This window comes from Lysobacter sp. A378 (genome assembly GCF_054052125.1).
Map to the genome: position 1 here is coordinate 1,183,400 of NZ_JBSVRK010000001.1, position 83,097 is coordinate 1,266,496.

Sequence of the window (83,097 nt, forward strand, 5' to 3'; positions counted from 1 at the left end):
CGCCGGGAAACGAGGGGACAGCACTATGCAGGGGAAAGCGTCATGAGTGGAGCAGGTGGGGCGAGCCAGGGCATCGTGACCCTGGCGGTGAAGGACAAGGCGGCGCTGTACAACGCCTACATGCCCTATATCCGCCATGGCGGCATCTTCGTGCCGACGGCCAAGCGGTATTTCCTTGGTGACGAGGTGTTCCTGCTGTTGACCCTGCCCGAGTCCGGCGAGCGCCTGCCGGTGGCCGGCAAGGTCATCTGGGTAACGCCTGCCGGCGCCCAGGGCAACCGTCCTTCCGGCATCGGCATCCAGTTTGCCGATACCGCCGAAGGCGAAAGCCTGAAGGGCAAGATCGACGCGCTCCTGGCGGGCAGCCTGGAGGCGGAGCGCGCGACCCACACCATGTAGTCGGTCGCACCGTGTCAGCGGTGCAAGGCTCAACGCAACGCGGCGGAGTCCCAGCCCGGTCGCGGTGCAAATCGATCGCCGTGTCGGGCTTGCAGCTGCTTGAGGCGCTCCAGCAGCGCGTCCGCGCCGGTCTCGCGGATGTACTGGATCGGGCCGCCCCGGAACGGTGCGAACCCGGTACCGAAGATCACCCCGGCATCCAGCAGGTCGGCATCGGCGACCACCCCATCATGCAGGCAGGCGACCGCCTCGTTGAGCATCGGCAGGATCAGGCGATCCTCGATGTCGGCGGGCGCTTCGTAGTTCTCGGGCAATTCCGGTTTGATTGCCTTGCCGTCTTCCCACTTGTACAGCCCCTGTCCATCCTTTTTGCCGCGCTTGCCCGGCTCGGCCTGGGTGGCGAGCGCGTCGGGCACCTGCAGGCCGAGGAACGGCGACAGCTCCGCGCCGACCCCGGCCGCGACGTCCAGGCCGACCGTGTCGACCAGTTCGATCGGTCCCATCGGCATGCCGAACTTTTCCGCTGCCTTGTCGATCGCCCTGCCGGGGATGCCTTCCGCGTAGGCGGTGACCGCTTCCAGCATGTACGGGAACAGCACCCGGTTGACCAGGAACCCCGGGGTCCCGGCCACCGGGACCGGCAGCTTGCCAATCGCCTTGCAGAAGGCGGCCAGGCGCTGCCGGGTTTCCGCGGACAGCCCGTCGTGGAGCACGATTTCGACCAGCGGCATCAGTGCCACCGGGTTGAAGTAGTGCAGTCCGGCGAACTGCGCCGGGCGCTGGATCCCATCGCGCAATTCAAGCAGCGGAATCGAGGAGGTGTTGGTGACCAGCAGCGCATCGGGCTTCATTTGCGGCTCCACCGCCGCGTACAGCTCGCGCTTGGCGTCCGGTTGCTCGATGATCGCCTCGATCACCAGGTCCGCGTTGCCCGCGCCGTCGCCGGCGAGATCGCCTTTCAGCCGTGCGGTCACCGCTGGACGTTTCGCCTCGTCCTTGACCTTTTTGGCGAACAACTTGCCGGCGCGTTCCATCGCGGTATCGATGTAACTTTGCTCACGGTCTCTCAGGGTGACCTGGAAGCCCTTGTAGGCCGACCATGCCGCGATGTCGCCGCCCATCACGCCGGCGCCGATCACGTGCACGTGCTGGATGCCGTGATCCCCGCCGCCGGCGGCCTTCAGCCGCTCCTGCAGGAAGAACACCCGGATCAGGTTGCGTGCGGTCGGGGTGGAGGCGAGCTTGGCGACCGATTTGCGCTCAGCCGCCAGCCGCGTCTCGATCCCGCCGCCGGTGGCCTTCCAGGTGTTGACCAGCGCGTACGGTGCCGGGTAATGCTCCTTGCGGGCCTTGCGCGCGACCTGCTTGAGCAGCATCGGTGCGATCACCTGGCGCGCTGGCCAGGTGTTGGTCAGCCAGCCCATGGCGCGTTGCTTGAACGGGCGCTTGCCACCGCGCAGCACTAACGTGGCGGCGGAATCGACCAGCGTCGCCTTGTCCGTAGTCTTGTCGACCAGCCCGTTCGCGCGTGCCGCCGAGGCCGACAAGGTGCGTCCGGTCAGCATCATGTCGAAAGCCGCCGGCGCACCGATCAATTTCGGCAACCGCACGCTGCCGCCCCAGCCCGGATAGATGCCGAGTTTGACCTCGGGCAGGCCGATCCGGGTCGAGGGGTCGTTGCTGGCGACACGGTAGTCGCAGGCCAAGGCCAGCTCGGTGCCACCGCCCATGCAGAAGCCGTGGATCGCCGCGGCGGTGGGGCAGGGCAAGCCGGCCACGCGCTGGAACACCTGCTGGCCACGCTTGAGTGCGCCGGCGACATTGCCTTGCTCGTCGAAACTCCGGAATTCCTTGATGTCGGCGCCGGCGATGAAACCGCTGTCCTTGCCCGAGCGGAACACCACGCCCTTGGGCGGATCGCTGGCCAACCGCTCCACCAGCGAGTCCAACTCGATCAGCACGTCCTGCGATAACGAGTTGACGGCTTCGCCGGCACGGTCGAGCGCCAACACCAGGACGCCATCGGGGCGTACTTCTGCGTGCCAGTGCTGGACGCGCAACCCGGCGAAGGTCGGCACTGCGGTGTCATGAGGGGCCATGCGGCACCATCCGTTCAAGTATGGATCAAGCCGCTATCATCCCGAGGTTGTTTGACCTGCGTCAAATAGGGCAACGTCGACACAGCTTGGACGCCAATGGGCCGATGATGGTTGCGGTCGTGCCATGGCGCCCCAATCGTTGTGGTAATTGAACTTTCGTCCCGACAGGGTTGTCTCATTGCTTGGCCATGGCCGAGCTGACAGGAGTGCCGGCGCGCGGTATGGCCGAGAACAGATTGTTGGATCAGGATCTGGACCAGGAGCTGGTCAGGCGTGTGCAGCAGGGCGACAGCACTGCGTTCGATGCATTGGTACTCAAGTACCAGCATCGGATCGTGGCGTTGATTGGCCGCTACATCTCTGACTGGAGTGAATGCCAGGACGTCGCCCAGGATGCATTCATGCGCGCTTATCGTGCGCTGCCGAACTTTCGTGGCGATGCGCAGTTCTACACATGGTTGCACCGTATCGCCGTGAATACCGCCAAGAACCATCTGGTTGCACAAAAGCGCCGTCCGCCCGCCGATGACATCGAAGTGGGCGACGCCGAGCAATTCGATGTCGGTGTCCGCCTGCGTGACAACGACACCCCGGAACGCGAACTGATGCGCCACCAGGTGGAACAAACGGTGATGCGCGTGGTCGAAGGATTGCCGGAAGACCTGCGCACGGCGATCAGCCTGCGCGAGGTCGATGGTCTGAGCTACGACGAGATTGCACAGAAAATGGAGTGTCCAATCGGAACCGTGCGCTCGCGGATTTTTCGTGCCCGCGAAGCGATCGATATCGAACTGCGCCCCCTGCTTGATACGGACCACGACTCCCCGGAGCGGAAACACTGATGCCGAATAGTCCAATCCCTGACGTCGACCACCATGACGCAAACCATCATGACGCAGACCGCGAGACCCTCAGCGCGCTGTTTGATGGCCAGCTGGCGGGTGATGCCGCGCGTTTCGCACTGAAGCGCCTGGGACATGATCCGCAGTGGCGGCAGACCTGCGGTCACTGGCAGCTGGCCGGTGATGTCCTGCGTGGAAACACCGGCGCCATCGCGCCGCCAGACTTTGCGGCACGGGTAATGGCGGCGGTGGCACATGAGTCGCGCGACGACCTGCCTGCAACGTCGGCGAAGCCTACCGCGGTCGGAGCTGCGGCGATGGCGCGGCGACGCTGGATCGGCGGTGCGGCGCTGGCGGCCTCGGTGGCGATGGCGGCATTGTTCGTCGTGCGGCCATTGACCCAGACCGAGGTGCCCATGCCGGGAACCCCGGCCCAACAGGTCACCACCAGTGCCGATGGGACAGCGGGCGGCTCGGCCACGGTCGAGGCGGGCGGTGCGATGCCGGCATCGACGATGCAAGCACAAGCATCCACGTTGCAAATTGCCAGCGTGCCGCAAGCGCCATTGCCGCAAGCCCCGATTCCGCAGCCGGTGTCACCCGACAACGGCAGTCACCTGGCAACCGCCGCAGCCGCCATCGCGGTGGCCGAATTGCCGCGGCGTGCCAGTGAGCGTCGTTCGCGCGGTCAGTCCCAGCGCGCGGCGCGGCGTGTTGCCAGTCGCGAGGTGCCGGCACAAGCGCTGGCCGCCGCATCGGTCGCGCCAGGCGCGCCGTCGTCAGTCACCGGCACGCTGGCCGAGGTCGATGTCGATGCCGGTGGCGCTTCGGTACACCCGTTCCAGCCTCGCGGCGAGATTGCGTCGCGACCGTGGCCGCGCGCGACGTTGGCTGGTTACCCGGTTGCCGGCGAAACGCTGACTGCCAGTTACGACGGTGGGGACGTTGCAGACTCGCCATCGCCGTCGTTTTATCCATTCCAGCCGCAGGCTTTGCAGGATGACGCGGCAGCCCCGCGATCGGACTGGCCGCAGGCCACCGATTGGCCGTGACCGCGCTGGCCGCGAGCCACCGCGTGCCTGCTGTCGCTGACATTCCCGCAGTGCACGCCCCCGCAGTGCACGTCGTCCCGGGCGGCGCACCTATTTCTTCTTTGTAACTTCAGGCCGATTCCATGAACCGTCCCTTTCGCTCCATTGCCCTGCTCGGCGCGCTTGCCGCTGCCTTGCCCATCGCCTGCACCGCACAGTCCCCGAGCGTAGCCGCGGCGGCCTCGCAGGCGGTCACGCCGCCAACCGCACAGCCCATTGTCAGTGGGCTGCCGGATTTCACCGAGCTGGTGAAGCGGGTGGGTCCGGCGGTGGTCAATATCAGCGCGAAAACCGCGCCGCGCCGCAGCCGTTCGCAGCAGCAACTGCCCGAAGGCGTTGAGGAACTGTTCCGTCGCTTCGGGATGCCGTTCCCGGGCGCGCCGGGTGGACCGCACGGCCCGCGCGGTGGAGCGACGTCGCTGGGCAGCGGGTTCGTGATCTCCGACGATGGCTACGTGCTGACCAATTTCCATGTGGTCGATGGGGCCGACACCGTCACCGTGACCTTGTCGGACCGCCGCGAGTTCCAGGCCGAGGTGGTCGGCAGCGACGAGCAATACGACATCGCGCTGTTGAAGATTGACGCGGACAACCTGCGCTGGCTGCGTCCGGGCCAGTCCTCGGCACTGCAGCCCGGCCAATGGGTGGTGGCGATTGGCTCGCCGTTTGGTCTGGATCATTCGGTGACCGCCGGGATCGTCAGCGCCGTCGGCCGTTCCAACCAGTATTCCGGCCAACAGTACGTTCCCTTCATCCAGACCGACGTAGCCATCAATCCGGGCAATTCCGGCGGTCCGCTGCTCAACACCTCTGGCGAGGTGGTCGGGATCAACTCGCAGATATACTCCAACTCCGGTGGCTACATGGGGGTCAGCTTCGCGATCCCGATCGACCTGGCAATGGGCGCGGTCGATCAAATCAAGGCGACCGGCAAGGTCAGTCGCGGCTTGCTCGGGGTCAACATCCAGGAGGTCAGCAACGTGGCTGCCGAGGCGATCGGTCTGCCCGACAGCCGTGGCGCGATGGTCAGCAATGTCCAGCCCGGCAGCGCCGCCGACAGGGCCGGTATCGAGCCCATGGACGTGATCCGCTCGTTCAATGGTGCCGAGGTGACCGATTTCAGTGACCTGCCGCCGCTGGTAGGCGCGGTGGCTCCCGGCAGCAAGGCGAAACTGGAAGTATTCCGCGGCGGCAAGCTGCGCAAGATTGACCTGGTGGTTGGCGGGGACGAGTCGTTCGCCGGCAATGCGGCACCGGGCGGCAATTCCAGGGCGCCCGGTGCGACCACCTCGACGGGAGTCAATCCGCTGGGGCTGGTGGCACGCGAACTGACTGCCGGGCAACGGCAGGAGCTCGGCTTGAAGGACGATGAAGGCGTGTTGCTGGTCGATGTCGACAACGAGTCTGCGCGTGCCGCGGGATTGCAGGCCGGAGACGTGGTCACCGCCGTTGGTCGCAAGGCCGTAGGCAGCGTCGCGGCATTCAACCGCGAACTGGCCGGCGCCAAGCCCGGTGAGACGGTGATGTTGCTGATCCAGCGCGGCAACTCGAGGCAGTACATGGCAGTGACGGCGCCCGAGGATTGAGTGCTGCATCGGGCGGGCCGGGCGCGGCGGGTATGCGATAATCGCGTGTTGACCTTCCCCGGCCCAGAGCCCGTTGCCGCCCGCATGCAGCAGATACGAAACTTCTCCATCATCGCCCACGTCGACCACGGCAAGTCGACCCTGGCCGACCGCATCATCCATATGTGCGGCGGCCTGAGTTCGCGCGAGATGGAGGCTCAGGTGCTCGACACCAATCCGATCGAGCGCGAACGCGGGATCACCATCAAGTCGCAGTCGGTATCGGTGCCGTATACCGCGCGTGACGGCAAGACCTACCAGCTCAATTTCATCGACACTCCCGGCCACGTCGACTTCAGCTACGAGGTCAGCCGCTCGCTGGCCGCCTGCGAAGGCGCGCTGTTGGTGGTGGACGCCGCCCAGGGCGTGGAAGCGCAGTCGGTCGCCAACTGCTACACCGCCGTCGAGCAGGGCCTGGAAGTGGTGCCGGTGATCAACAAGATCGACCTGCCGACGGCCGATATCGATCGCGCCAAGGCCGAGATCGAGGCGGTGATCGGGATCGACGCCAGCGACGCGGTCGCGATCAGTGCCAAGACCGGGCTGAACGTCGAGGAAGTGCTGGAGGCGATCGTCACCCGCATCCCGCCGCCCCAGCCGCGCGACACCGACAAGCTGCAGGCGCTGATCATCGACTCGTGGTTCGACAACTACCTGGGCGTGGTCAGCCTGGTGCGGGTGATGCAGGGCGAGATCACACCCGGCACCAAGATCCTGGTGATGTCGACCGGTCGCACCCACCTGGTCGACAAGGTCGGCGTGTTCACCCCCAAGCGCAAGGACATGGCCAAGCTTGGCGCGGGCGAGGTGGGCTGGATCAATGCCTCGATCAAGGATGTGCACGGCGCTCCGGTGGGCGACACCCTGACCTTGGCCAGCGACCCGGCCAGCAAGCCGTTGCCGGGCTTCCAGGAAATGCAGCCGCGCGTGTTCGCGGGCCTGTTTCCGGTCGATGCGGACGATTATCCGGACCTGCGCGAAGCGCTCGACAAGTTGCGCCTGAACGACGCGGCGATGCGCTTCGAACCCGAGTCTTCCGAGGCGATGGGGTTTGGCTTCCGTTGTGGTTTCCTCGGCATGCTGCACATGGAGATCGTCCAGGAGCGGCTGGAACGCGAGTACGACCTCAACCTGATCAGCACTGCGCCGACGGTGGTGTACGAGGTGCTCAGGACCGATGGCGAGATCGTGTCGCTGGACAACCCGGCCAAGCTGCCGCCGGCCAACCTGATCGAGGAAGTCCGCGAGCCGATCATCCGCGCCAACATCCTGACCCCGCCCGATTATGTCGGCAACGTGATCACCCTGTGCGAGGAAAAGCGCGGCAACCAGATCGGCATCACCTACCTGGGCAGCCAGGTGCAGATCAGCTACGAGTTGCCGATGAGCGAGGTGGTGCTGGACTTCTTCGACCGGCTCAAATCCGTATCGCGGGGCTACGCATCGCTTGACTACCATTTCCTGCGTTTCCAGGCCGGCCCGTTCGTGCGCGTGGATACCCTGATCAATGGCGACAAGGTCGATGCCCTCAGCATCATTACCCATCGCGCGCACGCGGACAGGCGTGGCCGGGAGATCAGCGAGAAAATGCGCGAACTGATCCCGCGGCAGATGTTCGACGTGGCCATCCAGGCCGCAGTGGGCTCCCAGATCATCGCCCGCAGCACGGTCAAGGCAATGCGCAAGAACGTGCTGGCCAAGTGCTACGGTGGCGACATTTCGCGCAAGAAGAAGCTGCTCGAGAAGCAAAAAGCCGGCAAGAAGCGGATGAAGCAGGTTGGTAACGTCGAGATCCCGCAGGAAGCGTTCCTGGCGGTACTGCAAGCCGACCACAAATAGTCGCAACACATTGAGGAAGACGCATGCGTTGGTTTGAAATTGCCCTGGTGACGTTCACCGTCGTGTCCGGTTTGGTGTGGCTGCTCGACAAACTGGTACTGGCCCGGCGCAGGGCCGCCTATCAGGGGCTGCTCGATGACGATGCCGAGCCGTGGTATGTCGATTATGCGAAGGCGTTCTTTCCTGTGTTGCTGGCTGTATTGGTGCTGCGAAGCTTCATCGCTGAACCGTTCCGGATCCCCTCCAATTCGATGATGCCGACCCTGCTGACCGGCGACTTCATCCTGGTCAACAAGTTCGCCTACGGCTTGCGCCTGCCAATCACCAACAGCAAGTTCATCGATACCGGCGAGCCCGAGCGCGGCGACGTGGTGGTGTTCCATCCGCCGCATCATCCCGAGCAGGACTGGATCAAACGCGTGATCGGGCTGCCGGGCGACCGGATCGGCTATTACGACAACCAGGTCCATATCAACGGTGTTCCCGTCGCGTACGAATCACTGGGCAGCTACCAGGGCCATGGCAAGGGCACCCAGATGACCGGGGCCGAGGAGCTGCGTGAACAATTGCCGGGTCGCACGCACGTCGTGCTGGAGCGCACCAACCTGCCATTTACCGACCCCGCGCAGGGTGAGTGGGTGGTGCCGGCCGGTCAGTATTTCGTGATGGGGGACAATCGCGACAATAGTGAAGACAGTCGATACTGGGGCTTCCTGCCGGAGGAGAACCTGCGCGGCAAGGCGTTCCTGATCTGGATGAATATCGATGGGGGGATCAATTTCTCGCGCGTCGGGCAGTCGATCCAGTAGGGTCCGGCAGCACGGCGTGCAACCAACAAAAGGGGAGTAACTGAAATGAAGCGTACGCAAAGTGGCATGACGCTGGTGGGGTTCATCATCGTTTTGGGGGTGGCCGGTGTGTTCATCTACATGGGGATGAAGGTGATACCCATGTATTCGGAGTACTACTCGGTCAAGCAGGCGCTGGAGGGCCTGGAGAATGAAGCGGACATCGCCAGCCAATCACCGGCAAAAATCAAGGACATGTTTTTCCGCCGTCTGTACATCAGCTACGCGGAAACGGTGAAGCCCGAGCACGTCAAGATCGTGCGCCAGGATTCCGGGTACCTGATCACGGTGGATTACGAAGTGCGCAAGCCGCTGATTGCGAACCTGGACGTGGTGGGCAAGTTCAGTACCGAGAAGCAATTGCGGCGCGGCGTCGGGAAGCACTGAGCGGGACCGGATGGTGACTGACCGGATTGGCCATGCTTTCACGCGGACCGAATTGCTGTCCCAGGCGCTGACCCATCGCAGTGCCGGTGCGCCGCATAACGAGCGGCTGGAATTCCTCGGTGACGGACTGGTCAACCTGTTTGTTGCCGAGGCGTTGTACCTGCGCTGGCCGCGAGCCGACGAGGGCGCGCTGACCCGCGCGCGCGCCGAGCTGGTGCGCGAATCGGCGCTGGCGCCAATTGCGCGTGCGCTGGCATTGGGCGATCGGCTGACAATGGGCCCGGGGGAGATGAAGTCCGGCGGACATCGCCGCGATTCGATCCTGGCCGACGCAGTGGAGGCGCTGGTCGCAGCCATTTACCTGGACGCCGGGTTCGAGGCCTGCCGGGCCGTGGTGATGCCATGGTTCGCCGAACAGATGGACGCGTTGCCGCCGCCGCACAAGGTCGGCAAGGACGCCAAGACGCGGCTGCAGGAATGGCTGCAAGGCCGACAAAAACCGCTGCCGGTATACCAGTTGATCGCCGAAAGCGGTGAGGACCATGCCAAGACCTTCCGGGTCAGCTGCAGCCTTGGACAACCGACGCTGGTGACCGAAGGTGAGGGCAATTCGCGTCGTGGCGCGGAGCAGGCGGCGGCCGCGGCGGCATTGGCGGCCGTCACGGCGGCCTGAATCGGGTGGCGGTGGGCGACCACTCACCTGTCTGGCTTTACAATCTCCTCATGAATCCATCGCAGAATCCATCGCACCGCAGCGGCCACGTCGCCGTCATTGGCCGTCCCAACGTCGGCAAATCCACCCTGACCAACGCCCTGGTTGGCGCCAAGGTGAGCATCGTCTCGTCCCGGCCACAAACCACCCGTCACCGTTTGCTGGGTATTGCCACCTTTGCCGATGGCCAACTGCTGTTGGTCGATACCCCCGGCCTGCATCGTGACCAGGGCAAATCCACCGCGACCGCCATGCATCGCTGGATGAATCGCGCAGCCCGAGGCGCTCTGGAAGGCGTGGATGCGGCGATGCTGGTGGTGCGTGCAGGCAAGTGGGAGGAGTCGGACAGCTTCGCCTACCAGGCTCTGCGCCACGCGGGTGTGCCGGTGATCCTGGTGGTCAACCAGATCGACCGGATGAAGGACAAGACCGATCTGTTGCCCTACCTGGCGCAGGTATCGGAAGGGCGTGACTTCGCCGGGATCCATCCGATCTCCGCGCTCAAGCGCAAGGGCCTGGACCCGCTGGTCAAGCAGTTGCTTGGCCTGATGCCCGAACAGGCAGCGCAGTATGGCGATGATGAGATCACCGACAAGAGCCAACGCTTCCTGGCCGGTGAACTGGTCCGCGAGCAACTGATGCGCCAACTCGGCGAGGAGCTGCCGTATGCCACCACGGTGGAAATCGAGCGGTTCATCGTCGACGGCCCGCTGCTGCGGATCGGTGCGGTGATCTGGGTCGAGCGCGATGGCCAGAAGGCGATCGTGATCGGCAAGGGCGGTGAACGGCTGCGCGAGATCGGCACCCGGGCGCGGATACAGATGGAGCAACTGTTCGCGGCGAAAGTGTTCCTGGAGACCTGGGTCCGTGTACGCGAAGGCTGGTCGGACGACGAGGCCGCGCTGCGGGCGTTTGGCTACCACGACTGACACCATCATCCACGGTGGGACCTGCGAGTGGCCATGCGCCTGAACAAGGAACCAGCGTTTGTCCTGCATGCCCGCGCGTGGCGCGAGACCAGCTTGCTGGTCGAGGTGCTGAGCGCCAACCATGGCCGTTTGGGACTGGTGGCGCGCGGCGTGCGCGGCGCCCGGCAACATTCATTGCGCGCGGCGTTGCAACCATTGCAATGGATCGCCCTGGATGCGGTGCAACAGGGCGAGCTGGCCCAGTTGCGCAGCGCCGAGGCACTGGATGCCGCGCCGCGCCTGACCGGCGAGGCGATGCTGGCGGGGTTCTACCTCAACGAGCTGAGCTTGCGCTTGACCCCGCGCGGTGAACCGCAGCCCGGGCTTTTCCTCGCCTACGCCATCACCCGCGAGCGACTGCGTGCCACCGAACCACTGGGATGGACGTTGCGGCGCTTCGAGCGTGACCTGCTGGAAGCGTTGGGCTACGGCCATGACTGGACGTGCGACAGCGATGGCGTCCCCATCGACCCGGCCGCCCGCTACCGGGTCGACCCCGAGCGTGGCCTGGAGCGGCTGCTCAGTGACCGTGGCCATGACGACCGCCGCCAGGCCGCGACGGGGCGCGGGCTGTTGTCGCTGGCCGCCGACCAGCTGCCAGCGGACGATGACCTGCCGGGACTGCGACGCGTGATGCGGGTACTGCTGGCCCATCATCTCGGCCCACGTGGCTTGAAGTCATGGGAGATGCTGGCGGCCCTGCCAAGGATCGGTCGACGTTGACGCGCGTAACCCGTCAAGCGTGGCTTGCGCCGCGGCATCGAAGCGGGAGATCGCCACCGTGGTTTCCGGGCCCTGCTGCAATGCCTGGACCGACGCGCCCAAGCGTGCCGCACCCACAAAACCGCAACTGGCGCGCAGCTTGTGCAGCTCGTCGTGCAACTGGTCAAGCTGGCCCGCACCCGCCGCGGCCATGACCCGCTGGCGCACGGACGGAAGCTCGTCGCTGAAAAGCCGTCGCAGCGTCTCGATGTGGTCGCGATTGCCATTGAGTGCGGTGGCGGCGGCCTCGTCATCCCATAGCGGTGGGTTGTCGGTGATATCCGTACCCACGTCGATGTCGGTCCCGGTGCCGGCCGCCAACCCGAGCACCTGCCGTACCGTCGCTTGCAGGTGTGCGGATGACAGTGGCTTGACCAGGACTTCCTTGAAGCCCGCCAGCGCAAGTGCTTCCAGCACGGCCGGCTCGCGGGAGGCAGTGTGGGCGATCCCTGGGATGTCCGGGTGCATGGCCTGCAGCTGAGCGAGCAATGCCGCCCCGGTGCCGTCGGGCAAGCTGGCGTCGAGCAGCCACAGGTCGTACCGGCCAGCGTTGGCCAGTGCCGCCGCCGCCGCCACGCTGCCGCTGCAGTCAACCCGGGCCGGCACCGCGCCCACGGCGGCGGCGAGGAAGGCGGCGCTGGTCGGATCGTCCTCCACCAGCAAGATGCGGGGCAGATCGGGTGTCGTATTCATCGGGAACCCTGTCTTGGCTGGTTATGCTGCGACGATGGTTTTTTCGATACTACCCTTGCGACTGCGCCGTTTGTCCAGCGCCGCCGGCGTTCTGGTCCTGGCGGGGCTGCTGGTGAGCGGCGCTGCCCAGGCACGTTCGGTCACCGCCCACATCGATCGGGTCGACACCGCCGTGGCCAACCTGCGCGGAGTGGAGGTGGAACTGTCGTGGCCAGCCGACGCGCCGCAAGGGGCGCTGCGGTTGCAGGTGCGCGAGGCCGTGTCACCAGCCCTGGGCTATCGATTCACCGGGCTGGACTGGCGCTGCCCGCTGCAGCGGGTGGAAGCGGCGGACGGAGGCAATAGCGGTTGGCGCTGCACCGGCCCGGTACGTTGCGGCGGCAAGGTGATGCAGCTATCGGTCGCAATCGACGCGGCGTCGACCCATGCCAGTCTGTCGGACGGGGCCCCCCGGATCGAATTGCACCGCAGCGCGGCCCGGCCCGATGCCACCCGGATCGACTTGGTCCAGGTGCCGTTGGCCTGGGCACAGGCGCTGGCGTCGCAGGCCTGGGAGGCGGCGCGAATCACCGGCGGCACCCTCGACAGCCAGCTGCTCATCACTGCGCCCGATAATGCTCCATTGCGGATCGCCGGTCCGCTCGCCCTGTATGCGGCCGGATTTGATACGCCCGATGGCACAATTGCCGCGGCAGGGCTGGAGGCACGGCTGGATATCGAAGCCCTGCTGGGTGATCGTGACAGCGTCAACGTGGCCGGTACGCTGGGAGACGGCGAGCTGCTGTTTGGCTCCACTTATGTGTCGTTGCAGCAGCGCCAAATCGACTTGCTGGTGGCGGCGCAGCGACAGGATGGACAAGGTTGGCAACTGCCGCGCCTGCAATGGCATGACCCCGGATTGCTGATGGCCGACGCCACGGCGGCGTTTGACCTGGACGGCGGTCTGCAAGCCCTGGACGCGCGCGTCCACGCACCGGTACTGGCACCGCTGCGGGACGGCTACCTGAGCGGCTGGCTCGGGATGGCGGGGCTGGACGAGGTGGCGCTGGATGGCAGCGCCGATGCACGGGTGCGGATGGAGGAAGGGGCATTGGTCGAGGCCTCACTGTCACTGCACGAGGTGAGCTTGACCGACCCGGACGACCGATTCGGCTTTCAAGGGCTGGATGGCGACCTGCGCCTGTCCTCCGCTTCCACGGTGGACAGTGAGCTGCGCTGGCGGGGAGGCACGCTGCATGGCATTCCCTTCGGCGCGGCCTCGTTGCCCTTCACCAGTGACGCCGGAGCGTTGCGCCTGGCGGAACCGGTCGATCTGTCCATCCTGGGCGGCAATGCGCACTTCGATCACCTGCAGATCCGACCGCCAGCGGCCGATCGGGAGCTGGATATCCGCTTCGGCCTGGCGTTGCAGGCACTGGACATCGCGCAGCTGTCGGAGGCCCTGGATTGGCCGGCGTTCACTGGCCAGCTGAGCGGGACCATTCCCCATGCCAGCTACGTCGGTGACCGCTTGCAGTTCGATGGTGGCCTGAACGTGCAGCTGTTCGGCGGCGAGGTGGCGGTAACCGGGCTGTCGATGGAGCGTCCGTTCGGTGTACTGCCGACACTCTCGGCCGATATTGCCTTCAATGACATCGACCTGCTGTCGCTCACCGGCGCATTCGACTTTGGCAGCATCAGCGGCAAGCTTGACGGCAACATCGCCGAGCTGCGACTGGTGGATTGGCAGGCGGTTTCCTTCTCGGCCCGCATTGCCACCGACCGCCATCGCGGCGTGCGCCAACGGATCAGCCAGCGCGCCGTGCAGGACCTGACCAGCGTCGGCAACGCGTCGTTCGTGAACTCGCTGCAATCACAATTGATCGGCTTCTTCGACGACTTCGGCTATTCGAAGATCGGAATCGGCTGCACGCTGTCACGGGAGGTGTGCACGATGGACGGGATAGGTTCAGCGGGCGAGGGCTTTATACTCGTACGTGGCTCGGGCCTGCCGCGATTGACCGTGGTGGGCTTCAACCGCCGGGTCGACTGGCCGACGCTGGTCGAACGCCTCGCCGCGGTAGGCAAGGGAGACGTGAAACCGGTAGTTGAGTAGCATGCTGTCGACTAGCGTGTTGTTGACTAGCGTAGCGTCGAATCCATATTCGGGGACTTCCCCAGGAGATAGCTCATGCGTCGTTGGATGGGAATTCCGGTTGCTGCGGTGATGATCACCGCCTGTGTCACGATCAATGTCTATTTCCCGGCCGCCGAAGCGCGCGAAGCAGCCAAGCAGTTCGTCGAGAAAGTTATCGGCGATCAACCCCAGCCCTCCACTCCGGTCGAAGAAGGTGACGGCGGGCCAAGCGCCATGCTGGATGCGGGCTTGCTCAAACAGTTGGCTTCACGGGTTGACCTGTATGCCTTGATCGGCATCGGCAGTGCACACGCGCAGTCACCGGACATCAGTATCCAGACGCCGGCGATCCAGGCGATCCAGGCACGCATGGCCTCGCGCTTCAACTCCAGCTTGCGTGCGGGTTTCGATGCCGGCGCGCTCGGGTTTGCGAGCGACGGTACGATCGTGGTCCGCGATGCTTCCAAGTTGGCGTTGAAGGACCGGGCCAAGGTCCAGCAGGCGGTGGCGGAAGACAATCGCGACCGCAATGCGGTGTACCGCGAGGTCGCGGTCGCCAACGGCCATCCGGAGTGGGAGTCGCAGATCCGCGGGGTTTTCGCCAAGCAGTGGATCGCCAGTGCACGCAGTGGCTGGTGGTACCAGAGCGGCGGTGCGTGGAAGCAGAAGTAGGGATTGCCGCGTCCCGCGGGGTCGGGACGCATCTGCGATAATGCGCGGCCCGGTTTCCTGCGTCCTGCCTGTGGCCCGCATTGATAAAACCCCCTTTGAGGCCGTAATCGACGGCATCACCCACGACGGCCGCGGTGTCGCTCATCTTGCGGACGGCAAGGCGGTCTTCATCGCCGGTGCGTTGCCGGGCGAGCGGGTGATGGCGACCCGGACGGGTCGTCATCGCAGCTTCGACGAGGCCAGGACGGTAGAAGTGCTGGAGGCGGCGCCCGAGCGGGTCGAGCCGCGATGCCAGCACTTCGGCACCTGCGGTGGCTGCGCCATGCAGCACTGGGCCCAGGACAAGCAGATCCTGGCCAAGCAAAATGTGTTGCTGGAAAATTTCCAGCGCATCGGTCACGTCACGCCCGAGCGCGTACTTGAGCCGCTGACCGATGCGGCCTGGGGCTATCGCCGCAAGGGCCGGTTCTCGGTGCGCAGGGTCGACAAGAAGGGCAAGACACTGGTCGGCTTTCGCGAAACCGATGGGCGTTTTGTCGCCGATATTTCCCATTGCCACACCGTGATCCCGGCGATTGGGGAGAAGGTCGAGGCGCTCGGGCTGTTGGTCGACAGCCTGCAGGCGCGTCGTGAAATCCCGCAGATCGAGTTCATCGCCGGCGACCCGATGCCGGACTTCAACGGTATCGCCTTGACCATCCGCCACATGGTCCCGTTGACGGCGGATGACCTTGCGGCGCTGGTCGCCTTCGGTCAGCAGCACGGGTTTGCGATCTTCCTGCAACCCGGTGGGGTCGACAGTGTGCATCCGTTGTGGCCGCAGGAGCCAAAGCTCGCGTTTCGCCTGCCGCAGTCGGAACTGGAGTTCGTGTTTCAACCCTTGGACTTCATCCAGGTCAACGCCGGTCTCAATGGCAAGATGATCGACCTGGCGATCGAGTTGCTGGACGCGCAAGCCGATGACCGGGTGCTCGACCTGTTCTGCGGGCTGGGCAACTTCACCCTGCCGCTGGCGCGCTGCGTGCGCGAAGTGGTCGGGGTGGAAGGCGATGCGGGACTGGTCCAGCGTGCCCGCGACAACGCGGAGCACAACGCGATCGGCAACGCCAAGTTCCACGCCGCGGACCTGGCCAGGGACCTCGGCGATCAACCCTGGATGCGCGAAGGGTTCGACAAACTGCTGCTGGATCCACCGCGCTCGGGTGCCGATTTCGTGCTGACGCAGTTGCCGCTGGAGCAGTTCAAGCGGATCGTCTACGTGAGTTGCCATCCGGCGTCGCTGGCTCGTGATGCCGACTACCTGGTCAATCAACGAGGCTGGAAGTTGCGCGCCGCAGGAGTGATGGACATGTTCCCGCACACCGCCCATGTCGAGTCGATCGCGATGTTCGAGCCGGGCTGACATCCGATGGCGATTGAAATCGAGCGCAAGTTCCTGGTCGTCGGCGATGGCTGGCGCGACGCGGCAGACAAGGTGGTGCCGATGGCGCAGGGTTATCTCAACGACCTGGCGGCGATGGACGAGGCGGGCGAGGGCCGCGTGATGAAGGCTTCGGTGCGGGTGCGGATTGCCGGCGATGCGGCCTGGCTCAACCTCAAGTCGTGCCAGTCGGGACATACCCGGCAGGAGTTCGAGTATCCGGTCCCGGTGGCCGATGGGCGCGCGCTGCTGGCGTTGAGCGTGGGCGGCCTGATCGACAAACGGCGGCATTACGTGCGTTTCGAGGGCCACCTGTGGGAGGTCGATGAATTCCTCGGCGACAACGCCGGGCTGGTGGTGGCCGAGATCGAACTGGAACACGCCGATGAGGCCTTCGCGCACCCGCCCTGGCTTGGCGCCGAGGTCACCGATGAGGTCCGCTACTACAACCTGGCGCTGGCCAATCGACCGTACACGCAATGGAGCCAGGCGGAACAGCGCGCCTACCAGAGCTGATCAACTGCGCGACAATGGCGATATTGCCTTTCTTGACCTGTCCAGGAGTTTCCCATGCTCGTGATCGGCATTGCCGGCACCGAACTGACCGCGCAAGAGCGCGACTGGCTGCAGCACGATGCCTGCGCCGGCGTGATCCTGTTCACACGCAATTTTGCGTCCCGGGCACAGGTTGCCGAGCTGTCCCAGGCCATCCGCGCGGCCGCCCCACGCCCGCAACTGATCTGCGTGGACCAGGAGGGCGGCCGGGTACAACGCTTCCGTGACGGTTACAGCGCACTGTCATCCTTGCAGGAGTTCGGCACGCTGTTCACGCGCGATCGCGAGGCGGCGTTGAAACTTGCCGGGGAGCACGCCTGGGTGATGGCCAGCGAGATCAAGGCCAGTGGCGTGGACCTCAGCTTTGCGCCGGTGGTCGACCTCGGCCGTGGCAACCGTGCGATCGGTGACCGGGCGTTTTCCGAAGATCCCGCGATCGTCGCCGAGTTCACCAGGGCTTACGTGTGCGGCATGCATGAGGCCGGGATGGCGGCGACGCTCAAGCATTTCCCGGGCCATGGATCGGTGCTTGAAGACACCCATTTCGATGATGCCGTCGACCCTCGCTCGCTGGAAGAGATCCGGGCGTCGGATCTGGTGCCATTCGTCGCCGGCATCGAAGCCAGGGCGGACGCGGTGATGATGGCGCACGTGGTCTATCCGCAGGTTGCGCCGGAGCCGGCAGGGTATTCAAAGCGCTGGATCGAGGAGATCCTGCGCCAGGAAATGGGCTTCCGCGGGGTGGTGTTTTCCGATGACATCGGCATGGCCGCCGCGTTCTCGGCCGGAGGCGTCAAGCAACGCGTCGACCTGCACCTGGATGCCGGCTGCGACGTGGTCCTGGTCTGTCACCCCGAACTGGTCGAGGCGTCGTTGAAGGCGGTGGAAGGACGCAAGCTCAACACGATGGCCTTGGGCGGGCTGATTGGCGGCGGCCCGATGGGCTGGGACAACCTGCTCGCCGACGCCCGTTACCAGAAAAACCGTGACCGCCTGGAAGGGCTGGCATGACTACTCCCCTGTTGCGTGACGCGCTCGCCAATGCGGACCTGTTGTTTGACCGTGAAGCGCTGGAAAAGGCAATCGCAGCCATGGCCGTGGCCATCCGCGCGGATTATGCGGACGCGAGCCTGATCGACGCGGAGCATTCCGGGATCGACCCGGTCGATGCGCGCCCGGTCTACCTCACGGTGATGCACGGCGGCATGCCGTTTGCCGCGCAACTGGGGTTCGAGCTGGGTGCGCTGGGCCTGGACCTCGAGTTCGATTACCTGCACGCCACCCGCTACCGCGGCGCGATGACCGGCGGCGAGCTGGCCTGGAAGCACCGCCCGGCGACCTCGCTGCGGGGCCGCCGGGTGCTGTTGGCCGACGACATTTTCGACGAGGGCCACACCATGGCGGCGATTACCGCCTGGTGTCGCGAGCAAGGTGCGGCAGATGTGCGGATTGCCGCACTGGCAGTGAAAATCCACGACCGCTGCGTACCGGGCCTGTGTGCCGATTATGTCGGGATCGAGTTGCCGGACCGTTACGTGTTTGGTTACGGGATGGATTACCACGAGCAAGGCCGCAACCTGCCGGCCATCTACGCATTGAAGGATTGAACCATGGACAAGCCCGTCGACAAGCCCATCGAACTTGCCGTCATCGGTGGTACCGGTCTTTACCGGTTGGCCGAGCTTGTCGATGTTGAATCGCACCAGCCGGCAACCCGTTTTGGCGTCCCCTCGGGGCCGGTGCGGGTCGGTACCCTGGACGGCCACCGGGTGGCATTCCTGGCCCGTCACGGCGAGGGCCATTCCCTGCCGCCCCACCGGATCAATTACCGCGCCAACCTCGCCGCGCTGCAGGCACTGGGCGCGCGCCGGGTGCTGGCGCTCAATACCGTCGGCGGCATCACCGAGCGCTTCGGTCCCGGAGTCCTTGGCTGCCCCGACCAGTTGATCGACTACACCTGGGGCCGGGTGTCGAGCCTGTGCGATGACAGTGCGGATGGAAGCGGGGGCGACGAGGTGCTGCATGTCGATTTCGGCGAGCCTTACACCCGGTCGCTGCGCCGCTTGCTGATCACCGCCGCGGCGAGCGCCAATATCGAGATGGTCGGCGCCGGCTGCTACGGCGCCACCCAGGGACCGCGACTGGAAACCCGCGCGGAGATTGCACGGATGCGGCGTGATGGCTGTGACCTGGTCGGCATGACCGGCATGCCCGAAGCCGGCCTGGCGCGCGAGATGGGGCTGGACTACGCCTGCCTGGCGATCGTTGCCAACTGGGCCGCGGGTACGGGACCCGATCCCGACGAGGTGATCACCTTGCAGGATGTGCTGGACAACGTTGCGAGGGCCTCGTCCAGCGTGCCGGCGTTGTTGCGCCGGCTGCTGGACAGCTAGCTGGCGGCAGCGGCGGTCGCGGTGCGCTAGATTCGGGGCTCAGCCGTGACCGGAGCCGGGAATGAAGCCTCCATCGTTTGATCGCGCGAGCTACCAGACCCACCAGGTCCAGAACCAGCCGCCGGCGTTCGCGCCGCGCGACCTGTGGCGTGATGACGTGGTCCTGCGTGAGGCCGCTGCGGCGGAAGGCGCCGGCGCCTACCTGGAGTCGCTGGGTAGCTACGGAAACTTGGCCGGCAGTCACCTGTACGAATGGGCATTCGATGCCCACCGTGACCGGCCGCGGTTGCTTGGATACGACCGGTTCGGGCATCGTATCGACCGGGTGGAGTTCCACCCCGCGTACCACGCCCTGATGCAGGCCGCGATCGAGCACGGTGTCGCCGGTTTGTCGTGGCGTGACGCGCAACCCGGGGCGCATGTCGCGCGTGCCGCGTTGAGCTACCTGCACCACCAGGTCGAGCCCGGTACCAGCTGCCCGTTGACCATGACCCACGCTGCGGTGGCAGTGCTGCGCCGTGAACCGGGACTGGCGGAATGGGCGGACAAGGCCGCCGCCCCGCATTACGACCCGCGCGAGCTGCCGATCGGCGACAAGGTCGGCGTCACCATCGGCATGGGCATGACCGAGAAGCAGGGCGGCAGTGATGTGCGCAGCAACACCACCGCCGCCATGGCGCTACCCGATACCGGCGAGCCGTCCGCGGCATCGACGTACCGGCTGGTCGGACACAAATGGTTCTTCTCGGCACCGATGAGTGACGGCTTCCTGGTGTTGGCGCAGGCGCCGGGCGGCTTGAGCTGCTTCCTGATGCCGCGCCGGTTGGCCGATGGCAGCAGGAACGCATTCCACCTGATGCGCCTGAAGGACAAGCTGGGTGACTGGTCCAACGCGTCTGCGGAAGTCGAGTTCTGCGGCGCGCAGGCATGGCGGATCGGCGAGGAAGGCCGCGGTATCGCCACCATCCTGGAAATGGTGATGCTGACCCGGCTGGACTGCATGTTGGGCAGCGCCGCGCAGATGCGCATGGCCCTGGCGCAGGCGATCCATCATTGCCGTCACCGGCGTGCCTTCGGCCAGCGGTTGGTGGACCAGCCGCTGATGCGCAACGTGCTCGCCGACCTGGCGATCGAGGCCGAAGCGGCGCTCGTGCTCTCGATGCGGGTCGCCCGCGCGGTCGATGCGGCGCCGCGCGATCCTGCTGAGGCGGCGCTGGCGCGGGTGGCCACGGCGATCGGAAAATACTGGATATGCCGGCGCGCGCCGGCATTCGTCAACGAGGCCCAGGAGTGCCTGGGCGGGAATGGCTATATCGAGGAGTCGATCCTGCCGCGCCTGTACCGGCAAGCGCCGCTGAATTCGATCTGGGAAGGCAGCGGCAACATCCAGTGCCTGGATGTCCTGCGCGCGTTGTCGCGGGAACCGGAAACCGCCGCTGCGTTGTGGGTGGAGCTGCAGCTTGCCGGCGATGGCCATCCCGACCATGCCGCCGCAGTCGACGCCCTGCGCGCGCCACTGCATGGCGAGGTCGTGGTCGACCCGGCCGGGGCCCGCCATTTCGTCGAGCGGCTGGCGCTGGCCCTGCAGGCCGGTATCCTGTTGCGTGCGGGTAGCCCTGCAGCGGAGGCGTTCTGCCGCAGCCGCCTGGGCGGTGCGCACGGATTGGCGATGGGGACCTTGCCGGCGGACCTGCCGCTGGACGGCTTGATCGAGCGCGCGCTCCCCGTCGGGATCAATACGTCAGGTTGAGCTTCATCCAGGCGGTACGCCCCGGCTCATGGATCCGTATCGGATCGGCCGGATAGCCAAAGTCGGCGTTGCCGGCCAGGTTCAGGTGCTCGCTGTAGTTGCGATCGAACACGTTGTCGACGCCGAACGTTAGCTGCAGCTTCTCGTTGAACCGGTAGCCACCGTTGACGGCGAAAGTGGCGAACCCCGCGCTGGGTCCCAGGTCCTGGCCGACCACGCTGCCTTGCGCCAGCGCGACACGATCCTGGGCCGCGACAGCGCGGACCAGGGCGCCGACTGACCAGCGGGTGTCGTCCCAACCCAGCGACAGGCGCGCCTCCAGTGGCGGCATTTGTGGCAACGCGGAGCCGGCGTCGCGGTTCTTGCCGCGGGCGTAGGCGAGGGTACCGCCCAGCTTCAGCGGTTTGGTCGGGCGGTATTCGACGCCGATCTCGCCGCCGCGGACGGCCGCGTCCACGTTGGTGACCTGGGACATCGGGCCCATCATGCCGCCGGCGTGATAGCGGAACAGGAGGTAGTCGTTGATCCGGCCGGCATAGGCCGACACCCAGGCGTCCACCTGCCTGGTCCGGTACTGCAGGCCGATATCGAGCTGGGTGGTCTTTTCCGTCCTCGTCCCGGCGAACGCATTGGCCGTGCCTGTCGGCCCCATGTCAGGCGAGAACAACTCCCAGTAGTCGGGCATGCGCTCGGTATGGCCGATACCGGCATACCAGTTCAACGGCGCATCGCCGAGGTCCTGCTCGAAACGGGCGAAGCCGGCGGTCAGCGTTTCATGGCGCGTGTCACCGGCGGTCGGGTTGGGCGTCGTGGCCATGCCGACAACTTGGCGCTGGTCAGTGGCTTGCGCGCGATCGGCACGCACACCGGCAACCAGCCGCTCGCGATCGGTGACCCACCAGGTGGCCTCGGCAAATACACCTACCGTGCGCATTTGCGCATCCGTCGTCCACGGTTGGGCCTTGTAGGTGCCCCGGCCGTGGGCGCTGCGTCGGCGGTGGCGGCTGTCCTGACCGTCCACGCCCGCGGTCAGGTCGATGTCATCCGTGCGCCAGGTGGCCGCGAAACGGCCGCCGACGGTGGTGCGCTCGACATTGGATGCCATCGGCATCGGCATCGGGCCATTCGGGTTGGGTTCGCGCAGGCTGTAGTTGTCCATCACGTGATCGGCGCGGTTGTAGAACACGTTCGCCTCGATTTCGTCCAGTACGCCCGCCAGGTTCTTCTTTTCCAACCGGATCGAGTAGCTATCACGCTGGAACTGCGAGCCGTCCATGCCGCGACCGGCGTAACGGGCCTCGCCGTCACCGGCGCCGGCCGACACTTCCACGATGGTGTCCGCGTCGGGCGTCCATCCAAACGCCAGGTCGGCATTCCACTTGTTCCAAGCCGATGGGACTGCGTTGCCGTCGCCGTCGCGGTAGTCGTGGGAATCGGAACGGTTGGCGCTGATGCGCGCATAGCCGGGTTCGGCGCCGAAGGTGGCATCGAACACCTGGTCGTTGCGCGCAAACGAGCCTGCCAGCAGGCTGCCGGCCAGCTTCAGGGTGGGCGCGTCGAACTGCTCGCGGTCGCGCGAGAAGCGCACGGTGCCGGCGGAGGCGCCAGGGCCCCAGAGCACGGTCTGCGGGCCTTTCACCACGACCAGACTGTCGTAGGTCTCCGGGGAGACGTACGACATCGGGTTGTCCATCCGCGACGGACATGCGCCGGGCATGGCGCCGTCGTTGCTGAGCAGGTTCAGGCGGGAGCCGAACATGCCGCGCAACACCGGATCACCATTGGTGCCGCCATTGCGGATCGCAGTGAAGCCGGGGATGGTCTTCAGGTAGTCGGCGCCGTCACTGGCGGGCACCGGCTGGCGCGGCAGCCGCGGGTCGGTCTCGAACGTGAGTGCCGATACCGGGGCAGCGGCGGTGACGACCAGTGCATCGAAATCAATCGGAGTGCGGGACATTGCCTCGGCGGCGTCCCGTTCATTGGCTTGGGCCGGCAGCGAGAGCGCGGCGGCGATGGCAACACACAGATACAGATACGACGAACGGTTGGACGAATGACGTAGGTGTGACATGGGAACTCCAGAACACCGGGGTGCAAGCGGGCGTCACCGCATTGCGGGGCAGGGAACTGCGTGACAGGGGGGGCGGAACGTCAGGCGGCGCGAGGCGGCCCGCGTGAACCCAGGCCAGTCGGGTGGCGCTGTGTGCGCCGCGTTTGCGCGGCGAAGGTGACATCGGCCACCGTTGGCGCTGGCAGCAGTGCCAGCGCCACCCACGATGGCAGCGCGATCATCGAGTGGAGCAGTGCGCAGTACGCACAGTCCTGCATGTCGCCATGCGGATCCGAAACCGGCGGGTGCGAATGCATCGCCTCCGATGGTGCTGGCGTCATCCCGGCCATGCGTCCGATGGTTGGCACCAACAGCAGCGCCAGCATGGCGGCCAGTGCCAGGCGATTCATCCAGCGGTGGAGAATACGGTTGCGCATGGTGGCAATGATTGTGCGGTGTTCAGTCCGCGCAAACGCTGACCCAGATCAAGCCACCATCGTCAGGGCACGAGGACTCAGTCCAGGAACTGCAGCTTGGCCAGCTCCGCGTACAGGCCACCCTGGGCCAACAGCTGGTCATGGCTGCCTTCGGCGACCACGCGGCCATGGTCGAGCACCACGATGCGGTCGGCCTTCAACACCGTTGCCAGCCGGTGGGCGATGACCAGCGTCGTGCGGCCTTCCATCAAAGTGTCCAGCGCTTGCTGGACGGCGCGCTCGCTCTGCGCATCCAGCGCGCTGGTGGCCTCGTCGAGCAGCAGGATCGGGGCATCCTTGAGCAACGCACGGGCAATGGCGATGCGTTGTTGCTGGCCACCGGACAAGCGCGCGCCGCGTTCGCCCAATTCGGTATCCAGCCCTTGTGGCAACGCCCGGATGAAGTCGGTGGCGTGGGCGGCCTCGACCGCGGCCTCCACATCGCCGTCGCTGGCTTCCAGGCGGCCGTAGCGGATGTTGTCACGCGCAGTGGTGGCAAAGATGCTTGGCTGCTGCGACACCAGCGCCATTGCGCTGCGCAATTGGCCCGGATCGAGCTGGCGGATATCGATGCCATCCACGCTGATCGTGCCGCTGCGCGGATCGTGGAAACGCAGCAACAACGACAACACCGTGCTCTTTCCTGCGCCCGACGGGCCGACCAGCGCTACCGTCTCGCCCGGTTGGATATGCAGGCTGAAATCTTCCAGCGCCGGCCGGTCGGGACGCATCGGGTAGTGGAAGGTGACGTGATCCAGCGTGATCTCGCCGCGTACCGGTTGCGGCAGTGGTTGCGGATGCTCCGGCGCGGTGATCGCCGAGGTCTCCTCCAGCAGTTCGCTGATGCGTCCCATGCCGCCGGACGCACGCTGGACCTCGTTCCAGACCTCCGCCAGCGAGCCAATCGAACCGCCGCCGATCAGTGCATACAACACAAACTGGCCCAGCGTGCCGGCGCTCATGTTGCCGTCCATCACGTCGTGCGCGCCCGACCACAGCACCAGCGTAATCGCGCCAAACACCAGCATGATCGCGATCGCGGTCACCCAGGCCTGGGCCTGGATGCGACGGCGCGCGGTGGCCACGGCAATCTTGAGTGACTCGCTGAAACGCCCCAGCTCGTAGGATTCGCGGACATGCGCCTGCACCGTGCCCACGGCGCCAAGGGTCTCGTTGGCCAGCGTGTTCGCGTCGGCAACGCGGTCCTGGCTGGCACGGGAGATTTTCTTCAGCCGGCGACCGCCGACCACGATCGGCAATACCGCCAGCGGGATGCCGACCAGCGCGTAGGCCGCCAGGTGCGGGCTGCTGACAAACAGCATCACGATGCTGCCAACGAAGGTCACCAGGCTGCGCAGGGCGACCGACATGCTGGTGGCGATCAGGCTGCGCAGCAGCTCGGCGTCCGCCGTCAACCGCGAGACCAGCTCACCGCTGCGGCTGCGGTCGTGGAAGCTGGCGTCCAGGGTGATCAGGTGCGAGTACAGGCGCTCGCGCAGGTCGGCGACCACGCGTTCGCCCAGCAAGGACACGAAAAAGAAACGGGCCGCCGTCGCCAGTGCCAGCGCCACCGCCACCGCGAACAGCAGCATGAACGCCTGGTCGATGGCGCTGCCGCCACCTTGGGCGAAGCCCTTGTCGATCATGGTCTTGAACGCGATCGGCAGGCTCAAGGTCGCCGCCGACGAGCACGCCAGTGCCACCAGCCAGCCACTGAACAGGCCGGTGTGCTTGCGCACGAAGGGCCACAAGGTTTGCAGGCTGCCGATGGAGGGTTTGGGTTGGGTTTCCGGGCTGGGGGCGGACGCGGTATTGGCAGTCATGGCGGCTATTGTCCGCTATCGACGGGGTGCGCGTCGCGCTGCTGCAGCCGCGCGCGATCACGGGTGGCGTCGCGCAAATGACTTGTCAGCGCCTCCAGTTGCCGCGCGGGCAGGCGCAGCTGCAGGACACTGCCGCCGGCATGGAACCGCTCGTCGAGCTTGTCCACCTGGTACGCGACCAAAGCCGCGTGGACCGCGCCGGTGTCGGCGAAATCGAATGCAATCTGGCAGTGGACGTATTGGATCAACTCCCGGCGTGGAGCGACACGCAGGCACTCCGCTGCACAACCGCCATACGCGCGCACCAGGCCACCGGCTCCCAGCTTGATGCCGCCAAACCACCGGGTCACCACGGCGATGACCTGGTCCAATCCCTGGCCGTCAATCGCCGCGAGAATCGGTCGCCCGGCAGTTCCGGCGGGTTCGCCATCATCGCTGGAACGGTACAGGCCGCCGATCCGGTACGCCCAGCAGTTGTGGTTTGCGGTAGCGTCGGCGACCCCGGTGACGAAGGCCAGCGCGTCTTCCGGGGAGGCCACGGAGGTGGCCAGGGCCAGGAACCGGCTGTTCTTGACCTCGATTGCATGGCGGACGGGTCGAGCCAGGGTGTGGCTGTTGGCAGTCTCGTTCATCGCCTGCAGGGTACCCACTGGCGGTACCGACGCAAGGGCGGGGTGGATAGCGGGCGCGAAGTCGGGTCGGCGCGCTATCCTGCGCGAATGAAACGGGGACGATATCGGTGCGAAGTACAGATGCCCAGATGACCGCTCTGCCTGACACGCCGGTCCAGGCAGGTTCCGGCGATGCGGATTCGCTGGCGGGCGCACTGCGGGCCGCGTTGCCTGGCTGCTCGCAAATGGTGCTGCGCTGGCACGATGTCGATGGCCGGCCGGCCGGTTCGACGTCGCTGGGCGTTGATGCGACTTTGGTGGCTCGCGCCGAGCGGATACTGGCGGCTGGCCACGGCGACGATGGCACCCCAGACCATGCTGACCGCAGCCTGCGTCGGGTCGAGATGGGCTGGCATGGTGAAGCCGGGCCGGCGGCGATCGTGGCCGAGCTGGCCGAGCCGATGGCGCAACCCTTGCGGACGGGCTGGGAGAAGCTGGCCAGGAGGATCGTCGATCTGCACATGCTCGCCGACATTGCGCAAGCGCGCGCGGAATCACTGGAGAAGTCCGAGCGGCTGCAGCAGGCGCTGTACGAGATCGCCGACCTGGCGGGCTCGGACCTCGAAATGGCCGACATGCTGCAGCGCATCCACGGCATCGTCGCCGGCCTGATGGTTGCCGAGAACTTTTACATCGTGCTGTACGACGACGTGCGCGAGTGTTACCGGTTCCTGTATTTTGCCGACCGTATCGACACGTTCGTCCCCGACCCGGACCAGGAAATCTACGGTGAGAACACGCCCAACAGCCTGACTTTCGCGTTGTTGCGGCATGGCGAGCCGGTGCAGGGGCCTTCCGATTATGTCTGCCAGCAGCTCGGTGTTGCCTCTGACAACCGCCATGGCCCGGACAGCGAGGACTGGCTCGGGGTGCTCCTGCGCCGGGATGACCGGGTGTGCGGGGCAATCGTGGTGCAAAGCTATGACCGTCCCCGCAGTTACGGCGATGAGGAACGGACGTTGCTGGTGTTCGTTGCCCAGCACATCCTTACCGCACTGGATCGCCACCAGGCCCGGGAGGAGTTGGAGCGTCGCGTCGAGGAGCGGACCCAGGCATTGCAGTTGAGCAACCATGACTTGCAGGCGGAGATCGTCGAGCGTCAACGAGCCGAACGGCTGCAGCGCGCGTTGTTCCGGATTGCGGACTTGTCGATCACCTCCGAGACCCTGGAACGCTTCTACACCCAGGTCCACGATGTGGTGGGCGAGCTGCTGTATGCGCGAAATTTCTACATCGCGCTGTTGTCGAAGGAGGGTGACCGGCTCGAGTTTCCCTACTCCGTGGATGAGCGCGACATCGTCCGCGCCGATCGTCGGCTGGACCAGGGAATGACCGAGTACGTGATCTCCACCGGCGGCGCATTGTTGGCGGACCGGCAGCGGATCAGCCAACTGGAGTCGCAAGGCCGATTGCGTAGTCACGGCACCATGTCGCAATGCTGGCTGGGGGTGCCGCTTTACCGTGATGACAAGGTGGTCGGGGCGATTGCGGTGCAGAGTTACTCTCCCGCCATTGCCTTCACGGCGCGAGACCAGGACCTGCTGACGTTCGTGGCCAACCACATCAGTATCGGGCTGACCCGCAAGCAGTCCCAGGAATGGCTGATCGCCGCCCATGGGGAGCTGGAGCAACGGGTGCAATCACGTACGCGCGACCTGGCGATGGCCAACGCGGAGCTGCTTGAACAGATTGGCGAGCGCCTGCGTGCCGAGCAGGAACTGACCTACCAGGCCCACCATGACGCGTTGACCGGCCTGCCAAACCGGACCCAGTTGCTGGATCGGATCGCCACCGCGATCCAGTCCGCGCAGTCCAACGCACAGTCGGTGGGGGCAGGTGGGACTGCGCGTTCGTTCGCGTTGCTGTTCCTTGACCTGGACCGGTTCAAACTGGTCAACGACAGCGTCGGCCATTCCGCCGGTGACGACCTGCTGGTGGAGGCCGGTCGGCGGATCGTGTCGGCCGTTCGTGGTGAGGACATGGTTGCCCGGTTGGGGGGCGACGAGTTCGCGATCCTGGTCAACGATATAGAGGGCCTGCACGTGGCCCAGGAACTCGCGCAGCGCATCTTGTACTTGCTCGGACGGCCTTACCTGGCCGCGGGCCGCGAGGTATTTCCTTCCGCCAGCCTGGGTATAGCCCTGTGGCATCCACGCCACCGTACCGGCGCGGAACTGCTGCGCGATGCCGACGCGGCGATGTATCGCGCCAAGGCAAGTGGCCGTGACCGCTCGATCGTGTTCGACGAGGACATGCGCGAGGACGCGTTGCGGATCCTGGAACTCGAGTCCAACTTGCGCCGCGCCATCAATGACAACAATTTCGTTGCCTACTACCAGCCGATCGTCAGGCTGGACGACATGAAGGTGATCGGCCATGAGGCGTTGCTGCGCTGGCAGCACCCAAGCCGTGGCTTGCTGGCGCCGGGCGAGTTCATCGGCCTGGGCGAGGACAATGGCCTGATCGAAGAGGTCGACTGGCTGATGTACGCCCGGGTAATCGCAGGCTTGGCGAGCACCCCGGGTGACGGGTATGTCTCGATCAACGTCTCACCACGGCATTTCCGCAACGGGGACTTTGCCGACCGCTTGCTGCGCCTGACCGACAGTGCCGGTGCCGACCCACGTCGACTGCGCGTGGAGATCACCGAGGTGGCGTTGCTGGACGACATGCCGCGCGCATTGCGGACCCTGCATGCGCTGCGCGAGCGCGGCGTACTGGCCCAACTGGATGATTTCGGTACCGGCTACTCGGCGCTGTCCTACCTGCATCGCTTCCCGATCGAGTGCCTGAAAATCGACCAGAGCTTCGTCGCCGGCCTGACCGGCGAAAACCAGGCGGGAAGCATCGCCGTGGTACGCGCGATCCAGGCATTGGCCGGCGCCCTGGGCATCTACACCATCGGTGAAGGCATCGAGACCGAAGCGCAGCGCGACATCCTGCATGAACTGGGCTGTGGGTCCGGGCAGGGCTATCTGCTGGGTCGTCCGGCGGAACAGATGCGGCCGACTCAGAACAGCAACGAAGACATCCTGCGGCGGTAGCGGCTGACCAACGCGGCATCGTCGGTGACCCGGAACGCGTCGATCAATGCGGTGCGGGGCAAGCCGCTGTCGAACGTGCGGTCGCGCGCCAGCATCTCGATGAACTGCTCCAGCGCGGCCTCGGGTTGCCCGGCGACGATGTGACGCGCCCCCAACAGATGGCGCGCACGCAGGTCATCGGGATTGCCCGCGACCGCCTGCTGCAGCACGTCCATGGCAGGCGCATCCTTTGCCAGCTTCTCGAACCCGAGCCGGGCACGCGCGAGCACGCTGCGGTCATCGGTCGCCAGATTGGCCGGCAGGGCATCCAGCAGCCGCGTCGCCTCGTCGCCATCGCCGGTTTGCAACAGCGCCACGGCAAGATCGAGCTTGAGTTCGGCGTTGTCGGGCGCGTCCGCGACCGCTTCGCGCAGGCGCGCCACCTCGGCAACCGGGTCCAGCGGCACGATCTCGGGTTCGGTGTCATCGGCCGGCGGGGCCTCGCCCGGCTCGACGCCGTGTTGCTTGAGGAACTCACGGATCTGGCCCTCGGGAATCACGCCCGGGAACCCGTCTGCGATCTGCCCGCCCTTGACCAGGAACACCGTCGGGATCGATCGCACCTGGAAGGCCTCGGCCAGCTGCGGTTGTTTGTCGACATCGACCTTGGCCAGCTCGAAGCTGCCGTGGTATTCGCCAGCCAGCTTTTCCAGCACCGGGCCAAGCTGCTTGCATGGCTCGCACCATTCGGCCCAGAAATCGACCAGCACCGGCGTCTGCATGGATTTCTGCAGAACGTCGGCCTCGAAACCCTCGGTGGTGGCGTCGAAGACATGGGGGGCGGCAATGGCGTCAGGCATTTGGTGACTCGCGAATGAAGTTCAGCTCTAGATGGTGCCAGCACGGCTGATTCCAACCAAATGTAAAAAATAGTTGACACCGGGCCGTTAAAATGTAATGTGTAGTTTACATCTAGTCCGCTGGAGCGAACAAACAATGACCATACGCCGCTGGGGCAGCCTGGGTTTGTTGCTGTTGGCCATGTTCGCGTTGTGGTTGCTGCTGGCCAGCCCGGAGTCGCTGCTCGGGATCGATACCGGCAACGTCGGCATGGTGTTGCTGATCACGGTTGCGTGGGCGTCGCTCTTCGCGGCGAGCCGGTTGCCACGCGACACGGTCACCCAGACGGCGTCGCCGGGCGAATGGAAGGCCTGGATCGGAACCGCGTTCATGGCCGCCGCGGTCGCCTACTTTGCGTCCAACGCGGAGGTGTTCCTTGCCGCGACGGCCTTGAACGATCCCGGCACCCGCCGGGTCGTACGCAACCTGGTGCTGTTGCTGATTGCATGGAGCGTGCTGTCGAGCGTTCTTGCGACGCGCTGGAAAGGCGCCGTGGCAGAAGACGAGCGCGACCGTGAGATCGCTGCCAAGGCCGTTGGGTGGGCGCGAACGGGGCTGTTGGTTTTGGGTGTCGGCCTGGCCGTCACGCTCGGCTTGTCACCGCCGGACCGGTTGCAGTGGGCGAGCCATCTGGTGATCGCCAACCTGCTGATCTTTGGGATGATGGCGAGCTGCCTGGTCGAGTACGTCGCGATCGCCGTGTACTACTGGCGCGACCGGCATTGAGCCCGGCCAGAATGGCATCGACCCCGATAACAAACACCATCCGTGCCTTGCGCTTCGCCAATGGTGAGATGACCCAGCAGGTGTTGGCCGAGGCATGCGGGGTGACCCGGCAAACCATCATCGCGCTTGAGGCGGGCAAGTACGCGCCGTCGCTGGAACTGGCGTTTCGCATTGCGCACGCGTTCGATGTCGGTATCGACGAAGTTTTCCAATGGGCGCGGTGATGTGACAACTAGGCGTCAGGCTGCTTGTAGATCACGCCATCCTTCATCACGAACGCGACGTTGAGCACGCGGTTGATGTCCTCCACCGGGTTGCCCTTCACGGCGACGATGTCGGCCCGCTGGCCGGTCGCGATCACGCCCTGGTCGTCGACCCCGAGCACCTCGGCAGCGCGGATCGTGGCCATCTGCAGCGCGACGGTAGCCGGGATGCCGGCCTCGACCAGGTAGATGAACTCGCGTGCGTTGTCGCCATGCGGGCCGACGCCCATATCGGTGCCAAAGGCCATCTTGACGCCGGCCTCGTACGCGCGTCCGGCCGTGGCCTGGATCAATGCGCCGATCCGGGCGGCCTTGGGCCGCACCACATCGGGGAAGTAACCGTCGATCTTCGCCTTGTCAGCGACGAAGCGGCCGGCGTAGATGGTCGGTACATACCAGGTGCCCTTGCGCTTCATCAGCGCCATCACCTCGTCGCTCATGTAGGTGCCGTGCTCGATGCTGGTGACGCCGGCCTCCACCGCGCGGCGCATGCCTTCCTCGCCGTGGGCGTGGGCGGCGACGCGGTAGCCGTAGTCCTTGGCGGTATCGACGACGGCCTGGATCTCGTCGACCCGGAACTGCGGCGCATCGCCGGACTTGGCATACGACAGCACGCCGCCGGTGGCCGTGATCTTGATCACGTCACTGCCGTCCTTGTAGTGCTGGCGAACGGCCTGGCGGGCGTCATTGATCGAGTTGATCACGCCTTCGGTCGGGCCGGGCGGGCCGAGCAGGTGGGACAGGCTGGAGTTGTAACCGTTGGTCGGGTCGGCGTGGCCACCGGTGGTGGCGATCGACTTGCCGGCGGCCCAGATCCGCGGACCGTCCACCAGACCGTGGTTGATCGCGTCGCGCAGGTGTGGGGCAACGTCGCCACCGAGGTCGCGCACGCTGGTGAAGCCGGCCAACAGGGTCTTGTTCGCATAGCCCACCGAGCGGAATGCGTAGTCGACGTCATCCAGGCGGAAGCCTTCCGAGTAACTGTCCGGACTGGACTGGCTGCCCAGGTGCACGTGCAGGTCGGTCCAGCCCGGCATGCAGGTGTGCCCCGACAGGTCGATACCCGGCGTGCCCGGGACGTCGGCGTGCCCGCTGATGATCTCGGCGATCCGGCCATCACGGACCAGCACCGTGTGCGGGCCGAGCACGTCACCGCTGCGGCTGTCGAACAGCTGGCCGCAGTGCAGGGAGGTTGGTGCGGGGGCGGCGTGGCCGGTGAAGGACAGGCAGGAAAGCGCGAGGGCGGTGCAAACCAGGCGAGCGGTCATGGACGGTGTCCGGCGATGAGGATGACCCGATTGAAGCACGGCAGGACGAACGGCTGTTGGCAGCCGTCAGCCCGTCGCGCTGTGATGCACCACGAGCCGGTTGCGTCCCTCCGCCTTTGCGCGATATAGCGCCTTGTCGGCCAATTCGATCAGTTCGGCAGGCGTACTGCCATCAGCGGGGAATGTCGCCACGCCCAGTGACGCCGTGATCGGCCCCAGGATCTTGCGCAGGTGCACCACGGTGGTGGCGGCGATTGCACTGCGGATTTCTTCCCCTCGCCGCCGGGCGATCTCGGCGCTGGCTTCGGGCATCACCACGGTGAACTCCTCGCCGCCATACCGGCACACGATGTCCTCATCGCGGGTATGCGCCTGCAGGGTCTGCGCGATGGCCGTCAGCAGCGCGTCGCCGGCAGCATGACCGTGGTCGTCGTTGAAGCGTTTGAAGTGATCGACGTCCAGCATGATCACCGACAGGGGGAGCTCGCGTCGCTGGCAACGTTTCAACTCGCGCCGGGCGTTGTCTTCCAGATAACGGCGGTTGTACAGACCGGTGAGCGGGTCGCGCAGCGATTGCACCCGCAGCGACTCGCGCAGCTGCAGATTGATCATGGCCAGGCTCAGCTGCTCGGCGATGGCTTCTACCGCCTGCACATCTTCGACGCCGCCGCCAGTGGCACCGTTGACATGCAGCAGGCCCAACGAGACGCCCTGGGCCATCAGCGGTACACACAGTGTCCAGCCATCCGGAGGCAGGTCTGCGATATGGAGGTGGCTGCAGTAGACATTGCCCGGGCCGTGGCCGCTGCGATGGGTTTGACCGCGGCGGATGCCCCAGCAAGCGGACGGCGTCCAGACCAGCTCACTGGGAACCGTCTCGGTGCCGAACCCGGAAACGGCTTCGACCTGGTTCAACGACGAGCGCAGCACGTAGCAGCGACCGCCAGTATCGGGCAACATCTGCGCGAGTACCCCGGCGGTGACGTTGAGTGCCTCGTCCAGGCCTTCACAGCTTTGGAGTATCCCCGCATACGCGCCCAGCACGCGGCGTTGTTCGGACAACCGGCTGCGCTGCTCCAGCGATACTGCGAGCTCCCGCAGGGCATTGCGGGTGCCGCGCTCCAGTCTCCGGCTGCGTCGGTTTTCACGCGTCAGGCCGCCCAGCAGCAGGCCCAGCAGTGCCAGCGGCAGCAGGATGCCCGCCACCACTCCGACGGTGGTGACGGTCGCAAGGGTAGACATGGTTTGCCGGCGCGTGAGTAGCAAGTGCTGTTCGTGGCTCAGGAGGGTGCCGATGAGCGCGTCAATCTGTTGCATCTGGCCAAAACCGGAGCTGTTGAGCCCCTCGCGCCGGGTCTCCGCCATGCCCAGATTCAGCTGCATGTCGATCAGTCGTTGCAGTTCGGCCATCCGCTCCTCCACCCGCGTTTCCAGCTCCAGCGCACGAGCCTGCTGGTCCGGGTCGTCCCGGGTGCTGGCCAGCAATCGTGACGTCGCTTCCCGGACCGCCGGAAGCGCGGTCTGGTATTCCATCAACAGCGGGTCGCGGTCACTGAGGCGGTAACCGCGTGCACTGGATTCCACCGAGCGGACAGAGGAGCGGATCGCCTCCGCGGTGCTGATCACCCGATAGCTGTGTTCCACCAGGTCGATGCTGCGAGTGAAGTTGCGGATGGTCATGACCATCGCCACGCCCACGCAGATCAGCACGACGAACGACAGCACGAAAGCCGGTATTCGATAAGGGCGCAGTTTGCTGGGTGGGAGGGTGTTGACAGGAGCCATCTTTGCGGCGTTCTTCGGAGTAGGTCCAGCTGAGCAACAAGTGTGCCATGACGGGTGCCAAGGCAGGCTCGCGCGTCCGCATGGCAGGGTTTGTTGCGCTGCGGTAGGCTTTCCGGTCCAACCATCTCCGGTCCCACGCCGTGCCCACTGAAGCTTCCATCGACCCCCGCACCCTCGATCACGGTGCCGCCAATGCCCACGGGTTCGACCCGCAGGCCGTGGAGACCGCCGCCCAGCGCTTCTGGGACGGCACGCGCGCGTTCGAGGCCCACGAGGCGTCTGACAAGCCCAAGTACTACTGCCTGTCGATGCTGCCGTACCCGTCCGGTGCGCTGCACATGGGCCACGTGCGCAACTACACGATCAGCGACGTGATCAGTCGATACAAGCGGATGACCGGCCACAACGTGCTGCAGCCGATGGGTTGGGACGCGTTCGGCTTGCCGGCCGAAAATGCCGCGATCAAGAACCACACCGCGCCGGCGAAGTGGACCTACGCCAACATCGAGCACATGAAGGCGCAACTGCGGCAGATGGGGTACGCGATCGACTGGTCGCGCGAGTTCGCCACCTGCGAGCCGTCGTACTACGTCCATGAGCAGCGCATGTTCGTGCGGCTGATGAAGCAGGGCCTGGCCTACCGCAAGAACTCGGTGGTGAACTGGGACCCGGTCGACCAGACCGTGCTGGCCAACGAGCAGGTCATCGATGGCCGCGGCTGGCGCACCGGCGCGCTGGTGGAGAAACGCGAGATTCCGCAGTGGTTCCTGAAGATCACCGACTACGCGCAGGAGCTGCTTGACGGGCTGGACAACCTTCCGGGCTGGCCCGACGCGGTCAAGACCATGCAGCGTAACTGGATCGGCCGCAGCGAAGGCCTGGAAATCCGCTTCGACGTGCGTGATACCGACGACACGGAGCTGGAGCCATTGACTGTGTTCACGACGCGGCCGGACACCCTGATGGGGGTGACGTTCGTCTCGATCGCAGCCGAACATCCGCTGGCGACCCACGCGGCCGCCGGCAACGACGACCTGGCCGCGTTCATCGCCGACCTGCGCAAAGGCGGTGTCAGCGAGGCGGAGCTGGAAACCCAGGAAAAGCGCGGCATGGACACCGGCCTGCGTGCGCTACACCCGGTCACCGGCGAGCCGTTGCCGGTGTACGTCGCCAACTTCGTGCTGATGAACTACGGCACCGGCGCGGTGATGGCGGTGCCCGGCCACGACGAGCGCGACCACGAATTTGCCACGCATTATCAGTTGCCCGTCAAGCTGGTCATCGTCCCCGACTCGGTGCGCGATGCGCTGGTGGAAATCCGCCGTGACCTGGGCGCGCATGCGGACCCGATGGCCAGTGCGCTGGGTCAGGCCGGTGCGACCGATGTCTACGACACCGGCGCGGCGGTGCAGGTGGTCGAGCAGTTCCAGCAGGGCCTTGCCAGCCAGGCGTATACGCAGCGCGGCTGGTTGGTGAACTCCGGCGAATACGAGGGGATGGATTTCCAGCAGGCGTTTGATGCACTGGCCACCAGGTTCGAGGCCGAAGGCCGGGGTGCGCGTCGGGTCAATTTCCGCCTGCGAGACTGGGGTGTGAGCCGCCAGCGCTACTGGGGCTGCCCGATCCCGGTGGTCTATTGCCAGGATTGTGGCGCCGTGCCGGTTCCCGAGGAGCAACTGCCGGTGGTATTGCCCGAGGACGTCGCGTTCATGGGCACCGGTTCACCGATCAAGGCCGACCCGGAATGGCGCAAGACCACCTGCCCGAACTGCGGTAGCGCGGCCGAACGCGAGACTGACACCTTCGACACCTTCATGGAATCGAGCTGGTACTACGCGCGTTACACCTCGCCGGGCGCGGCCACCCAGGTCGACGAGCGCGCCAATCACTGGCTGCCGGTCGACCAGTACATCGGCGGCGTCGAGCACGCGATCCTGCACCTGCTGTATTTCCGCTTCTACCACCGGCTGCTGCGCGACCAGGGCCTGGTCGACAGCGACGAGCCGGCGACCAACCTGCTGACCCAGGGCATGGTGATCGCCGAGACGTTCTATCGCGAAGAAGCCAACGGTGCGAAGGACTGGATCAACCCGGCCGATGTGTCGATCGTGCGCGATGAGCGTGGCCGCATCACCGGCGCAACGCTCAAGGCCGATGGCAAGCCGGTGGTGATCGGCGGCGTCGAGAAGATGTCCAAGTCCAAGAACAATGGCGTCGATCCTCGCCTGATGGTCGACAAGTTCGGTGCCGACACCGTGCGCCTGTTTTCGATGTTCGCCGCGCCGCCGGATCTGTCGCTGGAATGGAACGAGGCCGGCGTGGAAGGCATGGCGCGGTTCCTGCGTCGGTTCTGGCGCGAACTGCTGACCCACACCGGCCAGCCCGACCACCCCGACATCCACGATTTGCTGAAGACCGGGGCGGTATTGGACGCAGCGCAGAAGACGCTGCGTCGGCAGCTGCACGAGACCATCCAGAAGGTCGGGGACGATTACGGTCGCCGCCACGCCTTCAATACCGCTATCGCCGCGCTGATGGAGCTGCTGAACCACGTCAGCCGGTTCAAGGACATGAGCGATCCGGGCCGGGCGGTACGCCACGAGGCGCTGCAGGCGATGGTGCTGCTGCTGAACCCGGTCACCCCGCACACCAGCCATGCCCTGTGGCAGGCGCTGGGTCACGCGGAGACGCTGCTGGAGGATATCCCGTTCCCGCAGGTCGATCCGGTCGCGCTCGCCCGCGATGCGGTGGTGATGGCGGTGCAGGTCAACGGCAAATTGCGCGGCACCATCGAGGTGCCGGTCAACCTGGACAAGGCCGAGGTCGAGCTTCTGGCGCTGGCCGAACCGCACGTGGCCAACTTCCTGGCGGCCCTGACGGTCCGCAAAGTGATCGTAGTGCCGGGCAAGATCGTCAACATCGTGGCCGGCTGAGTGGTGGATCACCTGCCGTCGTTTTGTGCCGCGACCGGTTCAGCCCGGCGTTGCTTTCATGCTTGATGCGCCCATCCGCGTGGGTCAGACTCGCACGATGATCCGAGCACTGACCTTCCTCGTCCTCGCACTGGTGTTGTCTGCCTGTGGTTTCCAGTTGCGCGACGCGCTGACATTGCCGGCCGGGCTGGATCCGGTCAAGGTCGTCTCCAGCAGTCGTTACAGCCCGTTGGCCGCGTCGCTGGCCGCGTCGCTGGTACGCGCCGGCGCAACGCCGGCGACTGCGGCGACGGAAAACCCGGCGATCCTGGAATTGAAGGCCGAGCGCTGGGGTGATACCCCGATCAGCGTGGATACGCGTGGCCGTGCGCAGGAATTCAGCCTGCGCTACGCGGTGGTATTCGAGTTGCGCAATGGCGATGGCAGCTTGCTGGTGCCGGAACAGAATATCGAGCTGTCCCGGGATTACATCTCGGTGCCGAACAACTCGATAGGAACCGAGGGCGAGCGCGACATCCTGGTGCGCGAGCTGCAACGTGAAATGGCGGCCTCGATACTGCGGCGCCTTGATACGGCCGCCAGCGGGACCCTGGTGGGGAGTGGTGACGCCTCACAGGTATTCATCGAGACCACGGACGCGGCGCAGGCCGCCATGGACGCTGCCAATGCCGTTGCGCCGGTGCCGCCGGTGCCGGCCAGCCCCCCAGCCGTTGACACCCCTGTAATCGAGCCGCCGGTAACCGAAGAGCCTGCCGATACCGATCCGTCGGACGAGCCGGCTCCCCCGCTTCCGCGCTGACGATGGAGCTGAAACCCGAACAGCTGGTTGCCCAGCTCGCCTCCGGGTCGCTTGCCTCCGCCTACCTGATCGCCGGTTCCGAGCCTTTGCGCGTGCTGGAGGCAGCCGATGCATTGCGTGTCGCCGCCCGTGCCCAGGGGATCGCCGAACGCGAAGTGTTCGAGGCCGAAGGTAACCAGCGCGAGCCCGACTGGGCGGCGATGAAGGCCAGTCTGGGCGCGCCGAGTCTGTTTGCCAGCCGTCGCCTGATCGAGTTGCGATTGCCCACAGGCAAGCCAGGCAAGGAGGGAGGGGCATTGATCAGTGCGTTTTGCGCCGATCCCCCGGCCGATGTCGTGCTGCTGGTGACCACCGGCGAGTGGAGCAAGAAGCACGTCGGCAAATGGAGTGACGCAATCGGCCGGATTGGCAAGATCGCGATTGCCTGGCCGGTCAAGCCGCACGAGCTGCCCGGTTGGGTCGAGCAGCGCCTGCGCTCGCGCGGGGTACGTGCCGATGCCGATGCCGTGCAGCAGCTGGTCGAGCGCATCGATGGCAACCTGTTGGCCGCTGCGCAAGAGATCGACAAGCTGGCCTTGCTGGCCATCGATGGAAGCCTCGATCTGGCGACCATGGAGTCGCTGGTCGCCGATGCGGCGCGCTTCGACGTGTTCCGGGTCATTGACGCCGCCATGAACGGCAACGCCGGCCAGCTGTCGCGGATGCTCGCCGGCTTGCGCGCGGAAGGTGTCGCGGTGCCGGCATTGCTGGGCATGGTGGTGATGGAACTGCAACGCACCGCCGCACTGGCACGGATCCAATCACGCGGGGGCAGTCTGGCCAGCGAGTTCAAGGCGCAGCGGATCTGGGATTCCAAGCAGCCGATGTACCACCGGGCGTTGCAACGCCACTCCGCCGCCCACTGGGACGCGTTCGTATCGCAGGTCGGGCGGGTCGACCGCATGGCCAAGGGGCGCGAGCCGGGTGATGCGTGGGTGGCACTGGAGCGCCTGCTGCTGGCGGTCGCGGAGCCGCGCGCGATCCATCTGCTGGCGCGCTCGAGTGCCTGAGCCGGGCGCTTCTGGAGTGAACGCCGCCGGAGTGACCGCCATCGGAGCGAGCACCGGTCTTGTCGACGGCTTGGCCGTGTTCTACGGCGGCACGTTCGATCCCGTGCACTGTGGCCATTTGCAGGTCGCGCAGCATGCACGCGATCGCCTGGACGCCGTCATCCGCCTGATGCCAGCCGCTGATCCGCCACACCGGAACGCGCCGGGTGCCAGCGCGCTGCAACGGGCGCAGATGCTCGATCTGGCAGTGGCTGGCGAGCCCGGATTGCTGGTCGACCGCCGCGAGTTGGCGCGCAGCACACCGTCGTACTCGGTCGATACCCTGCGCGGCATTCGCGCCGAACTGGGGCCGCAAGCGCCGGTTGCCTTGTTGATTGGCGCCGACAGCCTGCTGGGCCTGCCCACCTGGAAACAGTGGCGGACGTTGTTCGAACTCGCGCATTTCGTGGTTGCCGAACGCCCCGCGGTCGACCTCGATCAAACGCTTCCCGAGCCCCTGTCGACGTTCCTCAGGGACCGTTGGACAACCCGGCCCGGGGCTTTGCGCGATGCTCCGGCAGGCCGTGTATGGCGCCTGCAGCAACCGCTTCACCCCGAATCGGCCACCGATGTACGTGCGCGGATCGCCGCTGGCAAACCGTGGCAAGCGCTGGTTCCGCCCGCCGTCGCCGGCTATATCGACCGTCACCGGTTGTATGCAAACGGGGTTGCCACCCCGGCTTCGTTATAATTCGACCCCGCCAACCCACACCCAACCCAGAGCCTGCATTGACCAGTCAAGCCCAAGTCATCAAGACCCGCCTCCCCAGTCCCCCGCCCAGCGTGGACGACCTGCTGCAGACCGTGCGTGACGCGGTTGCCGAGCTGAAGGCCAAGGATTGCGTGGAAATCGACGTGCGCGGCAAGAGCAGCGTCACCGACTACATGGTGATTGCCTCGGGAACCTCGTCGCGGCACGTGAAGTCGATCGCCAACGAGGTGATCAAGTTCGTCAAGAAACTCGATGTGATGCCGATTGGCGTTGAGGGCGAGCGCGAGGCGGAATGGGTGCTGGTCGATCTTGGTGATGTCGTGGTCCACATCATGCTGCCGCGCGTGCGCGAATTCTATGCGCTGGAGCGGCTGTGGACGGTCGGTGACCAGCCGCCGGAAGCCATCGACGAGTATGGCGATGACCACCGCAGCGAGACCGACGCGGAAGACGGTCTCTAGCATCTGAAACCGCTCGCATGAAGGCAAAGTTGATTGCAGTTGGCGAGCGTGCACCGCACTGGGTCGCCGAGGGCTTCGAGGACTACCGCAAGCGGTTGTCGCATTGGTTGCCGCTGGAGTTGATCGAAATCCAGCCCGGGCTGCGCGGCAAGAACCATGACATCGCCCGCGCCACGGCCGATGAAGGCGCGCGCGTGCTGGCGGCGTTGCCCAAGTCGCCGCTGGTGGTGACCCTGGACGGTCGCGGCAAGCCGTGGAGTTCGGAGCAGCTGGCACAACGACTGGAGCACTGGCGGGGGCAGGGGCGGGACCTGGCCCTGTTGATTGGCGGGCCCGAAGGCCACGCCGATGAGGTGTTGGCCCGCGCCGACGAGTCGTGGTCGCTGGGCCCGCTGACCCTGCCGCACATGCTGGTGCGCCTGGTGGTTGCCGAGCAGCTGTACCGGGCCGCGGCGCTGCTGGTCAACCATCCGTACCACCGCGCGTAGCGGTAGGCCCGGTTCAGTTGCCGGCCGCGCCCGGGTCGGTCTCGGGTTTGCGACCCAGGCCGCCTTCATCGGGGTTGGGCGGCCTGCGTGGATCCGGCTGGCGGGCATCGTGTTTGTCGCGCGGCTTCGGCTCGGCATAGCCGGCGTCGGCATCTTCGTCGCGCCCGGGTCCGTGCTTGTCGGGGTTCCGTGCCGGCGGCCGGTTGTTGTCGGGATGGTTCATGGTTTACCTCCCCAATTCGAAGACCACGTCCAGATTGACCGACAGCGTGTTTTCACCCGGTGAAACGGGAGCGTCGGCACTGGACTTCTCCATCCTAGCCATCGCCATCATCGGCATGGGTGGTCCGAAACCGCCATTGCCTTCGCTGATGCTGACGATGCGTCGCACCTTCATGTCCAGCGATTCGGCATACATCTGCGCCCGCGCACGGGCCGTATCGATCGCGCTGCGGCGGGCTTCGTCGTAAGCGGACTGCTTGTCGTCGACCTCGAAGCTGGGGCCCTGGATCTGGTTCGCGCCGACGCTGGCCAGCGTACCGATGATGCTGCCCAGGTCACCGATGTCGCGCACGGTGATGTTGACCGTGTTACGCGCCTCATAGCCGGTAATGGCCGGGGGCTGGTCGTCGGCGTACCGGTATTGCGGGTTCAGGCTGATCCCGCTGGTCTGGATATCGCGTTCTGCGACCCCCGCCTTGCGAATCGCGGCGACCACCTTGGTCATCTGCTCCGCATTGGCCTGCATGGCCGCTTCGGCCTCGGCGGCCTGCGTGACCACGCCAGTGGACAGGTTGGCGATATCGGGCACGCGTTGGGCTTCGCCCTGGGCCGATACCGCCAGCAGGGTGCCGGTACTGGCGGGTGCCGATGCACGGCTGGCCGGCATGGACGTGGGGGCAGACTGGGCGAGGCAAGGCATCGCGGTGGCCGCCAGCACGAGCGCGGCGGCGGCGATCAGAGGGCGCAGGGTGGGTCGGTTTGGAAGTCGCGTCGGACGCATGGTGTGCTCCTGAATGGCAGATATGAAGGGTCTGGGCAAGATGGTGAACACGCCGTGAGCCGTCCCCACCGATACCGGCCGCGTCGGCCGGCGCTCAGCCTGTACAGGTTATGCTTTCCCGGCATGATCCATCTAGCTTCCAGATCCCCCCGCCGCCGTGAGCTGCTTGCCCGGCTGGGCGTGCCGTTCGAGGTGCTCCAGCTGGATGTGGCCGAGTGCCAGCGACCGGACGAGGCGGCCGAATCCTATGTGTGTCGCGTGGCCGGTGAGAAGGCCAGGGCCGGGTTGCTGGAGCGTTCCGGCGACCCGGATGCATTGGTGCTGGGCGCCGATACCGAAGTGGTGCTGGCAGGCGAAGTATTCGGCAAACCGGGCGACGTCGCCGATGCCGCGGCGATGTTGCGGCGCTTGTCCGGCCGCACCCACCAGGTAATCTCGGCGGTGTCGCTGGTCTCGGCAGGCCGGCAGTTGCAGGCGGTATCCATCTCCGAGGTTACTTTTGCGGTGCTGACGGAGGCCCGTATCCAGGCCTATGTCGGCGGCGGCGAGCCGTTTGGAAAGGCCGGCGGGTACGCCATTCAGGGCTTTGCTGAGGCATTCGTGACACGTTTGGCCGGCAGTTATTCAGGGGTGATGGGTTTGCCGCTTTACGAGACCAGCTGTTTGTTGGCGCAGTTCGACCTGGGCCCGGCGTCGACTCCCGACGCGATCAGCGCGGAGGCGACATGAGCGAAGAAATACTGGTCAACGTGACGCCGCGTGAGACCCGGGTGGCGGTGGTCGAGAACGGCATGCTGCAGGAGCTGCATATCGAGCGTGGCTGGGCGCGCGGCGTGGTAGGCAACATCTACAAGGGCCGGGTGCAGCGGGTGATGCCGGGAATGCAGGCGGCATTCATCGACATCGGCCTGGAACGCGCGGCATTCCTGCATGCGGCCGACATCGTCAAGCCGACGCCGTTGGGCGATGGCGACGAGACCGACTTGCCAGCGCCCCCGACCCGGCCCATCTCCGAGCTGCTGCGCGAGGGTCAGGAAATCGTCGTGCAAGTGGTCAAGGACCCGATCGGGAGCAAGGGGGCACGCCTGGCCACCCAGATCAGCATTCCTTCGCGCTACCTGGTCCTGCTGCCCAACACCCGGGTGATCGGGGTGTCGGCGCGGATCGAGGACGAAGTCGAGCGCGCACGCCTGAAGGCCCACGTTGCCACCCTGGCGCCGGGCGAGGGGTTGCACGGATATATCGTTCGCACCAATGCCGAAGGCCAGCCGGAAGAGGCATTGGGCGAGGATATTGCCTATCTCAGCCGGGTCTGGGAGCTGATCGGGGAGAAGTCCCGGAGCGCACGCGTCGGTGAATGCGTATACGAGGACCTGACGCTGCCGCTGCGCGCGGTGCGCGACCTGATCCGCCGCGACGTGGAGAAGGTCAAGGTGGATTCGCGCGAAACCTTCGATCGGCTGCGCGCGTTCGCGGCCCGGTTCATGGACTCCACTGGCGCCGCTGACGGCACGGACCTGGTGGAAAAGATCGAGCACTACGCCGGCGCCCGACCGATCTTCGACCTGTACGGGGTGGAGGACGAGATCCAGCGCGCGCTGGACAAGCAGGTACCTCTGAAATCCGGCGGCTACCTGGTGATCGACCAGACCGAGGCGATGACCACCGTCGACATCAACACCGGTTCCTTCCTGGGCCAGCGCAATCTGGAGGAGACCGTTTACCGCACCAACCTGGAGGCGGCGCAATCGGTGGCCCGGCAACTGCGGCTGCGCAACCTGGGCGGCATCATCATCATCGACTTCATCGACATGACCGATGCCGAACACAAGCGGCAAGTGCTGCGGACGCTGGAGAAATCACTGGCCAAGGACCACGCCCGCACCACGGTGTATGACTTCTCGCCGCTGGGGCTGGTGGAGATGACCCGCAAGCGCACCACCGAAAGCCTGCAGCGGCAATTGAGCGAGCCATGCCACGAGTGCAATGGCCGCGGAACCCTGAAAACGCCCGAGACCGTGGTTTATGAGGTTTTTCGGGAGATCGTCCGGCAGGTGCGCCAGTTCGACGCTGAACGCCTGTTGGTGATTGCCTCGCCGAAGGTGGTCGACAGGATTACCGACGAGGAGTCGGCGGCGGTGGCCGAGCTGGAGGAGTTCCTGGGCAAGTCGGTCCGGTTCCAGCCTGATGACCAGTACGCGCAGGAGCAGTTCGATGTCGTGCTGCTTTGACCGCCAACCCCAGCGCTGACATGCCGACTGCGTTGCGCCGTCGCTTGCGCCACGCCCGTCGCGGGTTTGGCTACGTCGTTGCCGTCACGTTGGTGTTGGTGGCGCTGGTGCTCGGCCTGGCCAGCCAGGTGTTGCCGCTGGCCGAGCGCAACCCCGACCAAGTTGCGGCGTGGTTGAGCCAGCGCGCCGGTCGGCCGGTCGCCTTTGATGCGGTGGAGACGGCATGGACGCGGCGCGGGCCATTGCTGCAGCTGGAGAACCTGCGCATTGGCGAGGGCGAGCAGGCGTTTGCCGTCGGCGACACCGAGATGCTGGTGTCGATCTACGCCGGCCTGCTGCCGGGCGTCCCGTTGTCGGAATTGCGCCTGCGCAACCTGGAGCTGACCGTGGAGCGCTTGGCTGACGGCCGCTGGCAGGTGCGAGGACTGCCTGGGCAACAGCAAAGTGGCGGTGATCCGTTCCAGGCGCTGGAAGGGCTGGGCGAGTTGCAGGTGATCGACGGCGCGCTGAGGGTGCTGGCGGCGGATGTCGGCGTCGACATCACGGTGCCGCGGGTCGACTTGCGCCTGCAGGTCGATGCTGACCAGGTTCGGGCCGGACTGCGCGCCTGGCCGCAGGCGGTAGCGGGCGAGGTGGCCACGCCGATTGATTCGGTATTGGCGTTCAACCGCCATAGCGGCGATGGCCGCGCTTATGCAGACGCTGATCGGGTGGATTTGGCCGAATGGTCGCCGCTGCTGCAACTGGCCGGAGTCGCAATACAAGGTGGACAGGGGAGCGTGGAAGCCTGGATGACATTGCGCGACAAGCGCGTTGCCATGGTGACCCTGGACACCTTGCTGGAGGACGTGACCCTGAGCGGCGCGCCGGTCGCACTGTCCGCCGCCGTGGACGCGCGCGCCCAGGGCGCCGCGGTTCCGGTGGCGCGGCTGGAGCGCTTTGAAGCCCGTGCCCGCTGGCAACAGGTTGACGGTGGCTGGCGATTGGATGCGCCGGCGCTGAGGGTCGACGCCGACAGTCAGCAGCACGTGTTTGATGGCCTGCTGTTGGCCGGTGGGGACCATTACGCTCTGGTGGCCGATCGGGTCGATCTGGCTCCCCTGGCGCATATCGCGGCATTGAGTGACCGGCTGCCGGCGCCGCTGCGGCGCTGGTTGCTACAGGCACGACCGTCGGGAGCATTGCGCCAGGTCGAGCTGCATGGCCGGCGTGATGGATCGCTGGCCATGACCGCGTCGGTCGAAGGGCTGGAGTTCAAGCCGGTTGCCGACAGTCCGGGCCTGCGTGGCCTCGCTGGCAGGCTTGAAGGTGACGCGTCGGGTTTCAGCCTGCGGCTGGACAAGCGCCAGCCGGTGCAATTCGACTGGCCGCGGGGCTTCGGCATGGTCCACGAGGTCCGTCTGGACGGAACGATCACGGGCTGGCGTGAAGGCGACGGTTGGCAGGCAGGTACGGCGGGCCTGCGGGTCGATGGCGAGGACTTCGGCGCCGATGCGCGCGGCAGTCTGTGGTGGCAGGGGGACGGCACGCGGCCCCGGATCGACCTCGCCGCGACGGTGGACGAGACAGCGGTGCCGGTCGCCAAAAAATTCTGGGTCCGCCACAAGATGCCCGAGTCGTTGGTGGAATGGCTTGATGGCGCGCTGGTGGGAGGGACCGTTGTCGGTGGCCGGGCGTTGATCTCGGGCGATCTCGACGATTGGCCGTTTGTCGACAATGACGGCCGCTTCGAAGCGCGCGCACGGATCACCGATGCCAGCGTTGCCTTCCACGAAGGCTGGCCGGCGGCAAGCGGACTGGATCTGGACGCCAGCTTCATTGGCAACGGTTTCAGTCTCGATGGCCGGGGCACGCTGGCCGCTATCGAGGTCCCCGCAATCCACGCGGCCATAGACGATTACGGTGACGGTGCGCTGACCGTGGAGGCCAGCAGCAATGCCGATATCGGACAGTTGATCGGACTGCTGCAAGACAGTCCGCTGCACGAACTTCAGCCCGAGACCTTTGATGCCATTACCGGCAGCGGTGCGGCCAAGACCGATTTCCGGCTGGTGCTGCCCATGGGGCACGGTGAATTTTCGATCCAGGGTGCGGTGGCATTGAGCAACGCAAAACTTGCCGACCCACGTTGGGATCTCGCCTTCGACGCGGTCAATGGGCGGGTGCGTTATTCGCGCAACGGTTTCAGCGCGCCGGAGCTGCGGGTTCGGCACGACGGGCGAGCGGGCACGCTGTCATTGCGGGCCGGCGAGGGCCTGGTGCGTCACCCGGGGAATATTTTTGAAGGCAAGCTGGTTGCCACGTTTGGCAGTGACGCCTTGCTGCAGCGTGCGCCTGAGCTGGGCTGGTTGGCACCCTACATGGATGGCCGGTCGCAATGGTCGGTCGAGCTCACGGTACCCAAGTCGGCTGCGGGTCAAACGACGGCAACGCGGCTTCGGCTGGAATCGGATTTGCGCGGCACCGCGCTGAGCCTGCCCGAGCCATTGGCCAAGCCTGCCGGCGAGGTGCTGGCGACGAGCGTGGAGACGCCGCTGCCTTTGGGTAGCGGCGAGATCCAGGTGGCCCTGGGAGACGTATTGGCCCTGCGTGCGCGCACCGTTGGTGGCAGTACCGGGGTGCGCGTGGCGCTGGGAAGCCGCGTCGTTCAGCAGGCGGCGCCGGCATCGGGGCTGGTGGTCAGTGGACGCGCCGACATCTTCGATGCGATCGGCTGGGTCGGGATGGCGCGCGGTGGGGGCACCGGTAACAGCGCAATGGCATTGCGACGCATGGACGTCACCGCGCGCCGCCTGCACCTGTTGGGAGGCAACTTCCCGCATACCCGATTGCTGGCCGAACCGGTTGCGAACGGCGCGACCCGCGTGCGGTTCGAAGGGGAGGCGTTGCAAGGCGATCTACTGGTGCCGCCGGCCGCCGGCGCGGCGGTGACCGGAAGCTTCCAGCGGGTGTATTGGCAGCCGGTCCCATCGCCAACCCCGGCACCGTCGTCGACCTCGACGGCGGCCGGCACCACCGGCACCGCTGACGCCATCGATCCGCGTCGTATCCCACCCTTGTCGCTGGATATCGCCGACCTGGGCATCGGCGATGCCCGGCTGGGCACTGCGCTGGTGCGCACCCATTCCATGGCGAACGGCCTGCAACTTGAGCGCTTGCAGGTCCGTGAACCCGGACAATCCATTGATGCCAGCGGCAGCTGGACGGGCACGGGCGCGACCGCACGCACGGAACTCAGCGCCAAGCTGCAAAGTGAAGACCTGGGCCAGCTACTGGCCGACTTTGGTTTTGCCGGGCGGTTGGAAGGCGGGGCGGGCAGCGTGCAGATGGACGCCGGCTGGGCGGGAGGCCCGGCGCAATTCGGGTTGGCATCGCTTGCCGGCCGTCTCCACCTGGATGTTCGCGACGGCCGGCTGCTCGAGGTCGAGCCGGGGGCGGGCCGGGTGCTCGGGCTGCTCAGCCTGGCCGAATTGCCCCGACGATTGACCCTGGACTTCGGTGATTTCTTCTTCAAGGGTTTTGCCTTCAACCAGGCCGGCGGTGATATCCGCTTCGCCGGTGGCGAGGCAAGCAGCGACAACCTGCGTATCGACGGGCCCGCTGCCCGGATCAATATCCACGGATCGGCCAACCTGCGCGCGAAGACCTTCAACCAGACCATCGAGGTACTGCCCAGGACGGGCACCCTGTTGACGGTGGCTGGTGCGCTCGCTGCCGGCCCGGTCGGTGCGGCAATCGGCGCCGCCGCCAATGCCGTTCTGCAAAAGCCGTTGGGGCAGATCAATGCCAAGACCTATCGGGTCACCGGCCCGTGGAGTGACCCGAAGGTCGAGGTCATCAGCCGCGAGCAGGGTCGGGTGGCCGATAAGCCGGTTCCAAGCGGTTGAAGCGCGGGCCCACCGGCCGCATATCGTCCCTCGTTGCCGCGTTTCCGGCGGTACTCCCCAACTTCCCCTATCCGAGCGCCCCATGACCTTACCGCTGCAACTTGCCGAATCCCGTCTCCTGTTGCCGGCCGGGCTTGACGCCAACGCACTGGAAGCCACATTCGGCACCTTGCTCGGTCCTGGTATCGATTTTGGCGACCTGTACTTCCAGCACGCCCGGCGCGAGAGCTGGACGGTGGAAGACGGCATCGTCAAGGACGGTGCCCATTCCATCGAGCAGGGCGTGGGCGTGCGTGCGATCAGCGGCGAGAAAACCGGCTTTGCCTATTCCGACGAGATCAACAGTGCGGCGTTGATTGCCGCGTCCAGTTCCGCACGCGCGATCGCGCGTGACGGGAACTCGGTCACCACCCGGTCGCTGGTGCGCAGCAACGCGCATTCGCTGTATGCGCCGGAGGATCCGATCGACTCGCTGGCCAACGAGGACAAAGTCGAGGCGCTGCGCCGGATCGACCAGCTGCTGCGCGCCGCCGACCCGCGGGTCAAACAGGTGATGGTGAGCCTGTCCGGCGGCGTCGACACCGTGTTGATCGCGCGCAGTGACGGCGTGCTGGCGGCCGACGTGCGCCCGCTGGTGCGCTTCAACGTGCGGGTCATCGTCGAGCACAATGGTCGCCGCGAGTCCGGTTCCACCGGTGGCGGTGGTCGTTACAGCTATGCCGAGTTGCTGGCCGACGGCAAGCCCGAGGCCTGGGGCCGCGAGGCGCTACGTCAGGCATTGTTGAACCTGGAGGCGGTCGACGCGCCGGCCGGCGTGATGCCGGTGGTGCTTGGCAACGGCTGGCCCGGTGTGCTGTTGCACGAGGCCGTCGGCCACGGACTGGAAGGCGACTTCAACCGCAAGGGCACCAGTACCTATGCGGGACGCATGGGGCAGCGCGTGGCTTCGCCCGGCGTCACCATCGTCGACGACGGCACCCTGCCGGGCCGTCGAGGTTCGCTCAACATCGACGATGAGGGTCAGCCGACCGAGTGCACCACCCTGATCGAGGACGGCGTGCTGGTCGGCTACATGCAGGACAGCCTCAACGCGCGGCTGATGGGCATGAAACCGACTGGCAACGGCCGCCGCGAATCGTTCGCCCACCTGCCAATGCCGCGCATGACCAACACCTACATGTTGGCCGGCACGCATGACCCGGAAGAGATGATCCGCTCGGTCAAGCGCGGCCTGTACGCGGTCAATTTCGGCGGCGGCCAGGTCGACATCACCAGCGGCAAGTATGTGTTCTCGGCGACCGAGGCCTACCTGATCGAGGATGGCAAGGTCACCGCGCCGGTCAAGGGCGCGACGCTGATCGGCAACGGCCCGGAGACCATGCAGAAGGTCAGGATGATCGGCCACGACCTGGCGCTGGACGAAGGCGTTGGCGTCTGCGGCAAGGACGGCCAGAGCGTGCCGGTCGGGGTCGGCCAGCCGTCGCTGCTGATCGACGGCATCACGGTGGGCGGCACCCAGGCGTGAGCGCCTGCCGCCCGTCGGACACGGTGCTAAAGCGTATCGCTGTCGTCGTCTGCGACAGGCGCATCCTCACGGGTCGCGTCATCGGCCAGCATCATCGCGCGCAACTGCCGGAACAGCTCACGGAACGCGCGCGGCGGCTTGTTGCGCTTGCGCTCTTCCAGCGTGTTGCGCACCAGTTGCCGCAATCCCTGACGATCGGCATCGGGGTGCAGGTCGAGCAGCTCACCCAGCGCCACGTCACCTTCGGCCAGCAGGCGGTCGCGCCAGGCTTCGACCCGGTGCATCGCCGCGGTCTCACGACGAGCGGCGTCGCCTTTCTCGTCGAGTGCGTCGCGCAGCGCTTCCAGCGTCTGGTCATCTTCGCGGCGCAACTGCTTGGCCAGGAACGCCATTTGCCGCTTGTGCGCGATGTGGGAGGTGATCCGGCGCGCATCACTGATGAGCGGCAAGAGCGACTCGGGAACCGGCATCCGCGCCAGTTGGGCCTCCGTCAGGGCCACCAGCTGCTGGCCCAGCGTCAGTACCTCCAGCGCATCGCGACGCTGCTGGCTGCGGCTGTCGCCGCGAAATTCGCCGGTTTCTTCGTCTTTGCCACGCATCTTCAACATCCACGTCATTTCGAATTGCAAGGATAAGACATTGAACGACATCACTCCCGTCCCCGTTGACGCGGCCGTGCCGACCGACACCGCCAGTTCTGCCCGCCTGGACATGCTCGCCGGGCTGTCCGCACGCTTGCTTGAGCGCGCGCAGGCCAATGGCGCCGACCAGGCCGAGGTGTCCTGCTCCGAGGATGCCGGGCTCAACGTCAATGTCAGGATGGGCGAGGTCGAGACCGTCGAGTCGACCCGTGACCGCGGCATCGCGGTGACCGTCTACTTCGGTGGTCGCAAGGGCAGCGCCTCCACCGCCGACCTGCAGGAGGAAAGCCTGGCCGCCACCGTCGACCAGGCCTGCGCGATTGCGCGCCACACCGAGCATGACCCGGCGGCGGGATTGGCCGATGCGGCGCTGATGGCGACCGATATCCGCGAGTTCGACAGTTGGCATCCGTGGGCGATCGACGCCGACCAGGCCATCGACCTGGCCCTGGCCTGCGAGCAGGCCGGCCGTGATGTCGATCCGCGCCTGGAAAACTCCGATGGCGCCTCGGTTGGCAGCGGCAGCAGCCTGTCGGTGTATGCCAATTCGCACGGCTTCGTCGGCCGCGAGCGCAGCACCCACCACAGCCTTGGTTGCGCGCTGATTGCCGGCCGCGGCGCGGACATGCAGCGCGATGGCTGGTACAGCATCGCGCTGGCCGCCGACGAGCTGGAGTCGGCGGCAGCGATCGGCCGCAAGGCTGCGCAGCGGGCGCTGTCGCGACTGGCTCCGCGACAGATCGCGACCGGCCAGTACCCGGTGTTGTTCTCGGCCGAGATGGCCCGGTCGCTGGTCGGCCACCTGCTGGGCGCAGTCTCCGGTGGCGCGTTGTACCGACGCGCGAGCTTCCTGCTCGACAGTGCCGGCACCCAGCTGTTCCCCGACTGGTTCGCGATCGACGAGCGGCCGTTCCTGCCACGCGGTTTCCGCTCGGCGTCGTTTGATGGCGAAGGTGTCGCCACCCGTGAGTCGGCACTGGTCGCCGGCGGCGTGTTGCAGCGCTATGTCCTGGGCAGCTATTCGGCGCGCCGGCTCGGCTTGCAGACCACGGCCAACGCCGGCGGCGTGCACAACCTGCTGGTGGCAGCCAATGGTGGTGATCTCGACGCCATGCTGGCCGGGATGGGGCGCGGCTTGCTGGTCACCGAACTGATGGGGCAGGGCGTCAACAACATCACCGGCGATTATTCGCGCGGCGCGGCCGGCTTCTGGGTCGAGGACGGCAAGATCCAGTACCCGGTCGACGGCATCACCATTGCCGGCAACCTCAAGCAGATGTTCGCCGCAATCGAGGCGGTGGGCAGCGATGTCGATCCACGCTCGCATGTGCACACCGGCTCGATCCTGGTCGGGCGGATGACGGTTGCCGGCGAAGGCTGAAGCGCGCCACTGACCTTCGGCAGTTGACCGGCATCGGGATTGGGGGGAGATTCGAGCCGAACCCATGCTGCAGGAGCACGCCATGAGCCAAAACGAAAACGAATCGCCCGGGACGCCGCCGCCGTTCCGTGACGCATCCGGGCCTACGCCGCCGGAGTCGCCGCCAGAGCCGCCTCCGGCACCGGACGGCCAGCAGTCGTCGTTCAACGCGTCATTCAACCAGCCGCCACCGGCATCGGAGCCGCCCGCGGATGGTCACTCTTCCGAAGCGCGCCAGTGGGCGACGTTTGCACACCTGTCGGCTCTGGTCGGAGGCCTGCTGACATCTGCGGTCGGCGGTTGGGGCACCTTTGTAGGTCCGCTGATCATCTGGTTGGTCAAGAAGGACACGATGCCGTTCGTTGATGACCAGGGCAAGGAAGCGTTGAACTTCAACATCACGGTCGGCATCGCGATGTTTGCGCTGTTGTTGTTGTCGATCGTGACCCTCGGCATCGGCCTGCTGATTGCGATCCCCGGCTGGATCATCATCGGCATCACCTGGCTGGTATTAACCATCATTGCCGCCATCAAGGCCAACGAAGGCGTGGCCTACCGGTATCCGTTGACGTTGCGGTTGATCAAGTAACTGCGGTCGGTTTCGGGGCTGGCCAGTCGCCACGGCGCGCTTCAGATACGGTGCCAGCCCTACCCGCCAGCATCGCCAGCTAGACCTCCGCAATCGCATCGGCACGGTATTTCGGCCTCGCGGTCCAGCCGCGTGTTTTCCGGCGTGAGTCGGCGCGGGTGCAGCTGGCACCTTGGTGGCCGATTGTCAGCCGGTTGTCCGTTAAATGATTGGGGGCCGCCTGAAGGCGGAGCGCAACTCCAACTTCCGCATGAGCCAATCACCAACCGGCAGCGGATTGCCGGCCGTGCGCCGGTCACCTATCGGACAGCGTCCGTCGCCAACATATGCCAAGCCAGACAGACTGGGGAGTAACTGCGTAATGGATATCGGAAAAATCGTCGAGCGCGCCAAATCGATCCTGCTCTCGCCCAAGCGCGAGTGGCCGGTCATCGCCGATGAGCCGGCCAGCGTCAAGAGCCTGTACACCGGCTACATCATGATCCTGGCGGCAATACCGGCTGTGTTCGGTTTCATCAAGGGCAGCCTGATTGGCCACAGTGTGTTCGGCGTGTCGGTGACGACATCGATCATGGCGGGCTTGTTCGGGATGGTTGTCAGCTACATCCTGGGTCTGGTGATGCTGTACGTCATCGCGCTGATCATCAACGCATTGGCGCCGACATTCGGCGGCCAGAAGAACCAGTTGCAGGCGCTCAAGGTCGTTGCTTATGCGTGGACGGCGGCCTGGATTGCCGGCATCGCGACCATCATCCCGTGGCTGGGTTGGCTGATCGCGCTGGCGGGCGGCATCTACAGCATCTATCTGCTTTACCTTGGCCTGCCGCACACGATGAAGTGCCCGCCGGAGAAGGCGGCTGGCTACACCGCGGTCAGCGTGGTCATCACCGTGGTGCTGACCTTGTTGCTGGGCGTGGTGGTTGCCGGATTCACCGGCATGGCCGGCCTGACCGGTGCTGCGGTCGGTGGCGGTGCATATGGCGGCGACAAGGACAACGTCACCTTCGACGAGGACAGCCAGCTTGGTCGGTTGGCCGCAATGGGCCAGCGCATGCAGGCAGCAGCCGAGGCGCAGGCCGAAGCCGGCAACAGCGGTTCCACCAGTTCCGGTTCCGACGCCCGGTCCAGCTCCAACGGATCTGACGCTGATGCGAACGCGCAGGCTGCGCAGGCGGAACAAGTCATGGGCGCGATGATGGGCGCGATGCTCGGCGGCAAGGATGGCAAGGTCGCCGCTTCGCTGGCGCCCGATCAACTCAAGGCGTTCCTGCCCGAATCGATCGGCAATCTCACGCGTGAAAGTCTGTCGTCCAGCCGCAATGGCGCCATGGGCATGCAGATCACTGAAGCCAAGGCCGGCTACGCCAATGCCGACCGCAGTCAGCGCGTGGACCTTCAACTGACTGACGCGCCTGCTACGGGCGGGTTGATGGCGATGGCCAACGCGTTTGGCGGCGGTGGTGAGTCCGAGAGTCAGAGTGCCGACGGCTACGAAAAGACCTACACCCTGGACGGTCAGCGGATCCACGAGCAGTGGAACAACAAATCCCAGCGCGGCGAGTACAGCATCTCGGTCGGCGGCCGCTTCCAGGTCGAGGCCAAAGGGCAGGTCGACAGCATGGACCAGCTCAAGGGGATTGTTGGCAGCCTCGACCTGAAACGCCTTGCTGCGATGAAGGGTGCGGACGAGCAGAAGCAGTAGGCGATTTCGTATCCGCCTGTCCTGTCCGTGCGGCTTTTCCGGTAACAGATGCTACGGATAGGCAGATTCGGATCCGCACCGTTCACAAGGAAGCTTTCATGACGTGTCGTCACTATTTCGCTGCACTTGCCGTCGTCGCGGCATTGTCAGGCTGCACCACTTTGTCGCAGGGCGAATGCCTGACCGGCGACTGGTACGCGGTGGGTCGCAATGACGGCAGCCGCGGCATGACAACTTCGCGCCTGTTCGAGCATCACAAGGCCTGCGCCGAATACGGCGTCCGCCCCGACCCGGTGGCCTACGACGCTGGACGCGAGGCTGGATTGTTGCTGTACTGCACACCGTACAAGGGCTTTACCGAGGGGCGCGACGGTCACCCCTACCGCAACGTGTGCCCATTGGATACCGAGCGTGACTTCATGGCCGGCTACCGCAGCGGCAGCATCATCCATGACGCTCAGGAAGCGTTGGACGACGTCCAGCGCGAGATCAAGACCCGCCAGTACCGCATCGACGACAAGGACACCAGCGACAAGGAGCGGGTCCGGCTGCTGCGGGAGCTGCGCGACCTGCATCGCGACCGCAACTTCCTGGAGCGCGAGGTCAGTCGCCTCAGGTACCAGCATGCGCCGCCCGGGGGCGGCTACCGCTGAGCAGGTGACGGGAGTCGTGCGGCCAATAACGCGGTTGATACGGTGCGGCCAATGGTTGGACGCGCCTGGTAATAGGAGATCACGATGAAGCAGATGGTGTCGGTGTTTGTATTCCTGCTGATGGCCGGTGTCGCGCCGGCTGCTCACTCGTTAGTGCTTCCGGCGGAGCTCGGGCAGCAACTGGAGCAGCGCATCGATGTCTTCGTCGCTGCGCCGGGCTATGAGCCACTGGATGTCGAGTCCATCGTGGACGAGGACTGGTACGCCCAATTCCCCAATGCCGGGGAGTCGGCGTTGCCACCCGACTCCGACCTGGACCCGGTTACGCGCAGCATGCTGTTGTTCGACAGTCAGGAGGCGTCACTGGGCGCGGACGGTATCCCGGCCAGAGCCCGCTACCGCATCACTCGCCATCAAGGATCGCCCGGTGGCGACTGGTCCGATGTCAGGCATTCCTACATCGAGATCACCCGCTACAACCTGGCGCCGTCCTGGCACCGGATGCTGGTCGCCGAGTACGGCGATCGTGCGGCACCAGCCGGGCCAGCCATGGAGCATCCTCACGTCAGCTGGCGCCTGGTCACGACCGGGGTGATGGGGCAACGTGCCTCCGTTGTCGCCGCCAGCCGTCGCGTGATCACACCGGACGAAGCGTCACAGGCGATGTGCCTGGGACAACCGTGCCTGGCACTTGAGCCAATGGAGCCGACTGATGCAGTTGCTTTTGAACCGATGCCGGCACCGGGGCTTGCACCCGCGATCTATCGTGGGGTGACGGTTTCCCAGAGCGAGCGGGAGTTCGCCATTGCCGCGCCGGCACGCATCGCCCAGGCGTTGTTCCAACTGGCCACCGGCGAGTATGACGAGCTGCACGAAGGCGCCACGCTCGAGCAGCCGGAGATGATGATGCTGATCGGCCTCAACAGCAGCGGGCAGGAGCGCAACTCAAGCGCGCTGATGCACTTGACCGCATTGATGGACGACGCCACATCGGCGAGCTGGATTCGGCGGTTGGAAACCCCTGGCAACGTGGAGTGGCAGCGCGTCGACGTCGCGCGATCACGTGGCCACTAGTAATTACGCGCAGCACATGCACAGGAGCAACATCATGAAAGTGACGACATTTGAACCACTGCGCAGGGCGACGCTGCCACTGGCGCTGATTGCTGCCGGCATGCTGGCCGGTTGCAGCGGTGGCGCTCCCGAGTCCGCAAGCGCGGATGCATAAGCGACGCCCGGAACCTCAACATCGCGTCCCAATCGGGGACGAAATCGGAGGCGCGTCCGAAGGTTACCAGCAGATGGAGATGGCCGACCTCGCACGCGGCATGTCGATGCCGACCGGAGAATAAGGCTCGCCGGGCGGGCGCCCATCATTCAGCGGTCGCGCTGCACCGCCAACTGCCCCAGTGACCGCAACAGGTCGGCGCGTTGGTCGAACGGTGCCAACGCGTCGTCCATGGCGACGGTCAGTTCCTGCAACCGGTCCCGGGAGGCCTGCATGCCGATCAGTGCTGGGAAGGTGGCCTTGTCCTGGGCGATGTCCTTGCCGGTGCTCTTGCCAAGCACCGCGGTGTCACCTTCGACATCGAGGATGTCGTCGCGGACCTGGAACGCCAGGCCGAGTGCGTCGGCGTAACGGTCCAGCGCCCGCAGCGCGTCCTGACCGGCACCACTGCAAAGCGCACCCATGCGTACTGCGGCGCGGATCAGGGCACCGGTCTTGAGCGCATGCAGTTGCTCCAGGTCGGCGATGGTCATGCCGTGGCCGTTGCCGGTCGCCTGCAGGTCCAGCGCCTGCCCGCCGCACATCCCGCGGCTGCCCGCGGCAAACGCCAGAGTACGCAGCAATTCGACCCGCACGTCGGCATCGACCGGCGTCTCCGCCAGCACCGCGAAGGCCAGTGATTGCAGCGCATCGCCGGCGAGAATCGCGGTGGCTTCGTCGAAGGCGACATGCACGGTGGGCTGGCCGCGGCGCAGGGCGTCGTCGTCCATTGCCGGCAAGTCGTCGTGGATCAGCGAATAGGCGTGGATGAACTCGATCGCGACAGCGGGTGCGTCGAGCACCGCCGGGTCGGCGTCGAACAACGCGCCGCTGGCGTGGACCAGCAGCGGGCGCATGCGCTTGCCGCCCAGTAGCGCGGCGTGGCGCATGGCGGCATGCAGGGTCTGGGGACGGGTGTCGAGTGCGGGCAAGGCCGCGTCCAGCGCGGCGTCGCAGCGCTCGCGCAAGACGACCAGTTGCGGGTCAAGCATCAGGCGCAGAGGGTGGAGCGAACTCTTCCGCGCTGGCGGGATCCTGGGGATCGCTGAGCAGGCGTACGCGCAGTTCGGCCTGTTCCAGCGCGACCTGACAACGGCGATACAGCCCGACGCCGCGCTCGTAGGCGGCCAGCGACTCTTCCAGGTTCATTTCGCCCAGTTCCATCTTCTCGACCAACTGCTCGAGCGAGTCGAGCGAGGTTTCAAAATCGGCGACCGGTGATGCTTCGGGGGTGGCTTTGCGTGGCATGGTGCAAGTGTGCCGCCGGGCTCGGGGATGGTCAATCGAGCGATGGCTCCGGCGCCGTCGGGCGCCATTGCAGGCACGCGTCATGGTCGCGCAGCCACTGGTCCAGCGCGGCGGAACGGATCCGGTCGCCGGCTGCCAGCAGTTCGCCTTCAGTCGTGGCCAACAGGGGCAGCTGCACGCGTTGCCACGGCGGTATCGCAAAGTCCTGCAGCACCTGTTTCAGTGCATGGCTGTGGCCACGCCCGGGCAGGGTAATCCGCTCGCCGCCGCGGCGCGCGTGAACCAGCAGGCTGCGGCCAAAGCCGTCGGGGATGGCGGGATCAAGCGCCAGCGTTCCGCCACCGGGTAACGGCAGCGGCGCGGTGCCGTCCCAAGCGGCCTGCCACTGGTCTGGCAGCGGCGGTTGCAGCGGTCCGGCATGAAGCAGATCGCGCCAGGCATGGATGACCGCGCCGTGCCAGACAAAATTGGCCGATGCGTCGGCGGGTGAGGGCAGTAGCGCGGACTCGATCTGCGCGATGCCCGCGGCCGGCAGTGGCGGCAGGCCCATCGTGCCGATCCAGTGGCGCAACACGCGCGCGCGGCGGGCCGGCGGCAGTTGCGACAGGCGCGAACGCGACAGGCACGCAGGGGCGTTGGCGATAACGTCCGACAACGCCGCTGAATCCTGTATGTCGAGCAGCGTGGCGGCCTGCTCGCACAGCGCCGCCGAGCGCGCCAATGAAGCGGCGGCGTGTGGCCAGCGCTCCTGCAGCAGTGGCAGCACCCGCTGGCGCAGGAAGTTGCGGTCGAACGACTCGTCGTTGTTGCTGGGGTCTTCAATCCAGCGCAGGCGATGCTCGGCCGCATAGGCTTCCAGGGTCGCCCGTGACAAGCCAAGCAGCGGACGCCACAGATGACTGCGGCCAAACTTTCGCCACGGCTGCATCGACCCGAGACCGTCGGGGCCGGAGGCACGCATCGCGCGCAACAGGAAGGTTTCGGCCTGGTCATCCAGGTGATGGGCGAAGGCCAGGATCTCGCCATCGGCCAGTCCTCGCGTAAAGACGCCATGACGCGCATGCCGTGCCGCGGCTTCCAGGCCCTGTCCGTCGCCGCGCGACACGGTTACCCGGGACACTGACAGCGGTAGCGCCAGCCCGTCACAAAATGCCTGGCAATGCCCGGCCCATTGGTCGGCGTCGGGGTGCAACCCATGGTGGACATGCCAGGCACGCAGGCCACGTTCGCGGACCGCCGCAATGCCCGCCAGCGCGTGCAGCAGCACGGTCGAGTCCAGACCACCACTGAGACCTACGCACACCGGCCCGTTGGTGGGCGCTTGCAGGGCTTCAGCGAGCAGGGCAGCGACCGGGCGCATCGCGCATCACCACCCTCAGCGAGGGCCCCACTTGCGGCGGTGGTCGCCGTCATGGCGCCCGTCACCGGTGCGCTCGTCATCGGAGCGGTCGCCCCCGGACGTTCCGGCGCGTGGTCTGGGATCCAGCAGCAGGCAGCTCAGCGCGACCAGAAACAGCGCGATGGCCAGACCGGTGAACATCATCGCGAAGATCACGTTGACCTCCAGGCTGGCCACCGCACCGGCGACCATCACGGCGGCGGCGATGGCCCACAACGCGGCGTAGGTGACATTGCGCATGATCAGGCCGCTGCGTAGGCGCCATAACCGCGCAGGCGCTCGTAGCGACGCTGCAGCAGTTCGGCAGTGGGCAAAGCTTCAAGGGTGTCCAGCTCGTTCATCAATACCGTCTTCAACCGGATTGCCATTTGTTTGGGATTGCGATGGGCGCCGCCGGTCGGCTCGCGCACCACCTTGTCGACCAGTCCCAACCCGCGCAGGCGCACGGCGGTCAGGCCCAGTTGCTCGGCGGCGTCCTTGGCCTTGCCGGCGTCCTTCCACAGGATCGACGCGCAGCCCTCCGGGGAGATCACCGAGTAGGTGCTGTGTTGCAGCATCACCGTGCAGTCGCCGACGCCGATCGCCAGCGCGCCGCCGGAGCCGCCTTCGCCGATCACGGTGCAGATCACCGGCACCTTCAATTCGGCCATCTCCAGCAGGTTGCGCGCGATCGCCTCGGATTGGCCGCGCTCCTCCGCGCCGATGCCGGGATAGGCGCCGGGAGTATCGATGAAGGTCAGGATCGGCAGCTCGAAACGCTCGGCCAGCTTCATCAGGCGCAGCGCTTTGCGGTAGCCCTCGGGGCGCGGCATGCCGAAGTTGCGCTTGACCTTGCTCTTGGTGTCGCGGCCCTTCTCATGGCCAATGATGACCACGCTGCGGCCGTCAATCCGGCCCAACCCGCCGACAATCGCCGCATCGTCGCTGTAGGCGCGGTCGCCGGCCAGCTCCTGGAACTCGTCGCATATCACCCGGAGGTAGTCCTTGGTGTGCGGCCGCGCCGGATGCCGCGCCAGCTGCGAGACCTGCCACGGGCTCAGGTCGCGGAAGATCTGCGCGGTCCGCCGGCGCAGCTTGTCCTGCAGCGCGTGGACCTCGGTGTCCGCGTCGACCGCCGAACCACGGCTGGCCTGCCGGAGCTCCTGGATCTTGGCTTCCAGGTCGGCGATGGGTTGTTCGAAGTCGAGATAATTCGGGTTCATGCGTGGACCAGGGCCAGTGGCAGCCGGTAATGGCTGTGAAGCACACAGTCTATCCGACCGGCCCGGGCCGTACCGAGGCGTGCCCGGCCGCCCGCTGCTGACATCGCGACGACGCCATGGCGTGTCTACTGTCGCCACACACCCACCCAGGAGTGACGACGTGTCCCGATTGTTCGACCCGCTGACCCAGCGCGAAGTGACCTTCCGCAACCGCATCATGGTCTCGCCGATGTGCCAATACTCTTCGCGCGACGGCGTGCCCGACGACTGGCATCTGGTGCATCTGGGCAGCCGCGCCGTTGGCGGCGCCGCGTCGGTGATCGCCGAGGCCACCGCGGTCTCGCCGGAGGGCCGGATCTCGCCGGCCGATACCGGACTGTGGAACGACGCGCAGGCGCAGGCCTGGGCCCCGATCGTCCGGTTCATCGACGGCCAGGGCGCGGTACCGGGGGTGCAGCTCGCCCACGCTGGCCGCAAGGCAAGCACCGACGCCCCGTGGCGCGGCGGTGGCGCGGTTGCGCCGGCAAAGGGCGGCTGGACGCCGGTCGCGCCCTCGGCACTGGCCTTCGATGCCGGCTCGCCGGTCCCGGACGCGCTGGACGCGGCCGGCATCGCCAAGGTCATCGAGGACTTCGTCGCCGCGACCCGGCGAGCGCTGGACGCCGGTTTCCAACTGGTCGAACTGCATGCCGCGCACGGCTACCTGCTGCACCAGTTCCTGTCGCCGCTGTCGAACCGGCGCGACGACGCCTACGGCGGCAGCTTCGACAACCGCATCCGCCTGGTGCTGGAAGTCATCGACGCCGTGCGCGCGATCTGGCCGGAGCGCCTGCCACTGTGGCTGCGCATCTCGGCGACCGACTGGGTTGACGGCCAGGGTTGGGACATTGAGCAGAGCATCGCCCTGGCGCGGCTGGTCGGCGAACGCGGCGTCGACCTCATCGACGTCTCCAGCGGCGGTGCCGTGCCCAACGCAAAGATCCCGTTGCAACCGGGCTACCAGGTGCCGTTCGCCTGCCGCATCCGCCGCGAAGCGGGCATCGCCACCGGCGCGGTCGGCTTGCTGACCGCGCCCGATCAAGTCGAGCGGATCATCACCGAGAACGAAGCCGACGTCGTCCTGCTTGCCCGCGAGCTGCTGCGCGACCCGTACTTCCCACGCCGCGCCGCACACGCGCTCGGCGCCGAATTCACCCCGCCGGAGCAGTACGGGCGTGCGTGGTGAGCTGCGCGACCATTAATACCGTGCAGCCGATGCGGTTGGACGGCACCGGCGCGCGCGGGATCAGTTGACCGCCGAGGTGTCCATCGACGCCGGACAGCCGCCGCCGGTCGCCAGCGGCCGCACCGTCCCCAGCAGGCTGACCAGGGTCTTGCCCGGCTCCTCCCACGGGATCATGTGGGAGGAGTTCTCGAACCACACGCCCGCCTTGCACGGCGCGTCAACCTTCTCGATCCATGCCGCGGTCGGCGCTGACGGCGTGGTGTAGTCGTGCCGGCCCATGAACATCACCACCGGGATCGGGAACGACTCGATGTCGCTGAAATCCACCGCCAGGAACTCCGGCAGGATCCGCCCGAGCGTGAACAGGTTGCCGGCGTCGATCGCATGCACGTCCTCGGCGTCGTACACCGGCGACAACCACGGGCCGCGGTAGTAATAGGGCGACTCCGACCGGTACGCGCTCATGCCGCCGTAGTGCTGCGACCACTTGCGTGCGGTGATGATCCGCTCGCGGGTGATCGGCTGGTCGCCGGGGTAGGGCGCGATCGACTCCATCTCGCGCACCGCTTCCGCGTTGCCTTCTTCCCGCGCCCGCTGCAGGCCGTACTCGAAGCTCAGCTTCTCGTTCAGCCGCGTATTGATGACCTGGCCGATGCCGACATAGGCGTGGAAAAGGTCTGGCCGTCGCAACGCCGCGTTCATCGCCACGATCGTGCCCCAGCTGTGGCCAACGAGGACCAGCTTGTCCTTGCCCAGCCGCTCGCGCACGTGCTCGGCGATCTCGATCGCATCGTCCACGTAGCGTGGGATGTGGATGGTGTCGCTGATCGTCTCCGGGTCGGTCTCCAGGAACGTCTTGCCGGCGCCGCGCTGGTCGTAGTGGACGACGGTGAAGTACTCCTCGATCGGCCGCTGGAACTGCCACGCCGTCGGCATCGCCGGCGACGCCGGGCCGCCGTGCACGAACAGGATCACCGGATTGTCGCCGTCCTGCCCGCGGATGTTGATCCACTGGTCGATGCCGCCGATGCGGGTCTTGTAGGTCTCCTGCACGCCGTCGGGCGCGACGATGCGGCCAAGGTCCGCGACCGCCTCGCGCATCTTGCCGCAGAGCTCGCCGCACTCTGGCGTCTGGGCCTGAACCTGCGACGGCAGGCAAAGCACCGCCAGCAAGAAAGAAATCAATCCAGTACTTCTCATGCGCTCCCCCGGGATTTGGCCGAATCCGACGCAGCTTAACGCGATCCGGAGCCTGGTCCTCAGCCGCCTCGGGCGGGGCGAGGCTGTTGCTGTACATCCCTGAGAGGTCGAAACAGCGGGCGCGTCGCTGGCCACGGGCGGGCTTGTCGCAGGCGAGTGCGATCACCTTGTCGTGCAGGTACAGACCGTACTCGCCATTGCCGGGCATGATGCGTCGTCCGATTGAAGGAGAGACGAGCAATGACTGCCACCCCCCGCCGCACCACGCTGGCCGCACTGGCCGCCACCCTCGTCATCGCCCCGGCGATGAACCCGGCCACCGCTGCCAAGCCCAAGCCGTACACCGCCGAGCAACTGCAGAAGATCGTCGCCGACGAAGTGCCGGTGACCACCGTCGAGTCCGTCGACCATGAGCGCATCACCGCGCGGCGCATCGACCTGGTCGACGAGGCCGGAGTGATCCGCATGACCCTGGCCGCACCCACCCCGTCGCCGATCATCGACGGGCTGTCCTATCAGCGCGCCTTCCCGGTTGCCGGCATGGTGCTGTACGACCGCAAGGGCAGCGAGCGCGGCGGCTTCGGCGTGGCCGACCTCGCCGACGGCGGCACCGCGGCCGTGCTCGCGCTGGACCATGCCAACGTCGACGCCGTCGGATGGCGGGTGATGCCGGACGGCGCGGTGGAGTTCGGCCTCAACGCCAAGCCGCCGCAGCTGCGTGAACCCATGCTCGACAACCGCGTGGTGCCGCATCCGGCCGTGCGTCGCATCGCGATGGCGCTGGCGGCCGACGGCACGCCCTCGCTCAACCTCGCCGATACCGAAGGCCGAGCGCGGTTGCGCCTGACCGTGACCGCGGAAGGCTACGGCGCCATCGAGTTCCTCGATGCCGAAGGCAAGGTCGTGCAGACGCTGGCACCGGAGGCGGGGGCGGCCAAGAACTGATTCCGCATTTGCCGGATGCCGCGCTAGCGCTCCTGTTCCGCCGCACTGCGAAGCGGCACCGGGTGTGAATCGCCGGTACTGTTCCCGGCTGGCCGGTACACGCCAACCAGTCCGGGACGCGTGCGGATGAGGTAGTCGCCGACGTTGACGGCCACCGTGAAGGGAATCGCACCCAGGACCAGCATGGCCACTATGGGATCGCCCTCGAGGGCCAGCGGACCCTTCCAGCCGCCGATCAGCATCTGGGACGCGGTCTGGAAGGCCAAGTGGATGCCGACGCCGAGCCATACCGTCCCGCTGCGTTCACGCAGGTAGCCAAAGGCCGCGGCCATCGCGACGAACATCACAAGGTCGGCAAAGCCGACCGCACCGCCCCGCACCAGACAGGCGACACCCGTGAACAGCAAGCTCTGTAGCAGCAGCGTCCAGAGCAGCCGCAGTCGCCGTGCCAGCAGGCCGTGGACATAGCCGCGGAAGACCAGTTCTTCGGGCAGCGCCTCGGCCAATCCCACCGCCAGCAGGTGGATAACCACGAGGGTCAGCACGCTACCCGCGCCGGCGCCGATTCCCAGTTCGGTCAGGCCCAGGGCCTGGGTCGCGGCCAATCCGACGGCCGCGGGCACGGCCCAAAGCAGACATCCCGTCAGCGCTGGCTTCCATGCCTGTCGCAGCCGGCCCAGACCCAGTACGTCACCTTCCCGCGGCCCGAGGCTCCGCCACAGGACGCAGAGCAATCCGAACGACAGGACGCTGATCGCCAGCGAGCCGGGAATGCGTTGTGTGGCCGGCCATATGCCTGCGAGTGGCGCCGCGAACTGGTCGCCGAGCCGGACGGCCATCGGCAGGATCACCGCGAAACCACCTGCAGCCAGCAAGATCCGAAGCGCGAGTCCTGCAATATTTTGTGCCGGGAGAGTGCTCATTGGTCTGGCATCGTGTATTCACGGTTCATCGGAAAACTCAGCCATCGCGTCCGTAGGCCCGCTCGACCTTCGCGAGTAGTAGGGCGACCAGAGTCAATACATCTCCCGGTCCTCGCCGCTGATCGGCGCCAGCGGGTACAGGCAAGCATTCTGGCTGAACTCGCGTTCTTCCGCTGGCAGCGCTTCGATGCAGGCGATGGCCAACGCCACCTCCTCGACGCGCTGCTCGGTCTGCTGCCCATCGCAACCGAGCGCATGGGTAGTGGGCCACGTGCCGCCGGCGCCGGTCAGCGCCCCAAATAGCTCGCACTCGGCGGTCCGGTACACCAGCCACGCAGCGTGCTGCGATTGGAGCGCTGAAACCAGTCGCGGGTCGGGGAACCGGGTCCGGCTGCCGATCACCAGTGCCATCAATCGGGCTTGCTGCTGCTCCAGTTGCGCCTCGGCCGCATCGCGGCGCTCGGCCATCATGAAGCCGGTGTGCATTGAACTGCCTTCCGGCCAGTCGGACCGATTGTCCTGGGCCAAGACCGGCGCAACCATGATGGCGGCGGCAAGAACCAGCAGGGTGCGGAGGTGCCGGAGCCGAACGGGGTGCCGCATCACGATCCTGTCGGCGGCGGTGGCAGATGAACGACCATCGAGCCGACGGTCTTTCCGCCTTCGACCACGGTGAATTGCGTGTTGGCGCGGGACACCGACACCGGTTCCTTGCAGGTGGCCGACACTTCGCCGGATTCACCTGGGGCGATCTTCTCGAGCGACTCGGGCAGGTGGAACATGCACACCACTTCGCGACCGCCGAAGCGGACCTTGGGACGGTAGTTGTCGCGGATTGGCGTCATGCGCGCGTCGCGGCCCTTCTCCGAGAAGTTCAGCGACAGCGTTACCGGGATCGCCTGCCCGGAGCCGAAGCCAACCGTATCGTCCACCGGTTCGGCGGCGAAGGCTGGAGTGCAAAGGCTGGACAGCGCCAGGACGGCAAGGATGGACATCTTCATGCGGAGTGCTCCATGCGTTAGGTGGCTTTACGCTACCGTATTCGCATGATGCCCAGGGCATCGCCGCTGTGGATCAATAGTCTGTCTGCGCGATGGCTTCCAGCGCCTACATCGGTTGCCGCGTCGCCCGGTAGGCGTCGATCCGTGGCTGCAGCGCTGCGATCCGGGCCAGGCTTTCCTCGCGCCACACGTCGTCGCGTTCGTAGAACTCCTCGCAGACCGGCACGTCGCCGGAGAGCACCACCCACGGCTGTTTCGACGCTGCGCAGACATGCACGTCAGGCGGCAGCGCGTCGGGGTTGTCCAGGGTGCCGATGCGGACGAAGCGTGTCAGCGGCCCGCTACCGGGGTAGTGGCTCCAGACCGCGACCTTGCATCGGGGGCAACTCGCGACCAGCTGGCCGTAGCCGCTCTCCGACGGAATCCGCTCCAACTCCGGCTCCGCACCCAGGTGGATCACCCGGTCGGATTCGATCATCGCGTTGAGCGCGAACGACGCGCCGGTCTCGCGCTGGCACCAGCGGCAATGGCAGCAATGCACGACCAGCGGCCGGGTGAGCATGCGGTAGCGGACATGGCCGCAAGTGCAGCCGCCTTCGATGGGGTAGTCCATCCGGGTCTCCTTCGTGACCGGGGCAGGTAAACGTGATCCGGAGCCTAGTCCTTCGCCGCCCTGGGCGGTGCGAGGCTGTTGCTGTACATCCCCGAGCGGTCGAAACAGCAGGCGCGTCGCTGGCCGCTGGCGAGCTTGTCGCAGGCGGTCTCGATCCGGCGCACGCGGGTTTCCGGCCGCTTGGGGGAGGTGATCCAGTGGACCCAGTCGCGCCGCGCGACCGGCGTGATGTCCTTCCACACCGTCCGGGCTTCCGGGGTGTCGGCCAAAGCCTTGCGCAGGTCGGCCGGGATCTTGGGCTCGGGTTCCTCCTCGACCGGACTGATCTCCAGCGCGACCTCATCGCCGGCCTTGGCGCCCGCCGCCTCGCGCAGCTTCTTGTCGACCTTGAGCCAGTGGCTGCCCTTGCCGTCCGGCTCGAGCGTCGCCTGGAATGGCGCGCCGCCAAGGGTTCCGTCGACGGTGGTCATGCTCCGCGTGGGGAGCTTGCCGCTGGCGGCCTTGGGCAAGATGAGGAAGGTCCAGGTGGCCTTCGCAGGTTCTGCCGGCCGCAGGAGCTTGGTCTTGAAGTGGATGCTTGACGTGGTCTTGGTCATATCCAGTCAGTCTCGTTTTGTCGCGCCGTGGGACTCAGGTCGGTTTGCGCTTTTTTGCCTTGGCCTTCTTCGGCTTTGGCGCCGGCAACGCAGCTTCGGTCGCCACCAGCAGGGCGCGTAACGCATCGCCATCGTCGAGCAACTCGTCGGCCACCGGGTAAAGCTTTGCGCCCGGGTAGGGCGGCCGCTGGGGCAGTCCGGCGGTCAGCGCTTCCGTCGCCGGCGTGGCCTTGATGAAGAGGCTGTTGTCGCAGGCGAATGCGATCACCTTGTCGTGCAGGTACAGACCGTACTCGCCGAACATCCGCTTGTGGGTGAACGCGGCGCCGAGATCGGCCTGCTCGGCGATGTAGTCGATGAACTCGCGGGTGGTGGCCATGGGCGGATCTCAGCCTTCGCGTCCGTAGGCCCGCTCGACCTTCGCGATCCTCACCGTGTACTGCGAGTACCAGTCCGCTCGGCCCTGTGACTGGGCGAGCCGGTGTTCGGCGTTGCGCTTCCAGGCGGCAATCGATTCCAGGCTTTCCCAATAGGAGACGGTAGTGCCGGCCCCGTCCGCCCCGCGGGCGCTTTCGATGCCGAGGTAGCCGGGCTGTTGCGCCGCCAGCTCGTCCATGCGGATGGCCATCTCCTGGTAGCCGTTGTCACCCTCGGTGCGCTGCGCGGTGAAGATGACGGCGTAGTAGGGGGGGCGTGGCGTGTTGGCTGGCATGGGAATCCTTCTGTGCCGGTCAGTGGCCGCCGTCCCCGGGCATGCCGCGGTCGTTGGCGGGTGCGACGCGTTTCTCCAACCAATGGTCGGCGTAGGGGTTGTCATTGTACGCGGCGATCATGGCGTAACCCTGCCGCTGGTACAGCGCATGGGCTTCGACCTGGCTGCGGTTGGTGTCGAGTCTCAGCGTGTGCATGCCCATGTCGATAGCCTGCGTCTCCAGTGTGTCGAGCAGCCGTTGCGCGACGCCGAGCCCGCGCGCCGACGGGTGCACCCAAAGGCGCTTGATCTCGCCGACGCCGTCGCCGATGGCCTTCAACGCGACGCATCCGACGGCGTCGCCATCCAGCCGCGCGAGCAGGAATACGCCGTATGGCGGCAGAAGCTCCCGCGGTGTGGCGCTGGGACCGCGTGCGGGATCGAAGCCGGTGCCGATGCGCTGTTCCAGTTCGGCGATGTACGCCGCGATGCAGGCGCGCGCCTCGCGTCCCGCCGGGTCCGCGGCGGCGATGGCGACCGCGCCGGCGCGCAGCAACCGCTCCACCTCCGCCATCGCCGCCAGCAGGCGTTCGCGTTGCGGTGGGCCGAGCTGGTGCAGCAGGGTCGCCGCGATGTCGTCCGAGCGCGCTTCCAGCACCCGCCATTCGCGCAGGCCCTTGCGCGTCAGCGAGGCACGGCGCACGCGTGCGTCCTGCGGTGAAGGCCGGGTGGACACCAGGCCCTGCGACTCCAGGGAGCGCAGCAGGCGGCTCAGGTAGCCGGAGTCGAGCGACAAACGTTCGCGCAGGTCGCGCACGTCCGCGCCTTCGTGCCCGATCTCGAAGACCAGTCGCGACTCGCCCCAGGGCCGGCCGCTGTCGAGGTAGTCGTCGGTGAGCACGCCAATGCGCCGCGTCACGGTGCGGTTGAAGCGGCGCACGCGCTCGATCTGGGTGCTGTCCATTACCTGACTTTAATCAGACAAATGGCGCAACGCAAGCAGACTCCGGTTCGTCCGCGATGGCGCCGGAAAATATTTCACCAAACGGTTGACAATTACCTTGAGCGGCATATATTCAACCATATGGTTGACAAATACTCCCCCCCGCTCGACACCGTGTTCCGCGCCCTGTCCGACCCGACCCGGCGCGCGATGCTGCACGACCTGGCCGCTGGTCAGCGCACCGTGAGCGAACTGGCCGCGCCGTTCGACATCTCGCTGGCGGGCGCTTCCAAGCACATCCAGGTGCTGGAACGCGCCGGCCTGATCCAACGCGAGGTGCAGGGCCGCGTGCATACCTGCCGGCTCGACGCGGGTCCGCTGCATGCGGGTGCGGAATGGCTCCGCCATTACGAGCGCTTCTGGACCGGGAAACTCGATGTCCTCGAAGCCATCCTCAAGGCCGAGGACGCCGCCCCCAAACCCAAGCGGGACACCACCCGCAACCCCCCCGCCCGCAGAACCCGTCCCCCACGGAGAAAGCCATGAACCAGACCATCAAGATCGCCACCCCCGAGGCCGATTACGGCATCGTCAGTGCACCCCAAACCGTGCGCATCCAGCGTTTGCTGCCCGGTCCGATCGAGCGCATCTGGTCCTACCTCACCGAGGGCGAACTGCGCCGCCAATGGCTGGCCGCCGGCGACATGGAACTGGACGTGGGCGCACCCTTCGAGCTCGTCTGGCGCAACGACGAGTTGACCGACCCGCCGGGCCGGCGCCCGGAAGGCTTCGGCGAGGAACACCGCATGCAAAGCCGCATCACCGAACTCGACCCACCGCGCCGGCTCGCCTTCGCCTGGGGCGAGGGCAACGTGTCCTTCGACCTCGAGCCCAAGGGTGACCAAGTGCTGCTGACCGTGGTCCACCGCGGCATTTCCGACCGAGCCAACCTGCTGATGATCGGCGCCGGCTGGCACCTGCACCTCGACATCCTGGTCATGCGCGCGAAGGGCGAGACGTCAGAGACGCCGGAAACCTTCTGGGATGGCTGGACGCGCCTGCGCGCCGAATACGACCACCGCATCCCGGCCTGAGAACAAAGGTGCGGATATGTGTGCGTGAGGACTAACACCTGAGTTAAGCCGCTCGGCGTCCTCCGCTGGGCCAATGCGGCCAAGCGCCGCAGCCGCTATCCACCGTTGTCCGCGAGCGCCTGAACTGCCTCGACCGAGAGCGCGTAATTTACCCATATCGGGTCCGCCTGCGCGCCGAGCCGCTCGTAAAACCGCTTGCCAGCTTCATTCCAGTCCGCGACTTGCCACCGCACTCGCCCGCACCTCCTGGCCACGGCCTCCCGAGCGACGGCTTTCATCAATGCCTCTCCAACCCGCTGCCCCCGTGCCTCAGGGGCGACGAATAATTCCTTCACGAACAGCACAGGTACAGCCTCCGCGGTAAACGGAACGATGTAGAACACGGCCGTACCAACAACATGGTGTTCACTCTCGGCAACCAAGGCATGGAAGTCGGGCGGTGAACGACGGAAGCCTCGCTCCCGGAGGACATCCTCAGTTACGGCGAAGGTGTCGGCGTACTGCTCAAACTCTGCCAAGGAGCGCATGAGCGGGAGCAAACTGGGGATGTCTGCTTCTACCGCGAGACGGACGTTCACAACGTCTGTGCTTTGGTTCACACGCAACTCCTGGGTGAGGTCTAACGAGGCCTGCTCGGCGATGTAGTCGATGAACTCGCGGCATGGGTCGGGCTCCCTGATTGCACCGAAGCGTCGGGCAAATCGGCGGCGTTGCCAAGTGCGTGTTGCGTGCTACTGCGTCCCGGAACGAAGAAGGCCGCCCCTGCGGGCGGCCCTCCTGTGGTGAGGCTTGTCGCCTACGCCTTGTTAGGTGCGCCAGCAAGAATCTCAGTCATGACCCAGTTGGTTTTCGCAGCCTCCACACCCAAAGATGGGTGCGGAGAGCCGGTCTGTAAGTGTTTGATCATGTTTTCGACATGAAAAGTCTGAATGTGTAAAGGGTTTTCAATGAATACTGATCTATCCGATCCATCGACATGCAGTTCCAGGGGCATCTCATCAAACACGGAAAATCTTATCGTGCCCCTCTCTCCGATAATCTTAACTTCATCTTTCCTGCTGGCACCGCCGAAAATCCAGCTGCCACTCCCAAGCGCCCCATTCGCGAACCTCCAACATGCACTCACCGCGTCCTCAGTTCGATACAGGCCTTGCTGATTAACTGCGATACCAGACGCGGCGTCAATGTCTCCCAGCAGGAAATGAAACAAGTCGATGCCGTGGCTGGCAAGATCAGAAAAATATCCCCCCGGCGCTGCCAGAGGATCTGTCCTCCAATTCGGTTCCCCGCTCAGGTCTCGTGGGGAGGGCTGCTTTACAAGATGCCAGTGTACCTCTCGAACTTGGCCGATTAGATCCTGCGATAACCATGACTTCAGTTCCGTGAAACGTGGCAACGAACGGCGATAGTAGGAAACGAATAGCGGTAGCCCCCGCGCTGCGAAAGCATCAACCATACTCAGGCATTCTTCGTGATCGAGCGCCATCGGCTTTTCAACGCAACAAGGTTTCCCTGCGCGCGCAACTTTCAGTGCCAACTCCTTGTGGCTCGCAGGCGGAGTGGCCACATAGACGGCATCCACCTCTTTAGCCGAAATCAAGTCATCTACGTTCTCATAAACGAATGGGACGCCATGGCGTCTTGCGTAGTCCTGGGCCGACAGGAAGCTTCTCGACGCTACGGCCGTCAGGGCAGAGCCCGCAGTACCGTAGAACGCCGGGCCACTCTTCACTTCGGCCACCGCGCCGCATCCGATCATGCCCCAGCGAATGATTGGAGCCGCCTCACGATGTTGCACAGGATGCCTCCCAGGGCTCATCCGACTGTCATGACTCAACACCAAGGTAGCCCGGCATGGATTGAGCCAGCTCTTCCATCATGGCGTTGAGGCGATGGAACTCTGCGTCATAGACGCCGGGTTCCCAGATGAAAGCCGCAATGAACATGTTGAACCCCCTCGGCTGCCTGACTATGAGTCTTTAAATTCCACTTCGGCTCCATCCAGCAACGGCATGAAGGGCTCGGAAGCGGAAAGTTTGAGGTCTACCCAGAAGGTGATTCTTTCGGCCCCCGGCGGACGTTTGGCAAAGTGTGTCTTAAAACCGGCATTGAAGGTTCCGTGCTCGACCTGCTGCAGGGTTTGTTGCAGTGATCGTAACTCGGCTTTGCCTTCAGGGGTGAGTGCGAACAGATATATCGTGATCGGAAGATCCGAACTCAAAAACCCACCGGGACGTGTTTCCTTTGTGACACTCAAGGCGTTCACACCCATTTCGCTTGATTGGGCAACGGATGGATTTTTAATCGAGAAATTGAGATGGGTTTTCGCTACGTCGACTTCGAAGCCTTGAGGCACCGAGAGCCTGACCCGAAGTTGTGCCGGATCGACTTGCGCCAATGAGCGCGGAGACATGCTCGACAGGCTCATCATGGTTGAAAGCGGAATGGATACGCAACCAGAAATGCACATAGTCGTTGCGAGCAGAATTCCTAAAAGAAATCGCATGTTATATCCCCTGACTAACGCTTGAATAACGCGCACTATAACTATCGATGTTGATCTGGAAAGAGCAGTCGTTCTCGGTCTGCGAAATGAAACCAAAACCGGGCCACCTCAACCTGACCCCGTTTCATCTGAGTTCGGTTTGAACGTTTCATCCCATAAACGGATACCGGTAATCCGTCGCCGGCACGAACGTCTCCTTGATCGTGCGCGGGCTGATCCAGCGCATCAGGTTGAGGATCGAGCCGGCCTTGTCGTTGGTGCCTGATGCGCGGGCGCCGCCGAAGGGTTGCTGGCCGATCACGGCCCCGGTGGGTTTGTCGTTGATATAGAAGTTGCCGGCGGCGTTGCGCAGGCGTTCCAGGCCTTGCTCGATGGCGTAGCGGTCCTGGGCGAAGATCGCGCCGGTCAGTGCGTAGGGGCTGGTGCGGTCGACCAGGTCGAGCGTGTCGAGCCACTTGTTTTCGTCGTACACGTACACAGTCAGTACCGGCCCGAACAGCTCGTCGCGCAGCGTGCGGTAGTCCGGGTTGCTGGTGACGATGATGGTCGGGCGCACGAAATAACCGTCTGCATCGTCGTAGTCGCCACCGACCAGTATTTCCGCGTCACCTGATGCCTTCGCCTCGTCGATCGCGGCCTTCTGGGTCTTGAAACTCGCCGCGTCGATCACCGCGCCCATGAAATTACTGAAGTCGGCCACGTCGCCCATCGCGATACTCTCGACTTGTTCCACCAGCAGGTTCTTGAGTTGCGGCCAAAGGTTGCTCGGCACATAGACGCGGCTGGCGGCGGAACATTTCTGGCCCTGGTATTCGAACGCGCCGCGCACGATGGCCGTGGCCAGCGCGACCGGGTCGGCGCTGGCGTGGGCGATGATGAAGTCCTTGCCGCCGGTTTCGCCGACCAGGCGCGGGTAGCTCGCGTACTGGTCGATGTTGTTGCCGACCGTGCGCCACATCTGGTGGAACACCTTGGTCGAGCCGGTGAAATGGATGCCGGCAAGGTGTTTGTTCTTCAGCGCGGGATCGCCGATGTCCGCGCCACTGCCAGAGAGCAGATTGATCACACCGTCGGGCAGGCCGGCTTCTTTGAGCACCTGCATCAAAAAGTGCGCGCTGTAGACGGCAGTGCTGGCCGGTTTCCACAGCACCGTGTTGCCGCACAGCGCCGGCGCGGTCGGCAGGTTGCCGGCGATGGCGGTGAAGTTGAACGGCGAGACCGCGAACACGAAGCCTTCCAGCGGCCGATGCTCCAGCCGGTTCCACATGCCGGGCGAACTTTGCGGCTGCTCGCGCAACAGTTGTTCGTAGAACGCGACGTTGAAGCGCAGGAAGTCGATCAACTCGCAGGCGCTGTCGATCTCGGCCTGGTGGCAGGTCTTGCTCTGGCCGAGCATGGTCGCGGCATTCATCACGTCGCGATACGGACCTTCCAGAAGATCGGCGGCTTTCATGAACACCGATGCGCGGGCTTCCCACGGCAGGTTGGCCCAGTCCTTCTGCGCACGCAGCGCGGCGGTGATCGCCGTCTGCACCTCTGTCGCGCCGCCTTGGTGGAAGTCGCCGAGCACATGCGCGTGGCGATGCGGCATCACCGCCTGGCCGAGCTTGCCGGTGCGCACGTCCTTGCCGTCGATGACCAGCGGCATCTCGATGGTCTCGCCCGACATCCGCGCCAGCGTCGCCTGCAGGCTGGCGCGTTCGGGGGATCCGGGGGCGTAGGCGCGGACCGGCTCGTTGACGGGCACGGGAACCGTGGAGATGGCGAGGGACATGGCGGACTCTCCTGCACGGGGGATACCGATTGTAGGCATCATGCCGTGAAGGCAGACCCGGAAGCTTGTGCGCGGCTCCCGAGGTGCCGCAACACTGGCATCATCGGCAATTTGGCGGCCATCATCGACCCGATGGCGCACCCGCGAGCAAAAACGGGGTCAGGTTCACTTCTTCTCACGATAGGTGAACCTGACCCCGTTTCATCGGCTCCACACCGCCTTGGCGTCGGGAGCGGCAGCCAGCGCCTTGCGCAGATCGGCCGGGACGGTGGGCTCGGGTTGCTTCTCGGTGGGCAGGACCAGGAACGTCCACGCGGCGCCTTTTCCGGGTTCGGCAGGGTGGTGGAGCTTTGCCTTGAAGCGAATGTCGGAAGTCGTCTTGGCCATTGCACGTGCCTCCATTTTTGTGGAACCGCGCCCAATCTAATCCAGGGCGATACCCGGCCGCCAACCGCTACGGGCCAGGAACGCCTCCGGGTCGGTCATCCCGAAAATGTCGCGAAGCGCCTGCTGCTTGTCGTCAGCCTGCTGGTAATACGCCTTGGTGATGCGATAGCCGACCCAGTAACCGAGATCCGCGGGCTTCTCGGGCGTGCTGTTGTAAATCCATTCCGATAGATCGGTCTTGTCCATGTCGGCGGCGAACGCTGTCTCGATCTCCATTTCACGGCCGGCGACCAATCCGTCCATATAGGCGTAGGCGACGGCACCAGTCGTCAGTTCCGCGATGAACTCGGCCGCGCCTTCCTGCAGCGACTCGGCCAGGACGGTGGCGTCCTCCCCGGAGAACGAGGCCGACTGCTGGACATGCGCGAACTCGTGCGCGGCGACACCCACGAGCCGGTCCTCGATATCGGGGTTGATGAAGTCGGTCGCGCACAGCGCCTCAAGGCCGATCTGCACGCCGGTATCACGCGAGCCAACCCCGACCGGCTTGCCGCGACCCACCGCGATCGTGATCGGCGGAAAGCGCGCCTCGGGATAGAGATCGGTGAGCTTGCCCATCGCGACCGCCAGTCTTTCACGCACCTGCGGCAGGACATCGGCACAATCGCGCGCCTCGACATAGATCTCCGGCCGTTTGGCAATGGCGGCGGCGATCGACTCGCCGGTAACCCGGCGCAGCCGCGCGAGCTGGTGCAGGCCTTCCGAACCTGGGTCCAGATAGTCGTGTTGCAATGTCTCGGCCGTGGGGTGCCCATCGGCGGCGTCGTAGATTTCGTAGAAGCGGGTGACGTCGCCGGTCTCGATGACGGGCTGCGTGTCTTTCGCCGCGACATTACCTGCTGCCGTGGCAGCCACGAAAGTGATGGTGGCCATCGCAATCTTGATCATGCTGTTCTCCAGGCTTTCCGTGCTGGAACGGTGCCATGCGGTGTCACGGGATCGAACGTCCCAACCGGCACCGTGCGGATCGGCATATGCAGTACGCCGACCGACGTCAGCGTCCAAGCGGAGGCAACGACGCGCGGTACGCCTCGATACGCGGGCGCAGCACTTCCAGCCGCGCCAGGCTGTCCTCGCGCCATTCGGCGTCGCGGTCGTAGAAGTCCTCGAACGCCTTCGCCCCATCGGGCAGCACCACTCACGGCTGCTTCGACGCCGTGCAGACGTGCACATCCGGCGGCAATACGTCGGGGTTGTCGAGCGTGCCGACCCGCACGAATCGGGTCAGCGGGCCGCTACCGCTGTAATGGCTCCACAACGCCACCTTGCACGTTGGGCAGCGCATCACCTGCTGCCCGCGACCGCTGGCCGACGGTGTATCCACCAGCTCCGGTGCCACGCCGAGGCTCTCCACCCGGTCCGACTCGATCATCGCGTTGAGTGCGAACGACGCGCCGCTCTCGCGCTGGCACCAACGGCAATGGCAGCAATGCACCACCAGCGGCCGGGTGAGGATGCGGTAACGGACCTGGCCGCAGGTGCAGCCGCCTTCGATCGGATAATCCATCGGATGCTCCTCGTCGGACGATGCGACAAGGGTCCGGCAAATGGATGGCGTTTTCCAGCCCGCTGCCGTTAACCGGCCATCTTTCCGAGCATGTGATCGATCACTTTGCTGTGCTCGTGCTGCGGGCTGAAGAGAACGACCTCGGCATCCTGGCCGACCTTGACCGTGTGCCCGGGTGGCCAATAGAACAAGTCACCGCCATTGACCGCCTCGCTGCCCCCGTCCGCGTAGGTGACAGTGAGCGCACCTTGCAGCAGGTAACCCCAATGCGGGGATTGGCAAAGATCGTTTTCCAGCCCCTGCAGCAGCGGCGCGATATCGGTGCCTGCGCCGAGTGAAAAGTACTCCCCGCTGATCGTGCCGCAGTCGGCGGCGCTGCCGAACTCCGTCTTCTGACGGGCGACGGCCCCGGGCACATCAATCCTGACGGGTATGTCCTGCTTGGCAATTCGCATCGTGGATCCTCCTTAGGGCGCAGGGACGAACAAGTGGCCTGCGCCCTGATAGAACCAACGCGAAGCGGCGTCGGACCGGCCGGCGTTTGCCAAGGGCCGGGTGCGCGGCTGGTCCCGACTTTCACACCTCTTGTGCCCAGCCCGCCTCGGACAACCCCGCATAGTGGGAGATGCGCAGGATGTCCTCCCGACCGTACTCGGTCGCCGAGACAAACAACGATTCCCCAAAGCGCGGGACCAGATGCAGTCCCGCGGGCGACAAAATGCTCCGCTCACGGTCGAGGTCATCCACTGCCACGACGATCAAACCGCCGAAGCCGGTGATCTGCTCGACGCGCCCGTCCTCAAGAAGCAGCCCGCTCAAACCGCGATTCCTCCATCCACGCTAAGGGTCGTGCCTGTAGTAAACGCTGCGCTCGGCGAGCACAGGTAAAGGACCGCCCCAGCGATCTCTTCGGGGCGACCAGTGCGCTTCATCGGCTGCAGTCCATTGAGAAAGTCACGGCCGCTTTCTTCCGCTCGTGTCTCCTCGTTCATGGGTGTGTCGATCACGCCTGGACACACCACATTGACTCGTACCCCTTGCGTTGCGAACTCCACTGCCACCGATTTGGTCAGCCCGATCACTGCAAACTTGCTCGCGTTGTATACCGCTGTGCTTGGAAAAGGTCTGATACCCAGAAACGAGGCGGTATTGACGATGGCGCCACCGCCACTTTGTATAATTGCGGGAACTTCGTGCTTCATGCAAAGCGCGACGCCGCGCACGTTGACGGCCAGGATGCGGTCGATGGTCTCAGTCGTCACCTCGGTGATGGGGCTGGATTCGAGAAAAACACCCGCATTGTTGAAAGCGAAATTCAAGCCACCGAACGCCTCAACGGTCTGCGCAACCATTGAGGCAACGTCTTCTTCGGCCGAAACATCGGCCCGCACAAACAATCCTTTGCCGCCTGCTTGCTCGATGAGGGCAACCGATTCGGCGCCCTCACTTTCCCGCCGCCCGACAACGACAACGTTGGCCCCTTCTTGAGCAAAGGCAAGGGCGGTGGCCCGGCCAATGCCAGAGGTGCCGCCGGTAACGAGAACAACTTTGTTGGCAAATGTTTTCATAAAGTTAACTCCAACGCAGCTCGTCTTTCAGCCAGTCGGGATCCCAGCAGATACATCGTCACGATGGGGCCGACCGTCGTGCCAGCCGCGGCGGCGTGGGCGAGATGCGCCACTGGATCGTTGGCATTTCCGATCGCAAAAATCCCTGGTCGGGTTGTGCGTCCTGCGCTGTCGGTTTTCGCGAAGCCAGCATCGTCGACGTCACATATCGACGCCGCGAGATTCGAGGCAGCGCGGAGGTTTGCCGCCACCCAAGCGGCATCGCAAGGTATTTCCCCGCCACTTTCGGTTGACAGCCCAGCAAGCCGTTCGCCTCGATGAACAAGCCCCGTCACCACATCTTGCGTGATCTTGATGTCCAGAAGTCTGAGACGCTCCGCGTCCGCTTGGCTGAAGATGTGTTTGGTGACAACCGTTACATCGGATGACCACATCCAGACCCATGACGCCATCTGCGCAAGGCGGTCCGGTACGCCGAACACGACGAAACGCTGATTGCGAACCTCATATCCATCGAAGCACGGACAGACCCGAACGTCGCGTCCCCACGCTTGAGGCAGACCCGACAGCGGCGGAAGCTCGTCGGTGAGGCCGGTCGCAAGCACGATGCTCCGCGCAGTAACAACGTCGGTTTGGCTCCGCACATCGAACAGACCATCTTCTCGTGGCACGATCGCCTGAACGAGCTCCGTGCGAATATTGACGCCGTAGCGGAGCACCTCGTCGCGGGCGCGCTTCAGCAACTCGGCAGGCGTCATTCTGTCGAAGCCCAGAAATTCGCGCACCTCGTCCACGGCGAAGATCCTCTGCGGGCCACCGTCGTAGACAATCATCGAGCGCCCCGCGCGCCCGAGGAAAAGCGCAGCACTCAATCCGGCAATGCCCGCACCTACAACGACTGTATCGACAACCTGCTGCATGATTCAAAGACCTCCGGCCAGCTTCGCCGGCTTGAGCAAATCGGCAAGGCCGATGCGGTGAAGCATTTCAGCTTTGACGCGGTCCATCACCGCGAAGGCGACGTTCGCACCGTCCTGGGCCGGGTCGTAATGAACGCGGAAGGGGCGTTCGCCGAAGGGCGTATCGACAACATCGACGATCGCACGCGACACACCTTCAGGATCGGCATCGTCCGGCACGGTCGCTGCCAGCTTGGGCTGCAGCTCCTCGGCAAAGCTCTTGTATGGACCAGCCTCGTATTCCGCCACGCGCTGCTCGTCGGCCGGCCGGCCCGAATGGACAAAGTGATTGGTGCCCTTGGTGAAAGCCCCCGGCACGATGATCGTGGTTTCAATGCCCCAGCGGGACAACTCTCGGGCATATTGAATCGCCAACGCATCCATTCCCGCCTTCGCCGCGAAGTAGGGTGCCAGGTAGGGCGGCGTGCCGCCGGTCACGCTGCTGCTTGATACCCAGACCACCAGGCCCTGTTTGGCGGCGCGCATGTGCGGCAGCGCAGCGCGGTTCACCCGCTGCGTGCCGAGCACGTTCACGTCATATTGCTGGGCATATTGCTCCGGCGTGAAGGCTTCGGCCGGGCCGAACACCATATGGCCGGCATTGTGGATGAGCACGTCGATCCGTCCGCTTCCAGCGATGACCTCCTCGACGGCTGCATTGCTCGAGGGCTCCGACTGCACATCGAGTTCGACGGAGCGAAGGTCCACGCCTTCGCGCGCCGACAATTCCGCCAGTTCGGTCGCGTTCTTCGCGTTGCGCCCGGCGATGTCGCGCATCGAGGCATAGACGGTGTGGCCGGCACGGGCGAGCGCTTCCGCCGTCAGGCGGCCGAAGCCGCTGGAAGCGCCGGTGATGAGAATGATCTTCTTGGACATGACAGTGTTCCTTTCAATTAATCGCGCTCTTGGGCGCGTGATTGAGGGGATGGGGGTCAGACCATGCCGCCATTGGCGCGCAGCACCTGACCGTTGATCCAGGCGCCATCGGGTCCGGCGAGAAAGGCGACGGCCGCCGCAATGTCCTCGGGCGTACCGAGCCGTTCGAGCGGATTCATCTTCGACATGCGCTCGATCAGTTCCGGCGACTTGCCGTCGAGGAAGAGCGCTGTCGCAGTCGGTCCGGGCGCAACGGCATTGACGGTGATGTTGCGGCCGCGCAGTTCCTTGGCGAGGACGCCAGTCAACCCTTCGACCGCGGCCTTGGTGGCGACATAGACGCCATAGGTTTCGAGCTTGAGCCCGACGACGCTGGTCGATAAATTGACGATCCGGCCACCATCGCGCAGACGCCGTGCGGCCTCGCGCAGGGTGTAGATGCTCCCCTTGAGATTGACAGCAATCTGGCTGTCGATGAGGGTGTCGTCGCCATCGGCAATCGTCGCCAGGCGCATGATGCCGGCGTTGTTGACCAGAACGTCGATACCGCCGAAAGCCGCTTCGGTCTTGTCGAACAGACGCGCCACCGCCGCCGCATCGCTGACATCGGCTTGCGCGGTGAGGGCCTTGCCGCCGGCAGCCTCGATCTTGCCTGCCAGTTGCTCGGCCTCGCCGGCATTGCCAGCGTAGTTCACGACGACCGTGAAGCCGTCCTTGGCGAGGCGTTGGGCAATCGCTGCACCGATGCCACGCGAGGCTCCGGTGACGATTGCGACCTTGTTGGTGTTCGTAGTCATTCGAGTTCTCCTTTGTGGTGTGTTGCTGACAAAGGAGAGTCTGTGCTTTTCAAAGTCTCGGATAATCCCCTGTAATCTGGCATCACTATCCGAAAGTAGCGAGCAAATAATATGGACCGCTTCGATGCCATGCGCATCTTCACCCGTGTCGCCGAGCGGCGCAGCTTCACATTGGCGGCCGACGATCTGGGAGTGCCGCGCTCGACCGCAACCGATGCCGTCAAGCACCTGGAACGGCGGCTGGGTGTACGCCTGCTTGAAAGAACGACGCGCGTTGTAAGGCCCACGCTGGACGGGGAAGCCTATTACCAGCGGTGCGTTCGCCTGATTGCCGACCTGGAGGATGCAGAAGCGGGTTTCAGTGGAGCCAAGCCCTCGGGCCTGCTGCGCGTCGATGTTCACGGTACGCAGGCGCGCTATTTCCTGCTGCCCGGCCTGCCGGACTTCCTTGCGCGCTATCCCGACATCCACTTGCATCTAAGCGAAATTCACCAGCCGCTCGACATGGTACGAGAAGGCTACGACTGCATCGTGCGCGCCGGCGCGCTGACGGATTCTTCGCTCTATTACCGCAAGCTGGCCGAGTTAAAGCGCGGCACCTTCGCCAGTCCGGATTATCTCGCTCGCTTCGGAACGCCGCGCACGCTCGATGATCTCACCAACGGCCATAGAATGATGGGTCTGCTGGCCCCTGACTCATCGTCCATCAGGCCGCTCGCATTCACCGTTGCGGGCAAGGTTCAGGAATTGATGTTGCCCAGTGTTCTTACGGTCACCGGACCGGACACCAACCGTGCGTCGGCCTGTGCCGGCCTCGGCATCGTTCAGGTGCCGCGCTACGGTGTGGTTTCCGAGCTTGCCAAGGGTACGCTTGTCGAATTGCTGGCGGACTACCCGCCGCCGCTCCTGCCGGTGCATGCGCTCTATTCCCACACACGTCAGCTTTCGCCCCGCCTGCGCGTCTTCATCGATTGGCTGGCGCAGCAATATCGAACACGCGACGCCCCTGAGAATGGCAACTACCCAAAAACGGGGTGATGCACTTTCTTCTCACGATAAGTGAACCTGACCCCGTTTCACGGCCCCGTTTCACGCTTCGTATGTTGCAGAAATGGCTAACGCCTGAGTTAAACCGACCCGCGTAGCGGGTTCGGATCGAATGAACTGCTAGTCCTGCGTGCCAGCATGTTAGTCAGCCCTGAACTTGCGACCTGATGGCCGGGAAGTAGCCCAAGAGAGGTAGTCAACTATTGCCTCTCCAATGCGACGACCAGTTGAGGTCTTGAGCATGTGGTCGCCGCCAGTGACGGGCAGGTCTAGCGCCTGAATCAAGCCGAGCCGCGAAGCGGCTTCGGCTTGAATGAGTTCTTAGCTCTCAGTCCTACCAACTGAGAACACCTGTTCTGTGCAGATTTCGCCCTTGTAATCAACTTGCCGAGTATCGATCTGACGCATGCCAGAGCGCGCCAAAATGGTCAGGCACGCTGCATTGCGGGCATCGGTACTAGCAACAATTTCTGCAACAGGGGTTGCTGAAAACAGTAAACCGATCAGCCCACGAGCACACTCAGTGCCGTAACCGTTACCTTGCGCAGCCGGGGTGATGCTAAGGCCGAATTCGGCCTGTGCGCAGTCCGGCGAAAGCCATATGCCCGCATCACCGATCAACAAGTCATTTTCTACGGAAGCGATACCTAACTGATGCCACGCGCCAGGAACCAGACAAGCGTGCTGGACTTGACTCTCCAGAAAGCCCGAAGCGTCTGCGGCTGTCATGGGCGACCAACCCTGAAGCCTGGCAACCTCAGCGTCACAGCGGTAAGCGTGGAAAGCGCTGAGATCGTCTTGCCGTAATGATCGGAGGCGGAGACGCTGCAGGTTGTAGGGCAGATGGTCAAACATCTTGGAATTTTCTCTGAGGGCTAACACCGTAGTTAAGCCGGCCCGCAACGCGTAGACCGGATGCTGGTGGAAACCGAGCTACGACTCTGCGTGGAAATGGGGCTTCGCGGGCTCGGCTTGAACGACCAGTTAGGTTGCAACCGTAGCCGAGAAAAGTCAGTTGCGAAAGACCATGCTGGGAGCAGCGTACTAGATGGCACCTGTGCCGGATGAGCTGCACTGCGCGAACTGAGACGGTTGCCTTGATATGGCCGAGCGAGAACCCAGTTGCGCAGGCCTCCGGGCGTGTCCGCTGACAACGGCGGAGCGGGAAGAGTCACGAGTTGCAGAACCGAAAACTGTGGTGAAGCGCATCAAGCAATCGTTGCGACATTCACTGCCACGCATGATGTTTCTATTGGGACCTAACACCGAATTCATCGGCTTGTCCGCTGAAGTGCTTTGTTAAATCTCGACCGAATTCAGAGCCATCGCCTGGCTTCCACAATGACGGTTTCCATTCTCTTCTGCAGTGCCCTGTGGCGCCGGCAGCAAAGGTATAGCGTCTCACTTACCGGATTGGAGAGCCAATGAATTTTGATTTGCTCGGGCTTGTTAAACGCCTCAACCGCAAAGGCCGGTAGCACTGTAAAACCCATCCCCATACTGACCGGCTCCAAAATCAATCCGATCTGGTTTGAGAATCCCTTTTTAGGAAACAGGTTGCTGTGCTGGAACTCAGGATAGTTGGCGCCAAGCAACAGGTTGGCGTGATAACTTCCGTCAGGGTGATCAATAAAGCCTAGAGCCATCAAGGTTTTCCAATCCGGGTCTTCAACCATCGAAGGCGTCACCAACAATAGCGACTCTTCCGCAACAGGAGTGCAACTGACGTCCGGCAGGGCGGATTTCGACGTCATAAATCCGATATCCATGGTGGATTCCGCGATTGCGCTCTCTACATCGGAATTGGGTGCAAAGCGATAATCGATAATGAGTTTTGGGTGCCTGCTCTGCAACGCCAATAAATGTGAGTATAGCTTGAGTCCAACGCTCCCCGGAGACATCACCCGCACCACTCCTTCATAAGGAGGATCTTCTCCGATTTTTTGCTCCAGATTCGACAACGCCAATAGAATATCCTGCGCTTCGGCGTACAGCCTTTCGCCTGCATCCGAGAGCGAGAATTTCTTACCCTCCCTTACAAGCAACTCGGTGCCGAGTTGCTCTTCTAACTTGCGCACATGCTGACTCACCCCCGACTGCGTCATATGCAGGCGCTCGGCCGTTCGGGTGAAATGACCAATTTCAACGAGGGTACAAAAGCTGCGTAACCAGGTAGTGTTTATCATTACAGTATGTAATCATCCTAATGACAAATGATAATTTTACATAATTATAGGTGCTCTGTAACCTATTCTCAATGTTACGAGAGGAGGACACGCAATGAGCAACGTTTACCCAAGAAATTTCTCACACATCGGCATTTCCGTACCAGACCTTAAGCGGGCCGTCCAGTTCTACACAGAGGTAATGGGCTGGTATCTGATCATGGAACCAACCGAGATCGAAGAGGACGACAGCGCAATCGGAGAGATGTGCACGGATGTCTTCGGAGCAGGGTGGGGAAGCTTCCGAATCGCCCATCTATCCACCGGTGACCGGATTGGTGTGGAGCTGTTCCAGTTCAAAAATCAAAAAAAACCGGCAGACAACTTTGAATACTGGAAAACCGGCGTCTTCCACTTCTGCGTGCAAGACCCCAACGTTGAAGAACTCGCCGAGCGTATCGTGGCCGCTGGTGGTAAACGGCGCATGGAGAAACCGCGCTACTACTATCCGGGTAAGAAGCCCTACCGCATGATTTATATGGAAGATCCATTCGGAAACATCGTAGAGATCTACAGCCATAGCTATGAGCTGATATACAGCGAGGGAGCCTATTGAGCCATTGGCAAGTGGAGTTGCAGCGGGCGAAGCCCGCTGGATTTAACGCCTGATTAAGCCGACTCACGAAGTGGGTTCGGCTTGAACGAATTGTTAGGCATCGCAGGTTAACAAAGTAAGTGCAACACCCGCGACGCCCGGAAAAGAAGAGGTGAGCTGGCAGACTGGGAGGGATTTCTCCGGCAAGAGACGATCCCGCA

At 65.1% G+C, this 83,097-nt stretch carries 84 protein-coding genes and 2 pseudogenes (1 of these 86 running past the window's edge); 44 read left to right on the forward strand and 42 right to left on the reverse strand.

Translation table 11 applies throughout. The features are described from left to right. Positions 1 to 46 carry the final stretch of a DNA polymerase III subunit delta' gene (locus tag ACW7G1_RS05495; RefSeq protein WP_456978699.1) on the forward strand. The gene continues 1,028 nt to the left of window position 1, outside the view, so the window shows 46 of its 1,074 coding nt (coding positions 1,029–1,074); its start codon lies beyond the left edge, outside the window; the stop codon is at positions 44 to 46. Beyond that, positions 43 to 399, forward strand: coding sequence for a PilZ domain-containing protein (locus ACW7G1_RS05500; protein ID WP_456962013.1), 357 nt, complete (start codon positions 43 to 45; stop codon positions 397 to 399). The genes ACW7G1_RS05495 and ACW7G1_RS05500 overlap by 4 nt, the downstream gene beginning before the upstream one ends. Positions 400 to 428: 29 nt before the next feature. Here ACW7G1_RS05500 and ACW7G1_RS05505 read toward each other — a convergent pair whose 3' ends face one another. Continuing rightward, entirely contained in the window at positions 429 to 2,498 is a 2,070-nt protein-coding gene (locus ACW7G1_RS05505; protein ID WP_456978700.1) for a 3-hydroxyacyl-CoA dehydrogenase NAD-binding domain-containing protein, read from the reverse strand. A gap of 221 nt (positions 2,499 to 2,719) precedes the next feature. Between ACW7G1_RS05505 and rpoE the strand changes: the two genes are divergently transcribed. From rpoE to recO, 9 genes are all read left to right on the forward strand, one after another. Then, the gene (rpoE, locus tag ACW7G1_RS05510) at positions 2,720 to 3,340 is read left to right on the forward strand and encodes an RNA polymerase sigma factor RpoE (RefSeq protein WP_456978701.1); all 621 of its coding nucleotides are present in this window, start codon (positions 2,720 to 2,722) and stop codon (positions 3,338 to 3,340) included. After that, positions 3,340 to 4,392, forward strand: coding sequence for a sigma-E factor negative regulatory protein (locus ACW7G1_RS05515; protein ID WP_456978702.1), 1,053 nt, complete (start codon positions 3,340 to 3,342; stop codon positions 4,390 to 4,392). Before rpoE ends, ACW7G1_RS05515 begins: the two co-directional genes overlap by 1 nt. 122 nt (positions 4,393 to 4,514) lie before the next feature. Further along, entirely contained in the window at positions 4,515 to 6,017 is a 1,503-nt protein-coding gene (locus ACW7G1_RS05520; RefSeq protein ID WP_456978703.1) for a DegQ family serine endoprotease, read from the forward strand. A gap of 84 nt (positions 6,018 to 6,101) precedes the next feature. Next, on the forward strand, positions 6,102 to 7,895 hold the full coding sequence (gene lepA, locus ACW7G1_RS05525) for a translation elongation factor 4 (protein WP_456978704.1): 1,794 nt from the start codon (positions 6,102 to 6,104) through the stop codon (positions 7,893 to 7,895). Between the two features lie 23 nt (positions 7,896 to 7,918). After that, positions 7,919 to 8,704: a signal peptidase I gene (gene lepB, locus ACW7G1_RS05530; protein ID WP_456978705.1), complete on the forward strand. Its 786-nt coding sequence runs from the start codon at positions 7,919 to 7,921 to the stop codon at positions 8,702 to 8,704. Positions 8,705 to 8,749: 45 nt separating this feature from the next. Then, complete coding sequence (locus ACW7G1_RS05535) at positions 8,750 to 9,130, forward strand: DUF4845 domain-containing protein (protein WP_456978706.1); 381 nt, start codon at positions 8,750 to 8,752, stop codon at positions 9,128 to 9,130. Between the two features lie 10 nt (positions 9,131 to 9,140). Then, complete coding sequence (gene rnc / locus ACW7G1_RS05540) at positions 9,141 to 9,803, forward strand: ribonuclease III (RefSeq protein ID WP_456978707.1); 663 nt, start codon at positions 9,141 to 9,143, stop codon at positions 9,801 to 9,803. Positions 9,804 to 9,853: 50 nt separating this feature from the next. Beyond that, positions 9,854 to 10,771: a GTPase Era gene (gene era, locus ACW7G1_RS05545; protein ID WP_456978708.1), complete on the forward strand. Its 918-nt coding sequence runs from the start codon at positions 9,854 to 9,856 to the stop codon at positions 10,769 to 10,771. A gap of 33 nt (positions 10,772 to 10,804) precedes the next feature. Further along, on the forward strand, positions 10,805 to 11,533 hold the full coding sequence (gene recO, locus ACW7G1_RS05550) for a DNA repair protein RecO (RefSeq protein WP_456978709.1): 729 nt from the start codon (positions 10,805 to 10,807) through the stop codon (positions 11,531 to 11,533). On the opposite strand, the gene ACW7G1_RS05555 is transcribed toward recO, so the two are convergent. Further along, positions 11,489 to 12,265, reverse strand: a complete 777-nt coding sequence (locus tag ACW7G1_RS05555; RefSeq protein WP_456978710.1) for an Hpt domain-containing response regulator — start codon at positions 12,263 to 12,265, stop codon at positions 11,489 to 11,491. The two genes, recO and ACW7G1_RS05555, sit on opposite strands and share 45 nt — an antisense overlap. Positions 12,266 to 12,320: 55 nt before the next feature. Here ACW7G1_RS05555 and ACW7G1_RS05560 point away from each other — a divergent pair, with 55 nt between their 5' ends. The 8 genes from ACW7G1_RS05560 to ACW7G1_RS05595 all read left to right on the forward strand — a co-directional run bounded on the left by ACW7G1_RS05560 (position 12,321) and on the right by ACW7G1_RS05595 (position 21,171). Then, the gene (locus ACW7G1_RS05560) at positions 12,321 to 14,360 is read left to right on the forward strand and encodes a hypothetical protein (RefSeq protein ID WP_456978711.1); all 2,040 of its coding nucleotides are present in this window, start codon (positions 12,321 to 12,323) and stop codon (positions 14,358 to 14,360) included. A gap of 75 nt (positions 14,361 to 14,435) precedes the next feature. Beyond that, positions 14,436 to 15,053 carry a DUF1318 domain-containing protein gene (locus tag ACW7G1_RS05565; RefSeq protein ID WP_456978712.1) on the forward strand — a complete coding sequence of 206 codons (618 nt, stop codon included), beginning with the start codon at positions 14,436 to 14,438 and terminating at the stop codon, positions 15,051 to 15,053. A 70-nt stretch (positions 15,054 to 15,123) separates the two neighbouring features. Further along, the gene (rlmD, locus tag ACW7G1_RS05570) at positions 15,124 to 16,455 is read left to right on the forward strand and encodes a 23S rRNA (uracil(1939)-C(5))-methyltransferase RlmD (RefSeq protein WP_456978713.1); all 1,332 of its coding nucleotides are present in this window, start codon (positions 15,124 to 15,126) and stop codon (positions 16,453 to 16,455) included. 6 nt (positions 16,456 to 16,461) lie between these two features. Next, complete coding sequence (locus ACW7G1_RS05575) at positions 16,462 to 16,989, forward strand: CYTH domain-containing protein (RefSeq protein WP_456978714.1); 528 nt, start codon at positions 16,462 to 16,464, stop codon at positions 16,987 to 16,989. 54 nt (positions 16,990 to 17,043) lie between these two features. Continuing rightward, positions 17,044 to 18,039, forward strand: a complete 996-nt coding sequence (gene nagZ, locus ACW7G1_RS05580; protein ID WP_456978715.1) for a beta-N-acetylhexosaminidase — start codon at positions 17,044 to 17,046, stop codon at positions 18,037 to 18,039. Next, positions 18,036 to 18,635: a hypoxanthine-guanine phosphoribosyltransferase gene (locus tag ACW7G1_RS05585; protein WP_456978716.1), complete on the forward strand. Its 600-nt coding sequence runs from the start codon at positions 18,036 to 18,038 to the stop codon at positions 18,633 to 18,635. Before nagZ ends, ACW7G1_RS05585 begins: the two co-directional genes overlap by 4 nt. A 3-nt stretch (positions 18,636 to 18,638) precedes the next feature. Next, positions 18,639 to 19,421, forward strand: a complete 783-nt coding sequence (locus ACW7G1_RS05590) for an S-methyl-5'-thioinosine phosphorylase (RefSeq protein ID WP_456978717.1) — start codon at positions 18,639 to 18,641, stop codon at positions 19,419 to 19,421. Positions 19,422 to 19,482: 61 nt separating this feature from the next. Next, a complete protein-coding gene (locus ACW7G1_RS05595; protein ID WP_456978718.1) occupies positions 19,483 to 21,171 on the forward strand; it encodes an acyl-CoA dehydrogenase family protein in 1,689 nt (562 codons plus the stop codon). Here the strand turns inward: ACW7G1_RS05595 and ACW7G1_RS05600 are convergent. The 4 genes from ACW7G1_RS05600 to ACW7G1_RS05615 form a co-directional block, all read right to left on the reverse strand. Beyond that, a complete protein-coding gene (locus ACW7G1_RS05600; RefSeq protein WP_456978720.1) occupies positions 21,155 to 23,242 on the reverse strand; it encodes a TonB-dependent copper receptor in 2,088 nt (695 codons plus the stop codon). The two genes, ACW7G1_RS05595 and ACW7G1_RS05600, sit on opposite strands and share 17 nt — an antisense overlap. An 80-nt stretch (positions 23,243 to 23,322) precedes the next feature. After that, positions 23,323 to 23,658 carry a DUF2946 family protein gene (locus tag ACW7G1_RS05605; protein ID WP_456978721.1) on the reverse strand — a complete coding sequence of 112 codons (336 nt, stop codon included), beginning with the start codon at positions 23,656 to 23,658 and terminating at the stop codon, positions 23,323 to 23,325. A gap of 77 nt (positions 23,659 to 23,735) precedes the next feature. Then, entirely contained in the window at positions 23,736 to 25,520 is a 1,785-nt protein-coding gene (locus ACW7G1_RS05610; protein WP_456978722.1) for an ABC transporter transmembrane domain-containing protein, read from the reverse strand. A gap of 5 nt (positions 25,521 to 25,525) precedes the next feature. Then, the gene (locus ACW7G1_RS05615) at positions 25,526 to 26,152 is read right to left on the reverse strand and encodes an IMPACT family protein (protein WP_456978723.1); all 627 of its coding nucleotides are present in this window, start codon (positions 26,150 to 26,152) and stop codon (positions 25,526 to 25,528) included. Positions 26,153 to 26,280: 128 nt separating this feature from the next. Between ACW7G1_RS05615 and ACW7G1_RS05620 the strand changes: the two genes are divergently transcribed. After that, positions 26,281 to 29,235 (forward strand): EAL domain-containing protein, encoded by a 2,955-nt coding sequence (locus tag ACW7G1_RS05620; protein WP_456978724.1) that lies wholly within the window; start codon positions 26,281 to 26,283, stop codon positions 29,233 to 29,235. On the opposite strand, the gene trxA is transcribed toward ACW7G1_RS05620, so the two are convergent. After that, positions 29,202 to 30,074, reverse strand: a complete 873-nt coding sequence (gene trxA / locus ACW7G1_RS05625; RefSeq protein WP_456978725.1) for a thioredoxin — start codon at positions 30,072 to 30,074, stop codon at positions 29,202 to 29,204. The genes ACW7G1_RS05620 and trxA overlap by 34 nt on opposite strands. Positions 30,075 to 30,210: 136 nt before the next feature. Between trxA and ACW7G1_RS05630 the strand changes: the two genes are divergently transcribed. Both ACW7G1_RS05630 and ACW7G1_RS05635 read left to right on the forward strand, forming a co-directional pair. Beyond that, positions 30,211 to 30,840 (forward strand): hypothetical protein, encoded by a 630-nt coding sequence (locus ACW7G1_RS05630; protein ID WP_456978726.1) that lies wholly within the window; start codon positions 30,211 to 30,213, stop codon positions 30,838 to 30,840. 11 nt (positions 30,841 to 30,851) lie between these two features. Continuing rightward, entirely contained in the window at positions 30,852 to 31,064 is a 213-nt protein-coding gene (locus ACW7G1_RS05635; protein WP_456978727.1) for a helix-turn-helix transcriptional regulator, read from the forward strand. An 8-nt stretch (positions 31,065 to 31,072) separates the two neighbouring features. On the opposite strand, the gene ACW7G1_RS05640 is transcribed toward ACW7G1_RS05635, so the two are convergent. Further along, positions 31,073 to 32,371, reverse strand: coding sequence for an amidohydrolase family protein (locus ACW7G1_RS05640; RefSeq protein ID WP_456978728.1), 1,299 nt, complete (start codon positions 32,369 to 32,371; stop codon positions 31,073 to 31,075). 66 nt (positions 32,372 to 32,437) lie between these two features. Next, positions 32,438 to 34,156 carry a diguanylate cyclase gene (locus ACW7G1_RS05645; RefSeq protein WP_456978729.1) on the reverse strand — a complete coding sequence of 573 codons (1,719 nt, stop codon included), beginning with the start codon at positions 34,154 to 34,156 and terminating at the stop codon, positions 32,438 to 32,440. 158 nt (positions 34,157 to 34,314) lie between these two features. Between ACW7G1_RS05645 and leuS the strand changes: the two are divergent. The 7 genes and pseudogenes from leuS to rlmH all read left to right on the forward strand — a co-directional run. Then, positions 34,315 to 36,511: pseudogene (leuS, locus tag ACW7G1_RS05650) on the forward strand (leucine--tRNA ligase); the annotation flags it as partial. Positions 36,512 to 36,576: 65 nt separating this feature from the next. Then, a pseudogene (locus ACW7G1_RS05655) lies at positions 36,577 to 37,089 on the forward strand (class I tRNA ligase family protein); the annotation flags it as partial. Positions 37,090 to 37,186: 97 nt separating this feature from the next. Beyond that, the gene (locus ACW7G1_RS05660) at positions 37,187 to 37,888 is read left to right on the forward strand and encodes an LPS-assembly lipoprotein LptE (RefSeq protein WP_456978730.1); all 702 of its coding nucleotides are present in this window, start codon (positions 37,187 to 37,189) and stop codon (positions 37,886 to 37,888) included. A gap of 2 nt (positions 37,889 to 37,890) precedes the next feature. After that, positions 37,891 to 38,937 (forward strand): DNA polymerase III subunit delta, encoded by a 1,047-nt coding sequence (gene holA, locus ACW7G1_RS05665; RefSeq protein WP_456978731.1) that lies wholly within the window; start codon positions 37,891 to 37,893, stop codon positions 38,935 to 38,937. 31 nt (positions 38,938 to 38,968) lie between these two features. Beyond that, the gene (nadD, locus tag ACW7G1_RS05670; protein WP_456978732.1) at positions 38,969 to 39,667 is read left to right on the forward strand and encodes a nicotinate-nucleotide adenylyltransferase; all 699 of its coding nucleotides are present in this window, start codon (positions 38,969 to 38,971) and stop codon (positions 39,665 to 39,667) included. A gap of 38 nt (positions 39,668 to 39,705) precedes the next feature. Then, positions 39,706 to 40,149 (forward strand): ribosome silencing factor, encoded by a 444-nt coding sequence (rsfS, locus tag ACW7G1_RS05675; protein ID WP_456978733.1) that lies wholly within the window; start codon positions 39,706 to 39,708, stop codon positions 40,147 to 40,149. Positions 40,150 to 40,166: 17 nt separating this feature from the next. Further along, positions 40,167 to 40,637 (forward strand): 23S rRNA (pseudouridine(1915)-N(3))-methyltransferase RlmH, encoded by a 471-nt coding sequence (gene rlmH / locus ACW7G1_RS05680; RefSeq protein WP_456978734.1) that lies wholly within the window; start codon positions 40,167 to 40,169, stop codon positions 40,635 to 40,637. A 13-nt stretch (positions 40,638 to 40,650) separates the two neighbouring features. On the opposite strand, the gene ACW7G1_RS05685 is transcribed toward rlmH, so the two are convergent. Continuing rightward, positions 40,651 to 40,860, reverse strand: coding sequence for a hypothetical protein (locus ACW7G1_RS05685; protein WP_456978735.1), 210 nt, complete (start codon positions 40,858 to 40,860; stop codon positions 40,651 to 40,653). A 3-nt stretch (positions 40,861 to 40,863) separates the two neighbouring features. After that, entirely contained in the window at positions 40,864 to 41,640 is a 777-nt protein-coding gene (locus ACW7G1_RS05690) for an SIMPL domain-containing protein (RefSeq protein WP_456978736.1), read from the reverse strand. 123 nt (positions 41,641 to 41,763) lie between these two features. On the opposite strand from ACW7G1_RS05690, the gene ACW7G1_RS05695 reads away from it, so the two are divergent. From ACW7G1_RS05695 to tldD, 4 genes are all read left to right on the forward strand, one after another. Next, the gene (locus ACW7G1_RS05695; RefSeq protein ID WP_456978737.1) at positions 41,764 to 42,369 is read left to right on the forward strand and encodes a Maf family protein; all 606 of its coding nucleotides are present in this window, start codon (positions 41,764 to 41,766) and stop codon (positions 42,367 to 42,369) included. Continuing rightward, the gene (gene rng / locus ACW7G1_RS05700) at positions 42,366 to 43,871 is read left to right on the forward strand and encodes a ribonuclease G (RefSeq protein ID WP_456978738.1); all 1,506 of its coding nucleotides are present in this window, start codon (positions 42,366 to 42,368) and stop codon (positions 43,869 to 43,871) included. Before ACW7G1_RS05695 ends, rng begins: the two co-directional genes overlap by 4 nt. 20 nt (positions 43,872 to 43,891) lie before the next feature. Beyond that, entirely contained in the window at positions 43,892 to 47,758 is a 3,867-nt protein-coding gene (locus ACW7G1_RS05705) for a YhdP family protein (RefSeq protein ID WP_456978739.1), read from the forward strand. Positions 47,759 to 47,840: 82 nt separating this feature from the next. Next, positions 47,841 to 49,283, forward strand: a complete 1,443-nt coding sequence (gene tldD, locus ACW7G1_RS05710; protein ID WP_456978740.1) for a metalloprotease TldD — start codon at positions 47,841 to 47,843, stop codon at positions 49,281 to 49,283. A 26-nt stretch (positions 49,284 to 49,309) separates the two neighbouring features. Here the strand turns inward: tldD and yjgA are convergent, their stop codons facing one another. After that, positions 49,310 to 49,882: a ribosome biogenesis factor YjgA gene (yjgA, locus tag ACW7G1_RS05715; RefSeq protein WP_456978741.1), complete on the reverse strand. Its 573-nt coding sequence runs from the start codon at positions 49,880 to 49,882 to the stop codon at positions 49,310 to 49,312. A gap of 112 nt (positions 49,883 to 49,994) precedes the next feature. On the opposite strand from yjgA, the gene pmbA reads away from it, so the two are divergent. From pmbA to ACW7G1_RS05740, 5 genes are all read left to right on the forward strand, one after another. Next, positions 49,995 to 51,305: a metalloprotease PmbA gene (gene pmbA / locus ACW7G1_RS05720; protein ID WP_456978857.1), complete on the forward strand. Its 1,311-nt coding sequence runs from the start codon at positions 49,995 to 49,997 to the stop codon at positions 51,303 to 51,305. Positions 51,306 to 51,387: 82 nt separating this feature from the next. Beyond that, the gene (locus ACW7G1_RS05725) at positions 51,388 to 51,933 is read left to right on the forward strand and encodes a DUF4870 domain-containing protein (RefSeq protein ID WP_456978742.1); all 546 of its coding nucleotides are present in this window, start codon (positions 51,388 to 51,390) and stop codon (positions 51,931 to 51,933) included. Positions 51,934 to 52,294: 361 nt separating this feature from the next. Next, positions 52,295 to 53,635 (forward strand): Yip1 family protein, encoded by a 1,341-nt coding sequence (locus tag ACW7G1_RS05730; RefSeq protein ID WP_456978743.1) that lies wholly within the window; start codon positions 52,295 to 52,297, stop codon positions 53,633 to 53,635. Positions 53,636 to 53,733: 98 nt separating this feature from the next. Further along, the gene (locus ACW7G1_RS05735; RefSeq protein WP_456978745.1) at positions 53,734 to 54,288 is read left to right on the forward strand and encodes a DUF2799 domain-containing protein; all 555 of its coding nucleotides are present in this window, start codon (positions 53,734 to 53,736) and stop codon (positions 54,286 to 54,288) included. Between the two features lie 84 nt (positions 54,289 to 54,372). After that, positions 54,373 to 55,362, forward strand: a complete 990-nt coding sequence (locus ACW7G1_RS05740; protein ID WP_456978746.1) for a hypothetical protein — start codon at positions 54,373 to 54,375, stop codon at positions 55,360 to 55,362. 303 nt (positions 55,363 to 55,665) lie between these two features. Here ACW7G1_RS05740 and ACW7G1_RS05745 read toward each other — a convergent pair whose 3' ends face one another. Genes ACW7G1_RS05745 through ACW7G1_RS05765 form a run of 5 tightly spaced genes read right to left on the reverse strand, consistent with a single transcriptional unit; the run spans position 55,666 to position 59,404 of the window. Next, a complete protein-coding gene (locus ACW7G1_RS05745; RefSeq protein ID WP_456978747.1) occupies positions 55,666 to 56,547 on the reverse strand; it encodes a polyprenyl synthetase family protein in 882 nt (293 codons plus the stop codon). Next, entirely contained in the window at positions 56,540 to 56,803 is a 264-nt protein-coding gene (locus tag ACW7G1_RS05750) for an exodeoxyribonuclease VII small subunit (protein ID WP_456961959.1), read from the reverse strand. The genes ACW7G1_RS05745 and ACW7G1_RS05750 overlap by 8 nt, the downstream gene beginning before the upstream one ends. Positions 56,804 to 56,834: 31 nt before the next feature. Further along, positions 56,835 to 58,163, reverse strand: coding sequence for a tRNA lysidine(34) synthetase TilS (tilS, locus tag ACW7G1_RS05755; protein ID WP_456978748.1), 1,329 nt, complete (start codon positions 58,161 to 58,163; stop codon positions 56,835 to 56,837). Positions 58,164 to 58,178: 15 nt separating this feature from the next. Then, positions 58,179 to 58,442, reverse strand: coding sequence for a hypothetical protein (locus ACW7G1_RS05760; RefSeq protein WP_456978749.1), 264 nt, complete (start codon positions 58,440 to 58,442; stop codon positions 58,179 to 58,181). Positions 58,443 to 58,444: 2 nt separating this feature from the next. Next, entirely contained in the window at positions 58,445 to 59,404 is a 960-nt protein-coding gene (locus tag ACW7G1_RS05765) for an acetyl-CoA carboxylase carboxyltransferase subunit alpha (RefSeq protein WP_456978750.1), read from the reverse strand. A 160-nt stretch (positions 59,405 to 59,564) separates the two neighbouring features. On the opposite strand from ACW7G1_RS05765, the gene ACW7G1_RS05770 reads away from it, so the two are divergent. Beyond that, positions 59,565 to 60,629, forward strand: coding sequence for an NADH:flavin oxidoreductase/NADH oxidase (locus ACW7G1_RS05770; RefSeq protein WP_456978752.1), 1,065 nt, complete (start codon positions 59,565 to 59,567; stop codon positions 60,627 to 60,629). 60 nt (positions 60,630 to 60,689) lie between these two features. Here the strand turns inward: ACW7G1_RS05770 and ACW7G1_RS05775 are convergent, their stop codons facing one another. Further along, positions 60,690 to 61,814: an alpha/beta hydrolase gene (locus ACW7G1_RS05775; protein ID WP_456978753.1), complete on the reverse strand. Its 1,125-nt coding sequence runs from the start codon at positions 61,812 to 61,814 to the stop codon at positions 60,690 to 60,692. Between the two features lie 255 nt (positions 61,815 to 62,069). On the opposite strand from ACW7G1_RS05775, the gene ACW7G1_RS05780 reads away from it, so the two are divergent. Further along, positions 62,070 to 62,774, forward strand: a complete 705-nt coding sequence (locus tag ACW7G1_RS05780; RefSeq protein WP_456978754.1) for a hypothetical protein — start codon at positions 62,070 to 62,072, stop codon at positions 62,772 to 62,774. A gap of 23 nt (positions 62,775 to 62,797) precedes the next feature. Here the strand turns inward: ACW7G1_RS05780 and ACW7G1_RS05785 are convergent, their stop codons facing one another. The 8 genes from ACW7G1_RS05785 to ACW7G1_RS05820 all read right to left on the reverse strand — a co-directional run bounded on the left by ACW7G1_RS05785 (position 62,798) and on the right by ACW7G1_RS05820 (position 67,562). After that, on the reverse strand, positions 62,798 to 63,697 hold the full coding sequence (locus tag ACW7G1_RS05785; protein ID WP_456978755.1) for a CPBP family glutamic-type intramembrane protease: 900 nt from the start codon (positions 63,695 to 63,697) through the stop codon (positions 62,798 to 62,800). A gap of 93 nt (positions 63,698 to 63,790) precedes the next feature. Continuing rightward, complete coding sequence (locus ACW7G1_RS05790) at positions 63,791 to 64,300, reverse strand: lysozyme inhibitor LprI family protein (protein ID WP_456978757.1); 510 nt, start codon at positions 64,298 to 64,300, stop codon at positions 63,791 to 63,793. Next, positions 64,300 to 64,692: an EF-Tu C-terminal domain-related protein gene (locus ACW7G1_RS05795; protein ID WP_456978758.1), complete on the reverse strand. Its 393-nt coding sequence runs from the start codon at positions 64,690 to 64,692 to the stop codon at positions 64,300 to 64,302. The genes ACW7G1_RS05790 and ACW7G1_RS05795 overlap by 1 nt, the downstream gene beginning before the upstream one ends. Positions 64,693 to 64,804: 112 nt before the next feature. Beyond that, positions 64,805 to 65,311 (reverse strand): GFA family protein, encoded by a 507-nt coding sequence (locus ACW7G1_RS05800; protein WP_456978759.1) that lies wholly within the window; start codon positions 65,309 to 65,311, stop codon positions 64,805 to 64,807. A 44-nt stretch (positions 65,312 to 65,355) separates the two neighbouring features. After that, positions 65,356 to 65,907 carry a YdeI/OmpD-associated family protein gene (locus ACW7G1_RS05805; protein ID WP_456978760.1) on the reverse strand — a complete coding sequence of 184 codons (552 nt, stop codon included), beginning with the start codon at positions 65,905 to 65,907 and terminating at the stop codon, positions 65,356 to 65,358. Positions 65,908 to 65,941: 34 nt separating this feature from the next. After that, positions 65,942 to 66,286: a TfoX/Sxy family protein gene (locus tag ACW7G1_RS05810; RefSeq protein ID WP_456978761.1), complete on the reverse strand. Its 345-nt coding sequence runs from the start codon at positions 66,284 to 66,286 to the stop codon at positions 65,942 to 65,944. Between the two features lie 9 nt (positions 66,287 to 66,295). Further along, entirely contained in the window at positions 66,296 to 66,619 is a 324-nt protein-coding gene (locus ACW7G1_RS05815; protein WP_456978762.1) for an antibiotic biosynthesis monooxygenase family protein, read from the reverse strand. A 19-nt stretch (positions 66,620 to 66,638) separates the two neighbouring features. Continuing rightward, positions 66,639 to 67,562 (reverse strand): bifunctional helix-turn-helix transcriptional regulator/GNAT family N-acetyltransferase, encoded by a 924-nt coding sequence (locus tag ACW7G1_RS05820; protein WP_456978763.1) that lies wholly within the window; start codon positions 67,560 to 67,562, stop codon positions 66,639 to 66,641. 120 nt (positions 67,563 to 67,682) lie between these two features. Between ACW7G1_RS05820 and ACW7G1_RS05825 the strand changes: the two genes are divergently transcribed. Further along, complete coding sequence (locus tag ACW7G1_RS05825; protein WP_456978764.1) at positions 67,683 to 68,087, forward strand: ArsR/SmtB family transcription factor; 405 nt, start codon at positions 67,683 to 67,685, stop codon at positions 68,085 to 68,087. Continuing rightward, entirely contained in the window at positions 68,084 to 68,635 is a 552-nt protein-coding gene (locus ACW7G1_RS05830; protein ID WP_456978765.1) for an SRPBCC family protein, read from the forward strand. The genes ACW7G1_RS05825 and ACW7G1_RS05830 overlap by 4 nt, the downstream gene beginning before the upstream one ends. A 95-nt stretch (positions 68,636 to 68,730) precedes the next feature. Here the strand turns inward: ACW7G1_RS05830 and ACW7G1_RS05835 are convergent, their stop codons facing one another. From ACW7G1_RS05835 to ACW7G1_RS05900, 14 genes are all read right to left on the reverse strand, one after another. Then, positions 68,731 to 69,234, reverse strand: a complete 504-nt coding sequence (locus ACW7G1_RS05835) for an N-acetyltransferase family protein (protein WP_456978766.1) — start codon at positions 69,232 to 69,234, stop codon at positions 68,731 to 68,733. A 197-nt stretch (positions 69,235 to 69,431) separates the two neighbouring features. Further along, the gene (locus tag ACW7G1_RS05840) at positions 69,432 to 70,454 is read right to left on the reverse strand and encodes a Gfo/Idh/MocA family protein (protein WP_456978767.1); all 1,023 of its coding nucleotides are present in this window, start codon (positions 70,452 to 70,454) and stop codon (positions 69,432 to 69,434) included. Between the two features lie 150 nt (positions 70,455 to 70,604). Next, entirely contained in the window at positions 70,605 to 71,066 is a 462-nt protein-coding gene (locus ACW7G1_RS05845; RefSeq protein ID WP_456978768.1) for a hypothetical protein, read from the reverse strand. Positions 71,067 to 71,289: 223 nt separating this feature from the next. Continuing rightward, positions 71,290 to 72,915, reverse strand: coding sequence for an L-glutamate gamma-semialdehyde dehydrogenase (pruA, locus tag ACW7G1_RS05850; protein ID WP_456978769.1), 1,626 nt, complete (start codon positions 72,913 to 72,915; stop codon positions 71,290 to 71,292). Between the two features lie 201 nt (positions 72,916 to 73,116). Continuing rightward, complete coding sequence (locus ACW7G1_RS05855) at positions 73,117 to 73,302, reverse strand: hypothetical protein (protein WP_456978770.1); 186 nt, start codon at positions 73,300 to 73,302, stop codon at positions 73,117 to 73,119. Positions 73,303 to 73,338: 36 nt separating this feature from the next. Beyond that, complete coding sequence (locus ACW7G1_RS05860; protein ID WP_456978771.1) at positions 73,339 to 74,250, reverse strand: DUF2268 domain-containing putative Zn-dependent protease; 912 nt, start codon at positions 74,248 to 74,250, stop codon at positions 73,339 to 73,341. Between the two features lie 106 nt (positions 74,251 to 74,356). After that, a complete protein-coding gene (locus tag ACW7G1_RS05865) occupies positions 74,357 to 74,500 on the reverse strand; it encodes a hypothetical protein (protein ID WP_456978773.1) in 144 nt (47 codons plus the stop codon). Then, positions 74,501 to 74,869 (reverse strand): GFA family protein, encoded by a 369-nt coding sequence (locus ACW7G1_RS05870; RefSeq protein ID WP_456978774.1) that lies wholly within the window; start codon positions 74,867 to 74,869, stop codon positions 74,501 to 74,503. Positions 74,870 to 74,937: 68 nt separating this feature from the next. After that, positions 74,938 to 75,324: a hypothetical protein gene (locus ACW7G1_RS05875; RefSeq protein WP_456978775.1), complete on the reverse strand. Its 387-nt coding sequence runs from the start codon at positions 75,322 to 75,324 to the stop codon at positions 74,938 to 74,940. 121 nt (positions 75,325 to 75,445) lie between these two features. Then, positions 75,446 to 75,688, reverse strand: a complete 243-nt coding sequence (locus ACW7G1_RS05880; protein WP_456978776.1) for a hypothetical protein — start codon at positions 75,686 to 75,688, stop codon at positions 75,446 to 75,448. Further along, on the reverse strand, positions 75,685 to 76,437 hold the full coding sequence (locus ACW7G1_RS05885; protein ID WP_456978777.1) for a glucose 1-dehydrogenase: 753 nt from the start codon (positions 76,435 to 76,437) through the stop codon (positions 75,685 to 75,687). Before ACW7G1_RS05885 ends, ACW7G1_RS05880 begins: the two co-directional genes overlap by 4 nt. Next, a complete protein-coding gene (locus ACW7G1_RS05890; protein ID WP_456978778.1) occupies positions 76,434 to 77,357 on the reverse strand; it encodes an NAD(P)/FAD-dependent oxidoreductase in 924 nt (307 codons plus the stop codon). Before ACW7G1_RS05890 ends, ACW7G1_RS05885 begins: the two co-directional genes overlap by 4 nt. A 3-nt stretch (positions 77,358 to 77,360) precedes the next feature. Next, positions 77,361 to 78,272, reverse strand: a complete 912-nt coding sequence (locus ACW7G1_RS05895) for an SDR family oxidoreductase (protein WP_456978779.1) — start codon at positions 78,270 to 78,272, stop codon at positions 77,361 to 77,363. A gap of 56 nt (positions 78,273 to 78,328) precedes the next feature. Then, complete coding sequence (locus ACW7G1_RS05900; RefSeq protein ID WP_456978780.1) at positions 78,329 to 79,069, reverse strand: SDR family oxidoreductase; 741 nt, start codon at positions 79,067 to 79,069, stop codon at positions 78,329 to 78,331. Positions 79,070 to 79,180: 111 nt separating this feature from the next. Here ACW7G1_RS05900 and ACW7G1_RS05905 point away from each other — a divergent pair, with 111 nt between their 5' ends. Next, a complete protein-coding gene (locus ACW7G1_RS05905) occupies positions 79,181 to 80,107 on the forward strand; it encodes a LysR family transcriptional regulator (protein WP_456978782.1) in 927 nt (308 codons plus the stop codon). 330 nt (positions 80,108 to 80,437) lie between these two features. Here ACW7G1_RS05905 and ACW7G1_RS05910 read toward each other — a convergent pair whose 3' ends face one another. After that, positions 80,438 to 80,971 carry a GNAT family N-acetyltransferase gene (locus ACW7G1_RS05910; RefSeq protein ID WP_456978783.1) on the reverse strand — a complete coding sequence of 178 codons (534 nt, stop codon included), beginning with the start codon at positions 80,969 to 80,971 and terminating at the stop codon, positions 80,438 to 80,440. A 461-nt stretch (positions 80,972 to 81,432) separates the two neighbouring features. Then, entirely contained in the window at positions 81,433 to 82,302 is an 870-nt protein-coding gene (locus tag ACW7G1_RS05915) for a LysR family transcriptional regulator (protein WP_456978784.1), read from the reverse strand. A gap of 94 nt (positions 82,303 to 82,396) precedes the next feature. On the opposite strand from ACW7G1_RS05915, the gene ACW7G1_RS05920 reads away from it, so the two are divergent. Next, a complete protein-coding gene (locus ACW7G1_RS05920; RefSeq protein ID WP_456978785.1) occupies positions 82,397 to 82,897 on the forward strand; it encodes a lactoylglutathione lyase family protein in 501 nt (166 codons plus the stop codon). Positions 82,898 to 83,097 lie beyond the last annotated feature (200 nt).

What these genes read in the sequence shown, in the direction of transcription:
- ACW7G1_RS05815 (WP_456978762.1), bottom strand. Translation starts at nt 66,619, where the DNA reads ATGCCAGCCAACACGCCACGCCCCCCCTACTACGCCGTCATCTTCACC.
- ACW7G1_RS05595 (WP_456978718.1), top strand. Translation starts at nt 19,483, where the DNA reads ATGAAGCCTCCATCGTTTGATCGCGCGAGCTACCAGACCCACCAGGTC.
- ACW7G1_RS05610 (WP_456978722.1), bottom strand. Translation starts at nt 25,520, where the DNA reads ATGACTGCCAATACCGCGTCCGCCCCCAGCCCGGAAACCCAACCCAAA.
- ACW7G1_RS05820 (WP_456978763.1), bottom strand. Translation starts at nt 67,562, where the DNA reads ATGGACAGCACCCAGATCGAGCGCGTGCGCCGCTTCAACCGCACCGTG.
- ACW7G1_RS05615 (WP_456978723.1), bottom strand. Translation starts at nt 26,152, where the DNA reads ATGAACGAGACTGCCAACAGCCACACCCTGGCTCGACCCGTCCGCCAT.
- ACW7G1_RS05855 (WP_456978770.1), bottom strand. Translation starts at nt 73,302, where the DNA reads ATGGCCAAGACGACTTCCGACATTCGCTTCAAGGCAAAGCTCCACCAC.
- ACW7G1_RS05920 (WP_456978785.1), top strand. Translation starts at nt 82,397, where the DNA reads ATGAGCAACGTTTACCCAAGAAATTTCTCACACATCGGCATTTCCGTA.
- ACW7G1_RS05765 (WP_456978750.1), bottom strand. Translation starts at nt 59,404, where the DNA reads ATGAACCCGAATTATCTCGACTTCGAACAACCCATCGCCGACCTGGAA.
- rlmH (WP_456978734.1), top strand. Translation starts at nt 40,167, where the DNA reads ATGAAGGCAAAGTTGATTGCAGTTGGCGAGCGTGCACCGCACTGGGTC.
- ACW7G1_RS05555 (WP_456978710.1), bottom strand. Translation starts at nt 12,265, where the DNA reads ATGAATACGACACCCGATCTGCCCCGCATCTTGCTGGTGGAGGACGAT.
- ACW7G1_RS05900 (WP_456978780.1), bottom strand. Translation starts at nt 79,069, where the DNA reads ATGACTACGAACACCAACAAGGTCGCAATCGTCACCGGAGCCTCGCGT.
- ACW7G1_RS05810 (WP_456978761.1), bottom strand. Translation starts at nt 66,286, where the DNA reads ATGGCCACCACCCGCGAGTTCATCGACTACATCGCCGAGCAGGCCGAT.
- ACW7G1_RS05895 (WP_456978779.1), bottom strand. Translation starts at nt 78,272, where the DNA reads ATGTCCAAGAAGATCATTCTCATCACCGGCGCTTCCAGCGGCTTCGGC.
- ACW7G1_RS05515 (WP_456978702.1), top strand. Translation starts at nt 3,340, where the DNA reads ATGCCGAATAGTCCAATCCCTGACGTCGACCACCATGACGCAAACCAT.
- ACW7G1_RS05740 (WP_456978746.1), top strand. Translation starts at nt 54,373, where the DNA reads ATGAAGCAGATGGTGTCGGTGTTTGTATTCCTGCTGATGGCCGGTGTC.
- ACW7G1_RS05600 (WP_456978720.1), bottom strand. Translation starts at nt 23,242, where the DNA reads ATGTCACACCTACGTCATTCGTCCAACCGTTCGTCGTATCTGTATCTG.
- ACW7G1_RS05840 (WP_456978767.1), bottom strand. Translation starts at nt 70,454, where the DNA reads ATGAGCCCTGGGAGGCATCCTGTGCAACATCGTGAGGCGGCTCCAATC.
- pmbA (WP_456978857.1), top strand. Translation starts at nt 49,995, where the DNA reads ATGCTCGCCGGGCTGTCCGCACGCTTGCTTGAGCGCGCGCAGGCCAAT.
- ACW7G1_RS05575 (WP_456978714.1), top strand. Translation starts at nt 16,462, where the DNA reads ATGGCGATTGAAATCGAGCGCAAGTTCCTGGTCGTCGGCGATGGCTGG.
- ACW7G1_RS05875 (WP_456978775.1), bottom strand. Translation starts at nt 75,324, where the DNA reads ATGCGAATTGCCAAGCAGGACATACCCGTCAGGATTGATGTGCCCGGG.
- ACW7G1_RS05535 (WP_456978706.1), top strand. Translation starts at nt 8,750, where the DNA reads ATGAAGCGTACGCAAAGTGGCATGACGCTGGTGGGGTTCATCATCGTT.
- ACW7G1_RS05620 (WP_456978724.1), top strand. Translation starts at nt 26,281, where the DNA reads ATGACCGCTCTGCCTGACACGCCGGTCCAGGCAGGTTCCGGCGATGCG.
- ACW7G1_RS05915 (WP_456978784.1), bottom strand. Translation starts at nt 82,302, where the DNA reads ATGATAAACACTACCTGGTTACGCAGCTTTTGTACCCTCGTTGAAATT.
- ACW7G1_RS05745 (WP_456978747.1), bottom strand. Translation starts at nt 56,547, where the DNA reads ATGCTTGACCCGCAACTGGTCGTCTTGCGCGAGCGCTGCGACGCCGCG.
- ACW7G1_RS05565 (WP_456978712.1), top strand. Translation starts at nt 14,436, where the DNA reads ATGCGTCGTTGGATGGGAATTCCGGTTGCTGCGGTGATGATCACCGCC.
- rnc (WP_456978707.1), top strand. Translation starts at nt 9,141, where the DNA reads ATGGTGACTGACCGGATTGGCCATGCTTTCACGCGGACCGAATTGCTG.
- ACW7G1_RS05640 (WP_456978728.1), bottom strand. Translation starts at nt 32,371, where the DNA reads ATGACCGCTCGCCTGGTTTGCACCGCCCTCGCGCTTTCCTGCCTGTCC.
- ACW7G1_RS05520 (WP_456978703.1), top strand. Translation starts at nt 4,515, where the DNA reads ATGAACCGTCCCTTTCGCTCCATTGCCCTGCTCGGCGCGCTTGCCGCT.
- ACW7G1_RS05885 (WP_456978777.1), bottom strand. Translation starts at nt 76,437, where the DNA reads ATGAAAACATTTGCCAACAAAGTTGTTCTCGTTACCGGCGGCACCTCT.
- nagZ (WP_456978715.1), top strand. Translation starts at nt 17,044, where the DNA reads ATGCTCGTGATCGGCATTGCCGGCACCGAACTGACCGCGCAAGAGCGC.
- ACW7G1_RS05905 (WP_456978782.1), top strand. Translation starts at nt 79,181, where the DNA reads ATGGACCGCTTCGATGCCATGCGCATCTTCACCCGTGTCGCCGAGCGG.
- ACW7G1_RS05725 (WP_456978742.1), top strand. Translation starts at nt 51,388, where the DNA reads ATGAGCCAAAACGAAAACGAATCGCCCGGGACGCCGCCGCCGTTCCGT.
- ACW7G1_RS05845 (WP_456978768.1), bottom strand. Translation starts at nt 71,066, where the DNA reads ATGATGAGCCTGTCGAGCATGTCTCCGCGCTCATTGGCGCAAGTCGAT.
- ACW7G1_RS05790 (WP_456978757.1), bottom strand. Translation starts at nt 64,300, where the DNA reads ATGCGGCACCCCGTTCGGCTCCGGCACCTCCGCACCCTGCTGGTTCTT.
- recO (WP_456978709.1), top strand. Translation starts at nt 10,805, where the DNA reads ATGCGCCTGAACAAGGAACCAGCGTTTGTCCTGCATGCCCGCGCGTGG.
- ACW7G1_RS05505 (WP_456978700.1), bottom strand. Translation starts at nt 2,498, where the DNA reads ATGGCCCCTCATGACACCGCAGTGCCGACCTTCGCCGGGTTGCGCGTC.
- ACW7G1_RS05870 (WP_456978774.1), bottom strand. Translation starts at nt 74,869, where the DNA reads ATGGATTATCCGATCGAAGGCGGCTGCACCTGCGGCCAGGTCCGTTAC.
- ACW7G1_RS05760 (WP_456978749.1), bottom strand. Translation starts at nt 58,442, where the DNA reads ATGCGCAATGTCACCTACGCCGCGTTGTGGGCCATCGCCGCCGCCGTG.
- ACW7G1_RS05645 (WP_456978729.1), bottom strand. Translation starts at nt 34,156, where the DNA reads ATGGCTCCTGTCAACACCCTCCCACCCAGCAAACTGCGCCCTTATCGA.
- ACW7G1_RS05830 (WP_456978765.1), top strand. Translation starts at nt 68,084, where the DNA reads ATGAACCAGACCATCAAGATCGCCACCCCCGAGGCCGATTACGGCATC.
- ACW7G1_RS05685 (WP_456978735.1), bottom strand. Translation starts at nt 40,860, where the DNA reads ATGAACCATCCCGACAACAACCGGCCGCCGGCACGGAACCCCGACAAG.
- ACW7G1_RS05780 (WP_456978754.1), top strand. Translation starts at nt 62,070, where the DNA reads ATGACTGCCACCCCCCGCCGCACCACGCTGGCCGCACTGGCCGCCACC.
- tldD (WP_456978740.1), top strand. Translation starts at nt 47,841, where the DNA reads ATGACCTTACCGCTGCAACTTGCCGAATCCCGTCTCCTGTTGCCGGCC.
- ACW7G1_RS05635 (WP_456978727.1), top strand. Translation starts at nt 30,852, where the DNA reads ATGGCATCGACCCCGATAACAAACACCATCCGTGCCTTGCGCTTCGCC.
- ACW7G1_RS05730 (WP_456978743.1), top strand. Translation starts at nt 52,295, where the DNA reads ATGGATATCGGAAAAATCGTCGAGCGCGCCAAATCGATCCTGCTCTCG.
- ACW7G1_RS05805 (WP_456978760.1), bottom strand. Translation starts at nt 65,907, where the DNA reads ATGACCAAGACCACGTCAAGCATCCACTTCAAGACCAAGCTCCTGCGG.
- ACW7G1_RS05660 (WP_456978730.1), top strand. Translation starts at nt 37,187, where the DNA reads ATGATCCGAGCACTGACCTTCCTCGTCCTCGCACTGGTGTTGTCTGCC.
- lepA (WP_456978704.1), top strand. Translation starts at nt 6,102, where the DNA reads ATGCAGCAGATACGAAACTTCTCCATCATCGCCCACGTCGACCACGGC.
- ACW7G1_RS05825 (WP_456978764.1), top strand. Translation starts at nt 67,683, where the DNA reads ATGGTTGACAAATACTCCCCCCCGCTCGACACCGTGTTCCGCGCCCTG.
- ACW7G1_RS05500 (WP_456962013.1), top strand. Translation starts at nt 43, where the DNA reads ATGAGTGGAGCAGGTGGGGCGAGCCAGGGCATCGTGACCCTGGCGGTG.
- lepB (WP_456978705.1), top strand. Translation starts at nt 7,919, where the DNA reads ATGCGTTGGTTTGAAATTGCCCTGGTGACGTTCACCGTCGTGTCCGGT.
- ACW7G1_RS05735 (WP_456978745.1), top strand. Translation starts at nt 53,734, where the DNA reads ATGACGTGTCGTCACTATTTCGCTGCACTTGCCGTCGTCGCGGCATTG.
- ACW7G1_RS05630 (WP_456978726.1), top strand. Translation starts at nt 30,211, where the DNA reads ATGACCATACGCCGCTGGGGCAGCCTGGGTTTGTTGCTGTTGGCCATG.
- ACW7G1_RS05695 (WP_456978737.1), top strand. Translation starts at nt 41,764, where the DNA reads ATGATCCATCTAGCTTCCAGATCCCCCCGCCGCCGTGAGCTGCTTGCC.
- ACW7G1_RS05800 (WP_456978759.1), bottom strand. Translation starts at nt 65,311, where the DNA reads ATGGACTACCCCATCGAAGGCGGCTGCACTTGCGGCCATGTCCGCTAC.
- ACW7G1_RS05705 (WP_456978739.1), top strand. Translation starts at nt 43,892, where the DNA reads ATGCCGACTGCGTTGCGCCGTCGCTTGCGCCACGCCCGTCGCGGGTTT.
- yjgA (WP_456978741.1), bottom strand. Translation starts at nt 49,882, where the DNA reads ATGCGTGGCAAAGACGAAGAAACCGGCGAATTTCGCGGCGACAGCCGC.
- rng (WP_456978738.1), top strand. Translation starts at nt 42,366, where the DNA reads ATGAGCGAAGAAATACTGGTCAACGTGACGCCGCGTGAGACCCGGGTG.
- ACW7G1_RS05910 (WP_456978783.1), bottom strand. Translation starts at nt 80,971, where the DNA reads ATGTTTGACCATCTGCCCTACAACCTGCAGCGTCTCCGCCTCCGATCA.
- ACW7G1_RS05860 (WP_456978771.1), bottom strand. Translation starts at nt 74,250, where the DNA reads ATGATCAAGATTGCGATGGCCACCATCACTTTCGTGGCTGCCACGGCA.
- holA (WP_456978731.1), top strand. Translation starts at nt 37,891, where the DNA reads ATGGAGCTGAAACCCGAACAGCTGGTTGCCCAGCTCGCCTCCGGGTCG.
- trxA (WP_456978725.1), bottom strand. Translation starts at nt 30,074, where the DNA reads ATGCCTGACGCCATTGCCGCCCCCCATGTCTTCGACGCCACCACCGAG.
- ACW7G1_RS05690 (WP_456978736.1), bottom strand. Translation starts at nt 41,640, where the DNA reads ATGCGTCCGACGCGACTTCCAAACCGACCCACCCTGCGCCCTCTGATC.
- tilS (WP_456978748.1), bottom strand. Translation starts at nt 58,163, where the DNA reads ATGCGCCCGGTCGCTGCCCTGCTCGCTGAAGCCCTGCAAGCGCCCACC.
- ACW7G1_RS05785 (WP_456978755.1), bottom strand. Translation starts at nt 63,697, where the DNA reads ATGAGCACTCTCCCGGCACAAAATATTGCAGGACTCGCGCTTCGGATC.
- ACW7G1_RS05795 (WP_456978758.1), bottom strand. Translation starts at nt 64,692, where the DNA reads ATGTCCATCCTTGCCGTCCTGGCGCTGTCCAGCCTTTGCACTCCAGCC.
- pruA (WP_456978769.1), bottom strand. Translation starts at nt 72,915, where the DNA reads ATGTCCCTCGCCATCTCCACGGTTCCCGTGCCCGTCAACGAGCCGGTC.
- rpoE (WP_456978701.1), top strand. Translation starts at nt 2,720, where the DNA reads ATGGCCGAGAACAGATTGTTGGATCAGGATCTGGACCAGGAGCTGGTC.
- ACW7G1_RS05590 (WP_456978717.1), top strand. Translation starts at nt 18,639, where the DNA reads ATGGACAAGCCCGTCGACAAGCCCATCGAACTTGCCGTCATCGGTGGT.
- ACW7G1_RS05605 (WP_456978721.1), bottom strand. Translation starts at nt 23,658, where the DNA reads ATGCGCAACCGTATTCTCCACCGCTGGATGAATCGCCTGGCACTGGCC.
- ACW7G1_RS05890 (WP_456978778.1), bottom strand. Translation starts at nt 77,357, where the DNA reads ATGCAGCAGGTTGTCGATACAGTCGTTGTAGGTGCGGGCATTGCCGGA.
- ACW7G1_RS05750 (WP_456961959.1), bottom strand. Translation starts at nt 56,803, where the DNA reads ATGCCACGCAAAGCCACCCCCGAAGCATCACCGGTCGCCGATTTTGAA.
- ACW7G1_RS05585 (WP_456978716.1), top strand. Translation starts at nt 18,036, where the DNA reads ATGACTACTCCCCTGTTGCGTGACGCGCTCGCCAATGCGGACCTGTTG.
- era (WP_456978708.1), top strand. Translation starts at nt 9,854, where the DNA reads ATGAATCCATCGCAGAATCCATCGCACCGCAGCGGCCACGTCGCCGTC.